Annotated in this window: 99 protein-coding genes, 7 tRNA genes and 1 pseudogene; 70 read left to right on the plus strand and 37 right to left on the minus strand. The window is 35.5% G+C overall.

The genetic code is table 11. The features are described 5' to 3' along the window. Positions 1-201, plus strand: a 201-nt coding sequence (locus tag BUA89_RS19160) for a transposase (RefSeq protein WP_143152336.1), incomplete at its 5' end; no start/stop codon positions are given. Between the two features lie 96 nt (positions 202-297). Here the strand turns inward: BUA89_RS19160 and BUA89_RS19165 are convergent. From BUA89_RS19165 to BUA89_RS19175, 3 genes are all read right to left on the minus strand, one after another. Then, positions 298-374, minus strand: a tRNA-Arg gene (locus tag BUA89_RS19165). Between the two features lie 32 nt (positions 375-406). Continuing rightward, positions 407-481: transfer RNA gene (locus tag BUA89_RS19170), tRNA-Pro, on the minus strand. A gap of 17 nt (positions 482-498) precedes the next feature. Beyond that, positions 499-583, minus strand: a tRNA-Ser gene (locus BUA89_RS19175). A gap of 137 nt (positions 584-720) precedes the next feature. Here BUA89_RS19175 and BUA89_RS19180 point away from each other — a divergent pair. The 4 genes from BUA89_RS19180 (at position 721) to BUA89_RS19195 (ending at position 5,228) form a co-directional block, all read left to right on the plus strand. Next, positions 721-1,743: an N-acetylmuramoyl-L-alanine amidase gene (locus BUA89_RS19180; protein WP_072962452.1), complete on the plus strand. Its 1,023-nt coding sequence runs from the start codon at positions 721-723 to the stop codon at positions 1,741-1,743. 70 nt (positions 1,744-1,813) lie between these two features. Next, entirely contained in the window at positions 1,814-3,214 is a 1,401-nt protein-coding gene (gene aspA, locus BUA89_RS19185) for an aspartate ammonia-lyase (protein ID WP_072962455.1), read from the plus strand. Between the two features lie 73 nt (positions 3,215-3,287). Continuing rightward, a complete protein-coding gene (locus BUA89_RS19190) occupies positions 3,288-4,142 on the plus strand; it encodes a glycosyltransferase family 2 protein (protein ID WP_072962458.1) in 855 nt (284 codons plus the stop codon). Between the two features lie 30 nt (positions 4,143-4,172). Then, the gene (locus tag BUA89_RS19195) at positions 4,173-5,228 is read left to right on the plus strand and encodes a hypothetical protein (protein WP_072962463.1); all 1,056 of its coding nucleotides are present in this window, start codon (positions 4,173-4,175) and stop codon (positions 5,226-5,228) included. Here the strand turns inward: BUA89_RS19195 and BUA89_RS19200 are convergent. The 3 genes from BUA89_RS19200 to BUA89_RS19210 all read right to left on the minus strand — a co-directional run bounded on the left by BUA89_RS19200 (position 5,221) and on the right by BUA89_RS19210 (position 8,372). Next, positions 5,221-6,723, minus strand: a complete 1,503-nt coding sequence (locus BUA89_RS19200) for a lipopolysaccharide biosynthesis protein (RefSeq protein ID WP_072962465.1) — start codon at positions 6,721-6,723, stop codon at positions 5,221-5,223. The two genes, BUA89_RS19195 and BUA89_RS19200, sit on opposite strands and share 8 nt — an antisense overlap. Positions 6,724-6,733: 10 nt before the next feature. Then, positions 6,734-7,525, minus strand: coding sequence for an FkbM family methyltransferase (locus BUA89_RS19205; RefSeq protein ID WP_072962468.1), 792 nt, complete (start codon positions 7,523-7,525; stop codon positions 6,734-6,736). A gap of 184 nt (positions 7,526-7,709) precedes the next feature. Continuing rightward, positions 7,710-8,372, minus strand: coding sequence for a DUF2461 domain-containing protein (locus BUA89_RS19210; RefSeq protein WP_072962472.1), 663 nt, complete (start codon positions 8,370-8,372; stop codon positions 7,710-7,712). A gap of 533 nt (positions 8,373-8,905) precedes the next feature. On the opposite strand from BUA89_RS19210, the gene BUA89_RS19215 reads away from it, so the two are divergent. The 7 genes from BUA89_RS19215 (at position 8,906) to BUA89_RS19245 (ending at position 16,294) form a co-directional block, all read left to right on the plus strand. Continuing rightward, positions 8,906-10,606, plus strand: coding sequence for a DEAD/DEAH box helicase (locus tag BUA89_RS19215; protein WP_072962475.1), 1,701 nt, complete (start codon positions 8,906-8,908; stop codon positions 10,604-10,606). Positions 10,607-10,758: 152 nt separating this feature from the next. Beyond that, a complete protein-coding gene (locus tag BUA89_RS19220; protein WP_072962479.1) occupies positions 10,759-11,397 on the plus strand; it encodes a DUF47 domain-containing protein in 639 nt (212 codons plus the stop codon). 20 nt (positions 11,398-11,417) lie between these two features. Further along, complete coding sequence (locus tag BUA89_RS19225) at positions 11,418-12,560, plus strand: inorganic phosphate transporter (protein ID WP_072962481.1); 1,143 nt, start codon at positions 11,418-11,420, stop codon at positions 12,558-12,560. Positions 12,561-12,982: 422 nt separating this feature from the next. Beyond that, a complete protein-coding gene (locus tag BUA89_RS19230) occupies positions 12,983-13,954 on the plus strand; it encodes a polyprenyl synthetase family protein (RefSeq protein WP_072962483.1) in 972 nt (323 codons plus the stop codon). Between the two features lie 92 nt (positions 13,955-14,046). Next, positions 14,047-15,006, plus strand: a complete 960-nt coding sequence (locus tag BUA89_RS19235; RefSeq protein ID WP_072962485.1) for a GSCFA domain-containing protein — start codon at positions 14,047-14,049, stop codon at positions 15,004-15,006. Next, positions 14,999-15,520: a DUF4269 domain-containing protein gene (locus tag BUA89_RS19240; RefSeq protein ID WP_072962487.1), complete on the plus strand. Its 522-nt coding sequence runs from the start codon at positions 14,999-15,001 to the stop codon at positions 15,518-15,520. The genes BUA89_RS19235 and BUA89_RS19240 overlap by 8 nt, the downstream gene beginning before the upstream one ends. Before the next feature lie 6 nt (positions 15,521-15,526). Beyond that, the gene (locus BUA89_RS19245; RefSeq protein WP_072962490.1) at positions 15,527-16,294 is read left to right on the plus strand and encodes a TatD family hydrolase; all 768 of its coding nucleotides are present in this window, start codon (positions 15,527-15,529) and stop codon (positions 16,292-16,294) included. 91 nt (positions 16,295-16,385) lie between these two features. Here BUA89_RS19245 and BUA89_RS19250 read toward each other — a convergent pair whose 3' ends face one another. The 6 genes from BUA89_RS19250 to BUA89_RS19275 form a co-directional block, all read right to left on the minus strand. Further along, the gene (locus BUA89_RS19250) at positions 16,386-17,696 is read right to left on the minus strand and encodes a DEAD/DEAH box helicase (protein ID WP_072962492.1); all 1,311 of its coding nucleotides are present in this window, start codon (positions 17,694-17,696) and stop codon (positions 16,386-16,388) included. An 86-nt stretch (positions 17,697-17,782) separates the two neighbouring features. Continuing rightward, positions 17,783-18,277, minus strand: a complete 495-nt coding sequence (locus tag BUA89_RS19255; protein WP_072962495.1) for a DUF6438 domain-containing protein — start codon at positions 18,275-18,277, stop codon at positions 17,783-17,785. A gap of 72 nt (positions 18,278-18,349) precedes the next feature. Further along, a complete protein-coding gene (locus BUA89_RS19260) occupies positions 18,350-19,015 on the minus strand; it encodes a porin family protein (RefSeq protein WP_072962498.1) in 666 nt (221 codons plus the stop codon). Positions 19,016-19,103: 88 nt separating this feature from the next. Then, positions 19,104-20,087, minus strand: coding sequence for a GTPase ObgE (gene obgE / locus BUA89_RS19265; protein WP_072962501.1), 984 nt, complete (start codon positions 20,085-20,087; stop codon positions 19,104-19,106). Positions 20,088-20,165: 78 nt separating this feature from the next. Further along, the gene (locus BUA89_RS19270) at positions 20,166-20,744 is read right to left on the minus strand and encodes an adenylate kinase (RefSeq protein ID WP_039364831.1); all 579 of its coding nucleotides are present in this window, start codon (positions 20,742-20,744) and stop codon (positions 20,166-20,168) included. A 155-nt stretch (positions 20,745-20,899) separates the two neighbouring features. Further along, entirely contained in the window at positions 20,900-21,454 is a 555-nt protein-coding gene (locus tag BUA89_RS19275) for a phosphoribosyltransferase (RefSeq protein ID WP_072962504.1), read from the minus strand. A 638-nt stretch (positions 21,455-22,092) separates the two neighbouring features. On the opposite strand from BUA89_RS19275, the gene abc-f reads away from it, so the two are divergent. Then, positions 22,093-23,682: a ribosomal protection-like ABC-F family protein gene (abc-f, locus tag BUA89_RS19285; protein ID WP_072962511.1), complete on the plus strand. Its 1,590-nt coding sequence runs from the start codon at positions 22,093-22,095 to the stop codon at positions 23,680-23,682. 42 nt (positions 23,683-23,724) lie between these two features. Here abc-f and BUA89_RS19290 read toward each other — a convergent pair whose 3' ends face one another. Continuing rightward, the gene (locus BUA89_RS19290) at positions 23,725-24,324 is read right to left on the minus strand and encodes a HEPN domain-containing protein (protein ID WP_072962514.1); all 600 of its coding nucleotides are present in this window, start codon (positions 24,322-24,324) and stop codon (positions 23,725-23,727) included. Beyond that, a complete protein-coding gene (locus BUA89_RS19295) occupies positions 24,317-25,522 on the minus strand; it encodes a DUF262 domain-containing protein (protein ID WP_083531741.1) in 1,206 nt (401 codons plus the stop codon). The genes BUA89_RS19290 and BUA89_RS19295 overlap by 8 nt, the downstream gene beginning before the upstream one ends. Positions 25,523-25,696: 174 nt before the next feature. Here BUA89_RS19295 and BUA89_RS19300 point away from each other — a divergent pair, with 174 nt between their 5' ends. The 24 genes from BUA89_RS19300 (at position 25,697) to BUA89_RS19415 (ending at position 47,220) form a co-directional block, all read left to right on the plus strand. After that, entirely contained in the window at positions 25,697-26,983 is a 1,287-nt protein-coding gene (locus tag BUA89_RS19300; protein WP_072962527.1) for an adenylosuccinate synthase, read from the plus strand. Positions 26,984-27,461: 478 nt separating this feature from the next. Continuing rightward, the gene (locus BUA89_RS19305; protein ID WP_143152405.1) at positions 27,462-28,298 is read left to right on the plus strand and encodes an energy transducer TonB; all 837 of its coding nucleotides are present in this window, start codon (positions 27,462-27,464) and stop codon (positions 28,296-28,298) included. Between the two features lie 164 nt (positions 28,299-28,462). Beyond that, complete coding sequence (locus tag BUA89_RS19310) at positions 28,463-29,236, plus strand: ParA family protein (protein ID WP_072962538.1); 774 nt, start codon at positions 28,463-28,465, stop codon at positions 29,234-29,236. 35 nt (positions 29,237-29,271) lie between these two features. After that, positions 29,272-30,162, plus strand: a complete 891-nt coding sequence (locus BUA89_RS19315; RefSeq protein WP_072962541.1) for a ParB/RepB/Spo0J family partition protein — start codon at positions 29,272-29,274, stop codon at positions 30,160-30,162. After that, positions 30,163-30,813 (plus strand): DUF5683 domain-containing protein, encoded by a 651-nt coding sequence (locus BUA89_RS19320; RefSeq protein WP_072962544.1) that lies wholly within the window; start codon positions 30,163-30,165, stop codon positions 30,811-30,813. Positions 30,814-30,998: 185 nt separating this feature from the next. Then, positions 30,999-31,700, plus strand: coding sequence for a 4-hydroxy-tetrahydrodipicolinate reductase (dapB, locus tag BUA89_RS19325; protein WP_072962548.1), 702 nt, complete (start codon positions 30,999-31,001; stop codon positions 31,698-31,700). 112 nt (positions 31,701-31,812) lie between these two features. Further along, positions 31,813-33,465: a signal peptidase I gene (gene lepB / locus BUA89_RS19330; RefSeq protein WP_072962551.1), complete on the plus strand. Its 1,653-nt coding sequence runs from the start codon at positions 31,813-31,815 to the stop codon at positions 33,463-33,465. 60 nt (positions 33,466-33,525) lie between these two features. Beyond that, entirely contained in the window at positions 33,526-34,149 is a 624-nt protein-coding gene (locus BUA89_RS19335; protein ID WP_378128054.1) for a WbqC family protein, read from the plus strand. Between the two features lies 1 nt (position 34,150). Continuing rightward, entirely contained in the window at positions 34,151-35,827 is a 1,677-nt protein-coding gene (locus BUA89_RS19340; protein ID WP_072962555.1) for a S8 family serine peptidase, read from the plus strand. Positions 35,828-35,953: 126 nt separating this feature from the next. Beyond that, positions 35,954-36,448 carry a lipocalin family protein gene (locus BUA89_RS19345; protein WP_072962560.1) on the plus strand — a complete coding sequence of 165 codons (495 nt, stop codon included), beginning with the start codon at positions 35,954-35,956 and terminating at the stop codon, positions 36,446-36,448. Positions 36,449-36,470: 22 nt separating this feature from the next. Further along, entirely contained in the window at positions 36,471-37,160 is a 690-nt protein-coding gene (locus BUA89_RS19350) for a YiaD family glycine zipper/OmpA-like lipoprotein (RefSeq protein WP_072962566.1), read from the plus strand. A 106-nt stretch (positions 37,161-37,266) separates the two neighbouring features. Continuing rightward, positions 37,267-38,154, plus strand: coding sequence for a decaprenyl-phosphate phosphoribosyltransferase (locus tag BUA89_RS19355; RefSeq protein ID WP_072962569.1), 888 nt, complete (start codon positions 37,267-37,269; stop codon positions 38,152-38,154). After that, positions 38,151-39,467 (plus strand): FAD-binding oxidoreductase, encoded by a 1,317-nt coding sequence (locus tag BUA89_RS19360; RefSeq protein ID WP_072962572.1) that lies wholly within the window; start codon positions 38,151-38,153, stop codon positions 39,465-39,467. Before BUA89_RS19355 ends, BUA89_RS19360 begins: the two co-directional genes overlap by 4 nt. A 5-nt stretch (positions 39,468-39,472) precedes the next feature. Beyond that, complete coding sequence (locus BUA89_RS19365) at positions 39,473-40,198, plus strand: SDR family NAD(P)-dependent oxidoreductase (protein ID WP_072962575.1); 726 nt, start codon at positions 39,473-39,475, stop codon at positions 40,196-40,198. A 5-nt stretch (positions 40,199-40,203) separates the two neighbouring features. Further along, on the plus strand, positions 40,204-40,791 hold the full coding sequence (locus BUA89_RS19370; RefSeq protein WP_072962577.1) for an HAD-IB family hydrolase: 588 nt from the start codon (positions 40,204-40,206) through the stop codon (positions 40,789-40,791). A 117-nt stretch (positions 40,792-40,908) separates the two neighbouring features. Then, positions 40,909-42,084: a cysteine desulfurase family protein gene (locus BUA89_RS19375; RefSeq protein ID WP_072962580.1), complete on the plus strand. Its 1,176-nt coding sequence runs from the start codon at positions 40,909-40,911 to the stop codon at positions 42,082-42,084. Positions 42,085-42,168: 84 nt separating this feature from the next. Continuing rightward, a complete protein-coding gene (trxA, locus tag BUA89_RS19380; RefSeq protein WP_072962583.1) occupies positions 42,169-42,483 on the plus strand; it encodes a thioredoxin in 315 nt (104 codons plus the stop codon). A 145-nt stretch (positions 42,484-42,628) separates the two neighbouring features. Then, positions 42,629-42,702: transfer RNA gene (locus BUA89_RS19385), tRNA-Asp, on the plus strand. A 35-nt stretch (positions 42,703-42,737) separates the two neighbouring features. Next, positions 42,738-42,811: transfer RNA gene (locus tag BUA89_RS19390), tRNA-Asp, on the plus strand. A 32-nt stretch (positions 42,812-42,843) separates the two neighbouring features. Further along, a tRNA-Asp gene (locus tag BUA89_RS19395) sits at positions 42,844-42,917 on the plus strand. A gap of 663 nt (positions 42,918-43,580) precedes the next feature. Further along, the gene (locus BUA89_RS19400; protein ID WP_072962587.1) at positions 43,581-44,549 is read left to right on the plus strand and encodes a heme-binding domain-containing protein; all 969 of its coding nucleotides are present in this window, start codon (positions 43,581-43,583) and stop codon (positions 44,547-44,549) included. Beyond that, on the plus strand, positions 44,546-45,022 hold the full coding sequence (locus BUA89_RS19405) for a hypothetical protein (protein WP_072962590.1): 477 nt from the start codon (positions 44,546-44,548) through the stop codon (positions 45,020-45,022). Before BUA89_RS19400 ends, BUA89_RS19405 begins: the two co-directional genes overlap by 4 nt. Positions 45,023-45,291: 269 nt before the next feature. After that, positions 45,292-46,050: a response regulator transcription factor gene (locus BUA89_RS19410; RefSeq protein ID WP_072962594.1), complete on the plus strand. Its 759-nt coding sequence runs from the start codon at positions 45,292-45,294 to the stop codon at positions 46,048-46,050. Between the two features lie 135 nt (positions 46,051-46,185). Then, positions 46,186-47,220, plus strand: coding sequence for a L,D-transpeptidase (locus tag BUA89_RS19415; protein WP_083531743.1), 1,035 nt, complete (start codon positions 46,186-46,188; stop codon positions 47,218-47,220). Between the two features lie 3 nt (positions 47,221-47,223). On the opposite strand, the gene BUA89_RS19420 is transcribed toward BUA89_RS19415, so the two are convergent. The 3 genes from BUA89_RS19420 to BUA89_RS19430 all read right to left on the minus strand — a co-directional run bounded on the left by BUA89_RS19420 (position 47,224) and on the right by BUA89_RS19430 (position 49,823). Next, positions 47,224-47,748 (minus strand): hypothetical protein, encoded by a 525-nt coding sequence (locus BUA89_RS19420; protein ID WP_072962597.1) that lies wholly within the window; start codon positions 47,746-47,748, stop codon positions 47,224-47,226. Position 47,749: 1 nt separating this feature from the next. After that, complete coding sequence (locus BUA89_RS19425; protein WP_072962601.1) at positions 47,750-49,075, minus strand: PDZ domain-containing protein; 1,326 nt, start codon at positions 49,073-49,075, stop codon at positions 47,750-47,752. Between the two features lie 109 nt (positions 49,076-49,184). Beyond that, on the minus strand, positions 49,185-49,823 hold the full coding sequence (locus BUA89_RS19430) for an alpha/beta hydrolase (RefSeq protein WP_072962604.1): 639 nt from the start codon (positions 49,821-49,823) through the stop codon (positions 49,185-49,187). Between the two features lie 242 nt (positions 49,824-50,065). Between BUA89_RS19430 and BUA89_RS19435 the strand changes: the two genes are divergently transcribed. Then, on the plus strand, positions 50,066-50,506 hold the full coding sequence (locus BUA89_RS19435; RefSeq protein ID WP_072962607.1) for a hypothetical protein: 441 nt from the start codon (positions 50,066-50,068) through the stop codon (positions 50,504-50,506). A gap of 123 nt (positions 50,507-50,629) precedes the next feature. Here BUA89_RS19435 and tyrS read toward each other — a convergent pair whose 3' ends face one another. The 4 genes from tyrS to BUA89_RS19455 all read right to left on the minus strand — a co-directional run bounded on the left by tyrS (position 50,630) and on the right by BUA89_RS19455 (position 55,368). Then, the gene (gene tyrS, locus BUA89_RS19440; RefSeq protein WP_072962610.1) at positions 50,630-51,925 is read right to left on the minus strand and encodes a tyrosine--tRNA ligase; all 1,296 of its coding nucleotides are present in this window, start codon (positions 51,923-51,925) and stop codon (positions 50,630-50,632) included. A gap of 99 nt (positions 51,926-52,024) precedes the next feature. Continuing rightward, entirely contained in the window at positions 52,025-52,567 is a 543-nt protein-coding gene (locus tag BUA89_RS19445) for a lipocalin family protein (RefSeq protein WP_072962613.1), read from the minus strand. A 199-nt stretch (positions 52,568-52,766) separates the two neighbouring features. Continuing rightward, entirely contained in the window at positions 52,767-53,501 is a 735-nt protein-coding gene (locus tag BUA89_RS19450) for a LytR/AlgR family response regulator transcription factor (protein ID WP_072962617.1), read from the minus strand. Positions 53,502-53,580: 79 nt separating this feature from the next. Continuing rightward, positions 53,581-55,368: a tetratricopeptide repeat-containing sensor histidine kinase gene (locus BUA89_RS19455; RefSeq protein WP_072962620.1), complete on the minus strand. Its 1,788-nt coding sequence runs from the start codon at positions 55,366-55,368 to the stop codon at positions 53,581-53,583. Between the two features lie 134 nt (positions 55,369-55,502). On the opposite strand from BUA89_RS19455, the gene BUA89_RS19460 reads away from it, so the two are divergent. The 4 genes from BUA89_RS19460 (at position 55,503) to BUA89_RS19475 (ending at position 59,206) form a co-directional block, all read left to right on the plus strand. Then, positions 55,503-56,453 carry an SIMPL domain-containing protein gene (locus BUA89_RS19460; RefSeq protein WP_072962624.1) on the plus strand — a complete coding sequence of 317 codons (951 nt, stop codon included), beginning with the start codon at positions 55,503-55,505 and terminating at the stop codon, positions 56,451-56,453. A gap of 116 nt (positions 56,454-56,569) precedes the next feature. Beyond that, a complete protein-coding gene (locus tag BUA89_RS19465; RefSeq protein WP_072962628.1) occupies positions 56,570-56,923 on the plus strand; it encodes a hypothetical protein in 354 nt (117 codons plus the stop codon). A 409-nt stretch (positions 56,924-57,332) separates the two neighbouring features. After that, a complete protein-coding gene (locus tag BUA89_RS19470) occupies positions 57,333-58,007 on the plus strand; it encodes an SIMPL domain-containing protein (RefSeq protein WP_072962632.1) in 675 nt (224 codons plus the stop codon). 11 nt (positions 58,008-58,018) lie between these two features. Further along, positions 58,019-59,206: a vWA domain-containing protein gene (locus BUA89_RS19475; protein WP_072962635.1), complete on the plus strand. Its 1,188-nt coding sequence runs from the start codon at positions 58,019-58,021 to the stop codon at positions 59,204-59,206. A gap of 270 nt (positions 59,207-59,476) precedes the next feature. On the opposite strand, the gene BUA89_RS19480 is transcribed toward BUA89_RS19475, so the two are convergent. Then, on the minus strand, positions 59,477-60,682 hold the full coding sequence (locus BUA89_RS19480; protein WP_072962638.1) for an NAD(P)/FAD-dependent oxidoreductase: 1,206 nt from the start codon (positions 60,680-60,682) through the stop codon (positions 59,477-59,479). Positions 60,683-60,797: 115 nt separating this feature from the next. On the opposite strand from BUA89_RS19480, the gene BUA89_RS19485 reads away from it, so the two are divergent. Beyond that, complete coding sequence (locus BUA89_RS19485) at positions 60,798-61,178, plus strand: SpoIIAA family protein (RefSeq protein WP_072962641.1); 381 nt, start codon at positions 60,798-60,800, stop codon at positions 61,176-61,178. 55 nt (positions 61,179-61,233) lie between these two features. On the opposite strand, the gene BUA89_RS19490 is transcribed toward BUA89_RS19485, so the two are convergent. Continuing rightward, entirely contained in the window at positions 61,234-62,427 is a 1,194-nt protein-coding gene (locus tag BUA89_RS19490; protein ID WP_178362478.1) for an MFS transporter, read from the minus strand. Positions 62,428-62,582: 155 nt separating this feature from the next. Here BUA89_RS19490 and BUA89_RS19495 point away from each other — a divergent pair, with 155 nt between their 5' ends. Beyond that, a complete protein-coding gene (locus BUA89_RS19495; RefSeq protein ID WP_072962645.1) occupies positions 62,583-63,437 on the plus strand; it encodes an AraC family transcriptional regulator in 855 nt (284 codons plus the stop codon). A gap of 156 nt (positions 63,438-63,593) precedes the next feature. Here the strand turns inward: BUA89_RS19495 and lipA are convergent, their stop codons facing one another. From lipA to BUA89_RS19510, 3 genes are all read right to left on the minus strand, one after another. Next, entirely contained in the window at positions 63,594-64,460 is an 867-nt protein-coding gene (gene lipA, locus BUA89_RS19500; RefSeq protein WP_072962648.1) for a lipoyl synthase, read from the minus strand. A 169-nt stretch (positions 64,461-64,629) separates the two neighbouring features. Continuing rightward, entirely contained in the window at positions 64,630-65,190 is a 561-nt protein-coding gene (locus tag BUA89_RS19505) for an RNA polymerase sigma factor (RefSeq protein WP_072962651.1), read from the minus strand. Between the two features lie 77 nt (positions 65,191-65,267). Beyond that, positions 65,268-65,744, minus strand: coding sequence for a DUF7832 domain-containing protein (locus BUA89_RS19510; RefSeq protein ID WP_072962654.1), 477 nt, complete (start codon positions 65,742-65,744; stop codon positions 65,268-65,270). A 114-nt stretch (positions 65,745-65,858) separates the two neighbouring features. Between BUA89_RS19510 and BUA89_RS19515 the strand changes: the two genes are divergently transcribed. From BUA89_RS19515 to BUA89_RS19570, 12 genes are all read left to right on the plus strand, one after another. After that, positions 65,859-67,115 (plus strand): CinA family nicotinamide mononucleotide deamidase-related protein, encoded by a 1,257-nt coding sequence (locus BUA89_RS19515; RefSeq protein ID WP_072962657.1) that lies wholly within the window; start codon positions 65,859-65,861, stop codon positions 67,113-67,115. Between the two features lie 149 nt (positions 67,116-67,264). Continuing rightward, entirely contained in the window at positions 67,265-69,292 is a 2,028-nt protein-coding gene (locus tag BUA89_RS19520; RefSeq protein WP_072962661.1) for a M13 family metallopeptidase, read from the plus strand. 549 nt (positions 69,293-69,841) lie between these two features. Then, positions 69,842-71,938: a M13 family metallopeptidase gene (locus BUA89_RS19525; RefSeq protein WP_072962665.1), complete on the plus strand. Its 2,097-nt coding sequence runs from the start codon at positions 69,842-69,844 to the stop codon at positions 71,936-71,938. A 154-nt stretch (positions 71,939-72,092) separates the two neighbouring features. Continuing rightward, the gene (locus BUA89_RS19530; protein WP_083531742.1) at positions 72,093-72,641 is read left to right on the plus strand and encodes a type VI secretion system contractile sheath small subunit; all 549 of its coding nucleotides are present in this window, start codon (positions 72,093-72,095) and stop codon (positions 72,639-72,641) included. A gap of 21 nt (positions 72,642-72,662) precedes the next feature. Continuing rightward, positions 72,663-74,024, plus strand: a complete 1,362-nt coding sequence (locus BUA89_RS19535) for a DUF5458 family protein (protein ID WP_072962668.1) — start codon at positions 72,663-72,665, stop codon at positions 74,022-74,024. A 78-nt stretch (positions 74,025-74,102) separates the two neighbouring features. After that, positions 74,103-74,555, plus strand: coding sequence for a hypothetical protein (locus BUA89_RS19540; RefSeq protein ID WP_072962671.1), 453 nt, complete (start codon positions 74,103-74,105; stop codon positions 74,553-74,555). A gap of 33 nt (positions 74,556-74,588) precedes the next feature. Then, positions 74,589-75,635 (plus strand): A/G-specific adenine glycosylase, encoded by a 1,047-nt coding sequence (gene mutY / locus BUA89_RS19545; protein ID WP_072962673.1) that lies wholly within the window; start codon positions 74,589-74,591, stop codon positions 75,633-75,635. A 269-nt stretch (positions 75,636-75,904) separates the two neighbouring features. Further along, the gene (gene gldD, locus BUA89_RS19550) at positions 75,905-76,465 is read left to right on the plus strand and encodes a gliding motility lipoprotein GldD (RefSeq protein ID WP_072962677.1); all 561 of its coding nucleotides are present in this window, start codon (positions 75,905-75,907) and stop codon (positions 76,463-76,465) included. A gap of 27 nt (positions 76,466-76,492) precedes the next feature. Continuing rightward, on the plus strand, positions 76,493-77,416 hold the full coding sequence (locus tag BUA89_RS19555; protein WP_072962681.1) for a PfkB family carbohydrate kinase: 924 nt from the start codon (positions 76,493-76,495) through the stop codon (positions 77,414-77,416). An 89-nt stretch (positions 77,417-77,505) separates the two neighbouring features. Next, complete coding sequence (locus tag BUA89_RS19560; RefSeq protein WP_072962685.1) at positions 77,506-78,876, plus strand: peptidylprolyl isomerase; 1,371 nt, start codon at positions 77,506-77,508, stop codon at positions 78,874-78,876. A gap of 81 nt (positions 78,877-78,957) precedes the next feature. Continuing rightward, the gene (locus tag BUA89_RS19565) at positions 78,958-79,947 is read left to right on the plus strand and encodes an NAD(P)H-dependent flavin oxidoreductase (protein ID WP_228420634.1); all 990 of its coding nucleotides are present in this window, start codon (positions 78,958-78,960) and stop codon (positions 79,945-79,947) included. Positions 79,948-79,962: 15 nt separating this feature from the next. Then, positions 79,963-80,739, plus strand: coding sequence for an alpha/beta fold hydrolase (locus tag BUA89_RS19570; protein WP_072962690.1), 777 nt, complete (start codon positions 79,963-79,965; stop codon positions 80,737-80,739). Between the two features lie 262 nt (positions 80,740-81,001). On the opposite strand, the gene BUA89_RS19575 is transcribed toward BUA89_RS19570, so the two are convergent. After that, positions 81,002-81,622, minus strand: a complete 621-nt coding sequence (locus BUA89_RS19575) for an HD domain-containing protein (protein WP_228420636.1) — start codon at positions 81,620-81,622, stop codon at positions 81,002-81,004. 26 nt (positions 81,623-81,648) lie between these two features. Continuing rightward, positions 81,649-81,948, minus strand: coding sequence for a rhodanese-like domain-containing protein (locus tag BUA89_RS19580; RefSeq protein ID WP_072962698.1), 300 nt, complete (start codon positions 81,946-81,948; stop codon positions 81,649-81,651). A 108-nt stretch (positions 81,949-82,056) separates the two neighbouring features. Here BUA89_RS19580 and queG point away from each other — a divergent pair, with 108 nt between their 5' ends. The 5 genes and pseudogenes from queG (at position 82,057) to BUA89_RS19605 (ending at position 86,751) form a co-directional block, all read left to right on the plus strand. After that, positions 82,057-82,995 carry a tRNA epoxyqueuosine(34) reductase QueG gene (queG, locus tag BUA89_RS19585; RefSeq protein WP_072962702.1) on the plus strand — a complete coding sequence of 313 codons (939 nt, stop codon included), beginning with the start codon at positions 82,057-82,059 and terminating at the stop codon, positions 82,993-82,995. Positions 82,996-83,371: 376 nt separating this feature from the next. Further along, a complete protein-coding gene (locus BUA89_RS19590; RefSeq protein WP_072962705.1) occupies positions 83,372-84,049 on the plus strand; it encodes a TIGR02117 family protein in 678 nt (225 codons plus the stop codon). 57 nt (positions 84,050-84,106) lie between these two features. Beyond that, positions 84,107-84,708 (plus strand): annotated as a pseudogene (locus BUA89_RS19595) (murein L,D-transpeptidase catalytic domain-containing protein). A gap of 271 nt (positions 84,709-84,979) precedes the next feature. Continuing rightward, on the plus strand, positions 84,980-85,438 hold the full coding sequence (locus tag BUA89_RS19600) for an SRPBCC family protein (protein WP_072962710.1): 459 nt from the start codon (positions 84,980-84,982) through the stop codon (positions 85,436-85,438). 20 nt (positions 85,439-85,458) lie between these two features. Then, the gene (locus BUA89_RS19605) at positions 85,459-86,751 is read left to right on the plus strand and encodes a cryptochrome/photolyase family protein (RefSeq protein WP_072962778.1); all 1,293 of its coding nucleotides are present in this window, start codon (positions 85,459-85,461) and stop codon (positions 86,749-86,751) included. A gap of 199 nt (positions 86,752-86,950) precedes the next feature. Here the strand turns inward: BUA89_RS19605 and BUA89_RS19610 are convergent, their stop codons facing one another. Further along, the gene (locus tag BUA89_RS19610; protein WP_072962714.1) at positions 86,951-87,307 is read right to left on the minus strand and encodes a winged helix-turn-helix transcriptional regulator; all 357 of its coding nucleotides are present in this window, start codon (positions 87,305-87,307) and stop codon (positions 86,951-86,953) included. Between the two features lie 141 nt (positions 87,308-87,448). On the opposite strand from BUA89_RS19610, the gene BUA89_RS19615 reads away from it, so the two are divergent. Further along, the gene (locus BUA89_RS19615) at positions 87,449-88,189 is read left to right on the plus strand and encodes an SDR family NAD(P)-dependent oxidoreductase (RefSeq protein ID WP_072962717.1); all 741 of its coding nucleotides are present in this window, start codon (positions 87,449-87,451) and stop codon (positions 88,187-88,189) included. Positions 88,190-88,222: 33 nt separating this feature from the next. On the opposite strand, the gene BUA89_RS19620 is transcribed toward BUA89_RS19615, so the two are convergent. Next, positions 88,223-88,690 (minus strand): hypothetical protein, encoded by a 468-nt coding sequence (locus BUA89_RS19620; protein ID WP_143152406.1) that lies wholly within the window; start codon positions 88,688-88,690, stop codon positions 88,223-88,225. A gap of 207 nt (positions 88,691-88,897) precedes the next feature. Continuing rightward, positions 88,898-90,367 carry a hypothetical protein gene (locus tag BUA89_RS19625; RefSeq protein WP_072962723.1) on the minus strand — a complete coding sequence of 490 codons (1,470 nt, stop codon included), beginning with the start codon at positions 90,365-90,367 and terminating at the stop codon, positions 88,898-88,900. Between the two features lie 130 nt (positions 90,368-90,497). Between BUA89_RS19625 and BUA89_RS19630 the strand changes: the two genes are divergently transcribed. From BUA89_RS19630 to BUA89_RS19640, 3 genes are all read left to right on the plus strand, one after another. Further along, positions 90,498-91,049: a TetR/AcrR family transcriptional regulator gene (locus tag BUA89_RS19630; protein WP_072962728.1), complete on the plus strand. Its 552-nt coding sequence runs from the start codon at positions 90,498-90,500 to the stop codon at positions 91,047-91,049. A gap of 175 nt (positions 91,050-91,224) precedes the next feature. Continuing rightward, the gene (locus BUA89_RS19635) at positions 91,225-92,094 is read left to right on the plus strand and encodes an alpha/beta fold hydrolase (RefSeq protein WP_072962781.1); all 870 of its coding nucleotides are present in this window, start codon (positions 91,225-91,227) and stop codon (positions 92,092-92,094) included. Between the two features lie 169 nt (positions 92,095-92,263). Then, on the plus strand, positions 92,264-92,719 hold the full coding sequence (locus BUA89_RS19640) for a DUF2383 domain-containing protein (protein WP_072962731.1): 456 nt from the start codon (positions 92,264-92,266) through the stop codon (positions 92,717-92,719). A 697-nt stretch (positions 92,720-93,416) separates the two neighbouring features. Here BUA89_RS19640 and BUA89_RS19645 read toward each other — a convergent pair. The 3 genes from BUA89_RS19645 to rpsO all read right to left on the minus strand — a co-directional run bounded on the left by BUA89_RS19645 (position 93,417) and on the right by rpsO (position 96,952). After that, on the minus strand, positions 93,417-93,851 hold the full coding sequence (locus tag BUA89_RS19645) for a cold shock domain-containing protein (protein WP_072962734.1): 435 nt from the start codon (positions 93,849-93,851) through the stop codon (positions 93,417-93,419). Between the two features lie 381 nt (positions 93,852-94,232). Continuing rightward, positions 94,233-96,455 carry a polyribonucleotide nucleotidyltransferase gene (locus BUA89_RS19650; RefSeq protein ID WP_072962737.1) on the minus strand — a complete coding sequence of 741 codons (2,223 nt, stop codon included), beginning with the start codon at positions 96,453-96,455 and terminating at the stop codon, positions 94,233-94,235. A gap of 227 nt (positions 96,456-96,682) precedes the next feature. Continuing rightward, complete coding sequence (gene rpsO / locus BUA89_RS19655) at positions 96,683-96,952, minus strand: 30S ribosomal protein S15 (RefSeq protein WP_072962740.1); 270 nt, start codon at positions 96,950-96,952, stop codon at positions 96,683-96,685. 172 nt (positions 96,953-97,124) lie between these two features. Here rpsO and BUA89_RS19660 point away from each other — a divergent pair, with 172 nt between their 5' ends. The 3 genes from BUA89_RS19660 to BUA89_RS19670 all read left to right on the plus strand — a co-directional run bounded on the left by BUA89_RS19660 (position 97,125) and on the right by BUA89_RS19670 (position 100,046). Next, a complete protein-coding gene (locus BUA89_RS19660; RefSeq protein ID WP_072962743.1) occupies positions 97,125-97,676 on the plus strand; it encodes a pyruvate decarboxylase in 552 nt (183 codons plus the stop codon). 283 nt (positions 97,677-97,959) lie between these two features. Next, complete coding sequence (gene mgtE, locus BUA89_RS19665; protein ID WP_072962746.1) at positions 97,960-99,282, plus strand: magnesium transporter; 1,323 nt, start codon at positions 97,960-97,962, stop codon at positions 99,280-99,282. Positions 99,283-99,308: 26 nt separating this feature from the next. Then, a complete protein-coding gene (locus tag BUA89_RS19670) occupies positions 99,309-100,046 on the plus strand; it encodes an ABC transporter substrate-binding protein (protein ID WP_072962750.1) in 738 nt (245 codons plus the stop codon). 127 nt (positions 100,047-100,173) lie between these two features. Here BUA89_RS19670 and BUA89_RS19675 read toward each other — a convergent pair whose 3' ends face one another. After that, the gene (locus BUA89_RS19675; protein WP_072962753.1) at positions 100,174-100,623 is read right to left on the minus strand and encodes a GAF domain-containing protein; all 450 of its coding nucleotides are present in this window, start codon (positions 100,621-100,623) and stop codon (positions 100,174-100,176) included. 15 nt (positions 100,624-100,638) lie between these two features. Continuing rightward, the gene (locus BUA89_RS19680; RefSeq protein ID WP_072962757.1) at positions 100,639-102,066 is read right to left on the minus strand and encodes a nicotinate-nucleotide adenylyltransferase; all 1,428 of its coding nucleotides are present in this window, start codon (positions 102,064-102,066) and stop codon (positions 100,639-100,641) included. A 54-nt stretch (positions 102,067-102,120) separates the two neighbouring features. Between BUA89_RS19680 and BUA89_RS19685 the strand changes: the two genes are divergently transcribed. Continuing rightward, complete coding sequence (locus BUA89_RS19685; RefSeq protein WP_072962762.1) at positions 102,121-102,888, plus strand: MBL fold metallo-hydrolase; 768 nt, start codon at positions 102,121-102,123, stop codon at positions 102,886-102,888. Positions 102,889-102,968: 80 nt separating this feature from the next. After that, positions 102,969-103,048: transfer RNA gene (locus tag BUA89_RS19690), tRNA-Leu, on the plus strand. Between the two features lie 131 nt (positions 103,049-103,179). Here the strand turns inward: BUA89_RS19690 and BUA89_RS19695 are convergent. Further along, positions 103,180-103,380: transposase (locus BUA89_RS19695; protein WP_143152336.1), on the minus strand; the 201-nt coding region annotated here is incomplete at its 5' end.

Here is a 103,380-nt window from a genome sequence, read left to right on the forward strand (position 1 = left end):
GAATCAGGCTTTAAATCTTTCACTACCTTAAAAAGAACGATTACCCGCCACTACAGCGATATTCTTAATTATTTTGAGAAGAGAAGCACTAACGCCTCAGCAGAATCCTTTAATGCAAAAATAAAAAACTTCAGATTACAGCTACGAGGAGTAAGAGATAAATCGTTTTTCCTGTTCAGATTATCAAAACTTTTTGCTTAGTCCACAAGTTTTGTACTTGATCCTATTTACTGTTTTAACAGACTGGATAAAAATCAGTCTAAAACAAAAGACCTCACAACTTCTGTTGTGAGGTCTTGGTGAGCGCGAAAGGATTCGAACCTTTGACCGTCTGCTTAGAAGGCAGATGCTCTATCCAGCTGAGCTACGCACCCATTTGTAATTTTGTGAAAATTATCGAAAACTGTCGGGGCGGCAGGATTCGAACCTGCGACCTCCTGGTCCCAAACCAGGCGCGATGACCGGACTACGCTACGCCCCGAAAGATATATAGAAAAGCGGAGGGTAAGGGATTCGAACCCTTGCGACACTTTCGCGTCGACAGTTTAGCAAACTGCTCCGTTAACCACTCCGGCAACCCTCCTGTTTATCTCGTTTTTTTAATGATCGTTACTTCGTTATTGCGAGTGCAAATATAGAACAGATTTCTTTATTTACCAAATATTTTTCAAGAAAAATTTGTGTATTTTTGAGCTAATAAACGACTAAAAAAATAAACTCATGCGTAATACATTATATATCATCGGATTAAGCGCTTTTGTTTTTTCGTGTACTTCACAACAAAATTCTAAAAAAAGACAATATATCCCGAGAACTCCCGCTACACCGTCGAAAACGACAGCCAAGACACCGATCGAAAAACCGAAATCACAAATTACTACCGAGCATGGTGTCGATTTTTTTACAACGAATATAGCGGATCCTACGAAAAATGATAATACCGTAAGTTACGGATCTATTGTTTCCGCAAAACCTGCAGGATATAAAGTGGTAAAATCGTATTTCCCTGCGATAGGGCAGAACTTCAGACAGAGATATTTGATTTTACATTACACGGCACTACCGGATGATAAATCGATCACCGTACTTTCACAACAAGGCGTGAGTGCTCATTATTTGGTAAACAATACAGGAGATAATGAAATTTATCAATTGGTAGATGAAAATAAACGCGCTTATCATGCAGGCGTAAGCTCATGGAGGGCTGATAAAAACCTTAATGATACTTCGATAGGAATCGAAATTGTAAATATGGGCTATACAGCAGATGCTTCCGGGAAAAAGACTTTTGCCCCGTTTGATGAGGCTCAGGTTAAGAAAGTAGCAGCCTTGGTTAAAGATATTGTAACAAGATATCAGATTCCGGCGACTAATATTCTGGCGCACTCAGATATTGCTCCCACGAGAAAGCAGGATCCGGGACCGCTGTTCCCATGGAAGAAATTATATGATGAATACCAAATCGGAATGTGGTATGACGAAGCGACAAAACAAAGTTTCTATGACCTTGCCTCTGTAGATTTTCAGACCAAGTACAATGATTCTGTATTTATCTTTAATGTTCAAACTCAGCTACAGAAGTTTGGTTATGGGTTAGATCTTAGCGGAAAATGGGATGATATGACCAAAAAGACAATTGAAGCCTTCCAGTATCATTTCAGGCCTCAAAATTACGATGGTGTTTTGGATGCAGAAACATTCGCAATACTTCAGGCTTTAGTACAAAAATATCCTACAAAATAAAAAATTAAAGCGCATCGGTTTCGGTGCGTTTTTGCTATCTTTAAACTCTAAAATACTTAAAAAATCTGTAATGGAAAATTTCAGAAAAGAGAGCGATTTATTAGGTGAATTAAGCGTTCCTGTAAATGCTTATTATGGAGTACAGACGCAAAGAGCGATCGATAATTTCAAGATCTCGGGACAGCTTTTATCTTCATATCCGCAATTTATTAAAGGGTTGGCTTACGTTAAAAAAGCGGCGGCAAAAACTAATTATGAGTTAGGTCTGTTGGATGAAAGCCTGTATTTTACCATTGCTGAAGTTTGTGATGAACTAATCGACGGTCAGCTTCACGAGCAGTTTCCGGTGGATATGATTCAGGGAGGAGCAGGGACTTCGATCAACATGAATGCCAATGAGGTGATTGCCAACAGAGTGTTAGAAAAATTAGGCAAAAATAAAGGAGAATACGAATTTTGTTCGCCAAACGATCATATCAACCTTTCTCAGTCTACCAATGATGCGTATCCCACAGCCATTAAAATGGGATTGCTGCATATGAATATTATTTTAGTGAACAAGCTTGAGAAAATTGTGGATGCTTTCAGAGCAAAAGGAAAAGAATTTCAGGATGTCATTAAAATGGGGAGAACACAGCTGCAGGATGCTGTTCCTATGACTTTGGGACAGGAGTTTGAAGCGTTTGCCGCAACATTGGAAGAAGATATTTCTAAATTAAATAATAATGCAAATCTTTTCGTAGAAGTTAATATGGGTGCAACAGCAATCGGAACGGGAATTAACGCTCCGGTGGGATACGCTACCCTTTGTGCAAAGAATTTGGCTCAGCTTACAGGTTTTCCTGTAGTTTCAGCGCCGGATTTGGTGGAAGCAACACCGGATACGGGTTCTTATGTGATTTATTCATCAGCAATGAAACGTCTGGCGGTAAAATTATCAAAAATATGTAATGATTTAAGATTGCTGGCTTCAGGGCCAAGAGCCGGACTTTCGGAGATCAATTTACCACCTATGCAGCCGGGATCTTCCATTATGCCGGGAAAAGTGAATCCGGTAATTCCCGAGGTTGTTAATCAGGTTTGTTTTAAAGTATTCGGGAACGACCTTACAGTAACTTTTGCTGCGGAAGCAGGACAGTTGCAGCTCAATGTAATGGAACCGGTACTCTCTCATGCTATAATGGAGAATATTCATTTTTTAGGAAACGCGTTGGATACACTTCGTGAAAAATGCATTATCGGGATTACAGCAAATAAAGAAGTTTGTTTAAACATGGTAAAGCACAGCATCGGAATTGTAACGGCACTGAATCCTTACATCGGCTATAAACAGTCGACGGCCATCGCTAAAGAAGCTTTGGAAACAGGAAAAAGCGTGTACAATCTGGTATTGGAAAAAGGAATGCTGTCTCAGGAAAAACTGGACGAGATTCTTGATCCTAAAAACATGCTGAAACCCCACAATAAATAATATTAACGGTAAGTGATAAAGAACAATAGAAATAAATTTTTTATCACTTACTTTCATCATTTATATTTTTGTCTTGAGATTTTTAATCATTATTCCTGCTCATAACGAGGAAAATAATCTTCCTTTTACCCTGAATTCTTTACAGCAGCAAAGTTTTAAAGATTTTAAAGTAGTGATAGTCAACGACGGCTCTACAGACAGTACTTCTGAAGTCATCAGAAAATATACGGATACCGATTCCCGTTTTGAGATGGTTGCTCTTCAGAAATCAGTACACCAGCCCGGATCAAAGGTAGTTAATGCTTTTAAAAAAGGCTTGAATACCCAAACGATTGATGGTTTTGAAATCATCTGTAAATTCGATGCCGACATTATTTTACCGGAAAACTATCTGGAAACCGTTGAAGATTCATTTAAAAACAACCCGAAATATGGTTTGGTTGGCGGGTTATTATACGTTGAAAAAGATGGCGATTGGGTTTACGAAGGGAATTCCAACAAACATCATGTTCGGGGGCCAATGAAAGCGTATCGTAAAGAAAGTTTTATCCAAATGGGCGGCATCCGTGAAACATTGGGTTGGGATAATATCGATTCGATTCTGCTGGAAAAGTTAGGCTGGAAAGAAGTGGTTTTGCCTGAATTGCAGGTAAAATTAATTAAAGTAAAAGGTGCGGATTATACGATAAGACCGGCCGATTATTATGGAAGATATTTTTACTTTTTAGGTTTAAACAGGTTTTTGGCTTATATCGCCGCATCTAAAGAAGCGATCAAAATCAAGTCCGTTTCTTTTTTCTTTTCCATTATTAAATCATATGAAGCCTGTCGATCCGGTAAACTGGAGTTGAAGATATCCAAGGAAGAACAGAAAATGATCAACAATCAGCGATGGAAGATGCTGAAGAAGAAATGGCTGAAAATATAATGATTCAATATCTGTAAATAGTACAAATCTTTGAAAAAAATTGCTTACATAGAAATAGATACTCATGCGGAAGTTGCTCAGGATTTTATGGAAATCATGGAAGATTCTGGCAGGTTTGAGGTGGATTATTATTTTTCAAAAAAAATAAAAGATCAGGTAAAAGATTCCGCACAGAATATTTTTCTTTCGGACAGTTCAATGATTCTGGATCAATTGCATGCCAGTCATTATCAGCTAATCATTATCGGTACAGTTCATCGGTATTTTGATACATTTCAGGTGATTGCAGAAAAGTATAATTCGGCGGTTATTGTGCATAATATCAATTTTATGAATGCTACCAGATTTGGTTTGATCAAAAGTATTTTTAAAGCAGACATGATGTACCGTTTGAAGCTTTGGTGGAAGGAAGGTCTGTTGTATTCATCAAAGGTCTATCAAAAGGCGAAAAATCTTTTGGTTTTGGATGAGGAATTAAGCTCAGACCGATTGAAATTTTTGCCTGTTTTTTACACCAAAAACTTCAGTTTCCCAGAAAATAAAGTACTGACGATAGTGATTCCCGGAGGAGTATCTCAAAAAAGAAGAGACTACAAAAAAGTATTTTCGATGATAAAAGATCTTGAAGACGGATATTCTGATATTGAGAGTAAGTTGGTTGATTTTGTTTTTTTAGGAAAGGCCAAAAATGAAGAATTAAAGGAGATTATTGATCTGGAAAGATCCTTAAATTATATCAATATCACCTATTTTACGGAGAGAGTTTCTCAGGAAGATTATGAGAACTGGATGAAAAAAGCTGATGTTTTGTGGTGTCCGATTCAGCAGGAAACAGAATTTTTCAGCCAGAAAGAAATATACGGACATACAAAAATGACAGGAAACCTTGGAGATGCGATTAAATATGGAAAATTTGCAGTTTTTCCTAAAAATTATCCTTCCGGTTTAGATTTTATTGTTTCGGAAAAAGAAGAACTCATGAAGCAGTTTAATGACTTGAAAAATGCTTCTTATGATTTCAGTAAATATTACAATAAAGTTTCCGTACAGAAGAATTTGGAAAACTTTCTGGATACACTTATTTAAATTTCAGAATACTTTTTATGAATTTCATATTCAGATATTGCTCAACGGGGAATATCTTAGTGAAATAATTCCCAATAAAAATAAGAATCAGTACCACTGCGGGTTTGTACATCAGATTGATGAAATTGTTCTCGAACACAGGCAGTACAATCGCAACGGTAATCGCTAAAGTACAGATGATCGAGACAAAAATCATTTCAATAGATAAAGGCGAAACCTTAAACATGAAATAGTTGAAAACGATCTTAATAAGATTGTAAGTGGTAAGAGAAATAGCGGTTGATAAAGCGATTCCGATAAGTTTTAAATCTGTATTATTGATGAAGTAAAAATTCAGTCCGACAGTTAATCCTGCCAGTAAAAGCATCATCAGAATATTGAATTTATAATATTTGGAGAGTGAAATAATATTTCCGTTAAAACCTGTTGCCAGATCAACCAGAACAGCGGATCCCCAAATCCAAATCACAGGTTCATATTCTCTCAGCATAACGCCGTTTTTAGGCATAAAATGGGTTAAATAAGGAAATCCGACCATGATGCAGGAAAATAGAACGGCGCCTAAAAAATAAATAGTTAATGAGGTTTTTTTATGAAATCTGTCAAGATCTTCCATGTCGCCATCTGCGAGATTCTTACTGATAATCGGGGCAGAAATGTTAAAAAGACCTAGCTGCGGAATAGAAATCAGTGAAACTAAGGCGAGCAAAACGCTGTAAATCCCATTTTCTTCCATACCAAGATATTCCCCGATCATAAAGCTGTTGATAGCCATATAATTTCCGAAAGTGCCTAAAAAACCGAAAAAACTGTAGGTGGCAAACTGTTTGTAAAATTTGTCTTTTTTAAAATAATCTGTCTTAAAATCGAGCTTAATCTTATCAAGACGATTGGCGTAAAAAATGTATCCCAAAAGCATCAGAACAAACATTCCGAAGAAAAATAAAAATGCTGTATTCTCAGGGGTTGATGAGTTCTCTGCGAAACGTGAAGACAGGTATAAGAAGATAAGAAATGCTCCAATATTGGCAATCTTCGGAAACAGGTTGTCGAAAATATTGGTAACAACAATTCTCTTATAGTTAGAAATATATTTATTGAAAATTGCACAGAGAGAAAGCAGTAAAATAAGCGGAAGAATAGTTTCTTTAATCTTCCAGACCTTCATATTTCTCAGTTCCGGATAAAAGTAAGGAAATACGAAAAAAATGCCTAAAAAAATAATAAAATTGATAAAAACCGCCGCCAAAGAGAGCGAAAGCATGTTCTGCTGTTTCCCATCTTGGCTTACCTTGTGAAAAAACTTAACGTTGGAGTAAGAGATTCCAAAAACAACAAAAGGGACGAGCATTTCTGCAGTCGACATAATGTATCGGAGAGTTCCGTAAAATCCAAGATCAATCGGAACAATAAAAAGTGCCGAAATCATTCCGATTAAAAAACCAATATACCCGATAACCGAGTATTTGAAACCTTGTCTTGCAACTACACTCATGCTGTTTTTATTAATTTTTTGGGATAAAAATGATGTTGTTGATATACTCGGTTTTGTTTTTTTCGTCGGCAATATTTTTAAGAAGAATTTCTTCGGTTAGCTTTTCGAGTTCAAAAGTCTTTCTGTTGAGGAATTTTGCATCATATCCCCAGGATTCAACTTCAGAAATCTCCTGCCAGATCGGTGTCTGGTGATGTCTCTGCTCCATTTCCACCATAAGGGTAGGCTGAAACTGACGAATGATTTCTCTTGCCCCGAAAAGCGTTTTCATTTCATTGCCTTCAACATCGATCTTGATAAAATCCAGTCTGTTGAAGTGTTCAATGGCTGCCCAGTCGTCAAGCTTTATTACTTTTACTTTTTCGGTATAGCTCTTTTCTTCGCCTTTTTCTTTGTAATCTGTGTTTAAGGTGCCTCTGGAAGCAATAAGTCTTCCGTTGATAATTGGAACCTTGAATTCTGCTGTTGTATTCTCGTCCGACAGTGCCAAAGGAAGTACTCTCATGGTCGGGAAAAGCCTTTTTAGTCTGTGGTATAGCTTTTTGTTGGGTTCAAAAGCATAAATATGCTCATGATCAAGCTTGTTTTCTAACTGATATAAAAAAGTTCCCACATTGGCACCAATGTCAAGAATTACTGCATTTTTAGGCAGATATTCCTTAATCCAGATCAGTTCCGGCTCTACATTTCTCTCTGAAAAATTATCTTTGGTGAGATTGTTTAAACTCTTAAAATATCTTTTTTTGTAGAAATTAGGGCTTATATACTGGAGCTTCTCCGCAATTCTTTGATATAGGGACATTGTTGGCTTTTTGACGAACAGCAAATATAAGCAAAAATGTCAATTTTCTGTTAAAAATATCGATTTGTAATTTATTGATTATCAGTTATTAGTTTTGTTTTTGATTTGCTTTGAATATCTAACACTGAAATTCAAATCCTGTAACTGAAATTTTTGAATTATAGATAAACAGGTTAAATGACAATTAAAGAAAGGGTGTGTTTAAAAAATCATTGAAAGGCTTCATCAGCTTAAAAATTTTGGTAAGTTTTTGCACTGCGTGTTTATCCAGGATTTCCTCGTCTTTCAGGTTATATACAACAATAAAGCTTTTTAATTTTAAATATTCTGCCATCGGATCTTCTTTTTCGAAGCCTTGCGGTATTTTTTTAAGCTTATCATCCTGATCCAGCTCAGGAAAATACTTTTTAAAATCTTTACTATTGATGATCTTGATGAAATCCTCTCCGTACAGCGAAATTTCTTTTCTCACTTCCTTCAGGACAGAAGATTCCGGCATGTAAATTCCTCCTGCTATGAAAGATTTTCCAGGTTCCAGATGAAGATAATAACCTCCTTTCTGGCTGCCTTTGCCCATTCCTAAAGAAGCTCCGAAATTGGTTTTGTAAGGAGTTTTGTCTTTAGAAAACCTTGTATCCCTATAAATCCTGAACAATGCTTTCTTAGCTTCAATTTTTCCTAATTGCTGATCGAATTCAGACATTTCTTTAATCAGATCTTCTAAAAACAGGATGACATTTTCCTGAGATTCAAGGTATAGATTTTTATGTTCTGTAAACCATTCTCTGGTATTATTTTCAGTAATTTCTTTTAAAAAATCGAATACTTTTGGAGAGAGACCTGTCATAATTTGGTGAGAATTTTAATTTTATTAATAGGGAAGGTTTTTTTTATAATTTTCAATTGTAAATGCTCAATGAATACTTATCAACTGTTATTCAAAATTACAAAAACTATTGATATATTAGGCTTAATTTATCTATTAACAGATAATCCTAATGGGATTGTTTTTGCCTTTGTTTTTGCCTAAACAATTTACTTAAACAGACTCTAAATAAATTGCAAAAAGTCTTTTATCCTTGTCGAATTTTCGATTTGCTATTCAATTTGAAATTAGTTTGAAGAGACTTTTGAAAAATTATCATTCGGTTCATCTTGTTTTTTTAAAAATTCATGAATATGACAGAAAATATCAATCGGATTTAATAAAGAAAAATAATATTTAACATCTTTGTAATCTGTGGTAGTTTTTTTTGCGGTAAATTTTTTAAAAATTAAGAAAATATTATGGGATTCTGAATTTAAGTTTGCTTATTTAAAAATTTATTCAAAAACAAATCAAAAATTTATTGTATCTTTGCAAAAATTTTAAAATATTTAATGAATTTATTTACGGAGACCAATTTAAGTCCTGATATTCTTAAGGCAATTGGCGAACTGGGCTACGAAAGCCCGACAGAAATCCAAAAACAGACTATCCCTTTCATTCTTTCAGATATTCGCGACTTGATCGCACTTGCGCAGACAGGGACAGGCAAAACAGCAGCGTTTTCGCTTCCGATTTTGGATATGATTGACGATACGAGTCGCAAAATCCAACTTTTGGTGCTTTGTCCGACACGAGAATTATGTCTTCAGATTGCTAAAGACATTAAAAATTATTCCAAGTACATGAAAGACATCAAAACTACAGCAGTTTACGGTGGAAGCAGTATTATGGAACAAATCCGTTCTTTAAAAGATAAACCGCAGATTATTGTGGGAACTCCGGGAAGAGTTATCGATTTGATTAACAGAAAAGCTTTGGATTTTTCTGCTATTCACTGGTTGGTTTTAGATGAAGCAGACGAAATGCTTTCTATGGGTTTCAAAGACGAATTGGAAACAATTTTGAGCGAAACTCCTGAAACTAAGCAAACTTTCTTGTTCTCTGCAACGATGAACAAAGAGGTGGAAAGAATTTCTAAAAATTACCTGACAAAACCACACAGAATTTCTGTAGGTTCTATTAACGAAGTTAAAAAGAACATTAAGCATCTGTATTATGTGGCAGGTTACCGTCAGAAAAAAGAGGCATTGAAGAGATTAATCGATTCAAACCCTAATCAGTATTCAATTATTTTCTGTAGAACAAGAATGGAAACTCAGGAAGTTGCCGATTTCTTAATGCAGAACGGGTATGCAGCTGATGCACTTCACGGAGATCTTTCTCAGGCGCAGAGAGATACGGTAATGAAGAAATTCAGATTGAAGAATATTGATATTCTGGTGGCGACTGACGTTGCGGCAAGAGGTCTTGATGTGAATTCTTTAACGCACGTTATCCATTATTCTTTGCCTGATGACCCTGAAGTATTCGTACACAGAAGCGGTAGAACGGGTAGAGCTGGAAAAGACGGTATTTCAATTGCTTTAATTAAGCCTGAAGAGAGCAGAAAATTAAAACAGATAAAATCAGTAACTAAAATTGAGATCAATGAGGCTAAAATCCCAACGGGAGAAGAGGTGATCAAAGCTCAGGTAGGTGGTGTTTTTGAAAGTCTGTTTGAAGTACATGAAGATTTCTTTGAATTTGATGATTCTTTAATTCCTGATTTGTCAGCGTTTTCAAAAGAAGAATTGGTTCACAAATTACTTCAGTTCCAATTGAAAGACCTTGCTCTTTATTACAAAGACAGACATGATCTTGTTGAGCAGAAACTAAGCAGCAGAGATGATGATTACTCATCAAGAAGAGGAGACAGAAGGGATCGTGACAGAGGCAGAGACCGCGACAGAGGAGACAGAAACGATAGAGGAAGAGAGCGTGGCGGAAAACCGAGAAGAAAAGATGAAAACATGGTAAGATTCTTCTTCAATCTTGGTAAAAAAGATCAGCTGAAAAAACTAGATGTTTTGGATATTATCAACAAAGCGACATCTAACGGAAAAAGCAAAAAAAGAGCAGAAATCGGTGATATCGAAATTTTGGAGAAATTCTCTTTCTTTGAAATCGAAAAATCGTTCAAAGGAGATCTTTTAAGTAATATTTCTACAATGAAGTTCAGAGGTAAAGATATGAGAGCTGAAGAAGCTAACTAATTTACTTTTAACAATATAAACCGGCCTTAGTGCCGGTTTTTTTGTATACTAATGAAGTGTGAACTCAATGTTAACAAAACTTAATGTTGTATTGTTTCAGGTAAGAGGGTTTTTTAAGAAATTTGCACTCGAATTATAATAAAAACTTTACAATGGGAATTGGTAATATTTTCCACGCTTTTCAACCGAAAGATAAAATCTTCTTTGTGCTTTTCGAAAAAGTAACAGAAAACCTTGTAGCAATGTCTGAGGAATTCAACCACGGAATTAAAGACTTTGATCTTAACGATGATTCTATGTTGAAAAAGATGAGCGACTTTGAACACAAAAATGATGAATTAACACATGAGATCTTCGTAGAATTGGGAAAAAACTTTATCACTCCATTCGACAGAGAAGATATCCATACGTTAGCAACAGGATTAGACGATATTGCAGATTACATCTACGCTTCTACAAAATATATTTTCCTTTATAAGTCTCCGGAAATGAAGGCTTATTCTGATTTTTCTCTACTGATTCACAAGGCTTGTCTTGAAATCCAGAATGCTATGAAAAACCTTAAAGGTTTCAAAAACATGGAGCAGGTAAAAGAAGCTTGTATCAAAGTTAATTCCATCGAAAATATTGCAGACGATTTGTTGTCGAATTCTATGGTAGAATTGTTCGAGACAAACGATGCGATCAACATTATTAAAGTTTCATCTGTACTTAATTATCTTGAAGTTGTAACTGACAAAGCAGAAGATGTTGCCAACACGATTGAGAACATCATGATTAAATACGCTTAATTAATAATTATAATTAAACAATGGAATTTCCGATTTTACTTATAGTTATTATTGCATTGGCTCTAATATTTGATTACATTAATGGTTTTCACGATGCAGCCAACTCAATTGCGACTATTGTTTCTACGAAAGTTTTAACTCCTTTCCAGGCCGTTCTTTGGGCAGCACTTTGGAACTTTGCAGCTTTCTTTATCGCTGCGTATATCATTGGAGAATTTAAAATTGGTAATACAATTGCCAAAACAGTTAACGAAAATTTTATCACCCTCGAAGTTATCTTTTCAGGTCTCGTGGCGGCTATTGCCTGGAACCTGTTAACATGGTGGTTTGGTATTCCTTCATCATCATCACATACATTGATCGGTGGTTTCCTTGGAGCGGCTTTAATGCATGCTTTCATGATGGATTATCACGATGTTGTTGCCACCCAGCCTAATTTGGGAACTTGGGAAACACTTAAAGAAGCAGCAAGCCAGGTAACTCATCAGAGTGTTGTGAAGTTTGATAAAGTAATTCCTATTTTCCTTTTCATTTTCATGGCGCCGATTATAGGGATGATTATCTCGATTATTATTACTTTAATCATTGTTCACCTTTACAAAAGATCAAACCCACACAAGGCAGATCAGTCTTTTAAAAGATTGCAGCTGGCTTCTTCAGCGTTATTCAGTTTAGGACACGGTTTGAATGATGCTCAGAAAGTAATGGGGATTATTGGGGCAGCGGTAATTTATTACCACGTGAATATGCTTCAGGATGTTACTTACCTTAATGTTCCTTCCGCAGAACGTTTCGATTATTTTGCACAGCATTATATCTGGGTTCCTTTGGTTTCATTTATTGCCATTGCATTAGGAACCATGAGTGGTGGTTGGAAGATTATCAAAACAATGGGTACTAAAATTACAAAAGTAACTTCACTGGAAGGGGTAAGTGCTGAAACTGCAGGGGCGATTACTTTATTCATTACAGACCACTTCGGAATTCCAGTTTCTACAACGCACACGATTACTGGTTCCATCATCGGAGTTGGTTTAACGAAAAGGATTTCTGCTGTAAGATGGGGGATTACCGTAAGTCTACTTTGGGCTTGGGTTCTTACCATTCCTATTTCGGCGATTGTTGCGGGAATAACTTATCTTTTGGTAACATTTTTCTCTTAAAAAAAGAAATGTATATATTATGAAAACTTTGTTCAATCGGGCAAAGTTTTTTTTGTTTTAGAAACTGTTTGATTCTTTTCGGAATCTGTTTCTAAGGATTAAGTTAATTTCATCGAAAGGTATTATAAGTTTTTTGTTTGAAGTTTTTCCTGCTTTCTGTATTCACTATTTTTTTGGGTATCGGGGCGGCAGCGAAGCTGCCGCCCCGATACCCAAAAAAATGAGCCTAAACAAGTACTGTGACTGGGCGCCTGTTTAAGCATCGCGAAAATACTTACTGAGCTTGCCATTATACAGAAATTTAAGCATAATTTTAAACAAACAATTATTATATAAAATTTAATTTCTCATCACCAAAAACGGTGATTTTTTTGCTTATTAAGACCTGAAAAATTGTATTTTTGCTCAAACTATTAGAATTTATGGAATTTTTAGACAGATACCAACAAATCGTTGCGGATGCTATTACGAAGTACACTTTTAAAGACAAACCTGCGGAATTATACGAACCGATGAACTATATCATTTCCCATGGTGGAAAACGTCTTCGTCCTATAATGGTTTTAATGGCCTGTGACCTATTTGGGGGTGATCTGAAAGAAGCTATCAAGCCGGCATTGGCTATTGAATTTTTCCATAATTTTACACTTATCCATGATGATATTATGGATGAAGCTCCGCTGAGAAGAAATAAGCCTACGATCCACACTTTACACGGGATTAATGTAGGAATTCTTTCGGGAGACGGACTTATGCTGAAAGCATATAAATTTTTCGAAGATCTTGAGCCTGAGGTTTTCAAGGCTTGTATCAGAATTTTCACCCACACAGGTTTGCTTCTATGCGAAGGTCAGCAATATGACATTAATTTTGAAACTCAGGAAAATGTAACTTATGACGATTATATCAGAATGATTACTTACAAAACAGGAGTTTTAAGTGCATCTTCATTCGAAATCGGTGCATTGATTGCAAAAGCAAACTTCAAGGATGCAAAAGCGATTTTCAACTTCGGAAAACATATCGGAATTGCCTTCCAGATAATGGATGATTATCTGGATGTATTCGGAGATCAGGCACAGTTCGGGAAAAAGCATGCCGGAGATATTTACGAAAATAAAAAAACTGTTCTTTACTTAATGGCGAGAGAACATGCAACGGAGGAAGAAAGAAAAGAATTGGATTACTGGTATTCCAAAAAAACCGACAATATTGATAAAGTATACGGAGTTGAAAAGATTTTCAGAAGAACGAAGGTAGACGAAAAAGCATTGCGTTTAATCGAAAAACACAACGAGATTGGGCAGAGCTACCTTCAGAAAATCGATATTCCGGATGAGAAGAAAAAACCGTTTGCTGAACTGGCAAATTATTTATTGAGAAGAGAATCATAATTTGATAATTAGTCAATTTGAAAATTTGAAAATGAAAACAGTAGATTTTTAATTTTCAAATTGACACATTCTCAATTTTTCAAATAGATTAAATGAAATTCAGGACAGAAGTTGATATTAAAGAATCGCAGAAGAAGATTGATGTTGAAGATAAAATATTTTCAATAGGTTCCTGTTTTGCTTCCGAAATGTCGGATCTGTTTATGCAAGGACAATTGCAGACTGTTAATAATCCTTTCGGAACTATTTTTAATCCTTTTTCGATCAATAACTCCATTAAAAGGCTTCATGATGCAGCGTTTTATCATGAAGATGAATTAATCACTTTTAATAATGAATTTATTTCTCTCGATCATCACACAAGCTTTGATACCCGGTATATTCATCAGACATTAGCTAAAATTAATGCGAAAATAGAAGAGGCAAATTCATTCCTTCAAAATACCAATTGGGTTATTATAACCTACGGGAGCTCGTTTATTTATGAATTTGTTCCGAAACAGAAACTCGTTGCCAATTGCCATAAAATTCCACAGAAATTCTTCAAAAAAAGGCTGTTGAGTTTTCAGGAAATTACAGAATCTATTTACAATACGATTTTAAATTTAAAGGATATTTGTGTGGATGATGTCCAGATTCTTTTTACAGTTTCCCCGGTTCGCCATACAAAAGACGGTATGATTGAAAATCAGTTAAGCAAGTCAAAATTAATCACTGCCATTCATGAAATGATAGATGGGCTGGATTATTGCCATTATCTCCCGATTTACGAGATTTTGATGGATGATCTTCGCGATTACCGTTTTTATAAGGAAGATATGATTCATCCAAGTCATCAGGCGGTTAATTATATTTTTGAAAAATTCGGGAATGCTTATTTTTCTGAGGAAACGAAGGAGTTTATTAAAGAAAATTTTAAAATTCATCAGGCTTTAGAGCACAAAACCGACGATGATAAAGACCCCAAATACATCGAATTCAGAGAGAAATTAAACCAAAGGATTGAAATTCAAAGACAAAAAGTGAAACATAAAATCTTTCCCGATGATTGATTTTACGAAACTTGATTATTTAAAAACAGGAAATGACAAGCAAAGAAGAGCTTATGAACTTCTTACTAAACAAAGATTCTTTGAAAAGATGAATTTCTATTCACCGATTCTCGCAGGAACAATTCCTATCGAAATTGATATTGAAGGAAGCGATCTTGATATTATTTGTGAAGTAGATCTTAAATTTGAAGAAGACTTTTTGGATGATTTAATGTTCAGCAAATTTATTCCCTATGATGTAGATGTTGAATATCCTTTGATAGATGGTCAAAAATGCATTACTTTAAATTTTATATTGGAAGACTTTCCCATTGAAATTTTCGGACAGAATAAACCGACAATTGAGCAAAATGCTTACCGTCACATGATTGCTGAATATAAAATATTACAGGAGAAAGGAGAAGATTTTAAACAAAAAATAATAGAATTGAAGAAAAAAGGAATCAAAACGGAACCTGCTTTCGGAATATTGCTGGGACTTGAAAATCCTTATGAAGATCTATTAAAAATGTAAAAGAAAATGATTGATACACATACACATTTATACGCGGAAGAGTTTGATGAGGACAGAAAAGAAGCGATTCAAAGAGCTTTGGATAAAGGAATAACAGAGTTTTATCTTCCTGCCATCGATTCAGAATCTCATGAAAAAATGTTGAACCTGGAAACAGAATATCCCAACCAGATTTTTTCAATGATGGGCTTACATCCTTGCTATGTAAAGCCTGAATCTTGGGAAAAAGAACTGGAAATCGTTAAAAATTATCTTGATCAGAGAGCTTTTCCGGCGATCGGAGAGATCGGGATCGATTTATATTGGGATAAAACAACCTTGGATATTCAGGTAAAAGCTTTTGAGCAGCAAATCGATTGGGCAATTGAAAAAGATTTACCAATTGTCATTCATACCAGAGAAAGTTTTGATGAAACTTTCGAAGTGCTGGAAAGAAAAAAACATCCGAAATTAAGAGGGATTTTCCATTGTTTTTCAGGCAATCTGGAACATGCAAAACATGCAATAGATCTTAATTTTATTTTGGGAATAGGCGGAGTAGTGACGTTTAAAAATGGGAAAATCGATCAGTTTTTGAACGAAATTCCGTTAGATAAAATCGTTCTGGAGACAGATTCGCCGTATTTAGCACCGGTTCCGCATAGAGGAAAACGAAATGAAAGTTCGTACCTTGATCTGGTTGCCGGGAAATTGGTAGATATTTATAAAGTTGATTTTTCCGAGATCGACCGAATTACTACAGAAAATGCGAAGAAGATGTTTGTTCAAATTTAAAACAACCGACTTGGTATCAAAATAATCAAACAATCGAATTGGCTTCAGCCAAAACACAAAAAATAAGCCTTCCATTCGGAAGGCTTTCTTATTATTTCTTTCTCGTAAAATTCTTGTTCTTAGGCTTTTTAAAGCTGATAGGGCCTGCAGTAGAATCAGGTTTCTTTTTATTGTTATTCGGTCTTGAAGTACCTGGTCTTGAAGATCGTGGTTTATTTGCTCCTGCTCCTGCGGAAACCGGTTTATTATTTGAATCTCTTTTCTGGGCTACCAGATCGTCAGTATGGAACGGGTGGTTTTTAATCACCGGAATTTTCATCCCGATTAGTTTCTCAGTATTTTTCAGATTTAACAAATCAAGACCATCTACAAAAGAAATAGAAGTTCCTTCTGCGCCAGCTCTTCCCGTTCTTCCAATTCTGTGGACATACGTTTCAGAAACGTCGGAAAGCTCAAAATTTACGACATATTTCAGTTCATCAATATCAATTCCCCTCGCTGCAATATCGGTTGCAACCAAAACTCTGGTTTTCCCGGATTTAAAATTATTTAAAGCATTTTGGCGCGCATTCTGGGATTTATTGCCATGGATGGCTTCTGTAGTAATATTGTCTTTTTGAAGTTTTCTGGCAATTTTATCGGCTCCATGTTTCGTTCTTGCAAAAACCAATACAGAGTCGGAAATATTGTTCTTTAAAATATGAGTCAAAAGGTTTAGTTTGTTATCTCTTTCAACAAAATAAACGGATTGTTTAATAGTTTCAGCGGTTGAGGAAACAGGTGTTACTTCCACTTTTACAGGATTATTCAAGATAGAATCTGCAAGTTTCTGAATCTCTTTCGGCATTGTTGCTGAGAAAAACAAAGTTTGTCTTTTCTGGGGAAGTAATTTGATAACTCTTTTTACATCATGCACAAAACCCATATCCAGCATTCTGTCGGCTTCGTCTAAAACAAAAATTTCAAGATTTTTCAGGCTGATAATTCCCTGGGCAATAAAGTCCAAAAGTCTTCCCGGGGTTGCTACTAAAATATCAATACCTTTTCTTAAAGCAGCTTCCTGATTTCCTTGTTTTACCCCTCCGAAAATCACCAAATGTTTTAAGGGTAAGTATTTTCCGTAAGCCTGGATGTTTTCTTCAATCTGAATGGCTAATTCTCGTGTAGGAGTGAGAATTAAAGCTTTAATATGGTTAGATGGCTTATTTTTAGAAAGATTTTGAAGAATCGGTATGGCAAATGCAGCAGTTTTTCCTGTTCCTGTCTGTGCACATCCCAAAAAGTCTTTTCCCTGTATAATTTCCGGGATTGATTTTTCCTGAATGGGGGTTGGGTTGGTATATCCTTGTTCCTGAATTGCCTTGGCAATAGGTTCTATTAAGTTTAGGTCTGTAAAATTCAAATGAATTGTTTTTATAATTAAATAAAAATTCCTTCAAAATGAAGGAATTATGTTTTGCAAAGGTAGGTTAATATTTTTAAATGAAATTAATTCACTTTCGTCCATTGCTGATTGTTTCTCAAATCTTCAAAAAACTTGTACAATTCCGCTAATTTTTCACTGCCTCTTTTTCCGTAATCCTCAACATGCTTGGTAGATCCGTCTTCGAAATTAACTCTTAAATGGGAAGTCGGAAGGTCTGTGACGTTTCTTTCACCATATTTTTCGTTCAGGTTTTTTACATCCAAACCGTCTAATAAAGCGACGAGTTTTTTGTAATCTTCTTCTTTAATGGTTCCTTTAAAAGTTCCTTCACGCGGCTTATCGAATTCTCCTTTTGAAAATCCTTTTGAAAAATTAAAATGTTCTGCCTCAAATACGGCAGTTCTGTCCGCATTAATCGTCATTTTAAAAATCGGACAAGATCCGAAACAAGGAGTTGCTTCATATTCGATAACTGAATATTTTGAACCCGAATTTGCTTTCTGAGAATTGCATGAAAACAAAAATATCATTGCACAAAAGCTTAGTATATATTTCATAGTTTAAATTTGGTTTGGTGTCTGTCAATAATTGTTCCAAATAGAGAGTGTATGATAAATTTAATATTAATTTTATTTAAATCTATAACCTACACCAGCTTGTAAAAAACCGATTTTAGTATCAAAACCTCCTTTATTTATTTTAATAAAATTAAAGTGATATCGTGCATCTACGAAGAAATTATCATCAATTTTATATTCCGCTCCTAAAAAAGGAAATAGATTTAATGTTTTTACATTCTCATAATCGTGGGAAGTAGCTCCGTTTACAACCTGTTCTGTTTTTACCTTTTCAGACAAATTGATCCCAAAATTCATACCCGCTGAAGCAGATAAATTAGGAATAAAATAATATTTAACAGAAACCGGGATCTGAATTTGGGTAAGCTGATAATCAAACTGTATATTTCCTCTTTCTATAACTCCGGAATCTGTAAAATCTACTACAGGAAAATCTTGCTTTCCGCCAATCTGAGTGTAAAGTGCTTCAGCCTGAACGCTTACTTTAGTGGAAATCGGTTGTTCCACAACAATTCCCGCATAGAAATATGATTTTGAATTGTATTTTTCGTCAAAAAATTTCATATGGGATAAAGAATATCCTCCTTTTACGCCAAAGCTTATTTTTGAATCTGTAGAAGTTTTTGAATCGGTGTTTGTTGGTTCCTGTGTTGTTGTCTGTGCATTTGCTATAGTTGAAACGGCTAATGATAGAACAAATAAAAAGTTCTTTTTCATAATTTAAATTTGATGGTTTTAATTTTTAATGACAATAAAAAAGCACACGAAAAGTGTACTTTATATGTTTGATAAATGTGATTACATTTTACCCATGAAGCTGTTTCCAGATCGCATCCTTCAATTCTACAAGACCTTCTCCTGTAACACCAGAGAAAAACAGAGGTTGTTTATTTTCAGGGAATTCTGCAGCGATTTCTTTCTTTAATTCATCATCCAAAAGATCCGCTTTTGAAATAGAAATAATGAAATCTTTATCCAGTAATTCAGGATTGTATTCTTTCAGTTCATTTTCTAAAATTTTAAACTCCTGGAAATGATCTTCAGAATCTGCCGGAATCAAAAATAATAAGATTGAATTTCTTTCAATATGCCGTAAGAACCTGTGTCCTAAACCTTTACCTTCTGCAGCGCCTTCAATAATTCCCGGAATATCTGCCATTACAAAAGATTTATAATTTCTGTAATCTACAATTCCTAAGTTAGGGGTTAAAGTGGTAAATGCGTAATCGGCAATTTTCGGTTTTGCAGCTGAAACAGCTGATAAAAGGGTGGATTTTCCAGCATTTGGGAAACCGACAAGACCTACATCAGCCAAAATTTTAAGCTCAAAAATTACATAACCTTCCTGACCTTCCATTCCCGGTTGTGCAAATCTTGGTGTTTGGTTGGTAGAAGATTTAAAATGCTCATTTCCTTTTCCTCCCATTCCGCCTTCCATCAGGATGATTTCCTGTCCGTCTTCTAAAATTTCACCGATGATTTCTCCATCTTCATTTTTGGCAATAGTCCCGATCGGAACTTCAATATAAACATCAGCTCCGTAAGCTCCGGTCAACTGGTTTTTTCCTCCGTTTTCACCACGTTCCGCTTTTACGTGACGCGTGTAACGAAGAGGAAGTAAAGTCCATTCATTGCCGTTTCCTTTCATGATGATGTGTCCGCCGCGACCTCCGTCACCTCCATCAGGACCACCTTTAGGAATATACTTTTCACGGCGAAGATGCGCAGAACCTGCACCTCCGTGACCGCTTTTACAATGAATCTTTACGTAATCTACAAAATTTGACATTTCTTCTAATTATGAGTTATGAGTTATGAATTATGAGTATGAATTTAAAACTTATAACTCATCACTCATAACTTTTAACTATTTTACTTTTTCTACTTCAGCGAAAAGCTTTTCAGAAATCTCGTTGATGTCTCCAACACCGTTGATCTCTACATATTTACCTTGTTGTTTATACAATTCGGCAACTTCTGCTGTTTTTGCGTAGTATTCTTTTATTCTGTTTTCAATGATTTCTACATTGCTGTCGTCTGATCTTCCGCTGATTTCTCCTCTTTTTAATAGTCTTTCCACCAAAATAGTATCTTCCACTACCAAAGAAAGGCAAACGTCGATCTCATCGTTTAATTCTTCTTTTACGATCTTTTCCAAAGCCTCTGTCTGAACAGCGGTTCTTGGATATCCGTCGAAGATAAATCCTGCAGCATCCGTCGGTTTTCTGATTTCATCAATCAGCATATCTGTCGTTACCTGATCCGGAACCAATTCTCCTTTATCGATGTAAGATTTAGCCAGTTTCCCAAGTTCAGTATCATTTTTCATGTTGAATCTGAAAAGATCACCTGTTGAGATTTGCTTTAAATTGAATTTCTCGATTAAGTTTTGCGCTTGAGTTCCTTTTCCACTTCCTGGAGGGCCGAACAGAACAATGTTTATCATAATGTTGTTTTGCTTATGGCAATTGGCAGCTTGCTTTTGGCTTTTTTACCTTTAGCTTATTTGCTTTTAGCCTTTAGCGTTTTTAAGTTATTATTAAATTTATTTCTTTATTTTACTTTTTAAGCTAACAGCTATCAGCTAATAGCCAACAGCGTTTAATGGTTGATTTGTCCGTCTTCTAATTGATACAAATTCGGTAAGTTTCTACCTAACTCATCGTAATCCAATCCGTAACCTAAAACAAATTTGTTTGGAATTTCTTTTCCGATATAATCCAGCTTGAAATCTTTCTTATACACTTCAGGTTTCAATAAGAATGAAGCAATTTTTACAGATTTCGGACGTTGCGTTTCATTAAAATATTTGAAAAGGCTTTCAACCGTATTTCCTGTATCCACAATATCTTCTACTAAGATGATGTGACGGTCTTTTACGTCCTTCGTCAATTCCATTTTCTGGTAAACAATTCCTGTAGATTCTGTTCCTACGTAAGAACTCATTTGGATGAAAGCAATCTCGCATTCTCCCGGATAGTGCTTCAAAAGGTCTGAGAAGAACATAATTACTCCATTCAAAACCCCGATGAAAACAGGAACTTCATCCTTATAATCTTCATAAATTTTTAAAGCCGTAGCTTTTACAATCTCCTGAATCTCGGCGTCCTCCAAATAAGGAACAAAAGTTTTGTCGTGAACTTTAATACTTTCCATAAAAATTTTAGTAGGCGGCAAAGTTACGGATTTTTGATGAAAGTTTTTTGAGGGCGTATTAGTTTAATAAAACATTCTCTATCAAATGTTTTATTAAAATGAAACAGATTCTTCGACAAGCTCAGCATGGCAACGTTAAAGCTATACTGTTTAATAAAGAACAATTAGGATTCGAGATGTCATGCTGAGCTTGTCGAAGCATTTTTACTGGTCATTTAAAAACGCTCAAAAATTCCCCTCCTTTGGAGGGGTAGCGAAAATTTCAAAGAAATTTTTGACGGGGTGGTTTTAAACGGAATAATTTCTTAGCCCAGATTGAAGCGACATCCTTTTGGGGTACGGCTGGAACGAAGTGGAAGCCGTACCCCAAAAGATACAGCGGAAAGCTGGAAAAGGCTCCTAAAAAAGAAAGGAAAATGAAAGCTAAATATCGGAAGTTTATATAATTGAAGATAATAGATTTCTCCTTCGTCAAAATGACAAATTTGGTGTCATAAATTTTTGAAATATAAAAAATCACTATCTTTGCGACTCACAAAACCCAAAACATCAGGATGTAGGATACAGTTTCTTTCAGATTTTTTAGACAATAACGATCGAAGTTATTGCAGTTTTAACTTTAATTACAGAAAGAAATCATGTTTTTTTTACACAATATATCCTTTGGGTTCCCAGCGGGGAATCTACTATTTAATTCAATTAATTTAACGATACAATCAAACTCAAAATCGGCTTTGGTCGGAAGCAACGGCATGGGAAAATCCACCCTGCTGAAAATCATGGCGAATGAAATGGAACCTTTAGAAGGCAACGTCAATATTCAGGGTGATTTATTTTATGTTCCTCAAATGTTTGGGAATTTTAATGATCTCACGGTCGCGGAATGCTTAAAAATCGATAAAAAACTCGAAGCGCTTCAAAAAATTACGAATGGAGAAGTGGATGAAATTTATTTTGAAACACTAAATGACGATTGGGACATCGAAGAACGTTGTCAAAATGCTTTACGATACTGGAAACTTGAAAATTTGGAATTAAATCAAAAATTGGAAAGCCTGAGTGGCGGACAAAAAACAAAGGTTTTCCTTGCCGGAATTCAAATCAATCAGCCGGAAATTATTTTGCTGGACGAACCGACGAATCATCTCGATTTGGAAGGTCGGAATCTGTTGTATGATTTTATTGAAAAAACGAGTTCAACTGTTGTAATCGTCAGTCACGATCGTACTTTACTGAATTTGGTCGATACAATTTTCGAATTGAGCAATCAGGGAATTTCGACGTATGGCGGAAATTATGATTTTTATGCCGAACAAAAAGAAATTGAAAATGAAGCCTTGCAAAACGATATTCATTCCAAGGAACGAGCTCTGAAAAAGGCGAAAGAAAAGGAAAGAGAAACGTTGGAACGAAAGCAAAAACTAGATGCGCGAGGAAAAGGAAAGCAGGAAAAATCGGGTGTAGCGAGAATTATGATAAATACGTTACGGAATAATGCCGAGAAAAATTCTTCAAAATTAAAGTCTGTTCATGCTGAGAAAATCAATGATATTTCCGGGGATTTGAGGGATTTGCGTTCGTCGGTGAGAAATGCGGATCAGATGAAGGTGAATTTTAATGATTCGAATCTGCATTCGGGGAAAATTTTGATTTCGGCGGAGGAAATTAATTTTAAATATAATGAAGAAAATCTTTGGAAAGAAAACCTCAATCTTGAAATCCGAAGTGGTGACAGAATTTCAATTAAAGGTTCGAACGGTTCGGGAAAAACGACTTTGATTAAGCTGTTGTTGGGAGATTTGCAGCCGTCAGTCGGAACCATTTCGAGATCGGATTTTCAGACGATTTATATTGATCAGGAATATTCTTTGATTGATAAAAATGCGACGGTTTATGATTTTGCCCAACAATTCAACGATAATGCATTGCAGGAATCTGAAGTGAAAACTTTATTGTCAAGATTTTTATTCGGAAAGGAAACCTGGGACAAAAAATGCGATGTTCTTAGTGGTGGAGAACGTTTGCGGCTTCTTCTGTGTGGACTTTCTATTAGCAATAAAGCGCCCGATATGATTATTCTTGATGAACCGACGAATAATTTAGACCTCCAAAATGTGGAAATTCTGACGAATTCTATTAAGGATTATCATGGAACTTTGGTGGTGATTTCGCATGATGGGGTGTTTTTGGAGGAGATTGGAGATTGGAGTGAGGTTTTGTTAAGGTAAAATAATAACCAACCTTTACCGTACTAGGTAAAGGTTGGTTATTTATTTTAATTGTTTTACCAAATTGTCAATATTACTTAATTCCGGTAATATTTGTATTTTTATTAAATTCAAAATAGTATTTCTATCAACCGCAGTATGTACTCTGTTTGATGCATGAGCGAATAAACCTCTAGTTGCTCCAAAAGAGTCCATAGTATTTAACCAAGTTGTATCAATTTGACTTAATTCAATACCTAAAGGTAATAATACTTTTAAAATATTAGATTCCTTCACACCATGGTTTTTATCAATAACTGCATTTAAATAATGAACAACAATTTTATTTATTCTATATGATAACTGCTTTGAATTAGAATCATTATCAAAATTTATTTCATGTCCAATAAAAGCTAAAACACTCTTTAAGCAATGGCTTTTATTTCTTCCTGAATTCCAAAGCCTGATTGAGTTTTGAATTTTTTCTTTTGCTATATCTTCTATAAATGCTTCAATTTCAGCATGTGATAATAGTATGAAACTTTTAATTAAATCTTGTTCTTTTTTTGTATAATTACCATGTATTTTTGTAGGAGGTAAAATTTCCCTTTCCAAAAATAATATTCTAGACTCAAGCTGTTTTAATCTTCGTGATTTAGCCATGAGTATAGTTAATTAATTCAAACCTATTTTCATTATTTAAAGTAGGAATATCAATTGTTAATTCTAAAATTTCAGATAATTTCTTTCCCCATATTGTAAGTCTTATATTTGTGTTTTGCAAGCTCTTTGTAGTGTGTTCAAATGAACTAACAAAAGCTCTATTATTTTCACATAAAGCTATAAATGCATTTTTTATTTCTTCTTTTTTAGTCATAGCTATTTCATATATTTCATTATTACTAAAATAATAAACCATTATATCAAAAATTGCTCTGTTAAAATTATTTTGAAACTTCTGATTTGCCCATTTGCTAAAGGCTTCTTTTTCTCCAAAAATATCAAAAGTTAGATTAATAGCTGTATTAAGATTCTCTGCGTCCTCAATAATTTCGTCTTCTCTATTATGCCAATTTTCATTGAGTATTTTTACAGTAGAGTCAAAAGCTTTTTTTAAATTACCTTCATAATTTGTTATAAAATATTTGAAACTAAAATATCGTATGACTAATTCAACATCACGCATTCTATAATCAGGACGAGTAATTCCTAAAACTCTTTTAATAGGTTGACTATTTATAGAAAAATCGTCAGTAAAATCGATGAACAATCCTGGGTGTAATGCTTGTCTCAATTCCTGAGGGCTTAATTTAATACTACCCGTATTTAATCTTAGAAATACTGTAAATAAAAAATCTTCATTTGGCCAATTTTTTATAACTGTAGTTCTAATCGTTTGATTTTGTAATTGATTTAGTATTTGATTTAATTCAGCATCATTTTCGATATCGCTATAGTCTTTCCGATTGAGTGATTGTAGGATATCTAGCCCTTTTAACTTAATAGGTGTAAAGTCATCATTTTCTTTTGAGAAAAATTGTTTAATTGTTAGTAAACGTTGTTTACCATCAATAACAATATATTTTCCTTTTTCATCTTTTTTCTCAGCTAATATTATTTGAGGTATTGGAAGCCCTAGAATTAATGATTCTATAAACTTACTTTTAGCTGTAATTGACCATGCATCTCTCCTTTGAAATTTTGGAAATAAATCTATGTTTTTTCTATTTAATTGATTGTTTATGGTCTCTGTTGTCCAATCAGTTCCCCAAATAACAGCTTGATCAAAGGAATCTATGTTCTGAAGTAAATCATCTTCATTTTCTATATCAAACTCTTCTAAAGTAATATTTTGTGGCATTATTTTTATTTTATTCAAATATATTAATATTATATATAATGAAAAACTGAAAAAATTTTAATAGACAATCTCAACCACATGATTTCCACCCCACCCAAAAATAAAATCCACCACAAATTTGCCCACCCAATTTTTTAAAAGTAATTTTGCATGAATCTAAAATAAAAGTAAAATATGTCAACTTACGTAGTTGTAGGTCTTCAGTATGGAGATGAAGGTAAAGGAAAAATCACGGATGTTTTATCGGCAAAATCGGATTACGTTGTACGTTTCCAGGGTGGGGACAACGCTGGTCACACGGTTTATGTAGGTGAAGAGAAATTCGTTTTGCACCTTCTTCCATCGGGAGTTCTTCAGTGCAAAGGGAAGTGTATCATTGCCAACGGAGTAGTGGTAAATCCTAAATCTTTCATTAAGGAGGTGAATCAGATCGAGAGCAAAGGCTTGAAAACTGACCACATTTTCATCAGCAGAAGAGCGCATGTCATCATGCCTTACCACATTCTTTTGGATACTTACCGTGAAGAAGAGCACGGAGGAACGCAGATCGGAACGACGAAAAAAGGGATCGGACCTTGCTATGAAGATAAAATTGCAAGAGTGGGTATCAGAATGATCGACCTTCTGAATCCTGAAATTTTAAGAGACAAAATCGAGAAAAACTTGAAAATTAAGAATTCTCTTTTTGAAAAATATTACGGAAAACCGACATTAGACGTTGAAGAAATTTACAACGAATATTTAGAAATCGGAAAACAGCTTCAGGACAGAATCGTTGATACGGAACTGGAATTAAACGAAGCAATCAGAGACGGTAAAAACGTTTTATTCGAAGGAGCGCAGGCTTTAATGCTTGATATTGACTTCGGAACATATCCATACGTAACTTCATCTTCTCCGTCAACCGGAGGAGTTTGTACAGGAGCAGGAGTTCCACCAACTTCATTACAGAACCTTATCGGTGTTGCAAAAGCATATTGTACAAGAGTGGGTAACGGACCTTTCCCATCAGAATTAGACAACGAATTAGGAGAAAGCATCAGACAGATCGGTGGTGAATTCGGAGCGACGACAGGCAGACCAAGAAGAACAGGTTGGTTAGACCTTGTTTCTTTGAAGCACGCTTGTATGATTAACGGGATCAATAACTTAGTAATTACGAAATTAGACGTTCTTACAGGAATTGAAAACTTAAAAGTTGTAACACATTACAAAACTGAAGACGGAAAAATTATCGATTACTTCACTTCTTCAACAGAAAAATTGTACAACTACGAGCCAATCTATCAAGATCTTCCAGGTTGGAAAGAAGACATTACAAAAGCAAGAAGCTACGATGAACTTCCTGATACCGCTCAGAAATACATCGAGTTTATCGAAAAGTATTTGGGAATCAACGTTTACTTAGTTTCTGTAGGTCCGGAAAGAAGCCAGAACATTATCAGAAAAGAATTATTCTAAGGAATATTTTAAATAATTTAAAAGAGACTGTCAATTTTGGCGGTCTCTTTTTTTGTCATTGCGAGGAGCGAAAGCAACGAAGCAATCCAAAAACTATCAACCAACAACTATTATTCTCAATCATGTAAGCTTCCAGCATCCATCCTCCAACTTCCTTTCTTTTCAGAAGCTATTTCCCGCTTTCCACTATATCTTTTGCTCCGCTTCGCTCCGCAAAAGGATGCCGTTGCAATCGGGGCTAAGGGTTTTCGTCTGTTATTTCAAACAGGAAATAATAATAAACAAAATAGCCATTCATTAACTTCATCTCAATATTTTTATAATCAATTTTAAGAATTGATATGTTAAAATTGAAAATATTAACATTTTAATAATTTTTTGGCAAATATTTTGATATCAAAACATTGCTTATCGATAACAAGTGTGAAAAATAATAATTTCAATTTAACAGTTTAAATATTTTTTAGTGATGAAACACATGCATCAAAATCAAGAATTTCGATTTAATGAAGTCCTTTTCGAGCACCGCAACAAAGAATATGGTGCTTATGCTTTAAGAAATGAAGCGGATAGAATGCTCACCAAAGCATTTTTTGTAGGAGTAAGTCTATTGGCCAGTATATCTTTGGCGCCGGTTTTAATTAATGCTTTTAAAGCAGATCCAATAATTAAAGATACTTTTGATGATGGTACAAGAATTATTCATGAGGTACAAACTTTTGAAAAAGATCCACCAGTACAAGTAAAACCTCAGGTTGCTCCCGAAAAGGTAAAGACAATTGATGATAGATTGCCTGAACCTAAAAAGATTGTAACTAACGAGAAGAAGGTAGCTACTCCTGAAGAAAAGATCAATGCTGTTTCGGGTGTTGAGACTTCTAATGGAAAAGAGATTACAACACCAACGTATGTTCCTGCATCCGCAACAATTGGTACGGGCCCTGTAATTAATACAGTTCTTCCAAAAGTAATTCCTCAACCTATTGATAAACAGAAAGTTGAAACAGAATTGAGCGCAGAAGCTAGTTTTAATGGAGGAATTGAATCTTTCAGAAATAAGGTAATGAATACTTTCGATGGCTCTGGTTTTGATTCGGGCGATGTTATGAAAACAACCATTACGTTTATTGTTGAAATCGACGGAACAATCTCTGGGATTAAAGCAAATGGTGCAGACGCAGACTTTAATAACGAGGCAATCAGAACAATAAAAACGATATCTGCAAAAGGAAAATGGACTCCTGGAAAAAATAAACAAGGTGAATCCGTAAGAAGTGCTTTCAAATTTCCAATCTCAATGAAGTTTGATAATTAATAGATAAAAACAAATCTTGAATACTTATCCACAAAGAATTTTTTTTGTGGATAATTTTTTTTATAGATAAGATTCTTATTAACAGTATTTTAACTCAATTTTAGTTTTCTTGATTCATTGAGAGCAAAGAAAAAAGTGTATTTTTGAACATTAAAGTTCAAGTAATGGGAAAAATCATTGGTATCGCTAATCAAAAGGGAGGAGTTGGGAAGACCACAACAGCTGTAAATTTAGCTGCAGCATTAGGGGTATTAGAGAAAAGGATATTAATTATAGACGCGGATCCTCAGGCTAATGCTACTTCCGGATTAGGGGTAGAGGATGTTAGGTATTCAACATATAATTTATTGGAACACAGTATCGATACGAGAAGCTGTATTAAGAGAACAGCTACTCCGAACCTGGATATTGTTCCGTCACATATCGATCTTGTTGCAGCAGAAATTGAACTTGTTGACAAGGAAAATAGAGAATACATGCTGAAAAAAGCATTGGATTCAGTGAAAAACGATTACGATTATATCATTATAGACTGTGCTCCGAGTCTAGGTCTTATCACAGTAAATGCCCTTACAGCGGCAGATTCAGTTATTATCCCGATTCAGTGCGAATATTTTGCATTGGAAGGTCTAGGAAAATTATTGAATACTATTAAAAATGTTCAGAAAATTCACAACAAAGATCTTGATATCGAAGGATTACTTCTTACGATGTACGACAGCAGATTGAGATTGTCAAATCAGGTGGTAGAAGAAGTAAATTCTCATTTCCCGGAGATGGTTTTTGAAACCATTATCAGCAGAAATGTAAGATTGAGTGAAGCCCCAAGCTTTGGAGAAAGTATCCTGAATTACGATGCAGAAAGTAAAGGAGCAGTGCAGTATATTCAGCTGGCAGAAGAAGTTTTGCTGAAGAATGAGAAGTTAGTAAAGAATTAAAAAGCCTATACCGAGCGAAAAGCTAAAAACAATATATGAAGGACAAAAAAAGAGCGATGGGACGTGGTTTAGGTGCTATTTTAAGTGCCGAATCCAAAGCAACAATCAACTCTGCTACCGACGAAGGAGCAGATAAATTTGTAGGGAATATTGTAGAGATTGCTTTAGAAGATATTTATCCGAATCCCACACAGCCAAGAACTTATTTTGACGAAAAAGCATTAAACGAACTTGCATCATCTATCAAAAACCTAGGTGTAATCCAGCCGATTACTCTAAGAAAAGATGGTGAAAAGTTTGAAATTATATCGGGGGAAAGACGTTTCAGGGCAAGTAAAATTGCCGGCCTGGAGTCTATTCCTTCTTACATCCGTTTGGTAAATGATCAGGAGCTCTTGGAAATGGCTCTTGTTGAAAATATCCAAAGAGAAGATCTTGATGCGATTGAAATTGCATTAACATACCAAAGATTGATGGAAGAGATCGGTCTTACTCAGGAAAATCTGAGCCAGAGAGTAGGGAAGGACAGAAGTACCATTACCAACTCTATCAGATTATTGAGGTTAAATCCGGATATTCAGAATGCCATCAGAAGTGGTGAGATTTCTGCGGGGCATGGGAGAGCAATTATCAGTTTGGAAAGTGAAGAACATCAGCAGATTTTATTTGATTTAATTATTAAAGAAAAACTGAATGTTCGTCAGGCAGAGCAGGCTGCAACAGCTTTGAAAAATCCGAAATCACCTGCTGCCAAAAGAGCAAAAGCAGAGCTTTCTAACAATTATAAGAGAGCACAAAAAACGATAGCCGATATTTTAGATGTAAAAGTGGAAATTAAAACTTCCGGAACCGGTAAAAAAGGTAAAATTGTTCTGGACTTCAAAAATGAAGAAGAACTGGAATATATTTTATCTCATATTAAATAAATGAAAAAAATACTTTTCACATTTTTTCTGTGTCTGTTTGCATTAGTATACTCACAAGTGAATCCTAATGATACCATTCGGGTAGAATATCATCCGAAAGACAGCGTATCTGTGGAAAAAAATAATACGGCAAAACCGAAGACTGAAGCAAAAATTGTTTCAGATCTTGAAAAAGCGAACGGACCGATAAGGAAAACCTTAAAACTTAATCCTACAAAAGCAGGATTGTATTCTGCTGTATTGCCGGGATTAGGTCAGATTTACAATAAAAAATACTGGAAAGCCCCGATTGTCTGGGGAGCAGTAGGAGCTGGAGTTGGTATTGCAATCTGGAATGATAATCAGTATAAGAAATACAGAGAATATTATATTGCCAAGCTTAACGGAACCCCGAACGAATTTGTTGACGACCATCCGTGGCTGGATAAAGTAGCCTTGGGGAATGCACAGGATCGTTCAAAAAGGCAAAGAGATTATGCTATTGCTATTACAGGGCTGATTTATATTTTAAACATTGTAGATGCTGTGGTAGATGCACATTTATATGAAAGCCGCCACGATCCGGACTTGTCATTCAGCCCAACAGTCGTTCAGGATCAATATGGATTGACTCCACCCAAAACGGGTTTAAGTTTAAGTTATAGATTTTAAAATAATAATTAATAATGAATTCTGTTTTCCCAAATCATTGCGGACTTTGTTAAGTGAAACGCCTTTGCGATCTTAAAAACGTTTAGTAGTCAAGAAAAAACCTTTGCGATCTTTGCGTTAAAAAATAAAACGGAATTTAAATAAAAATTTAGGCTGTTAAAAAAAAGCAGACAAACAAATAAAATATGAAAATAGCATTAGTTGGTTACGGGAAAATGGGCAAAATTATCGACGAAATTGCCACAAAAAGAGGACATGAAATTGTAGCCCGGTTAAAAGAAACCCCAACTGCTGAAAACCTTAATAATCCCGATGTTGTCATTGAATTTTCTTTGCCGGAAGTTGCTTACGAAAACATCAAAACTTGTCTTGAAAATAAAGTTCCTGTAATTTGCGGAACAACAGGCTGGCTGGAGAAGAAACCCGAGATCGAAAAACTGGCTGTTGAAAATCAGACGGCTTTTTTATATGGCTCAAACTTTAGTTTAGGCGTGAACTTATTTTTTGCTTTAAACGAAAAATTAGCAGATTTAATGAAAAATGTGGATGAATATTCTTGTCAGCTAGAGGAAATTCATCACATTCACAAATTAGATGCTCCGAGTGGAACAGCGATTTCAATTGCAGAAGGAATCTTTAAACACAATCCAAAATTCGATGCCTGGAAATTAGAAGAAACCCAGGGGAATCAATTGGGAATCTTTGCAATCCGTGAAGATGAAGTTCCGGGGACTCATAGTGTGTTTTATAGAAGCGAAGTGGACGAAATTGAAATCAAACACACGGCTTTCAACCGAAACGGTTTTGCATTAGGAGCAGTTGTTGCGGCGGAATGGATTAAAGATAAAAAAGGAAATTTCACAATGCAGGATGTTTTGGGGCTTTAATTTTGTAACAAAATCCCTACATTGCGAACTAATTGTAAAAAATAGCGAGCATTAAAATATTACTCATTGCTCACTACCAATTACACATATTATAGATTAGGCACAAAAATTTATGAATTATTTTTTAACGTATACAGTTTATGTCCTTATTTTATCAGTATTGATGGGGATTTCCACTTGGAAGCTGTTTAAGAAATTAGGGTATAGTCCGTTATTCGCATTTATCCCTTTTTACAATTATTTCATTATTTTAAAGGAAACAAAACATCCGAGATGGTGGGCGATTTTATCGTATCTGCCGATCGTGGGACCGATTATGATGTCTGTTTTTCATTTGTATTTAATGAAAAAATTCGGTAAAACGCTTTTCAAGGATCAGCTTCTTACGGTAATTCTTCCGTTCATTTATATGGCAACGGTAAACTATGGAAAAGATGTAGAGTTAGAAGATGAGAACGATTTATTTTTAACAGACGAAGAAAAAAATGCAAAAAAGAAAGATTCTTTCCTGGGATCAATTACTTTTGCAGTTGTTTTTGCAACTATTATTCACGTTTTCGTAACACAGCCTTTCGGTATTCCTACAGGATCTATGGAAAGAACTTTATTGGTTGGTGATTTCCTTTTTGTAAACAAGTGGAGCTACGGATACAGACTTCCGATGCGCCCTTTGGCGATTCCTTTCTTACAAGGAACAATCATGGATACCGGAGAAAAAGGAAATCCTAAAGATGACCCGAAATCTTATGTTGATGGAGTGAAATTGCCATATTCAAGAATTTTACAATTCAATAAGCCTCAGAAAAATGATGTCGTTGTTTTCAACTATCCTCAGGATTCCGTACATACGGCGATCGACAGAAAAGATCCTTATGTAAAAAGATGTGTGGCTGCGGCAGGTGATACCTTTGAAATGAGGGCAGGAAGACTTTTTGTAAACGGAAAACCCGAGACAGTTCTTGGCGACCAGGAAGTTCAGCATGCTTACACAGTAAATACAGGAACTCAATTGGATATTCCAAGTTTATATAATACTTACGGATTCTTGCCTGTAAGAGAAATGCAGGGAGACAAAGGATTTGTATACATGTTCCAAGGTCTTACAGATAAAACGGCTAAAGAAATCAAAGCTTTACCGAATGTTGTAAGCATGGAAGAAAATATTTATCCAAAAGATTCAGCAACAATTTCTTATAAATTAAACGCCGATAAATCTGCTTACACGAAAAGTATTGATACTACACAATCTATTTTCCCGATCAACAAACCTTGGAATCAGGATTGGTATGGCCCGCTTAGAATTCCTAAAAAAGGTGATGTTGTTACTATTAATCAGGAATCTCTTCCAATGTATCAGTGGATTATTTCTGAATACGAGCACAACAGTTTAGAAAATAAAAACGGGAAAATTTTCATCAACGGAAAAGAGACCAACCAGTATACAATTCAGCAGGATTATTATATGATGGTGGGAGACAACAGAGATGCGTCTTTGGATGCGAGATTCTTTGGATTCGTTCCTGAAGAAAATATCGTTGGAAAACCAATGTTTACATGGATGAGTGTACAAGGGGCTTTCTCGGATGCAAGTTCTTCTTATCAGGCACCATTCAAAATCCGTTGGGACAGAATGTTTAAGGCAACCAATACGGGAGAAGCCAACAAAACTTCTTACTGGTGGATTGCAGCAATGATTCTTATCTTGTTCTTCGGTTGGGAATATTTCGTGAAATTATTCAGAAAGAAAAAAACTGAAGACGATTAATAAAATTAAATAAATTTGAAATAAAATGAAGTATTTGAAAAAATGCTTCATTTTTGCATTATGAATATGAAGAATGTATTATTACCGGTATTTTATTTACCGCCTATTTCATGGTTTTCGGTTTTTTTAGATGCTGAAAGCGAGATTTTATTTGAACAGTTCGAAAGTTTTCCTAAGCAGACTTATAGAAACAGAGCTAATATTTACGGTGCAAACGGGAAGTTATCATTAATCATTCCTATTGCTCATAACGGAAGCAGAGCGTTTAAAGATATAGAGATTTCTCATCGCGAAGACTGGAGAAATCTTCATTGGAAATCTATTAAAACTGCTTATCAAAGTTCTCCGTATTTTGAATTTTATGAAGATAAATTCAGAAAGATATTTGATCTGAAGGAAAAATATGTATTAGATTTTAATCTGAAAGCGCTTGAAATCGTTCAGCAGATTTTAAAAACAGAAAAGGCATGCTCTTTGAATGAAGAATATATCAAAATTCCGGAAGAAATTAATTTCAGGGATAAATTTTCAGCAAAAAATCCTTCAGAATTTGAAATGGATGAATATTATCAGACATTTTCGGATAAGCTCGGGTTTTTAAATGATTTATCTATTTTAGACTTAATTTGTAACAAAGGACCGGAATCGTTGACATATATTAAAAATATTAAACAATCATACTAACATGAAAAAGGTATTATTAGCTGCTGTTTTTTTAATGGGATTCGGATTCTCTAATGCCCAGGAAGCAAAAGCCGGTGTTGATCCGAAAGAGGATAAAGATCTTATGACTTGGTATCATAAAGATTTTGGTACTTCAAAAGTTTATGGTGTAAATACAGAGAATGCATATAAATTTTTAGAATCTAAAGGTCTTAAGCCGAAAACTGTTGTAGTTGGGGTTTTGGATAGCGGTGTTCAGGTAGATCACCCCGGATTGGCAAAAAATATCTGGACAAACCCGAACGAAGTTCCAAACAACGGAAAAGATGATGACGGAAACGGATATATTGACGATATCCACGGGTGGAATTTTATAGGGGGTAAAAATGCAGATATTGGTATCGATAATATGGAAGTAACAAGAGTGGTTGCCAAATATAAGCCGATTTTCGAAGGAGAAGACTCTACAAAAAACAAAGCGAATCAAGCTAAAATGCCTGAGGAGTTTGCAATGTATATGAAAGCTAAGGATCTTTTCACAAAGAAAAGTATGGAAGCAAGACAGGGTTTCCAGACATATACAATGATCAATGATGCTATTCCTACGATGGTAAGATTATTGAACGGAAAAGCCTTAACCCCTGAAAATGTAGCTGCAATAAAACCTACCGGACAGCAGGAAGCAATGGCAGTTCAGGTATTGGGCCAGGTTTCACAAAGCCCTGAATTTAAAGGGAAGTCTGCTGCCGAATTTGAAAAGTTAATGAAGGATCAGATCAAAGAAGCCTTAGATTATTTCGGTCCTCAGGAAAAGCAGTATAATCTGGACTATGATCCGAGAAAAGAAATCGTAGGCGATAACTATGATGATTATTCTGAAAAAAATTATGGGAATAATCATTATGAGGGAACAGATGCGGAGCACGGAACTCACGTTGCAGGTATCATCGCAGGTTTGCCGCAAGGAAAAGAAATTCAATACGGTGTCGCTTCTAAAGTGGCTAAAATTATGGCTGTAAGAACGGTTCCAAACGGTGATGAAAGAGATAAAGATGTTGCCAACGCGATAAGATATGCCGTAGATAATGGTGCTAAAGTTTTGAACATGAGCTTTGGTAAGCCGGTTTCTCCAGGTAAAAATGTAGTTTGGGACGCCTTTAAATATGCTCAGGACAAAGGAGTTCTTTTGGTAAAAGCTGCGGGTAATGAAAATGAAGATGTTGCAGAACATTTAGCATATCCTACAAACTTTAAAAATGTAACAGACGAAAAACCATTTGTTGATAACGTCTTAGTAGTAGGAGCAAGCACCAATAAAAATGATGCCTTGAGAGCAAGCTTCTCTAACTATAACAAAAAAATGGTGAATGTTTTCGCACCGGGTGAAGAAATCTATTCTACCGTTCCTCATAATGAATACAAATATTTACAGGGAACTTCAATGGCTTCTCCGGTTGTAGCAGGTGCCGCGGCTGTTTTATTGGCATATATGCCGACTCTGACTCCGGCTCAGATTATTGAATCTTTGGTGAAGTCTAGTAATGCAAGCACAACGAATCAGTTTGGAGATTATTCTCAGGCTGGTGGGGTGATTGATCTTAAAAAAGCAGCAGAATATGCTTATGCAAACTTTTACAACGGAAAAGCAGGTTCTGCGAAGAAGGCTGAAAAATCCGTAAAAAAGGCTGTTAAAAAGTAATATATCTTCCTGTAATTTAGGAAGAAACGTATAAAGTCCGAAATTTTCGGACTTTTTTTGTTTTTATTTTTCAATTTTGGCATGGTTTTTTGTAACTTTATTGTAACAAAATAATAAACAACAAAAATGAAAAAGTTACTATTTGCAGGGATGTTGGGAACAGCGCTTTTTGCAGTCTCTTGTTCCGCCGTTAATAACGCAAAAACAGCCCAGAATCAAAGATCAGAATTCCTTAAAATGAAAGGTGACTGGCAGATTGTAAGCATCGATTATGATAAAAATTTCAAAATCAAGCCATTTGATGATGGTGTGGATGCACAGTGTTTTGTAGGAAGCCATTGGAGATTAATTCCTAATAACTGGACTGGTGCCTACACGTTGAATGGAGGTGGAACATGTGGGGGCGGATTTACACAGCCTATCAAAGTGGATGTGGTAAGCGGAAATACTTTTAATTTCAAAAAAATTGCTGACGGTACAAAGGCTAAACAGAATACGGCAGGATATACTTTAACACTGACCAACCAGACTACAGATCAGTTCTCGCTTGAACAAAACATTCCTTTTGACGGAGAAAATGTAAGAGTTGTTTACAACTTTGAAAGAACAGGAATGAAATAATTAATTAAAAAAATATAAAAAGATGAAATTTACAAAAACATATTTAGGAGCTCTTTTCTTATCATCGGCTCTGCTGCTTACAAGTTGCGAAGCTGTCCAGAATTCCAATCATCAGCAGAGAGGTACCGCTGTAGGGGCTGCTTCCGGAGCAGTGCTTGGAGGTATCCTTGGGAATAATGTAGGAAAAGGTGGAAATGGTGCTATCGGAGCAGTTTTAGGAGGAATTATAGGGGGAGTGGCCGGTAATGTGATCGGTAATAAAATGGATAAACAAGCCAAAGAAATTAAAGAAACGCTTCCTGGAGCTCAGGTAGAAAGAGTAGGGGACGGTATTAAAATTACGTTGAATGAAAGTATCGTCAACTTTGATTTTGATTCTTCTGCACTTACTTCAACAGCAAAAACAAATTTAGATAAATTAGCTCAGGTTCTTACCAATAACCCTGACACAAACATTAATATCTACGGACATACAGATAGCAAAGGTTCAGATTCTTATAACTTAAGTTTATCAGAAAGAAGAGCCAATGCCGTAAAATCTTATTTATCGGGTAAAGGTATTGCTTCCAGCAGATTGTTTGCAAAAGGTGAAGGTGAGGCTATGCCGGTTGCAACAAACGATACCGATGAAGGAAGAGCTAAAAACAGAAGAGTAGAGTTTGCCATCACTGCAAATGAAAAAATGATTAATGATGCTCAACAGGGGCAATAATTAATTAACATATAAATATTTTCGTAAATAACCGCTATTGCGGTTATTTTTGTATTTTTATGGTGGATATTTTGAAATCATTATTTTTGCATTTGAAATAACATAAATGAAGAAATATTTTAAGCTGCTCCGCGTGGAGCAATGGGTGAAAAACCTGTTTGTTTTTGTTCCTCTGTTTTTCTCTGGTAATATCAAGAATCTTGATTTACTTACCAAAAGTATTTTTGCGTTTATTATCTTCTCGTTGGCGGCGAGTGTGGTTTATATTTTAAACGACTACAACGACATCGAGGCAGATAAACAGCATCCCGAAAAAAGAAGAAGACCTTTGGCAAGTGGTGCCATTTCAAAGCCACAGGCGATTGGTATTTTTATTGGCTTAATTGCTGCCGATATTGCACTGGTATTCTTTGCTCAGACTTATTTTCAGCAGTCTTTATGGAAGTTTGCAACCATTGTAGGATTTTATTTCGTCATGAACCTTGCCTATACTTTTAAGCTGAAACACGTTCCGATTATTGATATTTCGATCATTGCAGTGGGGTTTGTCTTAAGAGTACTCGCAGGAGGATATATTACCGGAATAGGCATTTCACAGTGGGCGATCTTACTGACTTTCGTATTAGCCTTAGTATTGGCGATCGGGAAAAGACGCGGAGAACTGATCAATGCACAGGTTTCCGGGAAAACAAGGAAAGCTCTCGATGGGTATAATGTTCAGTTTGCAGATATTGCACTCTCAATTTCCGTAACATTGGCCATTATATGTTACTTAATGTTTACATTGTCGCCTGAAGTTCAGGCAAGATTTCACTCAAGAGTTTTTTATACGGTGATCTTCGTAGTTTTTGCCTTTTTAAGGTATCTTCAGCAAACGTTGGTGTACAACAGAACAGAATCCCCTACAAAAATCGTTTACAGAGACCGATATATTCAGGTTACCTTATTGTTATGGGTGGCTGCATTTCTAATTCAAATTTATTTTAAAAAATGAAGCCGAATTTTATACAGAAAGTTACCAATTGGGGTAATTTTCCCATAGTGGAAAAGGAAATGAAGTCTGAAGACAGCTTCAAAAAAATTAAAGAATTTGTATTAAATCATAATGAAGTCATTGCCAGAGGTAACGGAAGATGCTACGGAGATTCTTCATTGGGAGAACATATATTTTCAACAAAAAAATTAAATAAATTCATCAGTTTTGACCGTCTGAACGGGATTATTGAATGTGAATCGGGCGTTTTACTTTCCGATGTGCTTGAAATTTCTGTCCCGCAAGGATATTTTCTGTATGTCACTCCGGGAACGAAATTCGTTTCTGTCGGCGGTGCGATTGCTTCCGATGTTCATGGTAAAAATCATCACGCAGAAGGCTGCTTTTCAGAATATGTGATTGAGTTTAAACTGATGACCGAAAACGGTGAAATTATCAATTGCTCAAGAGAAGAAAATTCTGATAAATTCTGGGCTACTATCGGTGGAATGGGGTTGACAGGAATTATATTAACTGCAAAATTTAAATTAAAAAACATAGAATCCGCCTATATTCGTCAGGAAAGCATCAAAGCTGAAAACCTTGATGAAATTTTCAGGCTATTCGAGGAAAGTGAAAGTTGGACCTATACGGTTGCCTGGATCGACTGCCTTCAGAAAGGGCAAAACATCGGAAGAAGTATCCTAATGAGAGGAGAGCATGCTTTTCAACACGAGCTACCTCAGAAATTTAAAGAAAAACCTTTACGTTTAAAGAAAAAATTTGAGCCTACTGTTCCTTTTTATTTCCCCGGGTTTGTTCTGAATGCTTTAACGGTAAAGATTTTTAATTTTCTTTATTATAAAAAACAGTCGAAAAAAGAAGTTAAGAATTTTACAGATTATGAAACTTTCTTTTATCCATTAGATTTTGTTCACAACTGGAATAAAATTTACGGGAAATCAGGATTTATACAATATCAGATGATGATCCCGAAAGAAACCGGAAAAGAAGGAATGAAAAAGATTCTGGAAACAATTGCCAACAGTGGAAACGGCTCTTTTTTGGCGGTTTTAAAGCTTTACGGCAAAGAAAATCCGGAAGCCTACAATTCGTTCCCGTTTGAGGGGTATTCTTTGGCACTGGATTTCAAAGTCAATTCAAAATTGAAGAAACTGATCGATCAGCTGGATGATATCGTGGAGCAGTACAACGGAAAAATTTATCTTACCAAAGACAGCATGAGCAGATCATCTTTAACCAATTATCTTAAAAATGTTCAAAGTTCAAAATTTGTTTCTTTGCAGCATAAAAGAATTTTAAATAATATTTAGCACAAATGATCGTTTTAGGAAGTACATCGGAAGTAGCACAGGCTTTTGTGGAAGAAGCATTACAGAAAGGGGAGAAGTTTGAAAAAATCTATCTTTTTACCTCCAGCAGAGAAACGACCGAAAGATTTGCAAGGCATATTGATGTGAAATTTCTTCAGCAAACAGAGGTTATAGAGCTTGATCTGATGAAGGATATTGATTATAACCAGTTTGAAAATATCAATTCGAATCTGTTATTCTGTGCAACGGGATATTTGGGTGAAGGTACGGAAGAAGGCTTGTATGACAATAAAAATACGGAGAGAATTATTGATATCAATTACTCAAAATTAGTTCCTGTAATGAATTATTTTGCCCAGAAATTCGAAAGCAGAAGATCGGGAACAATTATTGGTCTGTCATCTGTAGCGGGAGACCGTGGAAGACAAAGTAATTTTATTTATGGAAGTGCAAAAGCGGCTTTTACAGCCTATTTAAGTGGATTAAGAAATTATCTTTTTGATAAAAAAGTTCACGTTATTACCGTAAAACCAGGATTTATGGCGACCAAAATGACAGAAGGTTTACCATTAAATCCGAAATTAACAGCAACTCCTAAACAGGCAGCGGCTTGTATTTTCAAAGCTTATAAAAAGCAGAAAAATGTAGTGTACGTTTTGCCGATTTGGGGAGTTATCATGATGATTATCAGGAATATTCCTGAATTTATATTTAAAAAATTAAAGCTTTAAGTGGAATGAAAAAATTGTATTGTTTTGATTTTGACGGCACTCTGACTTATAAAGATACCATGTTCATGTATCTTAAATTTTATGATCCTACAAAATTCCGATTACAGTTTATAAAACATGTTCCGCTTTTTATCTTATTAAAGCTAAAACTTGCCGAAACCGAAAAGGTGAAGAAAAGTTTCATAGGATCTATTCTTAAAGGACAGACTCAGGAGAAAATCGAGAAAAAATCCAAACAGTTTTTTGAAGAACATTATCCTAAAATTGTTAGGGAAAATGCTCTTGACTTTATTCAAAATATAGATAGAGATCATACGAAAAGTCTATTGGTAACAGCCTCACTTGATATTTGGGCTAAACCTTTCGCTGATGCTTTTCAGATGAAGCTGGTTTCCACGAAAGCTGAGTTTAAGAACGGTGTTTTCACGGGAAATTTCATCGGAAAGAACTGCAACGGAAAAGAAAAATTAGAAAGAATTCAGGCAGAGATTAATGATATTAAATACGATAAAATTATTGCTTTTGGAGATACTTCCGGCGACAGGCCAATGCTGAAATGGGCAAATGAAGGTCATTACCAATTTTTTCACTAATTTTGAAAGGTAAAAATGTAAGAATGAAAAAGATGCTTTGATTTTTCATGTATCAATAATTTTATGCATTTTTGCACGTTTACATATTCCGTAGAAACTAATATATTCACAGTAAAAATGAATAAAATATACTTAGATAACGCTGCTACAACGCCTCTTGCAGACGAAGTTATCGATGCAATGGTTGGTACCATGAAAATGAATTTCGGGAATCCGTCTTCAACGCACAGCTTCGGACAGGAAGCCAAGATTCTTATCGAAAATGTAAGAAGACAGGTGGCAGATTATCTTCACGTAACGCCCGCTGAAATTATTTTCACCTCTTGCGGTACAGAATCCAACAACATGATCATCAAATCCGCTGTTGAACATCTTGGGGTTGAAAGAATAATCAGTTCTCCTTTGGAACACAAATGTGTTTCCGAAAGTATTCTTGATATGAAGGCCAGAAAAGGCGTAGAAGTGAACTATATCCGTCCGAACGAAAAAGGAGATATAGATCTTCATAAATTAGAAGAATTATTAAAATCTTCCGATAAGAAAACGTTGGTGAGCTTAATGCACGTAAACAACGAGATCGGAAATATTTATGATATAAAAAAGATTGCAGAATTGTGCAAAGAAAATAATGCACTTTTCCATTCAGACACTGTACAGACAATGGCTCACATGGATTTGGATTTCTCCGATATTCAGGTGGACTTTGCATCTTGCAGTGCTCATAAATTCCATGGGCCAAAAGGAGTTGGTTTTGCTTTTATCAGAAAATCGAGTGGTTTAAAGGGAATCATTACCGGAGGACCTCAGGAAAGAAGCTTAAGAGCAGGCACTGAAAATGTTGCCGGAATCGTAGGCTTAGGTAAAGCATTGGAGCTTTCGCTTAATAATCTTGAAGCTTATACCAGCCATATGCAGGAGATTAAAAATTATGCTGCAGAAAGGCTTTCGGCTGAAATTCCAGGGATAAAATTTAATGGAAGAAGTTCTGAAAAAGAAAACAGTCTTTACACGGTTTTAAGTGCTTTATTGCCGTATAAAAACCCTTTGATCGGACTTCAGCTTGATATGAAAGGAATTGCCATTTCCCAGGGAAGTGCGTGTTCATCGGGTGCTTCTAAGCCTTCAATGGTCATGATGATGGTTTTATCTGAAGATGAAATGGACCATTGTACACCGCTCCGTATTTCATTCAGTCATTTAACAACAAAAGAGGATATTGACGCTTTGGTAACGGCTTTGAAAGAAATTTCAAAAGATTTCGTTATAGAAAATACAAATGTTGAGCATAGATAGTCTTATTACTCAAAAAGCGTAATTTTGAGTATCCAAATAAGGGATCATTAAAGAAGAATATTAATTAAAAATAAAAGAAACAAAATGGCTTTAGAAATTACAGATAGCTCATTTCAGGAGGTTTTAAAATCAGACAAACCGGTATTGGTAGATTTTTGGGCAGTATGGTGCGGACCTTGTAGAACTTTAGGACCAATCATTGAAGAAGTGGCAACAGACTTTGAAGGAAAAGCTGTAGTAGGAAAGGTAGATGTAGACAACAACCAGGAAATTTCTATGCAATATGGTATCAGAAATATTCCTACAGTTCTAATTTTTAAGGGCGGAGAGGTTGTTGATAAAATCGTTGGAGTAGCTCCAAAAGAAGTGATCGCTGAGAAATTAAGCGCACACTTATAAAAATAATAATTTTGATAATGAATGCTTTCCGTTTTTGGAAGGCATTTTTTTTGAAATAAATTTGCAGGTAACGAAAAAAGTTGTACTTTTGCCATCACAAAAAAGAAACGAAGTTCTTTACTTAAAGATAACAATTTAAAAATTTGATCCGGTAGTTCAGCTGGTTAGAATGCCGCCCTGTCACGGCGGAGGTCGCGGGTTCGAGTCCCGTCCGGATCGCAGAAGTTTTCTCAATTTACCTTTAAAAAAAAATTGATCCGGTAGTTCAGCTGGTTAGAATGCCGCCCTGTCACGGCGGAGGTCGCGGGTTCGAGTCCCGTCCGGATCGCAGAAGTTTTCTCAATTTCTTTAAAAAAAATTGATCCGGTAGTTCAGCTGGTTAGAATGCCGCCCTGTCACGGCGGAGGTCGCGGGTTCGAGTCCCGTCCGGATCGCAAAAAGTCTTCTAAATTTTAGAAGACTTTTTTTGTTTACAACCCTCTGATAAAACGAGGTTTTTTTGGATCAGTCTCAAACCTGGGGACTATGCAAAAAGTTTAGAAACAAGAACAGAAATGGGAATTAAATAAAAGCTATTTTAAATATCCATTCAACATTTATAGTTAGATTCTTTAAAATTCGTGTTTCGTGGTTATAAAAAATAGGCATTATCATCTGTGACAATCTGATCAATCAATCTGTAGGGAAAAAAGGTCACTATTTTAGCCCTCAATACTTTTCCTTAAGTTCACTAAATTACTGTTCAAGCCATTTCTTAAATTCTGCCACCTTATTTTTACTTATCAATATCGTCTCCTCACTTTCAGGTTTTACCGCCAATTTTAATTTATTTTGTCGTAAACAAGAATCGTATGAATTGAAAAATAACTGATTAATAAATAACCAAATACAGCCCAAAAAGTGATTGTATAAAGATTGAATTTTTTCATGAAAAGAAAGTATGCTCTAATTTAATTGAAAAATAGATAATTATTTAAAAGGAAATATTTGCTTTTACAGACAGATTTTCACCTTTTATTCATAAATTTATAAGATAAAGCATTGATTGTCCATACTTTTGATTCAGGATTTAAAATAAAGGATAAAATTCATCTCTCATGAAAAATATAAATAAACTGATCTTGGTTTTGCTTGTGGGATTCATCGGGTTACAGTTTTTTCGCCCTGAAAAAATCGATCACGGAACAAAAACACAAGACCTTGCCAATGTTCCGAATGCGGTGAATACGATTCTGCGAAATTCATGTTTCGACTGTCATTCTTCGGAAGTGAATCTTCGATGGTATGACAAAATTACACCTGCCAATTTTCTCGTCAATTCCCACATCAAAGAGGGAAGGGCAGCGCTGGATTTTTCAAAATGGAATTCGTGGCCGAAACCGCAGCAAAATTCTACGATCTATTATGCCATTAACAAAGTATTGTCTGGAGAAATGCCGATTCCGAGTTATGCGGCGGTGCATTCTTCAGCAAAATTGAATGAAGATCAAATTAATATTTTGAAAAATTATGCTTTGTCAATTGCTCCAAGAAAAATTTCGGATGACGCTCAATTACAAAGTGCAGAGAAACAATATAATTCATGGATCAACGGAGAATTGAAAAATCCTCACATTAAGCCTGCACCAAACAGGTTGCAATATATTCCGGATTATAGAAACTGGAAGGCCATCAGCACAACCGACCGCTTTGATAACGGAACAATGCGAATTATTTTCGGAAATGATGTGGCGGTAAAAGCGATTCAGAAGCGTAAAACGAATCCCTGGCCGGATGGAAGTATTTTTGCAAAAACAGCATGGAACCAGCATGTACAAAAGGATGGAAGTGTGTCAACCGGAGAATTTATTCAGGTGGAATTTATGGTAAAAGATGCTGAAAAATATAAACAGACCAAAGGTTGGGGATGGGGAAGATGGAAAGGAAATAATCTGAAGCCTTATGGTGAGACAGCGGATTTTGATAAGGATTGTATTGAATGTCATCAGCCTGTAGCGAATCAGGATTATGTTTTTACGTCGCCTTTGTATTTAATTTCTCAACTTAAAAAAATTCAGACCAAATGAAAAATTATAGTTTGTATTTCATCTTTGCTTTTATTCTGATGAATTCCTGTAAAGAAAATTCTAAGCAACTGATCAATATCAAGGCTTCTGTTCAACAAAATGATGAGCTTAAAGAAAATCCTTTATTGATGCATCCTATGACATCATCTATCCAGCCAAAAGAAAGCACGATGTCAACCTTATATGGAAATGATGAGGCTTTTCAGTATGCTCAGAAAAATTTTAATTCAGCATATCCTCAAAATGCAATACTTTACGAAGTTACCTGGAAACAGAAAGCAGACGAGTTATGGTTTGGAGCAAACGTTCCCAAAGAGATTGAATCTGTGGAAAAAATTACGTTTGGAAATAATAATGAAGCTGTCTATGAAATATTTCAGGGAAAGCCTTTAAAAAAAATAAAAAAGGATGTCGCTTTTGAAAATACAAGGAAAGAATTGATCACTTCCCAGAAGATGGCGGTTTCTCCATAATATTTGTAATCTTAAATAAAAAAATACCGTCACGAGCGACGGTATTACTGATTAGTTTATATATGAGCTTTCATGGTTTGTGTTTTTTAAACTAACTTTTTACCTAAAATCTGTGTTAATACCTTTTGATTTTATATGGTCTAAAATTCAACTCATATTGAAATATTGGCAAAAATACAAAGGATTATGTTGTAATACACTATACTTTTGTGTAGATTTGTGTTATATTGATAAAAACTACCCTTTTGGGTAGTACTCTTACTTTAATCATGGAAGAAATAAACCGTTTTTTTAACGAGAAAAATACAATAGAATCTGATGCTAAGATTGACTATTCGCAGAGAAATGATTATTTGGAGGCTGTAAAAGCATTTTCCAGAATGTCTTATCAAAGTTTATATATTATTGATTATTTTGAAAAAGCCTTTGAATATGTTTCGGATAATCCGCTATTCCTGTGTGGGATGACTGCGGAAGAAGTGAAAAATTTGGGATATGAGTTTTATTTTAAGAACGTGAAGCCCGTAGATCTGGAATTATTGGTAAAAATAAATAAAGCGGGATTTGAATTTTACGAAAAACTGGCTATTGATGAAAGAAAAAAATATTCTATTTCCTATGATTTTTGCTTAATTAACGAAAGAAGGAACGAGGTATTGATTAATCATAAACTTACTCCTTTTTTCCTTACTGAAGACGGAAAAATATGGAAAGCAATCTGTATGGTGTCGTTGTCTAATGCACAATCCTCGGGAAATGTGGTGATAAGCAAGGAGAAAAGCAATGACCTTTGGAATTATGATATTGTAGCAGATCAATGGATTATAGGAGAAAAGAAGAAACTGTCAGAAAGGGAATACGAAATTCTAAGTCTTTCGGCAAGCGGGTTGAAAATTACAGAAATTGCTGATAAGATATTTTTGGCCGCCGATACCGTGAAATTTCACCGCAAAAGGTTGTTTGAAAAAATAGGAGTTAATAATATTGCTGAGGCGCTGGCGTATGCTAAAAATAATAAATTGCTATAAATCAGTGTTTTTTATTTAAATGGTCATTTTATAAATACCCGTTTTTTTACGGTATTTTGCCGGATAATTTTCAGGATTAAAAATTAGGTCTGATATTTGTACTTGGTAGAAAAAATTAATCAGCCTGTTTATTTTATGAAAAACATACTTGTGAAAAAATCGTTTCTATATGTACTTTTTATCTCATTAATGGTGGTTTCCTGTAAAAAGGAGATCGAAAAAATTAGTGACAAAATCAGTGATACGGCGTCTTCAATTACTGAAACTGAAAAACAGGATTCTGTTGTGGTGAAAAAAGATTCTGTGATTGAAAAAGAATCTGTACCGCCGGCAATGCAGGAAGACGGGTTTTATAATGCTTTTATTCTTCCGAAAGATAAGAAGATGAGGGATTCTATTTATGCCGTTTTCAGCAAAAAATATAATGAAAAAGAGCGTTATGCAATTTTAGCTTTAAACAGGCTGGATTCGAAAAATAAATGGAATTCTGATACATTGGTGGTTCCTGCCAAAATAGATACTACATTGATGTCTTACTCGCCGTTTCCGATGCAGCTGGATGTGTTGAGTCCTGTAAAGAAATTTGTGATATTTTCATACCCGATTCAGGCATATGGTGTTTATTCGAACGGAAGTCTGGTCAAATGGGGTCCAACCAGTATGGGGAAAAAAGCTGCCAAAACAAAAACGGGTCTAACGTTTGCTAACTGGAAAAAACAACTGGCAATTTCTACTGTAAGCAGCGAGTGGAAACTACCTTATAACTTCAATATTTTTAATCTTGACGGGATTGGCTGGCATCAATATGATCTTCCGGGATATCCGGCTTCACACTCTTGTTTAAGATTGTTGATGAAAGATGCTAAATGGCTGTATGGCTATGCAGACACCTGGGTTCTGAATCCGGGTGGAGCTACAACAAAAGCAAGAGGAACAGCGGTTATGGTATACGGAGATTATGGCTGGGGCAAAAGAAAACCTTGGAGAAATTTATTGGAAGATCCTAATTCCAACAATATTTCGGTGGAGGAAATGACAAAAATGATCGAACCGAATATCGAAAAAATATTAAAAGAACAGGACAACAGAGAAAGGGTAGTAGACTCTATTAAAGCTGCAAAAGCAGTGCTTGAACAAATGCCTCAGGCTCCAAAAACTGTTGCTCCTTAACTGTTAATCTATTTTTTCAAACTGTAAGGTAGACTCTTCAGCAAACCTTCTGAGCTTCAGCATTTCTTCTTTGCCTTTGTGTTGTCCGAACCGTGCAGCAGCATAAGTAAGGGCAATACAGAACAGCATGATAAATGAAGTGGTAAGTGCCCAAGGATATTCCTGGCTTTTGATCTGTTTTTCGACATAATACATAGAGAAAAACGTCATCCACAGGATTGAGAAAGAAAAATACAGAAACATAAAAAACGTCCAGACTGCGGAACTGGGTCCAAAAACGCCCCGTATCGCAGTTTTTTCGTCTTCAATCTCTATTCTTAAAGACAGTCTAGGCTTCCAATAGGTTTCATAATCGGTCTCAACACAGATGGTAGCCACTTCTTTGTTGATGTTGCCGGAGAATTCATCTTTATGTTCGTTAAGATATTTTTTGAGATTTTCGGCATATTCTTCCTTGGTTAAATGCGTAAACATTTTGAATCTTGGTCTGCTTCGGATTTTATCGAGGGTGGTTTCTTCTGTATTCATATTATTCTTGGTAAGGTATTGGATCTTCAAGGGTGAAACTTAAAGTCATTTGTTTATTTTTTCTGTCAATCACCATATGTATTGTTCTTCCTTCATCGGATTTCATCAGCTCCATAATTTTCTGTAAAGTCATATCTGCAGTTTTCTTGCCATTAATGCTGATCAGTTTATCATCTTTCTGTAATCCTGCTTTTGCGCCCGGTGAATCTTTGCGGACTCCGGCAATGGAAAATATAGGTTTTAGTACAAAATTATACTGCAGACTGTTATTAATAACTTCTACGCCGCCACTGGGATTATCTTTGTTTTTGGCAGGAAGATTCACAACATCTTTCGTCCATTCCAATCCGTCTTGTTTGAAATCCAGTCCGCTCATATTAAAATGAAAAGGATCGTCATAATTTCCGTTTTTCTTTAAATATATTTTCTGATGCGGGTAATCGAACGCTATGGTGAAACGTCTCATAATATCTCCACCAATAGAACCTTTCCTGCCTTCCACCATATTAACGTGCTGGATGGAAAATTCATCCGGCATTGCGGTAAGCGGTTTCTCAAATTTAAAATTTCCGAGATAAAAATTATGAATCCTGCTTCTTTTTCCATAGACATCCCCATTAAATCCTCTTCCTAAAAAGTCGTCAATATTGGGTCTGTTATACACAAAGTTCTTAATCAGGGTAGGAAATAGCCATATCGGGTCGCTGTTTCCCAGATCTATCAACAGTTTGGAGCTTTTTCTTTCATTTGTCATCTCGACATCTGCAAAAATATAAGGTTTGCTTCTTTCAACACTGATATCCAATTCGTCAAATTTCTTAATTTTTTTCCTGAACAGGGTTTCGTCGTTATAAACCGTAATTTTTTTTGAAGCATAATCGATCATAACGGGATGATTTTTAAAAAAATGATAACCAATAATGCCATTCACCGGAATTCCAACATGGGAAGATATATTGAAATCCTGATCGACAATGATAAAAATTGTCAGTGAATAATTAACATAATCTTTACCAATTCTTGCAATGTTATTGTCTGAACGGAACCCGTCGATACTGGTTGCACCGCCTAAACCGGAAAACCGTATTTTTTCGAGATTAGGAAGTTTGAGTTCCTGATTTTCAAGACTGAAAATAGAAGTTTCGGCAACTCCGGTGTCTAATAAAAAGGTGAGCTGAACCCCGTTTACGTTTACCGGAATAAAAATCAGATTGCTGATAAGTTTAAACGGAATAACTGTTTTTTTTGTATCCTGAAGTTCAAATGAGTCCTGAGCATTAATGAAAATGCTTATAAAAAAGATCCATAAAAAACACTTCAGTTTCATTTCTTTAATTTACTAAATTTATCGGTACCATAAATAAAAAACATTCCCAAAATTGAGAATGTTTGTCTGTTTTATAATGAATTAAAATAAATATTCAATTTTTCATAAATTATTTTGAGAAGAAATCCATCAGATCCATATAATTTTTCTGGTTCACACCGTGTCCGCTCATATATTCTCTAAATGTAAAATAACAGCTGAGTTCGTACAACAGATCCGCTGCTTTTCTTCCCCATTCCAAAGGGATAACAGCATCATCTGTTCCGTGGGAAACAAAGAAACGAAGTCTTTCCAATTTCTTTTTATCCTTTACAATATCTGTTAATAATTTTTCTTCAGGATAACTGCTCAGGCAAGCAATAAGGTTAAACATCTCAGGATATTTTAAAGCCAAAGCATAACATAAAATTCCCCCTTGGCTAAAACCGCAAAGATGGGTTTTACCCTCCGTGATTCCATAATGATTGACAATTTTTAAAATACTTTCTAATACACTGTTTAGTGCTTCAGTTGCTTGAGGTACATCTATAAAATTGTCAGGATCATTAAAGTCTATATCATACCAGGAATATCCTTCAAACTGAGTGGCTCTTGGAGCTCTGAAGCTCACAATGATCCAATCTTCCGGAAGTGTTTCTCTGAAGCTGAAAAGGTCTTGCTCATTGCTTCCGTAGCCATGAAGCATAAACAGAATCGTAGTATCTGGAGTAATATTTTCGGGTTCTCTTACAATGTAATCTAAATTCATAAAGCAAAGATAATAATAATGATGTATTGTCGTTTGATAATATAAAAATGAGACCAATCGAAATAGGTGACAATCTGTCTAATTTTACCATTTGTACTGTTTTAAACAGGTCAACAATTACCTTAGATAAATATTTATTAATTTGATATTATATAGAAATCTTTATTGGAAATTTTACATAAAAATTATTTTTATATTGATAAAAAACCTATATTTGAAACATTAAAAATCTATTTGGAGAAATGAAGCAATTTTACAAATCAAAAAATTTATTTAGGCTTTCTTTTTTATTCGCCGTATTATTTTCAGTAGTTTCTGTATTTAATTCATGTAAGGACGATGATGATGAGGAATTTCAGGATCATATCGTTCAGTTTGAAGCAAAAATCAATAACGGTACAGGGTCAGGTACGGCAGAATTTAAGGCTGTTGTTACTCAGGTAGGAACAGGGCAACAGACAATTTTTAACCCAACAGGGCTTACCTGGACAAGTGGAGAAAATTTTATCAGCTCAAGCCAGTCTCAGTTGAATTTATCTGCTAATGCAGTTCTTCCAAATGCAGATTCAAAACTTACAGTGAACATTTATGTTGACGGTGAAGTTGTGAAAACAAAAACAGTAAACGGTAACGGAGCAAATGTTGTAAGCGCTGCAGTTACTCACAGTTTCTTAGAATTATAAGAAAAATATGTATTAAAAATATAAAGATCATCTGAAAAGATGGTCTTTTTTTTATTTCATTTAGAAAAAGTATGGCGCGAAATTGAAAATTTCGCGCCATACTTTTATGATATCAGGAATAGATTAAACAACCTTTACAATGAAATAGCTTTTCTTGCCTTTCTGTAGAAGCAAAAACTTCCCGTCGATAAGATCACTTTCGTTTGCAGTATACACCTCGTTTATTTTTTGTTTATTCACAGAGATTGAGTTTCCTTTCAGTTCTCTTGTAGCTTCACTTTTAGATTTTAGAAACCCTGATTTCTCAGAAAGCAGATCAACAATATTGATTCCTAAAACATCCGCTTTTGCCACTTCTTTTTGAGGAACTCCGTCAAAAACTTCTAAAAATGTTTCTTCATCAAGACTTACTAAGTCTTCAGCTGTAGAACGACCGAACAGAATTTCTGAAGCTTTCAGGGCTTTCTCATATTCTTCTCTTCCGTGAACCCAAACTGTAACTTCTTCCGCCAGCTTTTTTTGAAGTCTTCTTTCATGTGGAGCAGTTTTGTGTTCTTCAATTAATGCCTCAATTTCTTCTTTATCTAAAAAAGTATAGAATTTAATGAATCTTTCTGCATCTTCATCAGTAGCGTTCAGCCAAAACTGATAAAATTTATAAGGAGAAGTTTTCTTTTTATCTAGCCAGTAATTTTCGCCACTTTCTGATTTTCCGAACTTCGATCCGTCAGCTTTTGTAATCAATGGGACTGTTAATGCAAATGCTTCTCCCTGAGCTTTTCTTCTGATCAGTTCAGTTCCGGTAGTAATATTTCCCCACTGGTCTGAGCCTCCCATCTGAAGTTTCACATTGTTGTTTTGATAAAGGTGTAAGAAATCATATCCCTGGATTAACTGATATGTAAATTCCGTAAAACTCATTCCTTCGGCACCCGATTCTCCTGAAAATCTTTTCTTCACAGAATCTTTTGCCATCATATAATTAACGGTAATATTTTTTCCGACATTTTTGGCAAAATCAAGGAAAGAAATATTTTTCATCCAGTCGTAATTGTTTACCAATTCGGCTTTGTTGGTTTCATTTCCGTCAAAATTTAAGAATCTTGAAAGCTGGTTTTTCAAACAGTCTACATAGTGAAGGAGAGTTTCTTCGTCCAATAGATTTCTTTCGGCAGACTTTCCGGATGGATCGCCGATCATTCCTGTTGCACCACCCACCAAGGCAACCGGCTTATGCCCATGCTGCTGAAAATGTGCTAAAATTTTTATCTGAATAAGACTTCCGATATGTAAAGAATCTGCGGTAGGATCAAAACCGATATAGGCAGTTGTCATTTCCTTATTCAGTTGTTCATCCGTTCCGGGCATCATGTCGGCATAAAGACCGCGCCATTTCAATTCTTCAATAAAAGAGTTCATTATTCTTGATTTAAAATTTAAGCTGCAAAGATAATAAATTCGATATTAAAATGAATCATTAACTGACCTTCAGGCAAGATGTTAAAAAGAATATTTAAATTATTGATTATGCTTTACCCAGATGAGATCATCCGTTTTGTAACCGATTTTTTTTGCCTTTTCTAAAAATCTTTGTCTAATGCTGTCAGGAATTTCTGTTGTACGGGATAAAATCCACAGATATTTTAAACTGCTTCCGGCAACTAAGGCATATTGATAATTGTCGTCGATATCAATGACATTATAACCTGCCCAAATTGGTTTGAAAAACGAAACTTTCAACCGAGCTTCTGAGGGATCATTCACAAATTTTGCTTCGCCAATGGATTCTTTCCATTCCTTTTTTACATAATCATAGCCTTTGTTATCAACCCGGATCGTTCCGTTCGTGTTTTTAGAATAGGTTGCGGTAACATTGTCCATATTTTTTTCAAATCTGTAATCAAAACGGGCAATTTCGTACCATTTTCCAAGATATTTTTCTGAATTAAAATTTTGAACGGCAGCTGCTCCTTTTGGAATTCCGACTGAACATGAATTGATAATGATGAGTCCTAAAACACCCAGTGAAAGGGGAATTGCTATTTTCTGAAACGTTTTCATAATAGAATATTTTTGTGTCGTTATTACAAAAATTCAAAAATAGTGCCTGAAAATCTTGTTGGAACGCTTTTGTTTTTAAAGCAAAGTGCGCAAAGATTTTTTCTTGACTACTATTCGTTTTTAAGTTCGCAAAGGCGTTTCACTTAACTAAGATCGCAGAGTTTTTTATGATGTTGAAACTTATTTTCTAATAATCATTTTAAGAAAAAACTTTCAAAAAATTGTCTTTGAAACTTCCGGAAACTTCGATTTCAGTTTCATCTGCAAGGGTTGCGGTTCCGCTTTTGTGATAAGATTTTACAAAATTAGTGTTGATGATATGCGATCGGTGAACCCTTACAAAAGGTGTTTCCAACAGATCATCAAAATGTTTCAGAAACCGGCAGACCATTTTTTTTGAACCATCTGTTAAATAAACCTGCGTAAAGTTCCCATCCGCCTGAAGTCTTACGATATCTTCAGTTTTTACGACATCAAAACCTTGCAGAGTAGGAAGAATCAGTTGTTGTTTTTCGGGTTTTAATTTTAGATTTTCGAGGAGAATTTTATTTCGGTTGAGTTCTTCTTTTTTCTCAATGCTTTCTGCTACTTTATTCACTGCTAAAATAAGCTCCTGAATATCTATCGGTTTTAAAATATAATAACTTGCCGACTTGTTTAGCGCCTGTAAAGAATACTGTGAAAATGCCGTAATGAAAATGGTTTCGTAAGAAAAATCCTTCGTCGCTTCTAACACATCAAAGGCGTTTCCGAAAGGCATTTCTACGTCCAGAAAAACCAGTTGGGGCTGCTCTTCAGCAATCAGAGGTACGGCTTCTTTAATGTTTTCAGCTTCGCCCAGAATTTCAACCTGCGGACAGTATTTTGTGAGGTAATTCCTTAATACATCTCTTGCAATGGTTTCGTCATCTACGATTACGGCTTTTATTTTCATGTTTTTTTATATAATGGTTGCAGATTTCAGGTTGTTGGTTGTGCGTGGAAAATTCACGATTGACAATTCACGTCTCAAATTATTTATTCATCAGTTTATAGCTGATTTCTACAAAAACTCCTTGTGAGTCTTTCTTATCAGTGATTTTACATTGAATTTCTTTGTTGTATAAATCATTCAGCAAAGCAATTCTTTCCAATGTATTTTTCATTCCGCGACCTTTTCTGGTTTTTTGATGTTCTGTTTTTTGTTTTTTGCTTTCTTCAATTCCGATTCCGTTGTCTTCGACCGTGATTTTTAAATGCTGATTTTCTTTTTCAAAGCTCAGTTTCAAAAATCCTTTTGTGGTTCTGTAACGAAGTCCGTGCCAGATGGCATTTTCCAGAAACGGCTGTACCAGCATTCCCGGAACCTGCAGGCTTTGTGTATTAAGATTGTCGTCAAACTCAATTTCATAATCAAATTTATCTGCAAAACGGGTTTTTTCCAATGCCAGATAATTTTGAAGCAGATCCAGTTCTTGTTGAAACGGAATAAAATCTTCGGTAGAATTTTCCATTACGCCACGCATCAGTTTTGAAAATTTGGTTAAATATTGGTTGGCTTCCAGTTCATTATTTGTAGCGATAAACTGATTGACAGAATTTAAACTGTTAAAGATAAAATGAGGATTCATCTCACGACGAAGCGACTGCAATGCTATTTTTTTGTTTTTAATCTGAACTTTTTTTAGGGTCCTGAAAATAAAAATTACCAAACCGATTAAAATAAACAATACTACAATTAGACTGTAATTAAAGACATTTTTCTTGCGGATTAATTCATCTTTCAGTTGTTTTTCTTTTTCCAGCTGGGCAATTCGCTGCTCAGTATCTTCGAGGATTTTTTCATCCACTAAACTTTTATCTTTTGAGACAAGATCTGGAAGTTTTCCTAAGAAATCACGGTACAGTTTTACCGAAGCATCCGTATTTTCGGAAACATTATAAAGGCTGTCGAGCTTTTTAACGCTTTTCTGAGCTTCCAAAGTGTGACCTTTTTCAAGAGCAATCCCGTAAGATTTTTTTAATAAATCAATAGCTTCCTGCGGATCATTTTTTTTGATATAAATATCTGCTAATTCCCGAATTTGTTCAACTTCTTTTTTAGAGTTTTCTTTAACAAAATCTTCTTTTAAAACAGTCTTTTTGGCCTCAATAGCTTTATCGAATTTTTTATTTTCAACATAAAAATCCGTTAACTTCTGATTGATTTCCAATGCCTGTTGCGGTGCTTCTTTTTTTGAAATTTTATAGGCATTTGTAAGGTTGGCTTCTGCTTTGGGAATATCATTCTGCTGAATATTAACGTCCGCCATCTGGCTGTAGCTTGTAGCCAAATCACCTTTGTCTTTTTCCCTTTCGGTAAGCTGAATATTATTCTGAATAGCTTCTTCCTTAGCTTCAGGAGAAGTTGTTGAAAGTCTGGCTACATCATTTGAGTTGACAGCTTTACTTCTTGAAAAGCCTACTTCTGCAGCTCTGCTATAATTGCTGATCGCTGGAGTAATCTTGTTCTGCTTTTCCTGAGATTGGGCTAATTTGCGGCTTGTTTTTTCAATATTGGGTTTGTCATTAAGGCTTTCGTAGATTTTTTTTGCCTTGGCATAATATTCTTCACTTTTCTGAAAATTTCCGTTGTTGAAAAATGTTTCGCCAATATTGTAATAAGATTCAGCTTGGGCAGATTCGTCTTTGGTATCGACAGCTTTTCTCAATTTTTTGCTTTCTTTCTGAACTTCAGATACGGTACTATTTGTGGTTTGAGAATAGAGTATATTCCCAAAAATCATCAGTGATAAAAACAAAAAAGTCTGAAACATTTTCATAAAACAAAGATATACATATATATAGTTTGGCAAAAACTATTCACCAAGTGAAAGGGGAAGCTCACCAAGTTTACGGTTTGATGTCTGTTTCCTTAGGCTAAGTTTGTGCTGTAATTCAAATTAATTTAATAAACATGAAAAATATTACAGTATTCGCCTCTTTGTTATGGTCTCAAATTATCTTTTCACAGGTGTCAGGAAATGTTAACTACAGAAATCAGACTCATTATTCGGAAAGTAATATTAGTGTAGCAACCCCTGTTTTTAATCCTAATATCAATGAAAATGTGATTAGTGTGAAAGGATTAGCCAATGTAAAAGCAGATCAATATGTTGCTATTTTCAGCATTACTCAGGTTGCTGAAAGTGCGGAGGAAGTTAATGATCTGATTGATAAGCGTATCAATACTTCTTTACTTCAGATTAAAATGCGAAAAGGTGTTGAAACGTATGTCGATATGATATCTTTTGTTCCTGTTTATCAGTATAATGTCGAAAAGAAGACATCAAGCAAGAAAACGTATAATGAAGTTCCTGCCGGATTTGAGCTAAAGAAAAATATCCATATTAAGTTTACAGATCCTTCCCAATTGAATGATTTTATCTCGATTTTGTCTAAAAATGAAATCTATGATCTCGTAAGGGTAGATTATTTTGCCGACTCCATGGAAAATGTCCGAAAAGAACTGATGAACAAAGCAAAATTAGCATTGCAGGAAAAAGCTAAAAACCTTGAAAATATTTTAGGAGAAAACTTTTCAACGGTCGGAAAAAATGTGATGGATGGCTTCAGGGTTACACTACCGACGGAAATGTACAAATCTTATGAAGCTTACAATAGTTCTTCGTTGGCCTTAACCAAGTTTGCCAATGTAAACCAGGCGGCAAAATCTGTAACGTCCTATTATCAGCCTGTTTTGGACAAAGAATTCGATTTTGTGATCAACCCAGTAATTCATGAACCCGTAATTCAGGTAATGTATGAGATAAAGCTTACGATTATCAGAGAAAAACAGAAGGAAAGTAATGTTGAAATTAAAGAAACAGAAAGCCGCAGGAAGAGAAGGAAGTCTATGATATTTTAATTATTTAAAGGCTTGATATAAATATTTAGAATCAATACGAAACCTTAATATTAATTGAAATTCAGTTAACAATCAGGGAGTTAAGATTAATTAAATTTGTAAACACCAACATAACTATGAAAAAACATCTTTACTTCCTTCTACTGCCTGTATTATTCTTACAGAACTGTTCGTTTCTTGAGCAGAGCGACTTCATTGAAACCAAGATCATTTCCAGCGATCTCAATGAAAAAATTATTTATAAGTTTTACCAAACGGGAATCGACGATTACAAAGTCGATTTTTATTCCGTAGACGAGTCCGGTTCTAAAAAGCTGTTTGAGCATTATATCAGCGATGCATTGGTAACGTCCAGCACATACAATATTTCAGATAGTGATGATGAACTTATTATCAGGACAAAACTTTTCTCCGATGTAAAAAAGTTCGTTACCCGAAACGGTAAATCAATAATTCTTACCAACAGATAAGCAGTTCACTTTGAACTGTTTTTTTTATTTGAAGCTATTTCCCGCTTTCCGCACTCGCTATTTCTTTTAGTTTCGGCGCGGCAGCGAAGCTGCCGCGCCGAAACCAAAAGAAATGAGCTCAAACAGATGCTGCAATCGGGCTACGGTTGCAGTCGGATATTCGAGATTAGAAAATATCTACAAATCAGCCATCCTATTAAGTATTCGGAATAACGATAGGGAAATTGGTACCTGAATTTTTTGGACAAACAATAGCAGAAAATTTAAATCTTTACAGTAAAATCTTATCCATTTCAGGAGATTTTCCCAACTCACCAAGTCAAACCACAGTTTCACCAAGTCTCTCCATTTCCGGTTCTCATTCGGCGTAATTTTACTCTAGAAGTTTAAAATTTAAAAACAGGAAATTATGAAATTGAGACAATTTTTATTGATCGGATTATTAACAGTCGGAAGTCTGATCAACGCACAGGAAATTAAGAAAAGTGGAATTGAAGTAACAGGAGTTGCTGAAATGGAAGTAGAACCAGATGAAATTATCTTCAACATCGGAATCAAAGGCGACAACAAAAACCAATTGGCGGATAACGAAAAACTGCTGTTTGAGACCTTGAAGAATAATGGGGTGAAAAATGAAGACATCAAATTCAAGTCGATGTATCAGAATATCTATTCCAAGACGAAGATTTTTACGAAAAGCTTTCAGTTTAAAGTGAGCAAAAAAACGGAGATGGGAAGTCTGTTTGAAAATCTTAACCAAAAATGGGTCAACAATATTAATATCGCGGAAATCAAAAATACAAAGATTGCAGAATTCAGAAAAACCGTTAAGATCAATGCTTTAAAAGCAGCCAAAGAAAAAGCGGATTATTTAATGGAAAGCATCGGTAAAAAAGTGGGAAACCCAATTGAGATCGTAGAAATTGAAGATTACACCAGCGATATGATTGTTCCGATGAATTTCAGAGCGAAAACAGCAAACGTTCAGTTGGAAGTGGCCGATGCATCTGTGGATTATTCATTTGATAATATTGAAAATATAAAGCTTAAATACAGCATTAAAACAAGATACGAAATCCTTTAAAACACAAAATCATGACAACTATTAAATTTTTAACAGTAACATTGGGAGTTGCCGCTTTCTTAGGAGCGCAGGGCCCTCAAAAAATCGGCTGTGAAAAGCCTTTACAGCAAAGAGTAAGCGTTCAGGCTGATGCAGAACCTTCAGGAACAACCAGCAAAGAGAATAAAATTCAGGTGGCATTGCTTCTGGATACTTCCAACAGTATGGACGGGCTAATCGATCAGGCGAAATCAAGACTTTGGAATATCGTCAATACGCTTACTACTTTGAAATATAACGGACAGGCTCCGCAGATTGAAATTGCCCTCTATGAATATGGAAATGATGGCTTGAGGGACGAAAATTATATCCGGCAGGTAACGCCTTTAACCCAGGATTTAGATCTTGTTTCCGAAAAATTGTTTGCCTTAAGAACCAACGGCGGAAATGAATATTGTGGTGCAGTCATTCGTGATGCTTCAACAAACCTGAAATGGGACGGAAATGAAAAAAGCATGAAGCTGATCTACATTGCAGGAAATGAACCTTTTGATCAAGGGAAAATTAATTATAAAGATGTAGTTTCTGCTGCTAAAAGAAAAAATATCTATACCAATACGATTTTCTGTGGCAACAGAGATGAAGGCATCCAGACTTTTTGGCAAAACGGAGCGTCTTTAGGCGATGGAAAATATTTCAATATTGACAGCGACCGTAAAGTAATATACATTGAAACACCTTATGACATCAGGATTTCAGAATGCAATACAAAGCTGAATGATACTTATATTTATTATGGAAGCCATGGTTCGGAATATAAAAATAAGCAAATGCTTCAGGACAGAAATGCTGAGGTACAATCAGCGGCAAATGCTGTGGAAAGAACGGTGGCCAAGTCTAAGAAAAATGCATATAAAAATGATCATTGGGATTTGGTAGACCGGGCAGAAAAAGATGTGAATTTTATGGCAAATGTAAGAGAAGAAGAGCTTCCGACTGAATTAAAAGGAAAAAGTAAAGAGGAAATTAAAAAAGCAGTAGCTCAAAAGTCTGCTGAACGTGATAAAATCCAGAAAGAAATCGAAGAACTGTCGAAAAAACGTCAGGATTTTATTGATGCAGAAATGAAGAAGCGGGGAGGTGCAGATGCTGACGATATAGGAAAAGCGATAGAAAAATCGATTCTAGAATTAGGTAAAAAGAATGGCTACAGTTCTTAGAGGCCGTTTAGATTTAATTAATCCTTAAAAAATCATTGTTTATTTTTTGACACAGAGATTTTATTTAGATATTTAATTTAAGTGGGCAAAGAATAATCAAAAAGTTGATTGGATGAAGCTATGTTTTTCAGCTTTGCAAAGCAACTTTTGATACATCTGAAGTTGATGACTTCAAATTTCAATCATCAAAGTATTTGAATGTGGTAGAACTTGCAACAAATTTGTTGCAAGTTTTTGGGTTTCGGCGGCGAAGTCGCCGAAACCCAAAAACTACCTTCCGAACTTAAAATACTTCGATAGCAAGTGTTTTTTTCCTTTCATAAAATCAGAAGCCATTTCCATTCCCGTTACCGAAAAAGTAATGCCATTTCCTCCGAAGCCTAATACAAAATAGGAATTTTTAAATTTTTTATGTTCTCCGATGTAGGGAAGTCCGTCTTTCGTTTCCCCAAAAGTCCCGGCCCATACAAAATCGGTATAAAAATGGTAGTCGGGTTTTATTTTTTGTAAGACATTTAGAATTTCTTTTTCTTTTTTATTCAGTAACTTATCACGTTTTTCAGCATCATAGAAATCTTCATCGCCACCGCCAATCAGCATCCGTCCGTCATCGGTCGTTCTCATATAGATGTAGGGATCATCGGTATTCCACACTAAAGTATTGGTAATATTTTTAAATTTATCATGATCAATTTCGGAAACAACGGCATACGTGCTTTTCAGATTCACAAAATTTTCTTTGATGAGATTTTTACTTTCATATCCGATGCAGTAAATGATTTTCTTTGCCTTGATCTGATATCCAGAATCTACACTTACTACATTAAAGCCCTTAAAATATTCAACTTTCACCATTTCGGTTTTATCGAAAATTTTTAACCCTTTTTTTACATTTAATTTAAATAATTCGTGGGCAAACTTAAAAGCGTCAATACTTGCGCCTTGTTTGGATAAAATTCCACCATATGTATTTTCGAAACCAAATATTTCTGAAACCTTTTCTGTATTCAGCCATTTTACATCAAAACCGGCTTTTTTCCGGGCTTCAAACTCCTTTTTTAGCCATTCAATGTCTTTCTTTTTAGAAGCGAAATACAGAGATTTTTTTCTTTTAAACCCTGAGCTTGACCTAATTTCTTTTGACAGCTTTTCGAGTTTGTCAATGGCATCAGAGCAGGCTTTGTAACTTTCCACAGCACCTTTTTTTCCTATTTTTTCAATGAGTTCAAAAAGAGGAGTGTCGATCTCGTACTGAAGCATGGATGTTGTTGCCGAAGTACTTCCGTTACAGAGTTCACGCTTGTCAATAAGGATGGTTTTATAGCCGTCGGTTATCATTTGATGGGCAATTAAACTTCCTGTTATTCCGCCTCCGATAATTAAGACATCACATTCTTCATCAGATTTTAAAGAAGGATAAGAAGAAATCAGGCCGTTTTTTAATAACCAGAATGGTTCATTAGATTTAAGATTCATCGTAATATTTTTCACAAGAAAAACAATAATTGCGCCTTTTCATTCACCAAAAACTAAATAGTGGTTTAATTTTTGTTATTTCAGCTTTACTTAAACCACACAAAATATAATTATTATGATAACGATTATTCCAGAAGCCCCGGACAATGTTGCGGCTTTCAGTGCAACGGGAGAAATAACAAAAGAAGATTTCGAAAACCTTGTCATTCCTAAAGTAAAAGAAAAAGTAGACCAATACAATGAACTGAATTATCTGCTTTATCTGGATACCGATCTGGATAACTTTACAATGGGAGCATGGTTGCAGGATGCGCTATTAGGATTAAAAAATCTGGCAAACTGGAACAGGGCGGCGATTGTAACAGACAAAGAAGGAGTACAGAAATTCACAGATATTTTCAGTGTTCTGATGCCGGGAGAATTCAAATCTTTTCCGAAAGAAAATCTTTATAATGCCCTTTACTGGTGCAAAAACGGCAATGAAGTAGAAGCTTAATTGCTGATAGAAAATAAAAAAGGCTGTTTCAATTGAGACAGCCTTTTGATTTGTTTTATGAAACACATTCAGGAATGACTTCCTTATCTTCCGGTTTTTGTGAACCATATAAATATTTGTATCTCAGCGCGATGACCAAACCAATAAAGGTCATCCCGACACCTACCAAAGAAGGATAATTGAATGAATATCCACGTTCTAAAGGAAGCCCGCCAAGGAAAGCACCCATTGCATTCGCAATATTGAAAGCAGCCTGCATAAAAGCAGCTGCCATCATTTCACTTTTCGGCGCAGCTTTCATCATCATGATGTTAATCGGTGCAGAAACCGACATGGATAAAGCCCCACAGACGAACGTTAGAACCAATGCTGCCACTTGATTGTCTGAAAAGAAAAATACACCCGCTAATGCAGACATCATTAAAAATATTAACAGTACACACGTTTTTTCAGGGCTCATTCTGTCAGAAATATAGCCTCCGACCAGGTTTCCTACTACCATCCCTGCACCGGCAAGAATCATGACATAAGCCATCTGGCTTTCTTTAATTCCTGCAACAATTGTCATAAGCGGAGTAATATAGCTGAACCATGTAAACAATCCTCCAAAACCGATGGCGGTAATCATTAAAACCAGCCACGATTGTTTGGTTTTAAGGAATTTCAGTTCTTCAAGGAAATGGCTGTTTTCTTTCTTTTCCAGATCCGGAAGCCAAAGTTTGAGTGAAATTAAAGTAAACAATCCAATCACCGCAACGATAGCAAAATACCATCTCCAGTGGAAGATGTGCCCGATATAGGTTACCAAGGGAACCATGGCCAGGTTCGCGATCGTTAATCCGGTGAACATAAGGGAAATATAGAATGCTTCTTTCCCTTTTCCTGCCATTCTTGCGGCAACTACGGTTCCTGTTCCGAAAAATGCCCCGTGAGGTAATCCTGAAAGAAACCTGATGAACAGCATAGTGGTGTAATTGGGTGCTACAGCAGATAACGCATTAAATATCGTAAAGATAACCATCAGAGCGATTAATACCTTCTTAGGTGGAAACTTTACCGAGTATCCAATTAAAATCGGTGCTCCGATAACTACACCCAATGCATAAGCAGAAATCATATGTCCCGCTTCAGGAATCGTAATCTGTAATGATCTCGCAATGTCCGGGAGCAGCCCCATCACGGTAAATTCCGTTGTTCCTATACCCAAACCACCAATGGCGAGCGGTATAATTCTTTTATCAATCCCCATTTTAATTTTTTAATCTTCAATAATTAATTTCTTCTTTTGACAGTGCAAATTTCGATAGAAATAATCATTTATACTTTAACATTAATGACCTAAATTTGCTCTGTATTAACTTTTTTAATTAAATTTAAATTCATTATTAATCAAAAGAGAGCCTAATGAAAATTCAGAAAGAAATTATCGATTTTGAAGAAGGGAAATCTTTCAAGCTGTTTTCACCGTCTTTGAAGAATTGTTTTTTCTGGCATTATCATCCTGAAATAGAGCTCGTTTATGTGGAAGCCTGTAACGGGATTCGCCATGTCGGAAAAAATATTTCGGATTTTAAAGACAGCGATTTATTATTAATCGGCTCGAATGTTCCTCATCTCAATTTTGATTATCGGATTCAGACCGAATGCAGGCAACTGGTTCTTCAAATGAGGGAGAATTTCCTTCAGGAACTTATTTTTCCTGTTCCTGAATTTGACAGTATTAAAAAACTATTGGAACGTTCTTATCTGGGATTATCATTTTCCGGAGAAACAAAAGCAAAAGTAGTGGAAAAGCTTCATGATATCAGAGATAAAAATTCTTTTGATTCTTTTATGGGATTGGTTGAAATTTTACAGATTCTTGCTCATTCAAATGAAGTAAAGGAGTTAAATAATGAAGATACTCGGATCAAATGGTTTTTGAATGATAAAATCAGGATGGGAACAATCTATGATTATATTCATGAAAATTATGATAAAAATCCTAATGTGAATGTGATCGCTGAAAATGTTAATCTGAGTACTCCCGCTTTTTGCCGGTATTTTAAAAAGCAGACGAATATGACTTTCACCGATTTCGTGAATAATTACAGGATCAATCAGGCAAAATTATTATTGCTGCAGAATTCGTGTGTGACGGAGGTTTGTTTCCAGGTAGGTTTTGAAAGTCTCTCGTATTTCAATAAGCTGTTTAAAAAATATATCGGCGAAACACCTTCAGCTTTTAAGAAAAAACATTTGAGTAAAGTTGAAGGTTAATTTAAACATATCCTTTGTCATTCCATAGGAATCTAAGCGAATATTTTAAAGCATTATCTCTAATAAATTTGCCTGAATTCTTACGGAATGACAAATTAGACGTTTATTTTATCTGTAATAAAAAAAATCGCTCCAAAAATTGAAGCGATTGATATTTTAGTGAATATGTTTTTCTGCATGATAAGAACTTCTTACCAGAGGTGAGCTCTCAACGTGTCTGAAGCCTAAGCTTCTTGCAAAATCTCCGAATTCATCAAACTCTTCAGGAGTAATGAATTTCTTCACAGGAAGATGTTTTTTCGTAGGCTGTAAATATTGGCCTAACGTAATTACATCTACATTTGCATTTCTGATGTCTTCAATTGTCTGGAAAACCTCATCTTTAGTTTCACCTAAACCAAGCATAACACCTGTTTTGGTTCTTCTTTGTCCTGCTTCTTTTAAGTATCTCAATACTTCAAGGCTTCTTTCATATTTAGCCTGAATTCTTACTTCTCTTGTTAAACGTTTTACGGTTTCCATATTGTGAGAGATTACTTCAGGAGCAACATCTACCAATCTGTCAAGATGTTTTGTTAACCCTTGGAAGTCAGGAATAAGAGTTTCCATCGTAGTTCCCGGAGAAATTCTTCTTACAGCGTTTACTGTTTCACCCCAAAGAATCGAACCCATATCTTTCAAATCGTCACGGTCAACCGATGTTAGAACAGCATGCTTAATTTTCATTAATTTGATTGAACGCGCTACTTTTTCAGGTTCATCCCAGTTTACGTCAAGCGGTTTCCCGGTTTTTACGCCACAAAATCCGCAGCTCCTGGTACAGATATTTCCAAGAATCATGAAAGTTGCTGTTCCTTCTCCCCAGCATTCTCCCATATTCGGGCAGCTTCCGCTTTGGCAAATAGTGTTTAATTTATATTTATCAACCAAAGATCTTAATTCTCTGTAATTCTTGCCGGTAGGGAGTTTTACACGAATCCATTTTGGTTTTTGAACGGTAGTATCTTGAACTAAATTCTCCATTTATTTCTCAAATTGAGGTTCAAAGTTAGTGAATTTTTTATCGAAACAATCAAAGATAAGGATTGATGGAAATGATAATTGATATTTTGACATTAATGCACGAATTTTTAATGTAATCATAAACCAAGTTATTCGTTCATTCGCCGTAAGCTATGTTAAGAGACATAAATTAATTGTCCTCAAATTCATTATTTTTCAACAATTCGGCAAGAACTTTTTTAGCACGCATCACACGAACTTTCGTATTGGCAACAGAAATTCCCAGTTCTTCGGCAATTTCTTTAATGCTTTTTTCTTCAAAAAACCGTAATCGGATAATATCCTGATAATTGGCATCTAAGGATTCTATGGTTTTAATGATTTTCTTCTGTTCTTCCTTGGAGATCATAAGTTCTTCCGGAGATTTGGCATATTGATTTTTAACTTCATCTAAATTTTCAGTCGGATCCTGATTTTCCCTTGATTTTCTCCGCCAAAAATCAATAATAGTGTTCTGAGCAATCGTTAAAATCCACGTTTTGAACTGAAAGTGAGGGTCGTACATATCCAGTTTCGACAGAACTTTAGAAAAAACATTCACTGTAATTTCGTCTGCATCATTTTCATCGTGTACTTTTTTCATCACAAAAGAAAAAACATCAACCCAAAAGATGTTGATGAGCTTAGTCTGAGCTTTCTGGTCTTTTTCCTTTGCCTTACCGATGAGCAGGAATAATTGTTCGTCATTCATTACTAACAAATATAGTTGATAATCATGAAAGGTCAAAATTGTATTTCGGTAAAATCCGACTGAAAATTTTTATTGTTTTAATTGAGGTTTTTATATTCTTGCCATTCTCCGAACCGGTAATCAATAATCTGTTTCATCAGATCATAATTTTCGTACGTATCTTCAATATGATAAAAAGTTTCATATTCATAATCGTTTTCCTCAGCCTTGGCATCAAACAGATTGACATAATCGTCCGCAAAAGAACTGAACCTGTTCCCAAAATCGGTATCATCTTTATAATAATCCTGAGCAAAAGCATTTCCCATATCATTCAGATCGGATGCTGAGAATTTTCCGTCCAAAGAATCCAAGACAAATTCTGCACCTGTGATTTCTCTTCGTTTTAATTTTTTAATTTCTTCCTGAGCATCTTCTTTTAATTCATCTGAAATTAAATCATGTTGAATACACCAATTCAGGAACATTCCGGTGTGCGTTGCTCCGTTTTTTTCGGGTAAACCTTCAGGGAAGTCTCCACCGTAATGCCATGAAGCATCATCATATTTAGACATATTTTTAATTATAGTTTTAAACAATTTCGCCCAAAAATAGAAAAAATCAATTTATATTGTCCGTCACTGAGAATTTTCCGTCATTTGTAAGCAAATTTTTTTCGAGAATCAATTATGAAAAATGCTGTTCTAATTACTATTGGTGACGAAATTCTTTCGGGAAATACGGTAGATACCAATTCTAATTTTGTTGCGACTGAACTTAAAAATATAGGGATAAAAGTTTCACAGATCTTTACGATTTCAGATGAAATTGAAACCATAAAGAATACCATTGCATCTGCTTTTGAAGTTGGTGATTTAATTATTACTACAGGTGGATTAGGTCCTACGAGAGATGATAAAACAAAGAAAGCGATTGCTGAATTCTTCAATGATGAAATTGCTTTGGATGAGGTGACATTCAATCATCTTAAAAATTATATGGAGAAACGCGGCCGTCTTGAGATTCTGGAAAGAAACCGTGAGCAGGCTTTTGTACCTACAAAGTCTACAGTTTTCCAAAATCATTTCGGAACTGCACCCTGCATGATGATGGAGCAGGACGGGAAATTGCTGTTTAGTCTTCCTGGTGTTCCTTATGAAGTGAAACCATTGATAAAAGACCAGATTGTCCCTTATTTGCAGGAAAAATTCAGCTTAAATTATATTGTGACCAGAATAATTTCCGTAGTCGGAATTCCTGAGAGTATTTTAGCTGATACCATTGAAAGTTGGGAGCTTGCATTGCCTGCAAACTTGGCTTTGTCTTACCTTCCTGTAGGAACTCGTGTGAAATTGAGATTAACTGCAACAGGAGAAAATGAAACGGTTCTACAGCAGCAGCTGGAAGAAGAAATTCAAAAATTATTGCCTTTAATTAAAGACAATGTAATCGCAACTTCTGAAGATAAAATTGAGAAAATTCTGGGAGAATTATTGCTTGAAAGAAAACTGACAATTTCTACAGCAGAAAGTTGTACAGGCGGAGAATTAGCTAAATTAATTACATCCAACTCGGGAAGCTCAAAATATTTTCTGGGTGGCGTTGTTACCTACGCTACAGAAAAGAAAATCAATATTTTAAAGGTAAAAAAAGAAACCGATGATGAGTTTACAGTGGTAAGTGAGCAAGTGGCCTCTGAAATGGCAGAAGGCTGTCAGAATTTGTTTGATACCAACGTTTCATTATCAACAACCGGAGTGGCAGGGCCGGGAAAAGGTGAAGACGGAAAAGAGGTGGGAACAGTATTCTACAGTATCCGAATTGATGATAAGGTAGTAACTTCAAAATTGTACATGCCACATTTGGACAGGCTGGATTTTATGTATTTTGTTTCACAGAAAGTGATTCAGGATCTGGTCGGGATTTTGGTAGCTGAAAAGGTTTAAATTGATTGATTTCAGAGGATTGGATCTAATGGAATTAATTATTTTGTAATTTAAATTTAGTATAACTCAAATTTTTTTATTTTTAAAAACTTAAAAATTAAGTAACAAATTTTTAAAATAACATACATATTGTATAAATTGTAATTCTAATGAAAAAATTAACGCTTTCTTTGGCTTTATTAGCAGGGATAGGTTCACAAAACGTGAATGCACAAGCTTCAGACAAAGGTCTTGATCTTAGTTTGATGGATAAATCGGTTCGTCCACAGGATGATTTTTATAATTATGTGAGCGGAACATGGATGAAAACTGCCAAAATTCCTTCTGATAAACCTACTTGGGGAAGTTTCAATAAATTGGCTGATGACACGGACAATAACTCAATGACGATTTTAAACTCTCTTTTGAAAGACAAATTTGCCGACGGAACAGAGGGTAAAAAAATTCAGGATCTCTATGCTACGTACATGAATATGGCGAAGAGAAATGCAGACGGAATAAAGCCTATTCAGGCAAACATCAACAAAATTGATGCAATCAAAAATCTTGCGGATCTTCAGAACTATTTGGTTTCTGTAACCAAAGACGGGGAAAATACCCTGTACGGATGGGGAATTGATGCAGATCTTAAAGACTCTAAAATGAATGCTGTTTATTTAGGAAACGCATCTTTAGGATTGGGAAGAGATTATTACCAAAAAGTAAACGAAAAAAATACGGAAGCTCTTGCAGAATATACAAAGTATGTAGCTTCTATGTTGAAGGAACTAGGATACAAAAATGCTGATGCCTCTGCAAAAGCCATTGTAGACTACGAAAAAAGCATTGCAAAAACTTACCTTACCAACGAGCAAAGCCGTGACAATACGCTTCAGTACAACCCAAGAACAATGGCTGAACTTAAGACATTGGTAAAAGGTGTTGATCTTCCGGCTTATCTTAAAGCAGTTGGAGTAAACACAGATAAAGTAATCATCGGAGAAATAGGATATTACAAAGAGTTTGATAATCTGGTAAGTGCTAAAAATCTTCCTGTCATTAAAGATTATTTAAAATTCCATATGATCCACGGAAGCGCTTCTTATTTAAGCGAAAAATTAGGCGATATGAAGTTTGCTTTCTATGGTAAATATTTGAGAGGTCAGCAGGAGCAAAGAGCTTTAAACAAAAGAGGTTATGAGTTAATCAACGGATCTTTGGGGGAAGCTTTCGGAAAATTATATGTTGAAAAATATTTCCCGGCAGAAGCTAAAGCTCAGATGGTTGAATTGATTGATTATTTGAAGAAAAGCTTTGCCGTTCACATCAACAATCTGGCTTGGATGTCTTCTACAACGAAGGTAAAAGCAATGGAAAAACTGAACAAGTTTACGGTAAAAGTTGCTTATCCGGACAAATGGAAAGATTATTCTAAATTAAATATTGTTTCTGAAGCAAAAGGTGGAAATCTATATTCTAACCTTCAGAACATCACAGAGTGGCAGTATAACAAAGACTTGGCTAAAATCGGAAAACCTGTTGACAAAACAGAATGGGGAATGACTCCACAGACAGTAAATGCTTACTACAACCCGGTAAACAACGAAATCGTTTTCCCTGCTGCAATTCTTCAGCCACCTTTCTTCAATCCTAAGGCTGATGCGGCGGTTAATTTCGGTGGAATCGGTGCCGTTATCGGTCACGAAATGAGCCACGGATTCGACGATTCAGGAGCACAGTTCGACGCAGACGGAAACTTGGTAGACTGGTGGACTCCGGAAGACAAAGCCAACTTCGAGAAAGCGACAAAAGCTCTTGCAGCTCAGTATGATAAATATGAGCCTGTAAAAGGAACCAATGTCAACGGAACATTCACAAACGGTGAGAATATTGCAGATTTAGGAGGGGTAAATATCGCTTACGATGCACTTCAAATGTATCTGAAAGATAAAGGAAATCCTGGATCAATCAGTGGATTTACGCAAGATCAGAGATTCTTCTTAAGCTGGGCAACCGTTTGGAGAACCCTGTCAAGTGAAAAATATATGGTAAACCAAGTGAAAACAGATCCGCACTCTCCTGGATATTTCAGAAGTTTCGGACCTATCATCAATGTTGATGCGTTTTACAAAGCATTCGACGTGAAGCCTGGAGATAAATTATACAAAGCTCCGGCAGACAGAATTAAAATCTGGTAATCACTACCTAAAAATAGCAAAACCGTTCAGCAATGAGCGGTTTTTTTTTAGACAATTTTATTTTTAGGAGCTCTTTCCCGCTTTCTGCTGTATCTTTTTGGTTACGGGCTCCGCTTCGCTCCGCCCGCAACCCAAAAGGATGCCGCGACAATCGGGGCTAGGGTTTCACTCTTTCATTTCAACATTAGAAAATATCCACAAAGCTTGTCAGCCTGTCAAGGATCTAAGCATGGTATTAGAAATAAATACATTTGGAAAAGTGCGGGCTAAGATTCCTACGAAATAACAAACTTTGCAGATAGAGACCGGTATTTCGGTCTTTTATTTGACGTTTTATACCATTCGTGATTAAGGTTGTCAAAATCACGATGTCATTTCCATCAATAGAAACGGGCTTCAGCCTGTTTTCAAATAAAAAACTCCAAAAAGGCTTCAGCCAAAACCTAAAAACCTTTCACTCATAATTCATAACTCATAATTTATCACTCTTAACTATTCATCAAAATTCGTATATTTGATAAGTTTGTGTAAAATCAAAAATTATCTTTAATGAAAAAGCTAAATATTGGGATACTTGCCCTTTCGGGTCTGGTATTTTTAAATTCGTGTGGGACCACAAAAACTGCTGAAACTCAAAAACAGGAACCGGTGAAAGAAGTTGTTGCAGAACAGAAAAAAGAAGAAGTGAAAGAAGAGGGGATTAATTTGTCTTACATGGATACCAGCGTTCGTCCGCAAGATGATTTTTTTAGCTATGTGAATGGAAATTGGGTGAAGACCACTCAGATTCCTTCTGATAAAGCAAGTTGGGGGTCTTTCAATGCTTTGAGAGAAAATGTGGATGATGCTTCATTGGATATTTTAAACAAAATTTTATCCGAAACCTATCCTGAAGGTTCCGAAGGTCAGAAAATCCAGAACTTGTACGCATCTTTTATGGATACAGGCAAGAGAAATGCAGATGGATTGGCTCCGATTAAAGGAGATTTGGCAAAAATCGATGCCATTAAAAACCTTAATGATCTTCAGAAATATCTTTTGGAAGCCACAAAACTGGGCGATAACTCTTTCTACGGATGGGGGGTGAGAGCAGATATGAAGAATTCTAAAATGAATGCAGTGTATCTTGGCGGCCCGGATCTTGGTTTGGGAAGAGATTATTACCAGAAAGTAAATGAAGCCAACACAAAAACGCTGGCAGAATACCAGGCTTACGTTGGAAAATTATTCGGAGTTTTAGGATATAAAAATTCTGATGTTGCCGCTAAAAATGTAGTTGATTTCGAAAAGCAGTTAGCCAATTATTTGTTAACGCTCGAACAAAACAGAGATGCCAATTTAAGATACAATCCAAAAATGGTATCCGAGCTGCCTGCTCTGGTTAAAAATATCAATCTTCCAAAATATCTGGCAGAGGCCGGAGTAAAAACAGATAAAGTAATCGTTGGAGAACTGAAATATTACCAGAACATGGATTCATTCCTTACACAAAAGAATCTTCCTTTGCTGAAAGATTATCTGAAATATCATTTAATTAACGGAAATGCCAGCAATCTTGATGAAAAGTTAGAACAGATAAGATTCGATTTCTATTCCAAATATCTTCAGGGGCAAAAAGAGCAGCGCCCGATGAACAAAAGAGGGCTTTCTTTAGTGAACAGTGTTTTGGGTGAAGCTTTTGGTAAATTATACGTAGAAAAATATTTTACGCCGGAAGCCAAAAAACAGATGGAAACTTATATTGATTATATTTTAAAATCATTTAAGACTCACATCAACGAGATGGATTGGATGTCCCCTGAAACGAAAGTGAAAGCTCAGGACAAACTATCAAAATTCACTGTAAAGATTGCTTATCCCGACAAATGGAAAGATTATACCCAGCTAAAGGTAGAATCTCCAAAAACGGGAGCAAATTTATACTCTAACCTTCAGAATGTTTCTGCTTGGCAGTATCAGAGAAGCTTAGAAAAAGTAGGAAAACCTGTAGACAAAACAGAATGGGGAATGACCCCACAGACGGTAAACGCCTATTACAACGGTTCAAACAACGAAATCGTATTTCCTGCAGCCATTCTACAGCCTCCTTTCTATAACCCCAAAGCAGATGCAGCGGTTAATTTCGGCGGAATCGGTGCGGTGATCGGTCACGAAATTTCTCACGGATTTGATGACAGCGGTTCAAGATTCGACGGCGACGGTAACCTGAACAATTGGTGGACCGATGCAGACCGTAAGAATTTTGATGCAAAAGTGGCACAGTTGGCTGCTCAGTACAGCGCTTACGAGCCTGTAAAAGGAAGCTTTGTCAATGGTAAATTCACAAGTGGTGAAAATATCGGTGATTTAGGTGGTGTTGCTGTAGCTTACGATGCATTGCAGATGTATTTGAAAGATTATGGCAATCCGGGGTTAATCAGCGGTTTCAATCAGGATCAGCGGTTTTTCATGAGCTGGGCAACGGTTTGGAGAACAAAATCTACCGATCAGTATATGACAAACCAGGTGAAGACAGATCCTCACTCTCCGGGAATCTTCAGAGCGTTCGGCCCATTGGTGAATCAGGATTCTTTTATCAAGGCATTTGATATCAAACCGGGGGATAAAATGTATAAAGCGCCTCAGGACAGAATAAAAATTTGGTAGACAAGCCAAAAATTGTTAGAAATGAAAAACGCATCAGGAATGGTGCGTTTTTTATTTATTTTTCCTAGTTTAGTGATCTCGTAAAATATTAATTTTGAATGATATTTACTTTGATTAAATTAAATATTCAAGAAAAATCTTAACAAAATTTTGTATGTTACAGTTTTTTTTTAAATTTAAACTTTGGATTGGTCAGCTATTTGATGCTGATAAAAAAAATATACACCAGAATAGAAAATCTCAAAATAACAATAATATGGCAATGTTTAATTATGGCGTTGGCGGAAACGAAGTAAAAGTAGACGCTAATGAAGCTATCCAGGAAATACAGGAGAATAAGTCTCTGATAGTGAGCCAGCTTACGACAGATGAATCTTATGTTCCTGAAATTGTAACAGGATTAAAAACAGTGGAAGACGTCTTCAAACATTTCCAGCCTTCTGTAAGCGTACAGCACGAAACGGAGGACGGTAATGTGGTGGAAGAGGAGTTCCGTTTTCAGAATCTTGCGGACTTCACCCCAAAAAATCTTACGCAAAAATCAGATTATTTACAACAGCTAAGCATGGAGCAGGAGCAATACAATAAAATTGTGCGCCAGCTGAAAACGAATAAAATTCTGCGTAATATGCTGGAGAATGATCAGACGAGAGCTGCATTCATCGAAGTATTGAAAGAAGTGGCACAAGAACTTGAAAAATAATCTAAAGACTTTACATTAATCATGGATAGTAAATTACAGGCAGCTGAGAGCCAACAGCAGGGGCAACAGCAACACGCAGGGCAACCGAAAGGGAATCCGCTTGCCGAACTCAATAAAATTGGTGGTTTTGGTTTTGTAGAATCCGTTGTAGACGGCATCGCAAACATGAACCCGACGAGAAAAGCCAGAAAAGAAATTTTCCTTAACGACGGAAACAAATCCGATGAAAGAAAAGAACTGCTTCAAAAGATCAATCTTTGGGTAAATCTTCTGGAAGGAAATGAATCTGCTGATAAAATGGCAGATACATGCAAATCTAAAGCGCAGGCAGCTGATCAGAATTTAAAATCAAACTTAAAAAATACATTGGATGCAGTTCGTCAGTTGGAGACAAACTATAGAACTGTCGCTCAATTCTATAAAAATACCGAGCTTGATAAAGTTGACAATGTAAGTATTGTTAATGCAAGTTTAGATCAGGTTTCAGACTTAGATAATCCTATCTTTATTGATGCAATTGCTGAAGAATTTAAAAACTACTACGATCGTCTGGATCTTAGAGACAATTATTCAATCTTAGCAATTCCTGGATATTTAGGATCAAACAAAGTGATTGAAAAATGGGCAAAAATCTGTAACGAAAACAAAGTAATGATGGTTACGGATTTTGCTAATCTTGATAAACCGGATGATGTTGTAGATTTATTCCACTCTGCAAACCTTACCGGTGGTGAGTTGCACAGAAGTAACGTAATTATGACGTGTAACTGGCTGGTAGGTCGTGGAAAAGCTGAAGAAGTGGGAGAAGAAGAAAACGTAGAGCTTCCACCTTCAACTTCATTGGCCGGAAAAATCCATAAAACACTGATGTCTCAGGTTGCTGCAGGTAAAAAGCATGGTAATATTAACGAGGTAGATGCCGTGAAATTCGAGCTGAAGAAAAGTGAAATTTCTCAACTGGAAAAAATGGGATTGGTTCCTATGGTTAATGAATACGGAAAAATCATGGCATTCTCTGCAAAAACACTGTTTACGGGAGACAATATCGGGCTTCAGACATACTCGGTAGTTCGTGTATTTGATTATGTAACGAAAGTTTTACTTGATTTCCTAAACAGAAGAGCTTTTGAAAACTGGAATGCAAGAAACGAAGATGATTTAAGAAGACAAATCGTAACTTTCTTAGACAGTATTAAAGGAGCCGATAAATTGATCGAAAAGTTCAAAATTGTTCGTTTTGAACAGGATAAAGTGAATAAAGACAGAGTTTGGCTGGATATTCGTTTAACGCCGTACTTCCCTACAAAAAGTTTCGTTATTAAACTGGATGGGCACAAAGGAGACGATGGAAACGAATGGGATGCTGAATATATTCAGGATTAATTTTAGCCCAATTAAAATAATAAAAACCGATGCATTTTTTTCATCGGTTTTTTTCTACCGAATCACTAAATATTGAATATGAAAGGTAAGCTAATTTACTTTTTGCCCTTAGCTTTTATGGTTTTCAGCTGTGAAGATAAAAAACTTCAGCAGGAGCATAAAATTGATCTTTTTGCAGATCGGAGAGAAGTCGGGAGAGCCTATGTTATGAAACCTCAGGAATGCTTTGACGGCAGTGATATGGTTGTTTCCTCTTCAAATATCAAACTGATAGACCAGTCTTCAGGTCGCGGGAAGCCTATTTTTATTTACAGGGTGCAATCCGGTAAGTTGTTGAAGACCACAAGAGATTCAATTGTAATTTTTCCTTTTCAGTTTTTAGCCAATAAAGAACTGAGGTTTCGTAAAGATTCCACAGCATATATTTATCTTAAAAAACTTAATGGATATCGTTTTATTGCGAAAGAAATGGGTTTAAAATATCAATGGCTGAAAGCAGCACCTGTTTATTCAGTAAAGAAAGAAAATTAAATTATCTTTGCAGACATAAAATGAGACGGCTTTTTGGAAAAGACAAAACAAGATTCAGACTTTAAACATATTGGCAAAAAACTTCTTAGCTGGTACAAAATAAACGCCAGAGATCTGCCTTTCAGACAAACAAAAGATCCTTATAAAATATGGATTTGTGAGATTGTTTTTCAGCAGACGAGAATTGCTCAGGGATTAGGACATTACAATAATTTCATTACAAGGTTTCCGGATGTAAAAACACTAGCAGAAGCCGAAGAAAACGAAGTTTTACTGTCTTGGAAAGGTTTGGGTTATTATTCCAGAGCAATCAATGTTCATAAGGCGGCTCAGCAGATCATGAACGATTATCATGGCATTTTCCCTGATGAGTACGAAGAAATTTTAAAATTAAAAGGGGTCGGGAAATATACGGCAGCCGCAGTTTCCAGTATTTGTTTTAACGGAAAGATCCCGGCAGTTGACGGTAATTTTTACCGCGTTTTAAGCAGGCTTTTTGCCGATGATTTTGATATTTCCAATTCAAGAGCATTTAATTATTTTTCTCAATTAGCTCATTTAATTTTACCTGAAAATGTTGGTGACTTCAATCAGGCGATGATGGATTTAGGTTCAGAAATATGCAAGCCGAAAAATCCTCTTTGCGGAGAATGTCCGCTAAATCAGGATTGTTTAGCTTTTTCATTAGAAAAAATCTCAGAATTTCCTGTTAAAACAAAAAAAGTAAAGGCAGAAGATTTAGAGCTAAAATATTATTTCGTTCACAGAAACGGTCAGTTTTTGATTCAGCAAAGAAAAGATGATTTCATCTGGAAAAAGCTGTTTGAATTTCCACCGGTGATTTCTGATGATCTAAATCCTTTCATAAAAAGTGTAAAAACGGTTAATCATAAACTGACGCACAAAAATTTAAGCATCGAAATTTTTAATGTAGAAGTAGATTCAGAAGAAATCTGGAATAATTTTATTTACGAAAACAAATACATTGTAACGGATGTTGATGGTTCGCATGAAAGATCTTTCCCGAAACCTTTGGAAAATTATATCCAAAGTTATGATACAGCATATAGAATTCTTTAGGGATAGGAGATGGGTGCTGGAAGTTCACAGCGTTGTAGATATGGATTCTTTACTCCATTTCATTTCGCTCAGAATTACAGCTATCAGTCAAAATCTTCTTGGTCTTCGTTAAGTGAAACGCCTTTGCGAACTTAAAAACGAATAGTCGTCAAAAAAAACTTTGCGCTCTTTGCATTAAAACAATTTAGGTTTAGTCAAATCAACATAAACTCGTTGAAATGCTGAAATTTGTCTTCCCATATCTGAAATCTAATTTGTACTTTTGCAAAATGTTTAAAAATGCCATTTTTATTTTTGTAGCCCTGCTTTTGCTTTCATGCGGAAATAAGGATACTGTTCCAAAGCCTTACGGAGAACTTCGTTTGGAATATCCGGCACCAAAATATCAGAAATTTGAAAACAACTGTAATTATACATTTGAGTATTCTGATTTTGCAAAAATTACAAATGCAAAAAAGCCTTGCTGGTATTACCTGAACTATCCGAAAATGAAAGCGAAGATTTTTGTAACCTATTATCCGATACAGAATGATTTTGCCGCTCACATTCAGGAGGCTGAAAAAATGGTTTACGAACATACCATTAAAGCAAGTGCAATCGACACAAAATCTTTCGAATATCCTGAAAAAAAGGTATACGGAAATTTCTACGAGCTGAAAGGGCAGAGTGCCTCCAATCTCCAGTTTTACATTACAGACAGTACAAAACATTTTGTAACTGCCTATTTATACTTTAATACAAGACCGAAACCGGATTCTTTGGCTCCCGCGGTGGATTATATCAAAAAAGATATGAAACATCTGCTGGACACATTTGAATGGAAAAATTAATTACTTTTAAAATACTTTGAAAAAAATATGAAACTTTTAGTTGTAGGAAGTGTTGCGTTTGACGCAATCGAAACGCCATTTGGAAAAACGGATAAAATTTTAGGAGGTGCTGCCACGTATATCGGGATCACATCATCTATTTTGGGCGTTAAGTCTGGGATCGTTTCTGTTGTGGGAGGAGATTTTCCGCAGGAGCATCTTGATATGTTTACCAACAGAGAGGTAAATATCGAGGGAATAGAAATCTTAAAAGAAGGAAAAACTTTCTTCTGGTCAGGAAAATACCACAATGACCTGAATACAAGAGATACTTTGGCAACTGAAGTAAATGTTTTGGAAAACTTCGATCCAAAAATCCCGGATTCTATGCAGGATGCGGAGATTTTATTATTAGGGAATCTTCACCCTGGCGTACAGCTTTCAGTTCTTGAAAGAATGAACAACCGTCCGAAACTGGTAATCCTTGATACCATGAACTTCTGGATGGATTCTGCTTTGGACATTTTAATGGAAATGATTGCAAAGACAGACGTCATTTCTATTAACGATGAAGAGGCGAGACAGCTTTCCGGAGAATATTCTTTGGTAAAAGCAGCGAAAAAGATTCACACAATGGGGCCTGAATATGTTATTATTAAAAAAGGGGAACACGGTGCTTTGCTTTTCCATGATAATAAAGTATTTGCGATTCCTGCTTTACCATTAGAAGAAGTTTTCGACCCGACAGGAGCGGGAGATACTTTCGCAGGAGGTTTTGCAGCATATTTGGCTAAAAAAGGAAAATTCGATTTCGATACAATGAAATCTGCATTAATCGTAGGTTCTGCAATGGCTTCTTTCACGGTTGAAAAATTCGGTACCGAAAGAATTCAGGAAGTAAACGAATCTGATGTGTTCAGCAGATTGAACCAATTTAAAGAATTAACAACATTTGATGTTGAGCTATCGTAAATACGTCCTTTTTTAAGAAATATTTATAATAAAAAATTTAGTGTAATTCATTAAGAATTCTAAATTTGCAACTTGTTTAAAATAGTAAAATGATAAATAAACTTAAGATCACTTTTCTTTTTGGAATTTTCATCATGTTGTTCAGTACAAATATGATGAATGCTCAGCTGAAGCCGGGAGAATTAGTGGATGGTATTGCTGCTGTAATCGGTGATGAAATTGTCTTGGAGTCTGATGTAAACGAACAGATGAATTACGCAAAACAGCAGGGAACTTCTAATATCGATAAGTGTGAGTTTTTGGAAAACCTTCTTAATAACAAACTTCTTGTTTACGAAGCAAAAAAAGATACTTTAATTGAAAACCGTTCTGCAGCGATTAAAGAACAGGCGAATGCAAAATATACGCAGTTGCTTTCTCAGTTTCCTGACGAAAAAACAATGTTGGCTGCGTATAAGTTCAGAAACGGATACGAAATGAAAAATGCCATCGAAAAAATCGATGCAGACCAATATTACGGACAGGCAAAATATCAGAGAGTTACCGAAAAGGCCGACGTTACACCGAATGAGGTAACTGATTTTTACAATATGTTTAAAACACAGTTGCCGGAGATCAAAGATGAGGTTTCATTGTCTCAGATTATGATATATCCTAAGTTAACAGAAGCTCACAAAGATGATTTAATCAACAGGCTTAAAAAGATTAAGAAAGATATTGAAGGAGGAGAGACTTTTGAAAGCCAGGCGAGAATTTATTCTGAAGATCCGGGATCTGCTTCCACTGGTGGTTTAATGAAAAATATTTCCAAAGGACAGATGGTAAAACCTTTTGAGGCGGCAGCACTTAACCTTCAGGAAGGAGAAATTTCAGATCCTATTGAATCGGAGTTTGGATACCATATCATTCAGCTGGTAAAAAAATCAGGGAAGATTTATGATGCAAGGCATATTCTTTTAATGGCAACACCTACAGAAGATGAAATAAAATCTGCAAAAGCGAAATTAGATAGTATCAGAGGGTTGATTAACAGTGGTAAAATGACTTTCAAAGATGCTACTTTCAAGTTTTCTGATGATAAAAGAACGAAATTCAACGCAGGAATCATTCCTGGTTCTGATGGTTCTAACAAAATCGAAAGAGAAACTATTCCGGGGACAATCAGTTATGAATTGGCAGGACTGAACAAAGGAGATATTACCAATGCTTTTGATGATGAAGATGAAAGAAAAAGAAAAGTAGTGAAGATCATTAAAGTAGAAGATGTAATTCCTGCACACCAGATTACGCTGGAAACGGATTACGACAGGGTAAAACAGATGGCACTCAATAAAAAGCGAAACGAAATGGTCGAAAAGTTCGTCAATTCGAAACTTCCGACAACATTTATTTCCATTGATGGCCGTTATGACTCTTGTGCTTTCAAGGGAACCTGGAAAAAAGATGCGGTTAAAAAATAATATATCAAAACCTTCAGAATTTCTGGAGGTTTTTTTTATGTTTAAGCTTTATGAAATCTTTGTTTTTATTATTTTTATGGCATGAGTAACTTTATAGATTTTAATTCAGCTAAAAAGCTTCAGGAAATGCAGCAAAGCCAAAATAGAATTACAGAACTTTTTAATATTCAGTATCCGATTATTCAGGCCGGGATGATCTGGCACTCGGGATGGAGGCTGGCTTCAGCGGTTTCAAACTGTGGCGGATTGGGATTAATTGGTTCGGCAAGTATGTATCCCGATATTTTGCGTGAAAATATTCAGAAATGTAAGAAAGCTACGGATAAGCCTTTCGGTGTAAATGTCGCTTTGCTTTACCCCAATTTAGAAGAAATTATCAATATTATTCTGGAAGAAGGTGTGAAGATTGTTTTCACCTCTGCCGGCAGTCCTAAAGCTTACACAGAAACTCTTCAAAAAGAGGGAATAAAAGTAGCGCATGTAGTTTCCTCAACAAAATTTGCTATGAAATGCGAAGATGCAGGTGTTGATGCTGTTGTTGCAGAAGGTTTCGAAGCAGGGGGACACAATGGAAGAGATGAAACAACAACTTTTTGTTTGATTCCAAACGTAAGAAAACATATTTCAAAACCATTGATCGCAGCAGGGGGAATAGCTTTAGGTTCACAGATGAAAGCGGCGATGATTCTTGGAGCAGACGGCGTTCAGATCGGTTCCCGTTTTGCCGCAACAACGGAAGCAAGCGCACACGAAAACTGGAAACAGAAAATCACACAACTTCAGGAAGGCGATACACATTTAACTTTGAAAGAACTGGCACCTGTAAGAATGGTTAAAAATAAGTTCTTTAACGAGCTTGAAGATATTTATAACGTCGGACGAAATAAAGAATCTCTTATCGCTTCTTTGGGCCGTGCAAGAGCCAAAAAAGGAATGTTTGAAGGTGATCTGGAAGACGGCGAATTAGAAATCGGTCAGGTTTCGGCTTTAATTGATGATATTCTGCCTGTGGAAACCGTTTTCAAAAATTTATTGGAAGAGTTTAGAAATACAAATACCCCAAGTTTATAATTAATTTAAAGTTCAATGGAAGGAAGGATTATCGATGTACATGGTAAAAAACTTTATACAGAATACAACAATTCATTTAAAAATAAACCGACGATTGTCTTTTTGCACGATTCTTTAGGTTCTACTCAGCTTTGGAGGGATTTTCCCGCAAAATTGGCGGAAGCTACCCAATGTAATACTTTGATATACGATCGTTTAGGATACGGAAAATCTTTTCCGATGCCGACTCATGAAAGAGAAAACAATTACATGGAACTCGAAGCCGATGTGCTGAATGATCTTTTAAATGAATTAAAAATAGATGAAGTCATTCTTTTTGGTCACAGTGATGGCGGCACAATTGCATTAATTACAGCCTCAAAATACCCCGAAAAAGTAAAAGCGACCATTTGTGAAGCCGGACATATTTTCTTGGAGGATATCACGGTAAAAGGGGTGAAAGATGCCTGGGAAGCTTACCGGACAACCAATCTTTCCGAACGTCTGCAAAAATATCATGGTGATAAAGTTGAAATGATCGTTAAAGCCTGGACGGAAATCTGGTTAAGTGACCGCTTCAGATCCTGGAATATTGAATATCTATTGAAAAATATTACAAGTCCGTTATTATTTATTCAGGGAGAAGGTGATGAATACGGAACTTTGGATCAGGTTGAAAAAACGGTTTCGCAGGTAAGCGGAAGAGCAGAAAAATTCATCATTCCAAACATCGGGCATACACCGCATAAGGAAAATCCGGAAGTGGTTTTAGAAAGATCAGGAGAATTTATTCATAAGATTTTGAATTCTTAAAATATCAATAGAAAAGGATTTTAGTCCGCTTGCAATTTTTCAGACAGATTTTTTGGCTTTAGCCAAACTTAAAATTGATCAATCTCAAAGTTGGGAATTGATCAATTTTATTTAATTTATTTTGAACACTAAGTCCACAAAGCTTTTTCTATTAAATACTAAAGTCTCACCAAACCGTTTCACTTATGAGAATTCACTCAACAACAGAGATAAAATAAAAACATCAAGATTCCTCAAAATTCGTGTATTCGTGCTGAATAATCTACAAACTCTCAATTTCAAACAAAATATTCTCCCTCGCTCTCACTTCATATTTTTCTCTAAAAGAATCAGTTTTAAAAATATTTTCAAGTTCTAAAAAATGTTTCAGAACCTTTTTTCTTCCGGGTTTATACAATAAATCAGGATAAATGGAATATTCTTTTCGAATCTTTTTTGTATAATCTAAATAGATTTCCAAATCTTTTCCTAAAATTGAAAGATCGGCATCCAAAAGATAATTGATGTCATTGTCTTCAGATTTTTGGTGAACTTTTGTAGCGATGATTTGTGCCGAAATTTTATCGATAGAACCTTGTTTCAAATTTAATTTTTCAAGCCTTAATTTGGCAAATTCAGCACTTTTTTCTTCATTTACTTTTGATGTGGCATCATAAATAACGTCGTGGTAAAAAACACCAAATGAAATATCAATCCAATTTTCAATCTTATCTTTTATTGAATCGAGCTCGGAAAACATATTCTCCAAATGTTCCAGATTATGATAATGTCTGCCTTTTTCGGAATATTTCTTTTCAATTTCAGTCCATAAGTTTTCAATAAGATAATGATCTTGGGTAAACTCTAAGCAGTTTTGTGAAAATCTTTCTCTTACATTCATCATTATAATTTTTAAATAAAAAAGGAACTTTAAAAAGTTCCTTGATTTGCTTCCAGATTTGCTTTCAGTTCAGCCCAGCCTCCGCCGTTGTAGCCGTCCTTCAATCCCTGAGAATTAAGATATTCTAAAGCTTTTCCGCTTCTGTTTCCACTTCTGCAAAACAAAATGACCGGCTTTTCAATAGAAAGAATTTCATCCTGTCTGTCTTCTACTTCTCCTAAGGGAATATTTTTAGCGCCTTCTATATTTCCGTCCATTTCCAATTCCATAGGTTCACGAACGTCGATTAATTCATAATTTCCTGATTTTATAACTTCTGCTAAAGACATAGTTTAAATATTTTGTGTTAAAAAAATTATTAATGGATAAATGAAATACTCATTTTCCAAACTCCAAACAAATTTATAAAATAATCTTAATTTTGCACTATAAAATTCATGAATTCAAACGCTGAAAAATATTCACAATTAATAAAGTCTAAAGCAAAAAGTTTTGGGTTTCAAAGCTGTGGAATTTCGAAAGCAGATTTTCTGGAAGAAGATGCCAAACCATTGGAAGCCTGGCTGAAGAATAATTTTCATGGTGAAATGAAATACATGGAAAATTATTTTGATAAAAGACTCGATCCAAGATTGCTGGTGGAGGGTTCAAAATCAGTCATTTCCCTTTCTTATAATTACTTTCCGGAAGAAAAAATTTCTACCATTGAAAATTTTAAGATCTCAAAATATGCTTATGCAGAAGATTATCATGAAGTGATTAAAGACATTCTCCGAGAAATGGTCGCCGAGTTGCAAGAGGAGATCGGTGAGTTCGGTTTTCGTGTTTTTGTAGATTCTGCGCCTGTTTTGGAAAGAAGTTGGGCTAGAAAATCAGGAATTGGATGGGTGGGTAAAAATGCCAATTTAATTACCAAACAAAACGGTTCGTTCTATTTTTTAGCAGAAATTATCTGTGATCTGGAATTAATTGCCGATCATGAAACCACCAATCACTGCGGAACCTGCAGGAAATGTATCGATGCATGTCCTACCAATGCCATCATTTCTGAAAAACTGGTGGATGGAAGCAAGTGTATTTCCTATGCAACGATTGAACTGAAAGATGCTATTCCCGATTATTTTAAAGATAAGATGGACGATTGGATGTTCGGCTGCGATGTCTGTCAGGATGTTTGTCCCTGGAACCGATTTTCGGCACCGAATCTTCAGAGTAAATTCAGTCCGAATGAAGCTTTGAAGAATTTCAAAAAAGGGGAGTGGAGAGAATTAACTCAGGAATTGTTCTCAGAAATTTTTAGAAAATCTCCCGTAAAACGTACAAAATTTGCAGGACTGAAACGAAATATTGAATTTTTGGAAAAATCTTCAGAGTAAAAATAGCTTACGTTTTTGCGGATAAACCCTTATCCGGAATTTTTGAAGTTCCAGAGTAAAGCGGGTTGTCGACCATCCCTTAAATTTTCTGTCTTTAAGGAGGTGAAGATTTTTACAAGTAGAAATGATGAAAAGTCTTTCCTAAAAAGAAAAATTAACTTTCGGAAGATTAAATCTCACCAAAAATCAACGTTTTTTTTGTACTCTTTTTGGAGCTACTTTTACTCTTACTTTAAATCTTTTGTTAGATTTCGTGTTTTTGTGCATATTTTTAATATATTTTGTACTTAAATTTAGCGAAAATTTCGATTAAAACAAATACTTTTACGAAAAATTGTAGATTAAATTTTTATTAATTATTTTAAAAAACATAAAGGTGAAAAAAATGTTATTTCTTATTCTCAAAACTTTAGGAATCATTGTAGGAATTATTGTTTTCTACGTTGCAATGGGTTATTTACTGCCTTTTATTGAAGTTTCAGCGAAAGATGACGGACAGAGGAAAGAAATTCCGATTTATATTTACACCAACGGAGTTCACACGGATATCGTAATGCCCGTTAAGAACGATTTACAGGATTGGAGCACGAAAATTCCCTTCAATAATATAAAATCCAAACAGGTTGATTATAATTTCGTTGGCATAGGTTGGGGAGATAAAGGTTTCTATCTCGACACTCCGACTTGGGCCGATCTGAAGTTTTCTACGGCTTTTAAGGCGGCATTCTGGCTAAGCGAGTCGGCAATGCATTGTACATATTACAAAGCAATGAAAGAAGGTGACGACTGTAAAATAATTATGATCAGTAAAAATCAATATAAAGATTTAGTGAAATTTGTGGATGAAAAATTTGATAAAGATGCAAATGGAAACTATGTTTTGATTCCTACTGATGCGGTGTACGGCGATAATGATGCATTCTATGATGCACAGGGAAAATACAGTTTTCTTGATACCTGCAATACCTGGGCGAACGATGCTTTAAAAGCTGCCGGGCAAAAAGCTGCTCTTTGGACGCCCACAGATTCCGGGATTTTCCAGCATTACAAATAACTTCCGGTGAATTTTTTACGTGTAATTCTTTCCATTTTTCTTTTGGTTTCATGTAAAATGGAATCAAATAAAGAAAATATCAGCCATGATCAAATTCCTGAAATTCCTGTTGAAAACAAACCTGAAGTCAATTCAGATAAAATAAAAAGTAAAGCTCAGGAAGCCTTACAGTTCTGCCAATCCAAGAATTTTAATACAGACTTTTGCATTTTGATTGATATGAGTCTTCATTCAGGGGTGAAAAGATTTTTTGTTTGGGATTTTAAGACAAATTCCGTTTCAAAACAATATTTGGTTGGTCACGGTTGCGGTTCAAATCAGTGGAGTAGTGACGAATCGAAGGATGCTCCCAAGTTCAGCAATGAAGACGGAAGTCATCTTTCGGCACTGGGAAATACAAACTGGAAGGACGGGGTTACAGCGATTGGGGAATTCATGTGAAATACCTGATGCATGGTTTGGAGGAAACCAACAGCAATTCTTTGAAAAGGTTTATTGTTTTTCACTCGTGGAATCTGATGAGTGATGAAGAAGTTTTTCCAAAAGGTTCTCCCGAAGGATGGGGATGTCCCACGATTTCCAATAATGCCATGAAAGAAATCGATCCTATTCTTCAAAGTTCTGAGAAACCTGTTTTGATGTGGATTTTTAATAAGTGAGTATATTGGGAGCTATTTCCCGCTTTCCGCACTCGCTATTTTTTATGATTCTGCGCGGCGGCGGAGCCGCCGCGCAGAATCATAAAAAATGAGCTCAAACAAATGCTGCAATCGGGGCTAGGATAACAGCCGATTTTAAAACGTACACGGACTATTCACTAAAAATTTATGCAATCTGAAAAATCATACTGATATTTTAATTCAAAAGTTTCAGATTAGAATTTTTAGTCTGATTTTTGTATAACAAAATCTGTTATTTAAACCTGTCATCATGAAACATCAGCTCTACCGCGAACAGCAATTAAACTGCGATATCGAAACCGCATGGAAATTCTTTTCTTCCGCCAATAATCTGGAAAAAATCACCCCGAAAGACATGAAATTCGTTGTGTTAACCCATTTTAAAAACGATGAGATTTTTGAGGGAATGATCATCGATTATTTCGTTTCACCTTTATTGGGTATCAAAATGAAATGGAAAACAGAGATTATTCAGGTTGATTTTCAAAAGAGCTTTACAGATTTTCAGAAAAACGGACCGTACAAATTATGGCACCACCATCATGAATTTATAGAAAACGAAAATGGCGTTTTGATGAAAGATACGGTAGATTATAAACTTCCTTTGGGATTTTTGGGAGAAATAGCACACAAACTTTTCGTCAGAAGCAAGCTGGAGCATATTTTTAATTACCGATACCAAATTCTGGAAGATCGTTTCAATCAATAAATTTCATGAGTAAATCCAAAATGAAGAATAAAATAAATATTTTCTGGTTCAGAAGAGATCTTAGATTAAAGGATAATTGCGGTTTGCATCACGCATTGAAAAATGGTTTGAAAGTATTGCCGATTTTTATTTTTGATACCGATATTTTAGATCAATTAGAAAATAAATCCGATAGACGAGTTGATTATATTCATCAGGTTTTAACTGAAATCAATGAAGAATTAAAAACTCATACAAGCGGATTGTCTGTTTTCCATGGAAATCCTTTGGATATATTTAAAAAACTAGCCCAAGATTTTGATATTGAAGCCGTTTTCTGCAATGAAGATTACGAGCCTCAAGCGATAAAACGTGATAAAGAAGTTGAAAATTTTCTTCGTAAAAATGAAATTGATTTTAAAAGCTTTAAAGATCAGGTGATTTTTGCAAAAGAGGAAGTGGTGAAAAAAGATGGATTGCCCTACACGGTTTTCACGCCTTACTCTAAAAAATGGAAAGAAGCTTTACATTTGAATGCCATTGAAAATTATCCAACCGATTTTTCTCTTTTTTTGCAGTATTCCGCACCGAAAATTCCGGATTTGAAGGATATTGGATTTGAGAAAACTGATCTTTACTTTCAGAAGCCTGCTCTAAAGAAATCAATCATTGACGATTACGATCAATACAGGGATTTTCCGGCTTTGGATCATACAACACGTTTGGGAATTGCATTACGTTTCGGAACAATTTCCGTAAGAAAATGTGTTCAGTTTGCCTCAGAACACAACGAAACCTGGCTGAATGAGTTGATCTGGCGAGAGTTTTTTATGCAGATTCTGTATCACTTTCCGAAAGTGGTCCGTCATTCATTCAAAGAAAAATATGATAATATCCAATGGCGGAATGACGAAAAAGAATTTAAGCTCTGGTGCGAAGGAAAAACTGGATATCCCATTGTGGATGCCGGAATGCGACAGCTGAATGAAACGGGATTTATGCATAACAGAGTAAGAATGGTGGTGGCAAGTTTCTTAACAAAACATTTGCTGATCGACTGGCGCTGGGGCGAAGCATATTTTGCAGAAAAATTATTGGATTACGAACTGTCTTCCAACAACGGAAACTGGCAATGGGCAGCAGGTTGTGGCTGTGATGCTGCACCTTATTTCAGAGTTTTTAATCCTTCGGAACAGACTAAAAAATTCGATAAAGATCAAAAGTATATCAAGCAGTGGCTTTCAGAAAAAGAGATGAATATTGAACCGATGGTAGAGCATGTTTTTGCCAGAAAAAGAGCTTTGGAAGTTTACGGAAAAGCGGTAAAGGAATAATTACCGGTGAATGTACGATTATAAAAATTCCGATTATTTTTAGATAGTAATAAAATTTAAATAAACTAAAAATCAGTATTTTATAGCAGCTTATTTTAAAGGCTTTTGATTGGTTTCGGAAATATTAAAATATGAACTAATTTGAGAATATTATAAATTAAAAGTGATGATCTTTTCATCACTTTTTTATTGTGAAATTTTATTTTCTTTGCTGAATATAGTTTTTACCCCAATTATCGAGAGCTAAAAACACGGTTTCTAATGATTTTCCCAGATCGGTAAGCTTATATTCTACTTTTGGAGGTACTTCAGGATGAACAATTCTTATCAAAAGCTGGTCTTCTTCCATTTCTCTCAACTGCATCGTTAAGGTTTTATCCGAAATTTCACCAAGGTTTTCACGCAATTCGGAAAATCTCATGATCTCGCGGGAACGGATCGCTTTATAGATTTTAAGCTTCCATTTGCCACCCAAAATGGCAAGCGCAGCCTCCACGGCACAATCGGAATTCGGATTATTTTCACAATCTAAAGTTGAAATTCTATTATAGCTCATCGATGAATTTTTTTAAAATTTTTTTCCTTTACAACTGTCTTAGAGTCAGTAAGGCAAACTTGGAAGATAGTTACTTACCTGTCTGTAAGTTGTTGTTTTATAGTTGTTTTGTCTTTTACTTTGCATAAGAATTTAAAAATTATGACAAAAAATATTGTAATTACAGGAGGATCTTCCGGTATAGGTAAAGGTATTGCATTTTATTTTTATAACAAAGGATGGAATGTATTAACTACAGGTAGAGACGTACAGAAATTAGAGGAAATTAAAAATGAAATGCCTCAGATGAATACTATTGTTTATGACAGTATGCAGGACGGTTCAGAAACTGCCATTGTTGATTTTATTAAAATAAATTGGAATGGCAGACTTGATGTTTTGGTCAACAATGCAGGGCATGTGGAATTGGGAGAACTACATGGAATTACACAGAAATCAATGGAAAATATGTACAAAGCTCATCTTATCAGTCCCTCCGTTCTTTCTTCGGCTTGTCTTCCCTTTTTATCCGAAACGCAGGGGCAGATATTAAATATAAGCAGCAGCCACGGAATCAAGCCGTATGCACAGACAACCGCGTATGGTTCTGCAAAAGCCGCTTTAAATATGATAACGAAAATCTGGGCACTCGAGCTTGCCCCTCAGGGAATTCGGGTGAATGCTATTGCTCCCGGGCCGACAGAAACTCCTATCCTTAAAAAAGCAGGATTTGACGAGAAGAATATTCAGGCGATCCATGAAAATGAAAGTTCTTCAATCCCTTTAAAACGAAGAGGACAGGTGGACGATATTGTGGCAAAAGCAGTTTTATTACTGAATTCCGGCTCCGAATGGACGACAGGAGTTATCCTTCCGGTGGATGGCGGGCTTTCTATTAGTTAAGAATTTGCTTTAAATTTATTAAAAAGATTGGTGTCATTTATTGATGCCAATTTTTTTTAAGGCTGTGGTATTCAGATATATTTCATCAAAATGAAGAAGAGATTCTACATCCGTGTACACTTGAGGCAACAAATCATTTTTAGTAAAAGACAATTCGATGGCCGGATTATAGGTAGCTTCAATTCTTACGACAGAATAGCCGTTGTATGCCAGTTTAAAACCTTCAAAAATACATTTTTTCCTGGCTTTTTGATACAGCTTGTATTCATTGATCGCCTCGTTGTCAGTAAGATCATCTGTTTTGGAGCTGTTGTTTTCAAACGATTTTCTATTCTCGTAATGTTGAGGTTCTTTCAGAATCTGACCATTAGAATCTACAGGAATAAACATTCCCAATGTTAAATCTTTCTTCAGAAGCTGGGCATAATTTTTCATCAGATTCAATGTCTGGAGGTCGGCATATCCTTCATTTGCATAATATTCAATGACGAAATCCGTCATAGAGATCAATTTTCGGGAGACATTGGTCGGCATAAGTGGTATATCTAGATGTGAGAGTAAATTGAAATTTTTTTGAAAAGCGAAAATAAATAAATTGTTAAAAATGATACAAGTGATTTCTTTAAGTAACTCAAATTTAAACAGATTCTAAATTAAAAAACCTCCGGAAATATTTTCCAGAGGTCTTGCATCATTAGGTTAATAGTTTTATTGTTCTTTTCTCATTTTCTTTAAGATGGTCATAAGCCATTCTGCAAGTTTCGTATTGTCATATATTTCGTGTATTACGGAAATAGGTTGGGTATAAAGTGTGTCGGATTGGATAATTTCGTCCCAATTCAGAGCGTTTGGATTTGCATCAGGAACGCCTGCGTTTTGCATGACTTTTAAAGTTTCGTAGGCAATCAATCCATGGGCAATGGCTGAAGGATGAACGCCATCAAGAGAAAATATCCCGCCTTGCTTTAAATTTCCATCAGTATCGGCATGGTAATATTTCGTATTTGGGAGTGGATATTGGAAGTCAAAATATTCCGGAAACTCATAGGTCGGCGCTCCTCCGTTTCTTTTGAAAGCCATGCTGTCCAGCATCTGGCTGTAATCGATAATTGTATATCTTCCTGGGTGTGTAACGTTTCTGTCAGCAACTAATCTTTTGATAATTTTATTGTATTCCCTAATACATTTATCAATATGAGTAACCTGATTGAAGCCTAAATTAATTCCTGTCTTAAAAGCAAAATCTTCATCAAACGGAAAATAAGTATAATATTTAGAATAAATAACATCTTCTTTTTCACCAGTCTGCTGGTTTTCTACTTTTACAGTAAAAGTTTCGCCCACCCCTTTTGCTAAAGGTGCAATGGTTACCAGCGGAACGGTTCCCAAAAATACTTTTGTGTCTTTACCTTCTAAAATTCTGTCTATTCTGTTGAGTAATTCCCTGTAATCTGCTTCAAAATCTTTTGGATGCCAAAGGTTATAAACTTTCTTATTTTCATCTGCAAAAGTATCACTAGGTGCGTTTGTAATTTCACCCTTACCTTTTGTAAAATGAACTTTTAAATCTACAATGGTTCCCAAAGCATTATTAGCACCTAACCAAATGATCACATTTTCAACACCTTCTTTATCAGAATGATACTTCAGCCAGTCCAATTGAGATTTTTTGTCATGTTCAGGTAGAAGCTGAGGATTCAAAACACGGAGTGCCGTTCTCAAAAAGCTATTGTCCACACTGGAATATATTCCGTTTCTTGTTCTATTCGCTTCAATTTGTTTTTTACAATATTTAGGCGTCATCAGCCAGGAATCTGAAACATTGAAACCTCTTACAGCAACATTGTCAAAATATTCCTGACCTCCCTCGTAAGGCTGATCGGCTGCACCTTTTCCTCTTTCATAATATTTTTCCACCTCATTAAGATAGGCAGGAATTGTTTTAGCTAAAGCATGTACCCATTCCAAAGTGCTTATACCGGAACCATACGCTTTTTCAAGTCTTCTGAAAACCTCTTCAATATTTACAGGCATTCCTTCTTTTGGCCAGGTCGGATACTGATAATTTTTAATTCCTAATTGCTGGGCAATTAAAGTAGAGTAGCAGAGTTCTGTTTTTGCAGCGGCTCCGGACATAAATCCGTGACTGATGCTGTCTCCGATAGTGAATAATTTCATGGCAGTTTTAGTTATAAGTTTTACAGTTCGAATTTACATCTAAATAAAAATGAACACAATCACCTTTTTGTGTTATATTTTCATTAAAATACAGACTTGTCTGTTTATTTTAATTTAATTACCTTTGAATATGGCTAGAGAAAGAAAAAATTCTGTGAGACAAAGTATTGTCGAAACGGCTTCAAGACTATTTTACAAGCAGGGATATACCAGCACGGGGATCAACCAGATTATTGCAGAATCCGGAGTGGTAAAATCTACACTTTACACTACATTTCGTTCAAAAGAAGAGATTTTAATGGCTTATCTTGAATCTGAAGGTGCTGTTTCGGACAAAGAACTGAAAGAAGCCACCGAAAAAGTTAATGATCCGAAAGAAAAAGTTTTAGCAGTTTTTGATTATTTGGTAGAACTTGTTCAGCAGAAAGAATATTATGGATGTCATTTTTTAAATGTTGTTTCAGAAGTTACTAAAGAAGATGAAGCCATTCGCACTCAGATTAAAAAACAAAAAAATAATGTCCGCCAGCTTTTCCGTCAGCTTCTGCAACCTATCGGAAAAGGAGATCTTACAGACGAAATTTATACTTTATTTGAAGGAGCATTAGCCGGAAACAAAGTTCATGATGATGTTTTTCCTGTAATTAATGCTAAGAAAATTGCTGAAAAACTGTTGAAGTAGAAATTAATTAAATTGATTTCCAGTTAATTAATTCTTTTAATTAAAATAAAACAGACTTGTCTGTTTTTAAATTGAAAATTATTTTTACTTTTGAAAAATAAAAACAAAACGATATTTGTATTAATTAAAAAAAACAAACTTGTCTGTTTTAAAAATTAATTTAAAATTTTACAATATGAAAACAAATCCTGTAAAACACCTGACAACCAAAGTAAACGATCTTACTATTTTCTACCGTGAAGCAGGCCCGGAAGACGCTCCCGTTATTTTATTGCTGCATGGATTTCCTACTTCATCACACATGTACAGAAATTTAATTCCTCTTTTAAGCGAAGAATTCAGGGTTATTGCCCCGGATTTGATTGGTTTCGGATATTCTGATGCTCCGAATTATAAAGAATTTGACTATACTTTTGATCATCTTACCGAATATATTCAGGGATTTATAGATCAATTGGGTCTGAAGCGTTTTGCGGTTCAGGTATTTGATTACGGAGCACCCGTAGGATTCCGTCTCGCTCTTGCTAATCCTGAAAAAGTAACAGGAATTATTACTCAAAACGGAAACGCTTATGAGGAAGGCTTAAGCGAAAACTGGGCTACCACTCAAAAATATTGGTCAGATCCCAATGAAGAAAACAGAAATGCATTAAGGGAATTACTGACTCCCGAAATGACGAAATGGCAATACATTCATGGAGTAGAAGATGAAAGTTTGATTGCTCCGGAAACGTATACCCTGGATCAGCTTTTCCTTGACCGTAAAGATAGTGATGAACTGCAGTTGGATTTATTTAAAAATTATGCAACCAATGTGGCTTTGTATCCTTCTTTTCACCAGTATTTCAGGGAAACTCAGGTTCCTTTGCTAGCTGTCTGGGGAAATAAGGATCCGTTTTTTTTGCCGGCGGGTGCAGAAGCTTTTAAGAAAGATCTGCCTGAAGCGATCGTTAAATTTTTTGATACGGGACATTTTGCCCTGGAAACCCATGTCGATGAAATTGGACAGGAAATTGTAAAGTTTCTGAGAACCCTTCCAAAATAAAGTATGAGAACCTCTGAATTTTCGGAGGTTTTTTTATTTAATGACAACTATACCTGATTTTAAAACAGAAAATGAATTGACAGAAAGAACATTTTGAGATAAATTAATGAAAACTACACAAAGGCAACATTCTTGCTGTACTTTTTTTAAACCACCAAAATATTAATGTATGGAAACTAAAAATTCTCAGGACCTTATCAAAGATCTGGTTCATATCACCAACGACAGGATTTCAGGATTTGAAAAGGTAGAAGGGGTAGTCTGGGAAGGCTATCCGGATGTAAAATCGGAATATGATAAACTCATTTCCAAATCAAAAGTCATGAAAAATGAGCTAATCAATATATTGCAGGAAGACAATATTACGTTTGATGATTCAGGGACTGTTGGAGGTGCACTCCACGGAGCATGGATTAGTATTAAAAATTCATTCACTACCGGAAATTCTGTTAATTCTACTTTGGAAAATGTAATATTCGGAGAAAAATCTGCGATTGAAAGTTACCGGAATGCTTTGGATAAGGGCGATTTTTCGGAAGAGACCAGAAAAATATTGAAAGATCACCTTCACGATCTCGAAACGTACCATCATCAGTTTGAAAAAATGCTTGAGTATCGTAAGTAAAAATAAGGTCATAAAATTGCAATGCAATATTTTAATGTGCTACTTCACAAAATGAATGTATTGTAATTTTGTGACTTCTTTATATAAAATTCTTGAAGAGCTTTTTTGTTTTCTCTTTATTGTTACTACTTTTCTATATCAGCAGTAGAATTAGTGTCTAAATAAAATACGCAGGCCACGCTGCGAATAATTAAAACTTTAAAGACGTAAAAGGAATTTATATTGACTGTCAGTTTGCACTGCATTTTCAAATCGATCATGTTCTTTTGCCTAAACTTGTGGCCATAGAAATCCTTTCGGTCACCTCATTGATGACGAGACCCCTTATTCAAAAGCAGCCAGTTACCGCCGCCGTATTGATTACTTTAGTTCCACGCACTGTCGGTATCTTCCTTTTCTATAGTATATTTTTTATACTTCTTATCTGCATTTACAGTTACAGTTTGCTGTATTGATTTTTGGTATCCTTATCAACAGTTTTTATATATTGAATTTATCGAAAATTATACTTATTTAAATTGTTCCATAACATTAATTATTTTTGTGTAATGCTATGGTAGGACAGGACATATTTCTCTTCTTCTTTTTCTAAATACAAGTGACTTAAATTTAATATTATTAAAAAAACAAAAAAATCCCTCAAAAATGAGGGATTTACTATATTGCTATATCTTGGAGTTAATCTTTTACCGATTAATTATTTTACCAATCTGATCTCTGCCGCAGAAAATCCTTTCGGAGATTTTTCTTTTTCAAAAGATACTTTGTTACCTTTTTTGATCTGATCGATGCAGTTGTTGTTGTGGAAGAAGATATTTTCTTTCGTTTTATCTTCTGTGATGAAACCATATCCTTTTTCACTTAAAAAAGTTACGATTCCTGTTTTTAACGTTTCTTCAGCTTCGATCGGAGCTGCACCTAGCTGGATATTGTCAAGGTTGATTTCCTCTCTTTCTGCGTTATCCGGTGGAGTAGAAGTCAACTGTCCGTTGGCATCTACATACATAAACATCTCATCAAGGCTTTTGCCTTTAGCATTGTTTTCTTTACGCTCTTCACGACGTAAAGCTTTTTCTTTTTGTTTTTGCTGTTTTTTCTTGAAATTTTCTTTTTTAGAGAAAGAATCCGCCATATATTTTTTAAAATTTAATTGTTACTGAATACGTTTAAAGCCTAAATACCATAATATTTAAACCTTTATCACATGTATTAATACATCTTTCTAAAAGAGATGCAATATGTTTTCCGGTTGTATTTTTTATTTGAATGGTTGTTCTTATAACAACCGTAATGAACGAAAATAGAATGATTTCAAATAATCACAACACTGCGAAAGCAGAGAACCTGTCTTTAAGATAATATACAAATGTACGAAAAATAAAGACACAAAACAACTCTTTTCCGATTTAAATAATTGAGTTTCAATTCACTTTATAAGAATCTATTTTCAGCCTAAAATAGTCATTTTGTATCATAAAAAAACCATCGAAATATTTCGATGGTTTTTATTATATTAAGCCTGATCTACAGGTTTTTCACCTTGAGGTTTAGCCTGATGTTGTCCTTCCGGTCTTGGTTTCCCTTCCGGTCTGTCTTGTCTTGGTTTCCCTTCCGGTTTCGGAGGTCTTGGCAATAAAACTTTTCTAGAAAGCTTCATCTTCTTACGGTCATCATAACCCATGAATTTCACTTCCACTTCATCACCTTCCGCATACGGAACTTTATCTAAACGGGACCATTCGATCTCAGAAATATGAAGTAATCCTTCTGTACCTTTAGCAATCGCTACGAAAGCCCCGAAATCCATTACTTTCACTACTTTACCTTTATAAACTTCGCCTACAACCGGTACGAAAGTAATTTCGTTGATCTTCGCAACAGCAGCATTGATTTTCTCTCTGTCTGTTCCCGCAATCTCAATACGCCCGATCTCACCAATTTCTTCAATAGCAATAACTGTATCCGTATCTTTCTGCATTTGCTGAATGATTTTTCCACCAGGCCCGATTACTGCACCGATGAACTCTTTCGGGATCTCCATTACTACCATTTTCGGAGCATGTGGCTTCACATCAGCTCTTGGTTCAGCAATAGTTTCCGTGATTTTATCTAAAATATGTAATCTTCCGTCTCTTGCCTGCATTAAAGCTTTTTCCATAATGTCCATGGAAAGCCCCTGGATCTTAATATCCATCTGGCAAGCTGTGATACCGTCAGCAGTTCCTGTTACTTTAAAGTCCATATCTCCAAGGTGATCTTCATCTCCTAAGATATCGGAAAGAACCGTCCATTTTCCTGATTTTTTATCCGTAATAAGACCCATTGCAATACCTGAAACAGGCTTCGTGATCTGCACACCTGCATCCATTAATGCCAATGTTCCTGCACAAACTGTTGCCATTGAAGACGAACCGTTAGATTCAAGGATATCAGAAACAATTCTGATCGTATATGGATTTTCTGCAGGGATAACTGCCGTTAAAGCTCTTTGAGCTAAGTTCCCATGTCCTACTTCTCTTCTTGAAGTTCCTCTTAAAGGTCTTGCTTCACCAGTTGAGAATGGAGGGAAGTTATAATGTAGGAAGAATTTTTCGTCGTGTTGCGTGATGACGCTGTCGATCATGTTGGCATCTTTTACAGAACCTAAAGTTACAGCCGTTAAAGACTGGGTTTCACCTCTTGTAAAGATAGCAGAACCGTGAGCTCCCGGAAGATAGTCGATCTCAGACCAGATCGGGCGGATCGTTTGCGGATCACGACCGTCAAGACGGATATTGTCTTCAAGGATCATTTGGCGCATTGCCTCTTTTTCCACATCATGATAATACACTTTTACGAAAGGAGTTACTCTTTCCAATTCTTCTGCATTATCCACATATTGAGCAAGGAATTCCTCACGTACCGCTTTGAATTTTTCTGCTCTTTCTTCTTTGCTTGAAGGCGTTTTCGCTACTTCATATACTTTATCGTAAGTTTCTTTCCAAACTTTTTCACGAATATCTTCATCATGAACTTCGTGAGAATATTCTCTTTTCGGGAAAGATTTACCTACTTTTTCAGCTAATCTTTCCTGAGCTTCGATTTGTTTCTTAATTTCAACGTGAGCGAAATTGATCGCTTCGATCATTTCCTGCTCAGAAATCTCCTTCATCTCTCCTTCTACCATTACGATCGAGTCTTTTGTAGCCCCCACCATAATGTCGATATCCGCTTTCAGTAAGTTTTCGTAGCTTGGGTTTACGGATAATTCTCCGTCGATTCTTACCACTCTCGCTTCAGACATCGGTCCGTCGAAAGGAATATCTGTAATGGCAATTGCTGCAGAAGCCGCCAAACCAGCCAAAGCTTCAGGCATAACTGCTTTATCATAAGAAATCAATGAGATCATTACCTGTACTTCCGCGTGGAAATCTTCAGGAAATAACGGACGCAATACTCTGTCCACCAATCTCATGGTTAATACTTCATCATCAGAAGGTTTTGCTTCTCTACGGAAAAAATTTCCTGGGATTCTTCCCCCTGCATAGAATTTTTCTCTATAATCTACCGTTAATGGTAAAAAATCTACACCCGGATTTGCTTCTTTATTGGCTACAACCGTTGCTAAAAGCATCGTTCCGCCACATTTTACAACTACGGATCCGTCGGCTTGTTTCGCCAGCTTCCCCGTTTCAATAGTGATCTCTCTTCCGTCTGCAAGAGTAATCGTTTCTGTAAACGCTTGAGGTATACTCATATAAAATTGTCTTCATGTACTCCGTATTGAGTACGATTAATATTTAAACTCTTTAAATTTTCGTTTGCAAAGGTAATGTATTATAATGATTTTTTGAATTTTTGCCCGCAAAATATTGCACTTTTAAGGTGTTAATTCAAGATATTTTTCATGAATCATCCCTTTAAATTATGAAAACAAAAAAGCAACCTCTTTCGAAGTTGCTTTTATCTTTAAATCTCTACAGATTATTTTCTTAAACCTAATTCAGCAATAATTGCTCTGTATCTTGCGATATCTTTATTTTTAAGGTAATCTAGTAAACTTTTTCTCTTACCTACCAATTTCACTAGAGATCTCTCTGTGTTGAAATCGTGACGGTTAGCTTTTAAGTGCTGAGATAAGTGGTTGATTCTGAAAGTGAAAAGTGCAATTTGTCCTTCAGCACTTCCTGTGTCCTGTGCAGATTTTCCGTGTTTTGCGAAAATTTCCTGCTTTTTTTCGTTTGTTAAGTACATTCCAATATTGTTTAATGATTATTATGTAACGGCTGCAAAAATACGACTTATTTTTCATTCTGCCAACATTATTGATTTCATTTATCAATTTTAATAGAAAAAAATGTTAAAAATTTCTTAAAAAAATTATGCTATACCACTAAAAGGCAGTAATTTTGCATACGAAATAGTGATGAGAAAAATTATAACCTTTACAACCCTTACTGCCATTCTTTTCCTAAGTGTTTCTCCTTTAAAAGCACAAAGAAATGCCGATGAAAAGATTAAGAAAATCCTGTACTTCAATCCTGAAGTAGACCCTGATATCGAGGAAATCAAGGAGCCAACGAATACGGCTTTCTTCAGCGCGGTTTCTGACAATTTAAGCGAAAGAAAAAACAAAATGCTTAAAACGGAAACCCAAATTTCTTTCGACAGTATTGATCACCAGACTATTGCTGATTATTGTATGAATAATGATGCTGATTACGCAGTCGTTCCCAAAGTAAAATATTTTAAAGTGGGAATCGGAAAATATGTTTTTTCTAATCAGGTCGTTGTTAGTATGAAACTTTTCAACGCAAAAGGAAATCTTATTACTGAAACCGATTATGATACTTATAGAAAGAATATGAGACTTCTTGGCTCTACTGTAAATTCTGTAAAGATTGGGACGAATGGCGCGATTAAAGAGATCATCAAGCAGTTAAGAAAGCTCAAAGCATCAACCGATTCATCATTCTGATTCCTATAATCTCTCTGTATTTTATTTCGGTTTTAAAAAAAAAGCTATGTATTCCATTGATTTTTATTTAATTAAATTCATTATTGTGTGAATAATTAATTTCAAATTACTATATTAGCACTTAACAATTCATTCAAACTATCTCAATAAATTTTAAGGCATCTTCTTATTGGAAGGTGCTTTTGTTATGGTTAAAAGTTTTAATAAATCCTTAAATTTCACTGTTCGTTGGTCAATTCTAAAAATTTGGATTATTTTTGCACTATTCTAAAAATTTGACGTTTTGAATTCTAAAGACGAACTTATCTTCAATCCTGCTGATATTGCCGAAACTCTTAGCGAACTTCATGCTGATGAGAGGCTCTTGGCATTTTTGAAAGTTCCGAAAGAATACAAAGCGGATGTTTTCTCTCATCTTGATCCTGATTTTCAGGAGGAAACCATCAGAAGTATCGGCAGCGACGAAGTTTCTGAAATTCTGAATGCGATGACACCCGATGACAGAACTGCCTTGTTTGAGGACTTCCCGGATGAACTGATTAAATATTCCATCAATCATCTTAATCCGCAGGAACGAAGAATTGCCTTGAAATTGCTAGGATATAATTCTGATTCCATTGCCCGTTTGATGACTCCTTATTATATCCAGATCCGTAAAGAATGGACGGTAAAAAGATGTCTTCAACAGATTAAAAAAGTCGGAAGTAGGGTAGAGACAATGAATTACCTTTACGTTGTCGACGAAAGAAACCGACTGATTGATGATATTGCGTTAGGAAGTTTACTACTGGTAGAAGAAGATACTTTGATTTCGGAAATTACAGATAATCATTTTGTTGCGATTACTACTGTTACTTCAAAAGAAGATGCGGTGCAATATTTTGAAAAATACGACAGAGCCGCACTTCCCATTATTACTGAGGCCGGAGTTCTGGTAGGAATTGTTACGATTGATGATATTTTAGATCAGATAGAATCACAAAATACCGAAGATATTCAGAAATTCGGGGGACTTGAAGCATTGGATGTTCCTTACACCCAGACTTCATTAATGGAAATGGTTAAAAAGAGAGGGATGTGGCTGATCATCCTGTTCTTCTCCGAAATGCTTACCGCTTCTGCCATGGGATATTTTGAAGATGAAATTCAGAAAGCAGTTGTGTTGGCATTATTCGTTCCGTTGATTATTTCGAGTGGAGGAAATTCCGGTTCACAGGCTGCAACATTGATCATCAGGGCGATGGCACTTCAGGAAATCGGACTGAAAGATTGGTGGTATGTGATGAAAAAAGAAATTTTCACAGGGTTATTTCTTGGTGGAATCCTTGGGATTATCGGTTTCTTAAGAATCATGATCTGGCACAAAGCAGGCTTTTTTAATTATGGCATTCACTGGGCTTTTGTAGGATTAAGTGTTGGTGTTTCGCTGGTAATGATCGTGCTTTGGGGGACTTTATCCGGCTCAATGGTTCCGTTTATTCTTAAAAAATTAAAACTCGATCCTGCCACTTCATCTGCGCCTTTCGTAGCAACTTTGGTAGACGTTACCGGACTAATCATTTATTTTTCTGTCGCAGGGCTTTTCTTAACGGGCAAACTTTTGTAATTTTAGGCAACCTCTAAAATAGTACAATGAAAGTAGTTTCTCTGGTTCCCTCGATTACTGAGGCTTTATTTGATTTGGGCCTCACAGAAAATGAAGTGGTCGGAAGGACAAAATTCTGTATTCATCCCGCAGGCAAAGTGAAGAATGTGGCGGTTATCGGTGGAACAAAAAATATTAATATCGATAAAATTAAAGCGTTACAACCGGATTTGATTCTTGCCAACAAAGAAGAAAATATCAAAGAACAGGTGGAAGCTTTGATGGATGATTTTAAAGTTATTGTTTCCAATGTAGAAAATATTGAAGACAATTATTATCTGCTTAAAAATTTAGGAAAACTCTTTCATAAAGAAGAAAAGGCACAACTTTTCAATCTTAAAATCTACGATATTCTTTATCAGACAAAAATTGATTCTCCAATAAAAGTGGCTTACCTCATATGGAAAAATCCTTATATGACGATTGGATCTGATACTTTTATTCATAAAGTTCTGACAGAAATAGGCTTTGACAATATATTTAAAGATCAAAAACGTTATCCGGAAATTCAGACTGAACATTTAGCGGAAGCAGATATTATTATGCTTTCGTCCGAACCTTTTCCTTTTAAAGAAAAACATATTGAAGAATTAAGAGAAGTTTATCCTGATAAAAAAATTATGATCGTTGACGGGGAAGCGTTTTCCTGGTATGGAACCCATATAGCGAAGTGTGAGGACTATTTTAAGAGGTTGATTTTGGAGGTGGAATCCATTAATATTTGATTTTCAAGTAAAAATATTTCCCACAGTTCACAGATTTGGAAAGATGATTACATTTATTAAAATGAAATGAAACAAAAACTCCGGTTCAACTGAACCGGAGTTTATATTTTAAAAATTTAAAATTCAATTACAAAATTTTTGAAACCTCATTACAAAGCCACTCCAACAATTCTCTGTCTTCAGCTGTAAAAGGATTGATGGTGTGAGAATCGATATCGATCTGTCCGATATTTTGTCCGTCTTTGAAAATTGGGACCACAATTTCCGCTTTGGTATCAATTGAGCAACTTAGGTAATTGCTTTCTTCGTGTACATCAGGAACGACAAATGTTTCATTAGAAACCGCAACCTGACCGCAAATTCCTTTTCCGTAAGGAATAATGATGTGATCGGTTGGTGCTCCCACGTAAGGTCCTAACTTCAACTCGTCTTTATCTCCATTTTTAAAATAGAAACCCGTCCAGTTGAAATAAGAAATTTCCTGATCCAAAAGGTGACAAACTTTTTCAAGTTTTTCTTCTGTATTATGCTTAGGACTTTCAAGGATAGACGAAAGCCTTTTCTTTAATTCTGACATTGTAATATATTGTTTTTAAGAGAATTGTTTAAGCGAAAGTTCTTCTTTGTAGCCGAACATTCCGCGTTCCTTTATCATTTCTGCAACACCTTCAGGAAGCTGGTTTTCCCAACCTTTGATATTGCATCCAATCTTTTTCAAAATATCTCTTGAATAAATTTCCAAAAACTCCGGATTGTAATTGGTAATGTCTACAATACGATCGTTAAGTTTGAAATATTTATACAATTCTTTTAAGTTTTCTTCCACTTTTAGGGTCTCGGAATTCAGTAATTCATGCGTTTCAGGATCTTTGTAAGGATAAAGATATACTCTCATCCCGTTTCTGAAGAATTTACCGAAAGCTTCTAAGATTCCTCCCGAAAGATTCTGATAATATTTCTCATCAAATACCATTAGTAAGTTGTTTACCCCCATCGCAACGCCGATATTTCCACTTGTATAAGAAGCAAAATAATCGATAAGACGATAATATTCCGAGTAATTTGAAACGATAACCGTGTAACCCAGTTTTGCTAAAACATCCACTCTGTCAAGGAAATCCCTTTCATCAATATCCCCGTCTGCACGAAGGTTTGAGATGGTAATTTCAATCAGAAGTTCCGTGTCTTCCTGTGTACAGATAGCATCTTTCAGGAACATATCCATACCATTTTTAAGCATATCGATGTTCACTTTTGTTACGGGTCTGAAGCTTCCTCTTACGGCAAAAATATTTTTCTTGTATAAAATATCTGCAGGCAGCATATTATTCCCTTCAGAATTGAAAATAACAGCATCGGTCATTCCATGTTTTACCAACTGCAACGACATCAATCTGTTATCTACATATTCAAACGCCGGCCCGCTAAAATCGATCATATCAATTTCAAGATTGTCTTTGGCAACATCGTCGTATAAAGATTCAACTAAATTTCTTGGATTGTCGTAATAATGGAACGCTCCGAAAATAAGATTTACCCCAAGATTCCCTAACGTTTCCTGTTGTAAAGTCGCATCGTTTTCCTTAAATTTTACGTGGATCACGATTTCATTATAATCTTCATTCTCTTTTACCTGAAAGCGGATTCCTACCCAGCCGTGGCCTTTCACTGTCTTATCAAAATTAATGGTAGTAACAGTGTTTGCGTAAGAAAAATACTTCCTGTTTGGGTTACTTTCTCTGGAAATTCTTTCTTCAATAAGTGCTACTTCATAACGAAGCATTTTTCGAAGTCTGTTTTGGGTAACGTATCTGTTTTTTACCTCTTTTCCGTAGATGGCATCACTAAAATCTTTATCGTAAGCCGACATTGCCTTAGCAATTGTACCCGAAGCTCCCCCTGCTCTAAAAAAATGTCGAACAGTCTCCTGACCTGCTCCAATTTCTGCGAAAGTACCATAAATAGTAGGATCTAGATTAATTGTTAATGCTTTTTGTTTAGGAGTTAGTTTCTGATACATTAGGACATTAAATTTTTCGTAAATTTACCAAAATTAAACCAACCTCAAAAGAAAATGAAGTTGAAATTTTTAGGAACGGGAACTTCCCAAGGCGTACCCGTTATTGGCTGCACTTGTGAAGTGTGTACTTCAAATAATCCGAAAGACAGTCGTCTGCGATCTTCTGTGATGGTAACGACCGATGAAAACAGGAAAATCCTTATTGACTGCGGCCCGGATTTCAGGCAGCAAATGCTTACCAATAAAGAAAATCATGTAGATATTGCTTTGCTCACCCACGAACATAACGACCATGTGATCGGTCTTGATGATATGCGTCCGCTGATTTTCAAAAGTGGGAAAAATATTCCGCTTTACTGCTATAAAAGGGTAGCTGATGAAGTGAAAAACCGTTTTCCGTATGCATTTGCGGACATTAAATATCCAGGAGCTCCGGCTTTTGATCTGTATGAAATTGAAAACAAACCGTTCACTGTTTTGGATACTGAAATCACTCCGGTTGAAGTGATTCATTTTAAAATTACGGCTTTTGGATATAAATTTAAAAAGCTTGCGTACATTACCGATGCAGGATTTATTTCTGACACAGAAAAGGAAAAATTAAAAGATCTTGATGTTTTAATTTTAAACTGTATCCGGAAATTTGATCCGCATCCGGCACATTTTATCCTTCCTGATGTCATCAAGCTTTTTGAAGAGCTGAAACCTAAAAAAATATTTTTAACCCATATCAGTCATCATTTAGGGTTACATGATATTGAAGATAAACAACTTCCATCCGGAATACACCTTGCCTACGACGGTTTGGAGATAAATTTTTAGAAAAAAGTTTACAAAAACATTTGGAGTATAAAGAAAAGTTCCTATATTTGCACACCAATTAGAAACAAGGTAACACACCAGCCCAGGTGGCGGAATTGGTAGACGCGCTGGTCTCAAACACCAGTTCTTAGGAGTACCGGTTCGATCCCGGTCCTGGGTACAACAATAACATCAACTATTTTAGTTGGTGTTATTTGCTTTTATAGGGTTAATGGTGAAGAAAAATGGATGAACCTAATCAAGTGTAAAACGGGCAACGGGGATTATTGGATCAAGTACAAAACTTGTGGACTAAGCAAAAAGTTTTGATAATCTGAACAGGAAAAACGATTTATCTCTTACTCCTCTGAGCTGTAATCTGAAGTTTTTTATTTTTGCATTAAAGGATTCTGCTGAGGCGTTAGTGCTTCTCTTCTCAAAATAATTAAGAATATCGCTGTAGTGGCGGGTAATCGTTCTTTTTAAGGTAGTGAAAGATTTAAAGCCTGATTC

Source organism: Chryseobacterium arachidis (assembly GCF_900129245.1).
GTDB lineage: Bacteria > Bacteroidota > Bacteroidia > Flavobacteriales > Weeksellaceae > Chryseobacterium > Chryseobacterium arachidis.

Excerpts from the sequence above, each read along its gene's own strand:
- BUA89_RS19410 (WP_072962594.1), top strand. The coding sequence starts at position 45,292 with ATGGAAGAAATAAACCGTTTTTTTAACGAGAAAAATACAATAGAATCT.
- BUA89_RS19315 (WP_072962541.1), top strand. The coding sequence starts at position 29,272 with ATGAAGGACAAAAAAAGAGCGATGGGACGTGGTTTAGGTGCTATTTTA.
- BUA89_RS19510 (WP_072962654.1), bottom strand. The coding sequence starts at position 65,744 with ATGTCTAAATATGATGATGCTTCATGGCATTACGGTGGAGACTTCCCT.
- BUA89_RS19605 (WP_072962778.1), top strand. The coding sequence starts at position 85,459 with ATGAAGAATAAAATAAATATTTTCTGGTTCAGAAGAGATCTTAGATTA.
- BUA89_RS19375 (WP_072962580.1), top strand. The coding sequence starts at position 40,909 with ATGAATAAAATATACTTAGATAACGCTGCTACAACGCCTCTTGCAGAC.
- BUA89_RS19310 (WP_072962538.1), top strand. The coding sequence starts at position 28,463 with ATGGGAAAAATCATTGGTATCGCTAATCAAAAGGGAGGAGTTGGGAAG.
- BUA89_RS19320 (WP_072962544.1), top strand. The coding sequence starts at position 30,163 with ATGAAAAAAATACTTTTCACATTTTTTCTGTGTCTGTTTGCATTAGTA.
- BUA89_RS19240 (WP_072962487.1), top strand. The coding sequence starts at position 14,999 with ATGATTGATTTTACGAAACTTGATTATTTAAAAACAGGAAATGACAAG.
- BUA89_RS19520 (WP_072962661.1), top strand. The coding sequence starts at position 67,265 with ATGAAAAAATTAACGCTTTCTTTGGCTTTATTAGCAGGGATAGGTTCA.
- BUA89_RS19560 (WP_072962685.1), top strand. The coding sequence starts at position 77,506 with ATGATAAATAAACTTAAGATCACTTTTCTTTTTGGAATTTTCATCATG.
- BUA89_RS19420 (WP_072962597.1), bottom strand. The coding sequence starts at position 47,748 with ATGAATACAGAAGAAACCACCCTCGATAAAATCCGAAGCAGACCAAGA.
- BUA89_RS19515 (WP_072962657.1), top strand. The coding sequence starts at position 65,859 with ATGAAAAATGCTGTTCTAATTACTATTGGTGACGAAATTCTTTCGGGA.
- BUA89_RS19475 (WP_072962635.1), top strand. The coding sequence starts at position 58,019 with ATGACAACTATTAAATTTTTAACAGTAACATTGGGAGTTGCCGCTTTC.
- BUA89_RS19565 (WP_228420634.1), top strand. The coding sequence starts at position 78,958 with ATGAGTAACTTTATAGATTTTAATTCAGCTAAAAAGCTTCAGGAAATG.
- BUA89_RS19210 (WP_072962472.1), bottom strand. The coding sequence starts at position 8,372 with ATGACAGGTCTCTCTCCAAAAGTATTCGATTTTTTAAAAGAAATTACT.
- BUA89_RS19245 (WP_072962490.1), top strand. The coding sequence starts at position 15,527 with ATGATTGATACACATACACATTTATACGCGGAAGAGTTTGATGAGGAC.
- rpsO (WP_072962740.1), bottom strand. The coding sequence starts at position 96,952 with ATGTACTTAACAAACGAAAAAAAGCAGGAAATTTTCGCAAAACACGGA.
- lipA (WP_072962648.1), bottom strand. The coding sequence starts at position 64,460 with ATGGAGAATTTAGTTCAAGATACTACCGTTCAAAAACCAAAATGGATT.
- BUA89_RS19470 (WP_072962632.1), top strand. The coding sequence starts at position 57,333 with ATGAAATTGAGACAATTTTTATTGATCGGATTATTAACAGTCGGAAGT.
- BUA89_RS19600 (WP_072962710.1), top strand. The coding sequence starts at position 84,980 with ATGAAACATCAGCTCTACCGCGAACAGCAATTAAACTGCGATATCGAA.
- BUA89_RS19355 (WP_072962569.1), top strand. The coding sequence starts at position 37,267 with ATGAAGAAATATTTTAAGCTGCTCCGCGTGGAGCAATGGGTGAAAAAC.
- BUA89_RS19460 (WP_072962624.1), top strand. The coding sequence starts at position 55,503 with ATGAAAAATATTACAGTATTCGCCTCTTTGTTATGGTCTCAAATTATC.
- BUA89_RS19345 (WP_072962560.1), top strand. The coding sequence starts at position 35,954 with ATGAAAAAGTTACTATTTGCAGGGATGTTGGGAACAGCGCTTTTTGCA.
- BUA89_RS19400 (WP_072962587.1), top strand. The coding sequence starts at position 43,581 with ATGAAAAATATAAATAAACTGATCTTGGTTTTGCTTGTGGGATTCATC.
- BUA89_RS19350 (WP_072962566.1), top strand. The coding sequence starts at position 36,471 with ATGAAATTTACAAAAACATATTTAGGAGCTCTTTTCTTATCATCGGCT.
- BUA89_RS19180 (WP_072962452.1), top strand. The coding sequence starts at position 721 with ATGCGTAATACATTATATATCATCGGATTAAGCGCTTTTGTTTTTTCG.
- BUA89_RS19490 (WP_178362478.1), bottom strand. The coding sequence starts at position 62,427 with ATGGGGATTGATAAAAGAATTATACCGCTCGCCATTGGTGGTTTGGGT.
- BUA89_RS19640 (WP_072962731.1), top strand. The coding sequence starts at position 92,264 with ATGGAAACTAAAAATTCTCAGGACCTTATCAAAGATCTGGTTCATATC.
- obgE (WP_072962501.1), bottom strand. The coding sequence starts at position 20,087 with ATGTCAAATTTTGTAGATTACGTAAAGATTCATTGTAAAAGCGGTCAC.
- BUA89_RS19305 (WP_143152405.1), top strand. The coding sequence starts at position 27,462 with ATGCATCAAAATCAAGAATTTCGATTTAATGAAGTCCTTTTCGAGCAC.
- BUA89_RS19485 (WP_072962641.1), top strand. The coding sequence starts at position 60,798 with ATGATAACGATTATTCCAGAAGCCCCGGACAATGTTGCGGCTTTCAGT.
- BUA89_RS19220 (WP_072962479.1), top strand. The coding sequence starts at position 10,759 with ATGGGAATTGGTAATATTTTCCACGCTTTTCAACCGAAAGATAAAATC.
- BUA89_RS19340 (WP_072962555.1), top strand. The coding sequence starts at position 34,151 with ATGAAAAAGGTATTATTAGCTGCTGTTTTTTTAATGGGATTCGGATTC.
- BUA89_RS19465 (WP_072962628.1), top strand. The coding sequence starts at position 56,570 with ATGAAAAAACATCTTTACTTCCTTCTACTGCCTGTATTATTCTTACAG.
- BUA89_RS19415 (WP_083531743.1), top strand. The coding sequence starts at position 46,186 with ATGAAAAACATACTTGTGAAAAAATCGTTTCTATATGTACTTTTTATC.
- BUA89_RS19275 (WP_072962504.1), bottom strand. The coding sequence starts at position 21,454 with ATGGAAAGTATTAAAGTTCACGACAAAACTTTTGTTCCTTATTTGGAG.
- dapB (WP_072962548.1), top strand. The coding sequence starts at position 30,999 with ATGAAAATAGCATTAGTTGGTTACGGGAAAATGGGCAAAATTATCGAC.
- BUA89_RS19650 (WP_072962737.1), bottom strand. The coding sequence starts at position 96,455 with ATGAGTATACCTCAAGCGTTTACAGAAACGATTACTCTTGCAGACGGA.
- queG (WP_072962702.1), top strand. The coding sequence starts at position 82,057 with ATGAATTCAAACGCTGAAAAATATTCACAATTAATAAAGTCTAAAGCA.
- BUA89_RS19365 (WP_072962575.1), top strand. The coding sequence starts at position 39,473 with ATGATCGTTTTAGGAAGTACATCGGAAGTAGCACAGGCTTTTGTGGAA.
- BUA89_RS19235 (WP_072962485.1), top strand. The coding sequence starts at position 14,047 with ATGAAATTCAGGACAGAAGTTGATATTAAAGAATCGCAGAAGAAGATT.
- BUA89_RS19290 (WP_072962514.1), bottom strand. The coding sequence starts at position 24,324 with ATGGCTAAATCACGAAGATTAAAACAGCTTGAGTCTAGAATATTATTT.
- BUA89_RS19635 (WP_072962781.1), top strand. The coding sequence starts at position 91,225 with ATGAAAACAAATCCTGTAAAACACCTGACAACCAAAGTAAACGATCTT.
- BUA89_RS19300 (WP_072962527.1), top strand. The coding sequence starts at position 25,697 with ATGTCAACTTACGTAGTTGTAGGTCTTCAGTATGGAGATGAAGGTAAA.
- BUA89_RS19670 (WP_072962750.1), top strand. The coding sequence starts at position 99,309 with ATGAAAGTAGTTTCTCTGGTTCCCTCGATTACTGAGGCTTTATTTGAT.
- BUA89_RS19615 (WP_072962717.1), top strand. The coding sequence starts at position 87,449 with ATGACAAAAAATATTGTAATTACAGGAGGATCTTCCGGTATAGGTAAA.
- BUA89_RS19425 (WP_072962601.1), bottom strand. The coding sequence starts at position 49,075 with ATGAAACTGAAGTGTTTTTTATGGATCTTTTTTATAAGCATTTTCATT.
- BUA89_RS19270 (WP_039364831.1), bottom strand. The coding sequence starts at position 20,744 with ATGATAAACATTGTTCTGTTCGGCCCTCCAGGAAGTGGAAAAGGAACT.
- BUA89_RS19405 (WP_072962590.1), top strand. The coding sequence starts at position 44,546 with ATGAAAAATTATAGTTTGTATTTCATCTTTGCTTTTATTCTGATGAAT.
- BUA89_RS19495 (WP_072962645.1), top strand. The coding sequence starts at position 62,583 with ATGAAAATTCAGAAAGAAATTATCGATTTTGAAGAAGGGAAATCTTTC.
- BUA89_RS19260 (WP_072962498.1), bottom strand. The coding sequence starts at position 19,015 with ATGAAAAAGAACTTTTTATTTGTTCTATCATTAGCCGTTTCAACTATA.
- trxA (WP_072962583.1), top strand. The coding sequence starts at position 42,169 with ATGGCTTTAGAAATTACAGATAGCTCATTTCAGGAGGTTTTAAAATCA.
- BUA89_RS19630 (WP_072962728.1), top strand. The coding sequence starts at position 90,498 with ATGGCTAGAGAAAGAAAAAATTCTGTGAGACAAAGTATTGTCGAAACG.
- BUA89_RS19680 (WP_072962757.1), bottom strand. The coding sequence starts at position 102,066 with ATGTATCAGAAACTAACTCCTAAACAAAAAGCATTAACAATTAATCTA.
- BUA89_RS19335 (WP_378128054.1), top strand. The coding sequence starts at position 33,526 with ATGAATATGAAGAATGTATTATTACCGGTATTTTATTTACCGCCTATT.
- BUA89_RS19295 (WP_083531741.1), bottom strand. The coding sequence starts at position 25,522 with ATGCCACAAAATATTACTTTAGAAGAGTTTGATATAGAAAATGAAGAT.
- aspA (WP_072962455.1), top strand. The coding sequence starts at position 1,814 with ATGGAAAATTTCAGAAAAGAGAGCGATTTATTAGGTGAATTAAGCGTT.
- BUA89_RS19575 (WP_228420636.1), bottom strand. The coding sequence starts at position 81,622 with ATGATGAATGTAAGAGAAAGATTTTCACAAAACTGCTTAGAGTTTACC.
- tyrS (WP_072962610.1), bottom strand. The coding sequence starts at position 51,925 with ATGAACTCTTTTATTGAAGAATTGAAATGGCGCGGTCTTTATGCCGAC.
- BUA89_RS19555 (WP_072962681.1), top strand. The coding sequence starts at position 76,493 with ATGAAACTTTTAGTTGTAGGAAGTGTTGCGTTTGACGCAATCGAAACG.
- BUA89_RS19225 (WP_072962481.1), top strand. The coding sequence starts at position 11,418 with ATGGAATTTCCGATTTTACTTATAGTTATTATTGCATTGGCTCTAATA.
- BUA89_RS19530 (WP_083531742.1), top strand. The coding sequence starts at position 72,093 with ATGTTACAGTTTTTTTTTAAATTTAAACTTTGGATTGGTCAGCTATTT.
- BUA89_RS19370 (WP_072962577.1), top strand. The coding sequence starts at position 40,204 with ATGAAAAAATTGTATTGTTTTGATTTTGACGGCACTCTGACTTATAAA.
- BUA89_RS19205 (WP_072962468.1), bottom strand. The coding sequence starts at position 7,525 with ATGTCCCTATATCAAAGAATTGCGGAGAAGCTCCAGTATATAAGCCCT.
- abc-f (WP_072962511.1), top strand. The coding sequence starts at position 22,093 with ATGTTTTTTTTACACAATATATCCTTTGGGTTCCCAGCGGGGAATCTA.
- BUA89_RS19230 (WP_072962483.1), top strand. The coding sequence starts at position 12,983 with ATGGAATTTTTAGACAGATACCAACAAATCGTTGCGGATGCTATTACG.
- BUA89_RS19480 (WP_072962638.1), bottom strand. The coding sequence starts at position 60,682 with ATGAATCTTAAATCTAATGAACCATTCTGGTTATTAAAAAACGGCCTG.
- BUA89_RS19255 (WP_072962495.1), bottom strand. The coding sequence starts at position 18,277 with ATGAAATATATACTAAGCTTTTGTGCAATGATATTTTTGTTTTCATGC.
- BUA89_RS19675 (WP_072962753.1), bottom strand. The coding sequence starts at position 100,623 with ATGTCAGAATTAAAGAAAAGGCTTTCGTCTATCCTTGAAAGTCCTAAG.
- BUA89_RS19455 (WP_072962620.1), bottom strand. The coding sequence starts at position 55,368 with ATGAAAATGTTTCAGACTTTTTTGTTTTTATCACTGATGATTTTTGGG.
- lepB (WP_072962551.1), top strand. The coding sequence starts at position 31,813 with ATGAATTATTTTTTAACGTATACAGTTTATGTCCTTATTTTATCAGTA.
- BUA89_RS19685 (WP_072962762.1), top strand. The coding sequence starts at position 102,121 with ATGAAGTTGAAATTTTTAGGAACGGGAACTTCCCAAGGCGTACCCGTT.
- BUA89_RS19570 (WP_072962690.1), top strand. The coding sequence starts at position 79,963 with ATGGAAGGAAGGATTATCGATGTACATGGTAAAAAACTTTATACAGAA.
- BUA89_RS19625 (WP_072962723.1), bottom strand. The coding sequence starts at position 90,367 with ATGAAATTATTCACTATCGGAGACAGCATCAGTCACGGATTTATGTCC.
- gldD (WP_072962677.1), top strand. The coding sequence starts at position 75,905 with ATGTTTAAAAATGCCATTTTTATTTTTGTAGCCCTGCTTTTGCTTTCA.
- BUA89_RS19215 (WP_072962475.1), top strand. The coding sequence starts at position 8,906 with ATGAATTTATTTACGGAGACCAATTTAAGTCCTGATATTCTTAAGGCA.
- BUA89_RS19645 (WP_072962734.1), bottom strand. The coding sequence starts at position 93,851 with ATGGCGGATTCTTTCTCTAAAAAAGAAAATTTCAAGAAAAAACAGCAA.
- BUA89_RS19610 (WP_072962714.1), bottom strand. The coding sequence starts at position 87,307 with ATGAGCTATAATAGAATTTCAACTTTAGATTGTGAAAATAATCCGAAT.
- BUA89_RS19505 (WP_072962651.1), bottom strand. The coding sequence starts at position 65,190 with ATGAATGACGAACAATTATTCCTGCTCATCGGTAAGGCAAAGGAAAAA.
- BUA89_RS19525 (WP_072962665.1), top strand. The coding sequence starts at position 69,842 with ATGAAAAAGCTAAATATTGGGATACTTGCCCTTTCGGGTCTGGTATTT.
- BUA89_RS19660 (WP_072962743.1), top strand. The coding sequence starts at position 97,125 with ATGAGAAAAATTATAACCTTTACAACCCTTACTGCCATTCTTTTCCTA.
- BUA89_RS19360 (WP_072962572.1), top strand. The coding sequence starts at position 38,151 with ATGAAGCCGAATTTTATACAGAAAGTTACCAATTGGGGTAATTTTCCC.
- BUA89_RS19200 (WP_072962465.1), bottom strand. The coding sequence starts at position 6,723 with ATGAGTGTAGTTGCAAGACAAGGTTTCAAATACTCGGTTATCGGGTAT.
- BUA89_RS19445 (WP_072962613.1), bottom strand. The coding sequence starts at position 52,567 with ATGAAAACGTTTCAGAAAATAGCAATTCCCCTTTCACTGGGTGTTTTA.
- BUA89_RS19435 (WP_072962607.1), top strand. The coding sequence starts at position 50,066 with ATGAAGCAATTTTACAAATCAAAAAATTTATTTAGGCTTTCTTTTTTA.
- BUA89_RS19620 (WP_143152406.1), bottom strand. The coding sequence starts at position 88,690 with ATGACGGATTTCGTCATTGAATATTATGCAAATGAAGGATATGCCGAC.
- BUA89_RS19430 (WP_072962604.1), bottom strand. The coding sequence starts at position 49,823 with ATGAATTTAGATTACATTGTAAGAGAACCCGAAAATATTACTCCAGAT.
- BUA89_RS19540 (WP_072962671.1), top strand. The coding sequence starts at position 74,103 with ATGAAAGGTAAGCTAATTTACTTTTTGCCCTTAGCTTTTATGGTTTTC.
- BUA89_RS19450 (WP_072962617.1), bottom strand. The coding sequence starts at position 53,501 with ATGAAAATAAAAGCCGTAATCGTAGATGACGAAACCATTGCAAGAGAT.
- BUA89_RS19580 (WP_072962698.1), bottom strand. The coding sequence starts at position 81,948 with ATGTCTTTAGCAGAAGTTATAAAATCAGGAAATTATGAATTAATCGAC.
- BUA89_RS19535 (WP_072962668.1), top strand. The coding sequence starts at position 72,663 with ATGGATAGTAAATTACAGGCAGCTGAGAGCCAACAGCAGGGGCAACAG.